This is a genomic window from Blastococcus sp. CT_GayMR19, assembly GCF_004570385.1.
In the GTDB taxonomy this organism is placed as follows: Bacteria; Actinomycetota; Actinomycetes; order Mycobacteriales; family Geodermatophilaceae; genus Blastococcus_B.
The window spans coordinates 1-111,011 of sequence record NZ_SPQL01000005.1 but is presented as its reverse complement, the minus strand read 5'-3'; the positions used below and the strand labels follow the sequence as shown (position 1 = coordinate 111,011).

General features: G+C 72.2%; 119 protein-coding genes and 1 pseudogene (1 of these 120 running past the window's edge). 26 read left to right on the top strand and 94 right to left on the bottom strand.

Annotated features, from left to right (window positions below):
- The 11 genes from E4P39_RS09220 to E4P39_RS09170 all read right to left on the bottom strand — a co-directional run.
- Positions 1-850, bottom strand: the 5' portion of a protein-coding gene (locus E4P39_RS09220; protein WP_135136133.1) for a DEAD/DEAH box helicase. The gene continues 671 nt to the left of window position 1, outside the view; the window shows 850 of its 1,521 coding nt (coding positions 1-850); the start codon lies at positions 848-850; its stop codon lies beyond the left edge, outside the window.
- A gap of 332 nt (positions 851-1,182) precedes the next feature.
- Complete coding sequence (locus tag E4P39_RS09215; protein WP_135136131.1) at positions 1,183-2,259, bottom strand: adenosine deaminase; 1,077 nt, start codon at positions 2,257-2,259, stop codon at positions 1,183-1,185.
- A 9-nt stretch (positions 2,260-2,268) separates the two neighbouring features.
- Positions 2,269-3,081 (bottom strand): ABC transporter permease, encoded by an 813-nt coding sequence (locus tag E4P39_RS09210; RefSeq protein ID WP_135136129.1) that lies wholly within the window; start codon positions 3,079-3,081, stop codon positions 2,269-2,271.
- The gene (locus E4P39_RS09205; RefSeq protein WP_245159727.1) at positions 3,078-3,977 is read right to left on the bottom strand and encodes an ABC transporter ATP-binding protein; all 900 of its coding nucleotides are present in this window, start codon (positions 3,975-3,977) and stop codon (positions 3,078-3,080) included. Before E4P39_RS09205 ends, E4P39_RS09210 begins: the two co-directional genes overlap by 4 nt.
- A 209-nt stretch (positions 3,978-4,186) precedes the next feature.
- Positions 4,187-4,525 carry a hypothetical protein gene (locus E4P39_RS09200; protein WP_135136127.1) on the bottom strand — a complete coding sequence of 113 codons (339 nt, stop codon included), beginning with the start codon at positions 4,523-4,525 and terminating at the stop codon, positions 4,187-4,189.
- A 441-nt stretch (positions 4,526-4,966) separates the two neighbouring features.
- Positions 4,967-6,238 carry a thymidine phosphorylase gene (locus tag E4P39_RS09195; RefSeq protein WP_135136125.1) on the bottom strand — a complete coding sequence of 424 codons (1,272 nt, stop codon included), beginning with the start codon at positions 6,236-6,238 and terminating at the stop codon, positions 4,967-4,969.
- A gap of 1 nt (position 6,239) precedes the next feature.
- Positions 6,240-6,653 (bottom strand): cytidine deaminase, encoded by a 414-nt coding sequence (locus tag E4P39_RS09190; protein ID WP_135136123.1) that lies wholly within the window; start codon positions 6,651-6,653, stop codon positions 6,240-6,242.
- Positions 6,653-7,933, bottom strand: a complete 1,281-nt coding sequence (locus tag E4P39_RS09185; RefSeq protein ID WP_135136121.1) for an ABC transporter permease — start codon at positions 7,931-7,933, stop codon at positions 6,653-6,655. The genes E4P39_RS09190 and E4P39_RS09185 overlap by 1 nt, the downstream gene beginning before the upstream one ends.
- Positions 7,930-9,138 carry an ABC transporter permease gene (locus E4P39_RS09180; RefSeq protein WP_135136119.1) on the bottom strand — a complete coding sequence of 403 codons (1,209 nt, stop codon included), beginning with the start codon at positions 9,136-9,138 and terminating at the stop codon, positions 7,930-7,932. The genes E4P39_RS09185 and E4P39_RS09180 overlap by 4 nt, the downstream gene beginning before the upstream one ends.
- Positions 9,139-9,211: 73 nt before the next feature.
- A complete protein-coding gene (locus tag E4P39_RS09175) occupies positions 9,212-10,807 on the bottom strand; it encodes an ABC transporter ATP-binding protein (RefSeq protein ID WP_135136117.1) in 1,596 nt (531 codons plus the stop codon).
- A 295-nt stretch (positions 10,808-11,102) separates the two neighbouring features.
- The gene (locus E4P39_RS09170; protein WP_245159726.1) at positions 11,103-12,176 is read right to left on the bottom strand and encodes a BMP family ABC transporter substrate-binding protein; all 1,074 of its coding nucleotides are present in this window, start codon (positions 12,174-12,176) and stop codon (positions 11,103-11,105) included.
- A 239-nt stretch (positions 12,177-12,415) separates the two neighbouring features.
- On the opposite strand from E4P39_RS09170, the gene E4P39_RS09165 reads away from it, so the two are divergent.
- Positions 12,416-13,669 (top strand): serine hydrolase, encoded by a 1,254-nt coding sequence (locus E4P39_RS09165; protein ID WP_135136115.1) that lies wholly within the window; start codon positions 12,416-12,418, stop codon positions 13,667-13,669.
- Here the strand turns inward: E4P39_RS09165 and E4P39_RS09160 are convergent.
- From E4P39_RS09160 to hisC, 4 genes are read right to left on the bottom strand one after another with little or no spacing between them, the layout of a single operon-like run.
- Positions 13,554-14,561 carry a YihY/virulence factor BrkB family protein gene (locus E4P39_RS09160; RefSeq protein ID WP_245159725.1) on the bottom strand — a complete coding sequence of 336 codons (1,008 nt, stop codon included), beginning with the start codon at positions 14,559-14,561 and terminating at the stop codon, positions 13,554-13,556. The genes E4P39_RS09165 and E4P39_RS09160 overlap by 116 nt on opposite strands.
- A 58-nt stretch (positions 14,562-14,619) precedes the next feature.
- Positions 14,620-15,189 (bottom strand): 2'-5' RNA ligase family protein, encoded by a 570-nt coding sequence (locus tag E4P39_RS09155; protein WP_135136113.1) that lies wholly within the window; start codon positions 15,187-15,189, stop codon positions 14,620-14,622.
- Complete coding sequence (gene trpS, locus E4P39_RS09150) at positions 15,186-16,205, bottom strand: tryptophan--tRNA ligase (RefSeq protein WP_135136111.1); 1,020 nt, start codon at positions 16,203-16,205, stop codon at positions 15,186-15,188. Before trpS ends, E4P39_RS09155 begins: the two co-directional genes overlap by 4 nt.
- A 45-nt stretch (positions 16,206-16,250) precedes the next feature.
- Positions 16,251-17,366 carry a histidinol-phosphate transaminase gene (gene hisC / locus E4P39_RS09145; RefSeq protein WP_135136109.1) on the bottom strand — a complete coding sequence of 372 codons (1,116 nt, stop codon included), beginning with the start codon at positions 17,364-17,366 and terminating at the stop codon, positions 16,251-16,253.
- 49 nt (positions 17,367-17,415) lie between these two features.
- Between hisC and galE the strand changes: the two genes are divergently transcribed.
- On the top strand, positions 17,416-18,372 hold the full coding sequence (gene galE / locus E4P39_RS09140) for a UDP-glucose 4-epimerase GalE (RefSeq protein ID WP_135136107.1): 957 nt from the start codon (positions 17,416-17,418) through the stop codon (positions 18,370-18,372).
- A gap of 3 nt (positions 18,373-18,375) precedes the next feature.
- Here galE and E4P39_RS09135 read toward each other — a convergent pair whose 3' ends face one another.
- Complete coding sequence (locus E4P39_RS09135; protein WP_135136105.1) at positions 18,376-19,713, bottom strand: hemolysin family protein; 1,338 nt, start codon at positions 19,711-19,713, stop codon at positions 18,376-18,378.
- Between the two features lie 183 nt (positions 19,714-19,896).
- On the opposite strand from E4P39_RS09135, the gene E4P39_RS22870 reads away from it, so the two are divergent.
- The gene (locus E4P39_RS22870) at positions 19,897-20,691 is read left to right on the top strand and encodes a CAP domain-containing protein (protein WP_245159724.1); all 795 of its coding nucleotides are present in this window, start codon (positions 19,897-19,899) and stop codon (positions 20,689-20,691) included.
- A gap of 46 nt (positions 20,692-20,737) precedes the next feature.
- On the opposite strand, the gene E4P39_RS09120 is transcribed toward E4P39_RS22870, so the two are convergent.
- The 5 genes from E4P39_RS09120 to E4P39_RS09100 form a co-directional block, all read right to left on the bottom strand.
- The gene (locus E4P39_RS09120) at positions 20,738-21,643 is read right to left on the bottom strand and encodes a DUF559 domain-containing protein (protein WP_135136103.1); all 906 of its coding nucleotides are present in this window, start codon (positions 21,641-21,643) and stop codon (positions 20,738-20,740) included.
- A gap of 190 nt (positions 21,644-21,833) precedes the next feature.
- Entirely contained in the window at positions 21,834-23,048 is a 1,215-nt protein-coding gene (locus E4P39_RS09115) for an NADP-dependent isocitrate dehydrogenase (protein ID WP_135136101.1), read from the bottom strand.
- Positions 23,049-23,155: 107 nt separating this feature from the next.
- Positions 23,156-24,109, bottom strand: coding sequence for a malate dehydrogenase (gene mdh / locus E4P39_RS09110; RefSeq protein WP_135136099.1), 954 nt, complete (start codon positions 24,107-24,109; stop codon positions 23,156-23,158).
- 99 nt (positions 24,110-24,208) lie between these two features.
- Complete coding sequence (locus E4P39_RS09105; RefSeq protein ID WP_135136097.1) at positions 24,209-24,508, bottom strand: DUF3017 domain-containing protein; 300 nt, start codon at positions 24,506-24,508, stop codon at positions 24,209-24,211.
- A gap of 2 nt (positions 24,509-24,510) precedes the next feature.
- On the bottom strand, positions 24,511-25,380 hold the full coding sequence (locus E4P39_RS09100; RefSeq protein WP_135136096.1) for a bifunctional methylenetetrahydrofolate dehydrogenase/methenyltetrahydrofolate cyclohydrolase: 870 nt from the start codon (positions 25,378-25,380) through the stop codon (positions 24,511-24,513).
- Between the two features lie 97 nt (positions 25,381-25,477).
- Here E4P39_RS09100 and E4P39_RS09095 point away from each other — a divergent pair, with 97 nt between their 5' ends.
- Complete coding sequence (locus E4P39_RS09095; protein WP_135136094.1) at positions 25,478-26,050, top strand: hypothetical protein; 573 nt, start codon at positions 25,478-25,480, stop codon at positions 26,048-26,050.
- A gap of 299 nt (positions 26,051-26,349) precedes the next feature.
- Here E4P39_RS09095 and E4P39_RS09090 read toward each other — a convergent pair whose 3' ends face one another.
- The 9 genes from E4P39_RS09090 to E4P39_RS09050 form a co-directional block, all read right to left on the bottom strand.
- A complete protein-coding gene (locus E4P39_RS09090; RefSeq protein ID WP_135136092.1) occupies positions 26,350-26,982 on the bottom strand; it encodes a pentapeptide repeat-containing protein in 633 nt (210 codons plus the stop codon).
- A gap of 12 nt (positions 26,983-26,994) precedes the next feature.
- Complete coding sequence (gene purH / locus E4P39_RS09085; protein ID WP_135136091.1) at positions 26,995-29,151, bottom strand: bifunctional phosphoribosylaminoimidazolecarboxamide formyltransferase/IMP cyclohydrolase; 2,157 nt, start codon at positions 29,149-29,151, stop codon at positions 26,995-26,997.
- 49 nt (positions 29,152-29,200) lie between these two features.
- A complete protein-coding gene (locus E4P39_RS09080) occupies positions 29,201-30,388 on the bottom strand; it encodes a DUF6350 family protein (RefSeq protein WP_135136089.1) in 1,188 nt (395 codons plus the stop codon).
- 161 nt (positions 30,389-30,549) lie between these two features.
- On the bottom strand, positions 30,550-31,428 hold the full coding sequence (gene sucD, locus E4P39_RS09075; RefSeq protein ID WP_135136087.1) for a succinate--CoA ligase subunit alpha: 879 nt from the start codon (positions 31,426-31,428) through the stop codon (positions 30,550-30,552).
- Positions 31,429-31,457: 29 nt separating this feature from the next.
- Entirely contained in the window at positions 31,458-32,621 is a 1,164-nt protein-coding gene (gene sucC, locus E4P39_RS09070) for an ADP-forming succinate--CoA ligase subunit beta (protein WP_135136085.1), read from the bottom strand.
- A gap of 272 nt (positions 32,622-32,893) precedes the next feature.
- On the bottom strand, positions 32,894-33,883 hold the full coding sequence (locus E4P39_RS09065) for an IS481 family transposase (protein WP_135136083.1): 990 nt from the start codon (positions 33,881-33,883) through the stop codon (positions 32,894-32,896).
- Between the two features lie 181 nt (positions 33,884-34,064).
- A complete protein-coding gene (locus tag E4P39_RS09060) occupies positions 34,065-34,625 on the bottom strand; it encodes a hypothetical protein (protein ID WP_135136082.1) in 561 nt (186 codons plus the stop codon).
- A 137-nt stretch (positions 34,626-34,762) separates the two neighbouring features.
- A complete protein-coding gene (locus E4P39_RS09055) occupies positions 34,763-35,170 on the bottom strand; it encodes a cobalamin B12-binding domain-containing protein (RefSeq protein ID WP_135136080.1) in 408 nt (135 codons plus the stop codon).
- 13 nt (positions 35,171-35,183) lie between these two features.
- Positions 35,184-36,317 carry a hypothetical protein gene (locus E4P39_RS09050; protein WP_245159723.1) on the bottom strand — a complete coding sequence of 378 codons (1,134 nt, stop codon included), beginning with the start codon at positions 36,315-36,317 and terminating at the stop codon, positions 35,184-35,186.
- A 189-nt stretch (positions 36,318-36,506) separates the two neighbouring features.
- On the opposite strand from E4P39_RS09050, the gene E4P39_RS09045 reads away from it, so the two are divergent.
- Together E4P39_RS09045 and E4P39_RS09040 are read left to right on the top strand one after the other, a co-directional pair.
- Positions 36,507-37,394, top strand: a complete 888-nt coding sequence (locus tag E4P39_RS09045) for an alpha/beta fold hydrolase (protein ID WP_135136079.1) — start codon at positions 36,507-36,509, stop codon at positions 37,392-37,394.
- A 487-nt stretch (positions 37,395-37,881) separates the two neighbouring features.
- Positions 37,882-38,493 (top strand): M23 family metallopeptidase, encoded by a 612-nt coding sequence (locus tag E4P39_RS09040; protein ID WP_135136077.1) that lies wholly within the window; start codon positions 37,882-37,884, stop codon positions 38,491-38,493.
- Positions 38,494-38,591: 98 nt separating this feature from the next.
- On the opposite strand, the gene pcrA is transcribed toward E4P39_RS09040, so the two are convergent.
- Complete coding sequence (gene pcrA, locus E4P39_RS09035) at positions 38,592-40,904, bottom strand: DNA helicase PcrA (RefSeq protein WP_135136076.1); 2,313 nt, start codon at positions 40,902-40,904, stop codon at positions 38,592-38,594.
- Positions 40,905-41,379: 475 nt separating this feature from the next.
- Between pcrA and E4P39_RS09030 the strand changes: the two genes are divergently transcribed.
- Positions 41,380-41,664: a chorismate mutase gene (locus E4P39_RS09030; RefSeq protein WP_135136074.1), complete on the top strand. Its 285-nt coding sequence runs from the start codon at positions 41,380-41,382 to the stop codon at positions 41,662-41,664.
- A gap of 16 nt (positions 41,665-41,680) precedes the next feature.
- Here E4P39_RS09030 and E4P39_RS09025 read toward each other — a convergent pair whose 3' ends face one another.
- Positions 41,681-41,980: a hypothetical protein gene (locus E4P39_RS09025; RefSeq protein ID WP_135136072.1), complete on the bottom strand. Its 300-nt coding sequence runs from the start codon at positions 41,978-41,980 to the stop codon at positions 41,681-41,683.
- Positions 41,981-42,120: 140 nt separating this feature from the next.
- On the opposite strand from E4P39_RS09025, the gene E4P39_RS09020 reads away from it, so the two are divergent.
- From E4P39_RS09020 to E4P39_RS09005, 5 genes are all read left to right on the top strand, one after another.
- Complete coding sequence (locus E4P39_RS09020) at positions 42,121-42,402, top strand: hypothetical protein (protein WP_135136071.1); 282 nt, start codon at positions 42,121-42,123, stop codon at positions 42,400-42,402.
- 156 nt (positions 42,403-42,558) lie between these two features.
- Entirely contained in the window at positions 42,559-43,107 is a 549-nt protein-coding gene (locus E4P39_RS22630) for a carboxymuconolactone decarboxylase family protein (RefSeq protein WP_245159722.1), read from the top strand.
- Positions 43,104-44,018, top strand: a complete 915-nt coding sequence (gene sigJ / locus E4P39_RS22625) for an RNA polymerase sigma factor SigJ (RefSeq protein WP_245159721.1) — start codon at positions 43,104-43,106, stop codon at positions 44,016-44,018. Before E4P39_RS22630 ends, sigJ begins: the two co-directional genes overlap by 4 nt.
- 9 nt (positions 44,019-44,027) lie before the next feature.
- A complete protein-coding gene (locus E4P39_RS09010; RefSeq protein WP_135136068.1) occupies positions 44,028-44,762 on the top strand; it encodes a PIG-L deacetylase family protein in 735 nt (244 codons plus the stop codon).
- Positions 44,763-44,985: 223 nt separating this feature from the next.
- Positions 44,986-45,291, top strand: coding sequence for a TfoX/Sxy family protein (locus E4P39_RS09005; RefSeq protein ID WP_135136067.1), 306 nt, complete (start codon positions 44,986-44,988; stop codon positions 45,289-45,291).
- Here the strand turns inward: E4P39_RS09005 and E4P39_RS09000 are convergent, their stop codons facing one another.
- Positions 45,292-45,951, bottom strand: a complete 660-nt coding sequence (locus E4P39_RS09000; protein WP_135136066.1) for a response regulator transcription factor — start codon at positions 45,949-45,951, stop codon at positions 45,292-45,294.
- On the bottom strand, positions 45,948-47,123 hold the full coding sequence (locus E4P39_RS08995; RefSeq protein ID WP_135136357.1) for an ATP-binding protein: 1,176 nt from the start codon (positions 47,121-47,123) through the stop codon (positions 45,948-45,950). The genes E4P39_RS09000 and E4P39_RS08995 overlap by 4 nt, the downstream gene beginning before the upstream one ends.
- Before the next feature lie 128 nt (positions 47,124-47,251).
- On the opposite strand from E4P39_RS08995, the gene E4P39_RS08990 reads away from it, so the two are divergent.
- Positions 47,252-48,196, top strand: coding sequence for a PspC domain-containing protein (locus E4P39_RS08990; RefSeq protein WP_135136064.1), 945 nt, complete (start codon positions 47,252-47,254; stop codon positions 48,194-48,196).
- Positions 48,189-48,461 carry a hypothetical protein gene (locus E4P39_RS08985; RefSeq protein ID WP_135136063.1) on the top strand — a complete coding sequence of 91 codons (273 nt, stop codon included), beginning with the start codon at positions 48,189-48,191 and terminating at the stop codon, positions 48,459-48,461. Before E4P39_RS08990 ends, E4P39_RS08985 begins: the two co-directional genes overlap by 8 nt.
- 82 nt (positions 48,462-48,543) lie before the next feature.
- On the opposite strand, the gene guaA is transcribed toward E4P39_RS08985, so the two are convergent.
- From guaA to guaB, 3 genes are read right to left on the bottom strand one after another with little or no spacing between them, the layout of a single operon-like run.
- On the bottom strand, positions 48,544-50,106 hold the full coding sequence (guaA, locus tag E4P39_RS08980) for a glutamine-hydrolyzing GMP synthase (RefSeq protein ID WP_135136062.1): 1,563 nt from the start codon (positions 50,104-50,106) through the stop codon (positions 48,544-48,546).
- Complete coding sequence (locus tag E4P39_RS08975; protein WP_135136061.1) at positions 50,106-51,257, bottom strand: GuaB3 family IMP dehydrogenase-related protein; 1,152 nt, start codon at positions 51,255-51,257, stop codon at positions 50,106-50,108. Before E4P39_RS08975 ends, guaA begins: the two co-directional genes overlap by 1 nt.
- A 5-nt stretch (positions 51,258-51,262) precedes the next feature.
- On the bottom strand, positions 51,263-52,777 hold the full coding sequence (guaB, locus tag E4P39_RS08970; RefSeq protein WP_135136060.1) for an IMP dehydrogenase: 1,515 nt from the start codon (positions 52,775-52,777) through the stop codon (positions 51,263-51,265).
- Between the two features lie 136 nt (positions 52,778-52,913).
- Between guaB and E4P39_RS08965 the strand changes: the two genes are divergently transcribed.
- Positions 52,914-53,324 carry a DUF5319 family protein gene (locus tag E4P39_RS08965; protein ID WP_135136059.1) on the top strand — a complete coding sequence of 137 codons (411 nt, stop codon included), beginning with the start codon at positions 52,914-52,916 and terminating at the stop codon, positions 53,322-53,324.
- A 185-nt stretch (positions 53,325-53,509) separates the two neighbouring features.
- Here the strand turns inward: E4P39_RS08965 and E4P39_RS08960 are convergent, their stop codons facing one another.
- Entirely contained in the window at positions 53,510-54,214 is a 705-nt protein-coding gene (locus E4P39_RS08960) for a response regulator transcription factor (RefSeq protein ID WP_167761734.1), read from the bottom strand.
- Positions 54,215-54,584: 370 nt separating this feature from the next.
- Here E4P39_RS08960 and E4P39_RS08955 point away from each other — a divergent pair, with 370 nt between their 5' ends.
- Entirely contained in the window at positions 54,585-54,884 is a 300-nt protein-coding gene (locus tag E4P39_RS08955) for a WhiB family transcriptional regulator (protein ID WP_135136057.1), read from the top strand.
- A gap of 158 nt (positions 54,885-55,042) precedes the next feature.
- Here E4P39_RS08955 and groL read toward each other — a convergent pair whose 3' ends face one another.
- Together groL and groES are read right to left on the bottom strand one after the other, a co-directional pair.
- Complete coding sequence (gene groL / locus E4P39_RS08950) at positions 55,043-56,689, bottom strand: chaperonin GroEL (RefSeq protein WP_135136056.1); 1,647 nt, start codon at positions 56,687-56,689, stop codon at positions 55,043-55,045.
- 117 nt (positions 56,690-56,806) lie between these two features.
- Complete coding sequence (groES, locus tag E4P39_RS08945; RefSeq protein WP_135131822.1) at positions 56,807-57,115, bottom strand: co-chaperone GroES; 309 nt, start codon at positions 57,113-57,115, stop codon at positions 56,807-56,809.
- Between the two features lie 220 nt (positions 57,116-57,335).
- Between groES and E4P39_RS08940 the strand changes: the two genes are divergently transcribed.
- A complete protein-coding gene (locus E4P39_RS08940) occupies positions 57,336-58,571 on the top strand; it encodes a class I SAM-dependent methyltransferase (protein WP_135136055.1) in 1,236 nt (411 codons plus the stop codon).
- Here the strand turns inward: E4P39_RS08940 and tsaD are convergent.
- From tsaD to E4P39_RS08870, 14 genes are all read right to left on the bottom strand, one after another.
- Positions 58,561-59,598, bottom strand: a complete 1,038-nt coding sequence (tsaD, locus tag E4P39_RS08935) for a tRNA (adenosine(37)-N6)-threonylcarbamoyltransferase complex transferase subunit TsaD (protein ID WP_135136054.1) — start codon at positions 59,596-59,598, stop codon at positions 58,561-58,563. The two genes, E4P39_RS08940 and tsaD, sit on opposite strands and share 11 nt — an antisense overlap.
- Complete coding sequence (rimI, locus tag E4P39_RS08930; protein ID WP_135136053.1) at positions 59,591-60,106, bottom strand: ribosomal protein S18-alanine N-acetyltransferase; 516 nt, start codon at positions 60,104-60,106, stop codon at positions 59,591-59,593. Before rimI ends, tsaD begins: the two co-directional genes overlap by 8 nt.
- Positions 60,103-60,741 (bottom strand): tRNA (adenosine(37)-N6)-threonylcarbamoyltransferase complex dimerization subunit type 1 TsaB, encoded by a 639-nt coding sequence (gene tsaB, locus E4P39_RS08925; RefSeq protein WP_135136052.1) that lies wholly within the window; start codon positions 60,739-60,741, stop codon positions 60,103-60,105. Before tsaB ends, rimI begins: the two co-directional genes overlap by 4 nt.
- Before the next feature lie 11 nt (positions 60,742-60,752).
- Positions 60,753-61,208 carry a tRNA (adenosine(37)-N6)-threonylcarbamoyltransferase complex ATPase subunit type 1 TsaE gene (gene tsaE / locus E4P39_RS08920; protein ID WP_135136051.1) on the bottom strand — a complete coding sequence of 152 codons (456 nt, stop codon included), beginning with the start codon at positions 61,206-61,208 and terminating at the stop codon, positions 60,753-60,755.
- Complete coding sequence (locus tag E4P39_RS08915; RefSeq protein WP_135136050.1) at positions 61,205-61,846, bottom strand: uracil-DNA glycosylase; 642 nt, start codon at positions 61,844-61,846, stop codon at positions 61,205-61,207. Before E4P39_RS08915 ends, tsaE begins: the two co-directional genes overlap by 4 nt.
- Positions 61,847-61,887: 41 nt before the next feature.
- Positions 61,888-63,072 carry an alpha/beta hydrolase gene (locus E4P39_RS08910; RefSeq protein WP_135136049.1) on the bottom strand — a complete coding sequence of 395 codons (1,185 nt, stop codon included), beginning with the start codon at positions 63,070-63,072 and terminating at the stop codon, positions 61,888-61,890.
- Positions 63,072-64,211: an alanine racemase gene (alr, locus tag E4P39_RS08905; protein WP_135136048.1), complete on the bottom strand. Its 1,140-nt coding sequence runs from the start codon at positions 64,209-64,211 to the stop codon at positions 63,072-63,074. Before alr ends, E4P39_RS08910 begins: the two co-directional genes overlap by 1 nt.
- Complete coding sequence (locus E4P39_RS08900) at positions 64,208-65,680, bottom strand: NAD(P)H-hydrate dehydratase (RefSeq protein WP_135136047.1); 1,473 nt, start codon at positions 65,678-65,680, stop codon at positions 64,208-64,210. Before E4P39_RS08900 ends, alr begins: the two co-directional genes overlap by 4 nt.
- Positions 65,677-66,132, bottom strand: coding sequence for a holo-ACP synthase (locus E4P39_RS08895; protein ID WP_245159720.1), 456 nt, complete (start codon positions 66,130-66,132; stop codon positions 65,677-65,679). Before E4P39_RS08895 ends, E4P39_RS08900 begins: the two co-directional genes overlap by 4 nt.
- A gap of 46 nt (positions 66,133-66,178) precedes the next feature.
- Positions 66,179-68,041: a glutamine--fructose-6-phosphate transaminase (isomerizing) gene (gene glmS / locus E4P39_RS08890; protein ID WP_135136046.1), complete on the bottom strand. Its 1,863-nt coding sequence runs from the start codon at positions 68,039-68,041 to the stop codon at positions 66,179-66,181.
- Between the two features lie 202 nt (positions 68,042-68,243).
- On the bottom strand, positions 68,244-69,587 hold the full coding sequence (gene glmM / locus E4P39_RS08885) for a phosphoglucosamine mutase (protein WP_135136045.1): 1,344 nt from the start codon (positions 69,585-69,587) through the stop codon (positions 68,244-68,246).
- An 8-nt stretch (positions 69,588-69,595) separates the two neighbouring features.
- Positions 69,596-70,015 carry a 30S ribosomal protein S9 gene (gene rpsI, locus E4P39_RS08880; protein ID WP_135136044.1) on the bottom strand — a complete coding sequence of 140 codons (420 nt, stop codon included), beginning with the start codon at positions 70,013-70,015 and terminating at the stop codon, positions 69,596-69,598.
- Between the two features lie 73 nt (positions 70,016-70,088).
- The gene (gene rplM, locus E4P39_RS08875; RefSeq protein WP_135136043.1) at positions 70,089-70,532 is read right to left on the bottom strand and encodes a 50S ribosomal protein L13; all 444 of its coding nucleotides are present in this window, start codon (positions 70,530-70,532) and stop codon (positions 70,089-70,091) included.
- 312 nt (positions 70,533-70,844) lie between these two features.
- Positions 70,845-71,330, bottom strand: a complete 486-nt coding sequence (locus E4P39_RS08870) for a carbonic anhydrase (protein ID WP_135136042.1) — start codon at positions 71,328-71,330, stop codon at positions 70,845-70,847.
- Between the two features lie 87 nt (positions 71,331-71,417).
- Between E4P39_RS08870 and glp the strand changes: the two genes are divergently transcribed.
- The 4 genes from glp to E4P39_RS08850 are packed head-to-tail and all read left to right on the top strand — an operon-like array spanning position 71,418 to position 73,948.
- Positions 71,418-72,620, top strand: coding sequence for a gephyrin-like molybdotransferase Glp (gene glp / locus E4P39_RS08865; protein WP_135136041.1), 1,203 nt, complete (start codon positions 71,418-71,420; stop codon positions 72,618-72,620).
- Positions 72,617-73,090 (top strand): cyclic pyranopterin monophosphate synthase MoaC, encoded by a 474-nt coding sequence (gene moaC / locus E4P39_RS08860; protein ID WP_135136040.1) that lies wholly within the window; start codon positions 72,617-72,619, stop codon positions 73,088-73,090. Before glp ends, moaC begins: the two co-directional genes overlap by 4 nt.
- On the top strand, positions 73,087-73,581 hold the full coding sequence (locus E4P39_RS08855; protein WP_135136039.1) for a MogA/MoaB family molybdenum cofactor biosynthesis protein: 495 nt from the start codon (positions 73,087-73,089) through the stop codon (positions 73,579-73,581). The genes moaC and E4P39_RS08855 overlap by 4 nt, the downstream gene beginning before the upstream one ends.
- Positions 73,582-73,585: 4 nt before the next feature.
- Positions 73,586-73,948: a VOC family protein gene (locus E4P39_RS08850; RefSeq protein WP_209306442.1), complete on the top strand. Its 363-nt coding sequence runs from the start codon at positions 73,586-73,588 to the stop codon at positions 73,946-73,948.
- Between the two features lie 161 nt (positions 73,949-74,109).
- Here E4P39_RS08850 and fdhD read toward each other — a convergent pair whose 3' ends face one another.
- Complete coding sequence (gene fdhD / locus E4P39_RS08845; protein ID WP_135136037.1) at positions 74,110-74,946, bottom strand: formate dehydrogenase accessory sulfurtransferase FdhD; 837 nt, start codon at positions 74,944-74,946, stop codon at positions 74,110-74,112.
- A 41-nt stretch (positions 74,947-74,987) separates the two neighbouring features.
- Between fdhD and E4P39_RS08840 the strand changes: the two genes are divergently transcribed.
- Both E4P39_RS08840 and E4P39_RS08835 read left to right on the top strand, forming a co-directional pair.
- Positions 74,988-75,581 carry an NTP transferase domain-containing protein gene (locus E4P39_RS08840; protein WP_135136036.1) on the top strand — a complete coding sequence of 198 codons (594 nt, stop codon included), beginning with the start codon at positions 74,988-74,990 and terminating at the stop codon, positions 75,579-75,581.
- A 9-nt stretch (positions 75,582-75,590) separates the two neighbouring features.
- Positions 75,591-76,256 carry an NAD(P)-binding oxidoreductase gene (locus E4P39_RS08835; protein WP_135136035.1) on the top strand — a complete coding sequence of 222 codons (666 nt, stop codon included), beginning with the start codon at positions 75,591-75,593 and terminating at the stop codon, positions 76,254-76,256.
- A 1-nt stretch (position 76,257) separates the two neighbouring features.
- Here E4P39_RS08835 and truA read toward each other — a convergent pair whose 3' ends face one another.
- From truA to rpsL, 36 genes and pseudogenes are all read right to left on the bottom strand, one after another.
- Positions 76,258-77,097 carry a tRNA pseudouridine(38-40) synthase TruA gene (gene truA, locus E4P39_RS08830; RefSeq protein WP_135136034.1) on the bottom strand — a complete coding sequence of 280 codons (840 nt, stop codon included), beginning with the start codon at positions 77,095-77,097 and terminating at the stop codon, positions 76,258-76,260.
- Between the two features lie 38 nt (positions 77,098-77,135).
- Positions 77,136-77,855 (bottom strand): 50S ribosomal protein L17, encoded by a 720-nt coding sequence (gene rplQ, locus E4P39_RS23315; RefSeq protein ID WP_135136033.1) that lies wholly within the window; start codon positions 77,853-77,855, stop codon positions 77,136-77,138.
- A 155-nt stretch (positions 77,856-78,010) separates the two neighbouring features.
- Positions 78,011-79,075, bottom strand: coding sequence for a DNA-directed RNA polymerase subunit alpha (locus E4P39_RS08820; protein WP_135136032.1), 1,065 nt, complete (start codon positions 79,073-79,075; stop codon positions 78,011-78,013).
- A gap of 147 nt (positions 79,076-79,222) precedes the next feature.
- On the bottom strand, positions 79,223-79,849 hold the full coding sequence (rpsD, locus tag E4P39_RS08815) for a 30S ribosomal protein S4 (protein ID WP_135136031.1): 627 nt from the start codon (positions 79,847-79,849) through the stop codon (positions 79,223-79,225).
- Between the two features lie 35 nt (positions 79,850-79,884).
- Complete coding sequence (gene rpsK, locus E4P39_RS08810; RefSeq protein WP_135136030.1) at positions 79,885-80,292, bottom strand: 30S ribosomal protein S11; 408 nt, start codon at positions 80,290-80,292, stop codon at positions 79,885-79,887.
- A 105-nt stretch (positions 80,293-80,397) separates the two neighbouring features.
- Complete coding sequence (gene rpsM, locus E4P39_RS08805; RefSeq protein ID WP_135136029.1) at positions 80,398-80,778, bottom strand: 30S ribosomal protein S13; 381 nt, start codon at positions 80,776-80,778, stop codon at positions 80,398-80,400.
- 14 nt (positions 80,779-80,792) lie between these two features.
- Positions 80,793-80,906 carry a 50S ribosomal protein L36 gene (rpmJ, locus tag E4P39_RS08800; RefSeq protein ID WP_012950458.1) on the bottom strand — a complete coding sequence of 38 codons (114 nt, stop codon included), beginning with the start codon at positions 80,904-80,906 and terminating at the stop codon, positions 80,793-80,795.
- Between the two features lie 75 nt (positions 80,907-80,981).
- Complete coding sequence (gene infA, locus E4P39_RS08795) at positions 80,982-81,203, bottom strand: translation initiation factor IF-1 (RefSeq protein WP_028929190.1); 222 nt, start codon at positions 81,201-81,203, stop codon at positions 80,982-80,984.
- A 235-nt stretch (positions 81,204-81,438) separates the two neighbouring features.
- On the bottom strand, positions 81,439-82,296 hold the full coding sequence (map, locus tag E4P39_RS08790; protein WP_245159719.1) for a type I methionyl aminopeptidase: 858 nt from the start codon (positions 82,294-82,296) through the stop codon (positions 81,439-81,441).
- 17 nt (positions 82,297-82,313) lie between these two features.
- Positions 82,314-82,919, bottom strand: a complete 606-nt coding sequence (locus E4P39_RS08785; RefSeq protein ID WP_135136028.1) for an adenylate kinase — start codon at positions 82,917-82,919, stop codon at positions 82,314-82,316.
- On the bottom strand, positions 82,919-84,229 hold the full coding sequence (gene secY / locus E4P39_RS08780; protein ID WP_135136027.1) for a preprotein translocase subunit SecY: 1,311 nt from the start codon (positions 84,227-84,229) through the stop codon (positions 82,919-82,921). The genes E4P39_RS08785 and secY overlap by 1 nt, the downstream gene beginning before the upstream one ends.
- Before the next feature lie 196 nt (positions 84,230-84,425).
- Positions 84,426-84,869 (bottom strand): 50S ribosomal protein L15, encoded by a 444-nt coding sequence (rplO, locus tag E4P39_RS08775; protein ID WP_135136026.1) that lies wholly within the window; start codon positions 84,867-84,869, stop codon positions 84,426-84,428.
- Positions 84,870-84,882: 13 nt separating this feature from the next.
- A complete protein-coding gene (gene rpmD / locus E4P39_RS08770) occupies positions 84,883-85,062 on the bottom strand; it encodes a 50S ribosomal protein L30 (RefSeq protein ID WP_135136025.1) in 180 nt (59 codons plus the stop codon).
- Position 85,063: 1 nt separating this feature from the next.
- A complete protein-coding gene (gene rpsE, locus E4P39_RS08765) occupies positions 85,064-85,705 on the bottom strand; it encodes a 30S ribosomal protein S5 (protein ID WP_091770126.1) in 642 nt (213 codons plus the stop codon).
- A 43-nt stretch (positions 85,706-85,748) separates the two neighbouring features.
- The gene (gene rplR, locus E4P39_RS08760) at positions 85,749-86,162 is read right to left on the bottom strand and encodes a 50S ribosomal protein L18 (protein WP_135136024.1); all 414 of its coding nucleotides are present in this window, start codon (positions 86,160-86,162) and stop codon (positions 85,749-85,751) included.
- Complete coding sequence (gene rplF, locus E4P39_RS08755; protein ID WP_135136023.1) at positions 86,162-86,701, bottom strand: 50S ribosomal protein L6; 540 nt, start codon at positions 86,699-86,701, stop codon at positions 86,162-86,164. The genes rplR and rplF overlap by 1 nt, the downstream gene beginning before the upstream one ends.
- Positions 86,702-86,714: 13 nt before the next feature.
- Positions 86,715-87,125, bottom strand: a complete 411-nt coding sequence (rpsH, locus tag E4P39_RS08750) for a 30S ribosomal protein S8 (protein WP_135136022.1) — start codon at positions 87,123-87,125, stop codon at positions 86,715-86,717.
- A gap of 126 nt (positions 87,126-87,251) precedes the next feature.
- Positions 87,252-87,437 carry a type Z 30S ribosomal protein S14 gene (locus tag E4P39_RS08745; RefSeq protein ID WP_026857026.1) on the bottom strand — a complete coding sequence of 62 codons (186 nt, stop codon included), beginning with the start codon at positions 87,435-87,437 and terminating at the stop codon, positions 87,252-87,254.
- Positions 87,438-87,454: 17 nt separating this feature from the next.
- Positions 87,455-88,009 (bottom strand): 50S ribosomal protein L5, encoded by a 555-nt coding sequence (rplE, locus tag E4P39_RS08740; RefSeq protein ID WP_245159744.1) that lies wholly within the window; start codon positions 88,007-88,009, stop codon positions 87,455-87,457.
- Between the two features lie 35 nt (positions 88,010-88,044).
- On the bottom strand, positions 88,045-88,359 hold the full coding sequence (gene rplX / locus E4P39_RS08735) for a 50S ribosomal protein L24 (RefSeq protein ID WP_135136355.1): 315 nt from the start codon (positions 88,357-88,359) through the stop codon (positions 88,045-88,047).
- A 35-nt stretch (positions 88,360-88,394) separates the two neighbouring features.
- Positions 88,395-88,763, bottom strand: a complete 369-nt coding sequence (gene rplN / locus E4P39_RS08730; RefSeq protein WP_014377983.1) for a 50S ribosomal protein L14 — start codon at positions 88,761-88,763, stop codon at positions 88,395-88,397.
- 246 nt (positions 88,764-89,009) lie between these two features.
- Positions 89,010-89,300, bottom strand: a complete 291-nt coding sequence (rpsQ, locus tag E4P39_RS08725; protein ID WP_135136020.1) for a 30S ribosomal protein S17 — start codon at positions 89,298-89,300, stop codon at positions 89,010-89,012.
- Positions 89,297-89,530 (bottom strand): 50S ribosomal protein L29, encoded by a 234-nt coding sequence (rpmC, locus tag E4P39_RS08720; RefSeq protein ID WP_135136019.1) that lies wholly within the window; start codon positions 89,528-89,530, stop codon positions 89,297-89,299. The genes rpsQ and rpmC overlap by 4 nt, the downstream gene beginning before the upstream one ends.
- Positions 89,530-89,946, bottom strand: a complete 417-nt coding sequence (gene rplP, locus E4P39_RS08715) for a 50S ribosomal protein L16 (RefSeq protein WP_135131867.1) — start codon at positions 89,944-89,946, stop codon at positions 89,530-89,532. The genes rpmC and rplP overlap by 1 nt, the downstream gene beginning before the upstream one ends.
- Before the next feature lie 3 nt (positions 89,947-89,949).
- Complete coding sequence (rpsC, locus tag E4P39_RS08710; RefSeq protein ID WP_135136018.1) at positions 89,950-90,879, bottom strand: 30S ribosomal protein S3; 930 nt, start codon at positions 90,877-90,879, stop codon at positions 89,950-89,952.
- 128 nt (positions 90,880-91,007) lie between these two features.
- A pseudogene (rplV, locus tag E4P39_RS08705) lies at positions 91,008-91,358 on the bottom strand (50S ribosomal protein L22); the annotation flags it as partial.
- A gap of 19 nt (positions 91,359-91,377) precedes the next feature.
- Entirely contained in the window at positions 91,378-91,659 is a 282-nt protein-coding gene (gene rpsS / locus E4P39_RS08700) for a 30S ribosomal protein S19 (protein ID WP_135136016.1), read from the bottom strand.
- A gap of 23 nt (positions 91,660-91,682) precedes the next feature.
- Positions 91,683-92,516 carry a 50S ribosomal protein L2 gene (gene rplB / locus E4P39_RS08695; protein ID WP_135136015.1) on the bottom strand — a complete coding sequence of 278 codons (834 nt, stop codon included), beginning with the start codon at positions 92,514-92,516 and terminating at the stop codon, positions 91,683-91,685.
- Positions 92,517-92,570: 54 nt separating this feature from the next.
- Positions 92,571-92,873: a 50S ribosomal protein L23 gene (gene rplW, locus E4P39_RS08690; RefSeq protein ID WP_135136014.1), complete on the bottom strand. Its 303-nt coding sequence runs from the start codon at positions 92,871-92,873 to the stop codon at positions 92,571-92,573.
- Positions 92,870-93,793: a 50S ribosomal protein L4 gene (rplD, locus tag E4P39_RS08685; RefSeq protein WP_167761712.1), complete on the bottom strand. Its 924-nt coding sequence runs from the start codon at positions 93,791-93,793 to the stop codon at positions 92,870-92,872. The genes rplW and rplD overlap by 4 nt, the downstream gene beginning before the upstream one ends.
- Complete coding sequence (gene rplC / locus E4P39_RS08680; protein WP_135136013.1) at positions 93,790-94,455, bottom strand: 50S ribosomal protein L3; 666 nt, start codon at positions 94,453-94,455, stop codon at positions 93,790-93,792. Before rplC ends, rplD begins: the two co-directional genes overlap by 4 nt.
- Positions 94,456-94,470: 15 nt before the next feature.
- Positions 94,471-94,776 carry a 30S ribosomal protein S10 gene (gene rpsJ, locus E4P39_RS08675; RefSeq protein ID WP_014377994.1) on the bottom strand — a complete coding sequence of 102 codons (306 nt, stop codon included), beginning with the start codon at positions 94,774-94,776 and terminating at the stop codon, positions 94,471-94,473.
- Between the two features lie 101 nt (positions 94,777-94,877).
- Positions 94,878-96,071 carry an elongation factor Tu gene (tuf, locus tag E4P39_RS08670; RefSeq protein ID WP_135136012.1) on the bottom strand — a complete coding sequence of 398 codons (1,194 nt, stop codon included), beginning with the start codon at positions 96,069-96,071 and terminating at the stop codon, positions 94,878-94,880.
- Positions 96,072-96,170: 99 nt separating this feature from the next.
- Positions 96,171-98,267 (bottom strand): elongation factor G, encoded by a 2,097-nt coding sequence (gene fusA / locus E4P39_RS08665; protein ID WP_135136011.1) that lies wholly within the window; start codon positions 98,265-98,267, stop codon positions 96,171-96,173.
- 102 nt (positions 98,268-98,369) lie between these two features.
- Positions 98,370-98,840 carry a 30S ribosomal protein S7 gene (rpsG, locus tag E4P39_RS08660; protein ID WP_104523791.1) on the bottom strand — a complete coding sequence of 157 codons (471 nt, stop codon included), beginning with the start codon at positions 98,838-98,840 and terminating at the stop codon, positions 98,370-98,372.
- The gene (gene rpsL, locus E4P39_RS08655) at positions 98,840-99,214 is read right to left on the bottom strand and encodes a 30S ribosomal protein S12 (protein WP_135131878.1); all 375 of its coding nucleotides are present in this window, start codon (positions 99,212-99,214) and stop codon (positions 98,840-98,842) included. Before rpsL ends, rpsG begins: the two co-directional genes overlap by 1 nt.
- 602 nt (positions 99,215-99,816) lie before the next feature.
- Between rpsL and E4P39_RS22285 the strand changes: the two genes are divergently transcribed.
- The 3 genes from E4P39_RS22285 to E4P39_RS08640 all read left to right on the top strand — a co-directional run bounded on the left by E4P39_RS22285 (position 99,817) and on the right by E4P39_RS08640 (position 102,188).
- Positions 99,817-100,785 carry a hypothetical protein gene (locus tag E4P39_RS22285; RefSeq protein ID WP_167761710.1) on the top strand — a complete coding sequence of 323 codons (969 nt, stop codon included), beginning with the start codon at positions 99,817-99,819 and terminating at the stop codon, positions 100,783-100,785.
- 60 nt (positions 100,786-100,845) lie between these two features.
- Positions 100,846-101,061 (top strand): hypothetical protein, encoded by a 216-nt coding sequence (locus E4P39_RS08645; protein ID WP_135136010.1) that lies wholly within the window; start codon positions 100,846-100,848, stop codon positions 101,059-101,061.
- Positions 101,062-101,147: 86 nt separating this feature from the next.
- A complete protein-coding gene (locus E4P39_RS08640) occupies positions 101,148-102,188 on the top strand; it encodes an LLM class F420-dependent oxidoreductase (protein ID WP_135136009.1) in 1,041 nt (346 codons plus the stop codon).
- Positions 102,189-102,460: 272 nt separating this feature from the next.
- Here the strand turns inward: E4P39_RS08640 and E4P39_RS08635 are convergent, their stop codons facing one another.
- The 3 genes from E4P39_RS08635 to E4P39_RS22280 all read right to left on the bottom strand — a co-directional run.
- A complete protein-coding gene (locus tag E4P39_RS08635) occupies positions 102,461-106,372 on the bottom strand; it encodes a DNA-directed RNA polymerase subunit beta' (protein WP_135136008.1) in 3,912 nt (1,303 codons plus the stop codon).
- 85 nt (positions 106,373-106,457) lie between these two features.
- Positions 106,458-109,850, bottom strand: a complete 3,393-nt coding sequence (gene rpoB, locus E4P39_RS08630; protein ID WP_209306456.1) for a DNA-directed RNA polymerase subunit beta — start codon at positions 109,848-109,850, stop codon at positions 106,458-106,460.
- A gap of 497 nt (positions 109,851-110,347) precedes the next feature.
- The coding region (locus tag E4P39_RS22280; RefSeq protein ID WP_209306441.1) for a hypothetical protein at positions 110,348-111,011 on the bottom strand (664 nt) is incomplete at its 5' end.

Genomic DNA, 111,011 nt, shown 5'->3' with positions numbered 1-111,011 from the left:
GGGTGCGCGCGAAGATGATCGTGCGGCCGGGGCGGCCGGCGAGGTCGGTGGCCACCTGCAGCTTGTCGCGGAAGGCGAGGCTGAAGGCCAGGTGCTCGGCCGGCGGGGCCTCGCCGCCGGGGCGGACGACCTCGTGCCGGGCCGGGTCCTTGAGGTACCGGCGGACGAGCGAGTCGACCTCGCCGTCCAGGGTGGCCGAGAACAGCAGCCGCTGGGCGTTGCGGTCGGTCTGGTCGAGCAGCTCCTTGACGACCGGCAGGAAGCCCAGGTCGGCCATGAAGTCGGCCTCGTCCAGGACGGTGACCACCACCTCGGTGAGGCTGGCCTCGCCCTGGCTGATCAGGTCCTGCAGCCGCCCGGGGGTCGCGATGATGACGTCGACGCCACGGCGCAGCTGCTGGATCTGGCGGTACATGGGGGCGCCGCCGTAGACGGTGGCGAGCTGGACGCCGATGGACTGGCCGAGGGGGGCCAGGGCGTCGTGCACCTGCTGGGCGAGCTCCCGGGTCGGCACGAGGACCAGCCCGCGGGGGGTCCGGCGGCCCTGCTGGGCGTCGGCGCCGATGCGGGCGAGCAGCGGCAGACCGAAGGCCAGGGTCTTGCCCGAGCCCGTGGCGGCCTTGCCGAGCACGTCACGGCCCGCGAGGGCGTCCGGCAGGGCGGAGGTCTGGATGGCGAACGGGCGGTGGATGCCGCGCCGCTCGAGGGCGGTCACCAGCGGCTGGGGCAGGCCCAGCTGGCCGAAGGTCGGGCCGGTCGGCTCGGCCGGGGCCTGGGTGACGGTGTTGCTCTCTTCAGGGGTGGTGACGACGTCGTTCGACTCGAACGAGACAGGGTGGACCACAGTCATGCGGGGTGGGGCTCCGTTACAGCTCGGAGCGCGGCCCGTGGAAAGGGAGGGTCGCGGCTGTGCGCCGGCGTCCTCACTGGCGATCGTCTGCGCCCAGGGATGGAACGCGGGATCTGCACGGATGCGCTCATGCCCAGACGTTCCGTCCGGGAGGATGACCGGCCGTTGTGCCGGTACGCCTAGGTTAGCAGCGAAGATCGCTTCCCGATTCCCGCGGGCGGGGTGGGCGTGATCACCCCCGCGGGGTCGGGGTCGCACGATCGACGCCCGCCGAGCGCCCTCTCCGGCCCGCGGACGGGGCGCCCAGCGGGCGCTGATCGTGGTCTCCCGGTTCAGCCGCGCAGCGTCGCGAACCCCGGACGGACGACGCCGTCGAGCAACCGGCTCTTCTCCTCCTCGGGGACGAACGCACCCGCCAGTGCCCGCTCGGTGACGGTCTGGACGTCGTCCCAGGACCAGCCGAACGTGGTGGCGACGGCGGCGATCTCGCTGCTGACCGACACCCCGCTCATCAGGCGGTTGTCGGTGTTGAGGGTGACGGCGAAGCCGAGCCGGTGCAGCCGGTCGACCGGGTGCTGCGCCAGCGACGGGTAGGCCCCGGTCTGGACGTTCGACGACGGCGCGATCTCCAGCGTCACCTGCTCGTCGCGCACCCGCTGCGCCAGCGGACCGAGGGTGCCGTCGGCGGCGACCTCGTCGGCGATGCGCACCCCGTGGCCCAGCCGCTCCGCGTGCGCGCCGTCCAGGGCCGCCCGGATGCTCTCGACCCCGTCGGCCTCACCGGCGTGGATGGTGCGGTGCGCGCGGGCCCCGACGAGCATGCCGATGGCCGGGGGGATGCGGTCGGGCGGGAAGCCGATCTCGGGCCCGGCGAGGTCGAAGCCGACGACGCCGTGGTCCCGGTAGCGCACCACCAGCCCGGCGATCTCCTCCCACCGGTCGGCCTGGCGCATGGCGCAGAGCAGGGCCCCCACCCGGATCGGGGTACCGGCCCCGGCCGCCTCCCGGCTGCCGACCTCGAATCCGTCGACCATCGCCTCGACGACGTCCTCGACGGCCAGGCCCTGCGCGGTGGACAGCTCGGGGGCGAAGCGCACCTCGGCGTAGACGACCCCGTCGGCGGCCAGGTCGAGGGCGCACTCCTGCGCCACCCGGTGGATCGCCTCGGGCCGCTGCATCACGCCGACGGTGTGCGCGAACGTCTCCAGGTACTTCTCCAGCGACCCCGAGTCCGCCGCCTGCCGGAACCAGGTCGCCAGGCTCTCCGCGTCGCCGGCCGGCAGTTCCCGGTAGCCGGCCTCGTCGGCGAGCTCGAGCACCGTCTGGGGACGCAGGCCGCCGTCCAGGTGGTCGTGCAGCAGCACCTTCGGGGCGCGCGCGAGGGTCGGAGCGGTGAGCGGGGAAGGCACGACGCGAAGCTACTTGGTGGACCGGTCCTGCCAGCGGAAGGTCGCCACGCAGAGCAGCAGACCCGCGATGCACCACAGCACCAGGACCAGCGCGATCCGCCCGTGCTCCCAGCTGCCGGCCGGCTCGGCCGCCGCCATGAAGTCGGGCAGGAAGACCGACCGCAGTCCCTGCGCCATCCACTTGAGCGGGAAGAACGCGGCGACCGTCTGCATCCAGCTCGGGATCTCGCTGAACTGGAAGAAGACGCCCGAGATGAACTGCAGCAGCAGCGCGAACGGGGTGACCGTGGCCGAGGCCGACCGGCCGTTCTTGGCCAGGCTCGAGATCGCGATCCCGAGCAGCGTGCACGACGCCGACCCGAGGAACGTCACCCACGCGAAGGTCAGCCAGTCCGAGCCCGCGGGCAGGTCGATGCCGTAGAACACCACGCCGATCAGCAGCAGGATCACGATGATCGCCACGGTGACGGCGAGGACCTGGACGACCTTGCCGACGAAGTAGGCGCTGCGCGGCATGGGTGTGCCCGCGAGGCTCTTCAGCGTGCCGTCGGAGCGCTCGGTGGCGATGCTGATCGCCATGTTCTGCAGGCTGGCGCCGAGGATGCCGGCCGCGATGATCCCGGCCATGAAGTACTGGGTGAAGCTCACCCCGTTGCCGAGGTCGAAGTTCAGCACCGCGCCGAAGACGACCAGCAGCAGCACCGGCAGCATCAGCGTGAAGACGACCGCCTCGCGCTGGCGGAAGAACTCCTTGAGCTCCACCACCGCACGCGAGCGGAACACCCGCGCCACCGAGGGCAGCGGCACGTCGGGAGCGGTCACCGGCCTTCCCCGATCATCCGCAGGTACACGTCCTCGAGGGTCGGGCGGGCGACGGCCAGGTCCGGCACCTCGCCGGGGAACCGCGCAGCCAGCTCCCGGACGAACGCCGTCGGCGTCGCCGTCTCGGCGGTGCGCCGGACGCCGTCCTCGGTCCAGGTGATCAGCGCCGGCGCCGTCTCGCGGCCGCCGAGCAGCGAGGGGACGGCGACCTCGACCAGCCGGCCGCGGCTGATGACCCCGACCCGGTCGGCGAGCGCCTCCGCCTCGTCCAGGTAGTGGGTGGTGAGCAGCATCGTGGTGCCCAGCTCCCGGAGGGAGCGGATCAGCGACCAGAACTGCCGGCGCGCCTCCGGGTCGAAGCCGGTGGTCGGCTCGTCGAGGAAGAGCAGCGTGGGCCGGCCGACGATGCCCAGCGCCACGTCGAGCCGCCGCCGCTGCCCGCCGGACAGGGCCTGCCCGCGCACCCGCGCCTTCTCGGTCAGCCCGACGAGCTCGAGGACCTCGTCGGGGTTCCGCGGGTCGGGATAGAGGTCGGCCCGGGAGGCGACCGTCTCGCGGACGGTCAGCTGGCTCTCGCCGGAGTTCGACTGCAGCACGATGCCCAGGTGGGCCTTCCAGCGCCGCCCGCCCTGCGCGGGGTCCTCCCCCAGCACCCGGACGTCGCCGGTGTCCCGGGCGCGGTAGCCCTCGCAGATCTCCACCGTGGTCGTCTTGCCGGCGCCGTTGGGGCCGAGCAGCGCGAAGATCTCGCCGCGGTGGATGTCGAGGTCGAGATCGTCGACGGCGACGAACTCGCCGTAGCGCTTGCCGAGCCCGCGGATGGAGATCGCCGCGGCCGGATCGAGGGGGTCACCGGGATGCGGCCGGGGGCGCACGGCTGCCGACGAACGGGTCACGAGGGAACAGTCTCCCCCCTGCGGGCCGCGCGGCCGACGACTACCCCACGTGACGTTCCCGACGACCGTGGAGCAGTCGCGCGGAGACGCGGGCGGCCAACGGATCGGCACTCCGGCTGGAGACGTCGTTCCGGGGGGAGGACGCCGGCGTCTCGCGGCTGCCCTCGCTCCAGGACCCCATGAGGTGGGGGCCGCCCGCCCCGGCCGGACTACTCAGGGAGATCGATGGGCGTGTTCAGCCAGAAGGGCCACAGGTCGCCCGGTGTGGCGCCCACCGGGCCGCCGACCGTCGCCATCACGCTGGGGACGTCCGTCGTCCACACGATGTACGGGGCGCCGTTGTCGGCGGCCACCCAGCACGCCAGCTGGCCCGCGGGTTCCTGTCGCTCGTCGTGGTAGTCGCTCCGGTCGGGCCCGTCAGGACACACCTGCTGCGTGGGGGTGACGGCGGCGGGCACATTCTGCTGGAACGCCAGCCGAACCGCCTCGACGTCGTCGTACAGGAAGAAGTTGACGGAGGCATCCACCGCGATCGTGCCAGGGGTCACGGCACACACCACGCCTACCAACGCCCCGTACCTCGCTTCGGTAGGCGTGCAGTTGGACACCGTCTGGGGCAGATACGAGAGCAGTCGCTGGAGCTCGCTCGTCGGGGACGGACTCGGGGACGAGCCCTGTGGCGGCCCCGAGACAGGGTCCTGCGACGGTCCCGAGGCCGTGCCTTGCGACGGGCTCGACGACGGGATCGGGGATGAGCTCGGGGAGGGCGAGCCGGGTCCCCCGATCCGAGCCCCGACGATGCCGACGACCGCCGCGAGAACCACTCCGGTCGCCCCGATCACGGCGGTCAGCACAGGTCGATCCCGCGCCTTCTCCCCCAGAGTCATGACACCTCGGATCATCGCCCCGACAGGCCAGGCGGAGCCTAGAACCCAGCAGGCCGATCGAGGCCACGATTGTCCCCCGGGCGAGCGCAGCAGGCGCGCCGCTCAGGCGGTGATGCGGTCGAGGATCAGCGGCAGCGGCTGGTCGTCGGTGTCGATCCCGACCGCGCCCTCCAGCGCCTCCAGCGCCCGCGGGATGCGCGCGGCGTCGTCGGTCTGGAGCTCCAGCAGCGGCTGCCCGGCGGTCACCCGGTCCCCCACGCCCGCGGTCCAGACGACCCCTGCGGCCGCCGACACGGGATCCTCCTTGCGGGCCCGGCCGGCACCGAGACGCCAGGCGGCGACGCCGAGGGAGAACGCGTCCAGGCGGGTCAGCGTGCCGGTCGCCGGCGCCGTCACCACGTGGGTCTCCGCGGGCTTCGGCAGCGCGGCGTCCGGGTCGCCGCCCTGCGCGGCGATCATGCGCCGCCAGACGTCCATGGCCCGGCCGTCGGCCAGCGCCCCGGCTGGGTCGACGTCGCCCCGGCCGGCGCCGGTGAGCATCTCCCGCGCGAGGGCGAGGGTCAGCTCGACGACGTCGGCCGGACCGCCCCCGGCGAGCACCTCCAGCGACTCCGCCACCTCGACGGCGTTGCCCGCCGCGCGGCCCAGCGGGCGGTCCATCGCCGTCACCAGCGCCACGGTGCGCACTCCGGCCGCCTCACCGAGGCCGACCATCGTGCGGGCCAGCTCGCGGGAGGCCTCGGGGTCCTTCATGAACGCACCGGAGCCCGTCTTCACGTCCAGCACCAGCGCGTCCGCGCCCTCGGCGATCTTCTTGCTCATGATCGAGCTGGCGATGAGCGGGATCGACTCCACCGTGCCGGTGACGTCGCGCAGCGCGTAGAGCTTCTTGTCGGCCGGCGCGAGGTCGTTGCCGGCCGCGCAGATGACCGCGCCGACCTCGTGCAGCTGCCGCAGGTAGGCCGCCTCGTCGACGTCGGCCCGCCAGCCCGGGATCGACTCCAGCTTGTCCAGCGTGCCGCCGGTGTGGCCCAGCCCCCGCCCGGACAGCTGCGGCACCGCGACGCCGCAGGCCGCGACCAGCGGCGCGAGGGGCAGCGTGATCTTGTCGCCCACCCCGCCGGTGGAATGCTTGTCGGCGGTGGGCCGGCCCAGCGAGGAGAGGTCCTTCCGGACGCCGGAGTCGATCATCGCCTGCGTCCAGACGGCCAGTTCCTCCGGGGACATCCCGCGGAAGAACACCGCCATCAGGAGGGCGCTCATCTGCTCGTCGGGCACGCTGCCGTCGGTGTAGGCGGCGATGATCCAGCGGATCTGCTCGGAGGTCAGGCGCCCGCCGTCCCGCTTCGTGCGCAGGACATCGATGGCGTCCATGTCAGCCTTCCCGGGCGGCCGCGGCCACCAGGTCCTCGGGGCCGAACGCGTCGGGCAGCACCTCGCGCATCGGCACGATCCCCAGCGACACCGTCTCGATGAGCATCTCGGCCCCGCCGTGCTCCCACAGCAGCTGCCGGCACCGGCCGCACGGCATCAGCGGCTGCCCGTCCCCGCCGACGCAGGCCACCGCCACGAGCCGCCCACCGCCGGTGCGCGCGAGGTCGCTGACCATGCCGCACTCGGCGCACAGCCCGAGGCCGTAGGAGGCGTTCTCCACGTTGCACCCGGTGACCACGCGCCCGTCGTCGACCAGGCCGGCGACACCGACCGGGAACCTCGAGTACGGCGCATAGGCGTGCGTCATCGCCTCGCGCGCCGCGGAGCGGAGGGCATCCCAGTTCACCTCGGGCACTAGTGCTCTCCTCGTCGGTAGACCAGTCCGTCGGCCTTCGGCATCCGCAATCGCTGCGAGGCCAGGGACAGGACCAGCAGGGTGATCAGGTGGGGGGTGAAGAAGACGATGCCCTCGGGCAGCCGGTCGATCGTCAGGTAGCCGGTCAGGGCGGCCCCCGCGAACACCGCGGCGATCACCGCCTGCACGAACGCCCGGCGCCGTACCTGGACGACCGCCACCGCCACCAGGATGACCGCCACCAGCAGCAGCAGGGCGACGACCGCCGTGCGGCTGCGCAGCTGCAGGGCGTCGGCGAAGCCGAAGAGCCCTGCACCCGCGGCGAGTCCGCCCGGTCGCCAGTTGCCGAAGATCAGCGCGGCGAGGCCGATGAACCCACGGCCGCCGGTCTGGCCCTCGCGGTAGATGTTGGCGATGAAGACGAGGAAGACCCCGCCGAGCCCGGCGAGAGCTCCCGAGATGAGCACGGCGATGTACTTGAGCCGGAACACGGGGACGCCGAGGGAGTCGGCGGCCGCGGGGTTCTCCCCGCAGGCCCGCAGCCGCAGGCCGAACGCCGTCCGCCACAGGATCAGGTAGGCAGCCGGGATCATCAGCACCGCGATCACGGTGAGGACGCCCACTCCGCTGGTCAGCCCGCGCAGCAGGGCGGCGACGTCGCTGATCAGGAACCAGTGCCGCTCCTCGACCGAGCCCAGCAGGTCCGGTCCGGAGGACAGGATCGGGAGGGAGAACTCCGGTGGCCGGCTGGTCAGCGGCGGGGACTGGGCGGCACCGCCCCCGGCCGGGTTGTCGATGTAGATCAGCTCGGACAGGAAGCGCACGATGCCTGCGGCGAGGATGTTGATCGCCACGCCGGAGACGACGTGGTCGACGCCGAACGTGATCGTGGCGATGGCGTGCAGCAGCCCGCCCACGGCGCCCAGCACGAGCCCGCCGACCACCGCGGCGGCCCAGCCCCACTGGTAGCCGGCCCAGCCGGCGCCCCAGGTGCCGAGGATCATCATCCCCTCGAGCCCGATGTTGACCACGCCGGCCCGCTCCGCGAAGAGACCGCCGAGCGCCACCAGAGCGATGGGGACCGCCAGCAGCAGAGCGGCCCTGAACGTCGGCGAGGACGTCAGCGCCTGCTCGCCCGAGATCACCCGGATCGCGGAGAACAGCACGAAGACGGCGACGGCGACCCAGAGGACCCGCCGCCTGCGGCCCCCACCGGTGAGCAGGTCGGTCAGGGGGCCACGACTGGGCCGCGTGCCAGGGGGAACGGTCACGCTGCTCATGACTCCACTCCCTGGGGTTCGCCGGGGACTCCGGTGTAGATGCGCTGCCCGCCGTCCGGACCCGTGTCCGGCGGTGGGCTGCTGCCCCCGCCCTCGCCGCCGGACGGTCCGGCGGCGGCGCCCGCCCGCTCGGCCGAGCGCAGCGCCAGGCGACGGGCGATCTCGTTGGCGATCACGACGGCGAGCACGATCGTGCCCTGGATGATCGTGACCACCGACGAGGGGATGTCGGCGAACTGCAGCGGCAGCGCGGCCCGGTCGAGGAAGGCGAACAGCAGGGCCGCGAGGGCGATGCCCACGGGGCTGTTGCGGCCGAGCAGCGAGACCGCGATGCCCAGGAAGCCCAGCCCCGCGGTGAACTCGGTGCTGAACCGGTGCGCGTTGCCGAGCAGTTCGGGCAGGCCGATGAGTCCGGCGATGGCACCGGAGAGCAGCATCGTCTTGATCACCATGCCACGGGCATCGACGCCGCTGGCCGTGGCCGCCGACGGCGAGAGCCCGGTGGCCCGCAGGTCGAAGCCGAAGCGGGTGCGCTTGAGCAGCACCGCGATTCCGACGCCCACGACGACGGCAACCAGCAGGAAGCCGAAGAGCTCGGAGCGGGGCTCCGCGAGGCCCAGCCCGGTGAGCAGGCCGTTGAGGCTCGGGAACCAGCCCGACTCAGGGATGATCTTGGTCGTCACGATCGACTCGCCCGGTCCGCTGCCCCGCAGCGGTCCGGTGAGCAGGAACGACGCGGTGCCCAGCGCGACGAAGTTGAGCATGATCGAGCTGATCACCTCGCTCACGCCGCGCGTCACCTTGAGCACTCCGACGATGCCGGCCCACACGGCGCCGACCAGCATGGCGACGACGACGATCAGCAGGACGTGCAGCGGGGCGGGCAGCGCGACAGCCGCACCCGCGGCGGCGGCGAGGATCGTGGCCAGGCGGTACTGACCCTCGACGCCGATGTTGAACAGGCCCATCCGGAAGGCGATCGACACCGCGAGGCCGGCGAGGAACAACGGGACGGCGCGGTTGAGGATCACCACGATCGACTGCACCTGCTGGGACGGGCGGTCGCCCAGATCGGTCATGACCTGCAGCGCGGCGAGCGGGTCCTCGCCGATCAGCAGGATGACGATCGCGAAGATGACGAGCGCGACGACGATCGAGAGCACGGGCCCGAGCAGAGCCAGCCCGGTGCGACGCACCCGGTTCATGAGGTCTCCTCGCCGGCGCTCGTCGGACGGATGAACCGGCGCCGGGCTCCACCCCGGGAGCTCACCCGCTCGCTCATGCGGCACCGGCCGCGGAGTGGGCGCCGGTCATGTAGCCACCGAGCTCCTCGGGGGTGACGCGGCTCGGATCGACGGTGGCGACGAGCCCACCGCGCAGCATCACGTGCAGCGTGTCGGACAGACCGATCAGCTCGTCGAGGTCGGCGGAGACCAGCACGATCCCCAGCCCCTCCGCGCGGGCGTCCTTGAGCAGCTCCCAGATGACGGCCTGGGCGCCGACGTCCACACCGCGGGTGGGGTGCGCCGCGATCAGCAGGCGGGGGCGGGCACTCATCTCGCGGCCCACGATGAGCTTCTGCTGGTTGCCGCCGGAGAGCGCGACGGCGAGGGTGTCCGCCCCGGGGGCGCGCACGTCGTACTCGCGCATGATCCGCTCGGTGTCGGCGCGGGCGCCCCGGCGGTCGATGAACCAGCCCTTGACCGCCGGCGGGCGGGTCTGGTGGCCGAGGATCCGGTTCTCCCAGAGCGGAGCGTCCAGGAGCATCCCCTGCCGGTGCCGGTCCTCGGGAATGAAGCCGACGCCGGCCTCACGACGTGCCCGGGTGCTCCACTGCGTGATGTCCTCGCCGGCCAGTCGCATCGCGCCGCCGGCGAGCGGACGCAGGCCCATGATCGCCTCGACGAGCTCGGCCTGCCCGTTGCCCTCGACGCCGGCGATGCCGACGACCTCGCCCTCGCGCACGACCAGGCTCACGTCGTCCACCAGGGACCGCCCGGTCACGGCGGCCACGGTCACGTTCTCGAGCTCGAGCACCACCGCGTCGCGGACGGTGGAGCTCCGGGTCTCCGGGGTGGGCAGCTCGGCGCCGACCATCAGCTCGGCCAGCTGCTTCACCGTCGTCGTCCTCGGGTCCGCCGTCCCCACCGTCGTGCCGCGCCGGATGACGGTGATGGCGTCGGCGACCCGACGGACCTCGTCGAGCTTGTGCGAGATGAAGATGACCGTCAGGCCCTCGCGCTTGAGCTCGGCGAGGTTGCCGAACAGCTCGTCGACCTCCTGGGGCACCAGGACTGCGGTCGGCTCGTCGAGGATCAGGGTCCGTGCCCCGCGGTAGAGGACCTTCGCGATCTCGACCCGCTGCCGGTCGCCTACGCCGAGGTCCTCGACCAGGTCGTCGGGCTCGAGGTCCAGGGAGTAGCGGTCGGAGATCTCGACGATCCGTCGGCGGGCCTCCGCGCGGTCCAGCCGGCCACCCCTCGTGGGCTCGCTGCCGAGGACGATGTTCTCGAGGACCGTGAAGTTGTCGGCCAGCATGAAGTGCTGGTGCACCATGCCGATGCCGGCGGCGATGGCGTCGGCCGGGCTGCGGAAGCTCACCTCGCGGCCGTCGAGCAGGATCTCGCCCTCGTCGGGGCGGTGCATGCCGTAGAGCGTCTTCATCAGGGTCGACTTGCCGGCGCCGTTCTCGCCCACGATCGCGTGCACCTCACCGCGGCGGACGCGCAGCTCGATGTCGCGGTTGGCGACGACGCCCGGGAACCGCTTGGTGATCCCGCGCAGCTCCACTGCGAGGGGGGCGTCCTCGGCGGGGACGGCGATGTCGGGACCGGCTCCGGACGGCCGGTCGCCGGTTCCTCCTGGTGCGGCCATCGTGGGGCCTCTCACTCGGGTGCGGCCACGGGGTACGCGGCGCACGTCCACTTGTCCGCGCCGACGGCGACGGGTTCAACCGTGACCACCGGCCGGCCCGGTTCCCGCAGGCACGAGGCGCAGGATCCGGCTGGCCGCATGATGTCGCATCGCGGCCCGCTCGTGGGCCACCGCCCCCGGTGGGCCGGACACGACGGCGGGCCCGGGCTCCGCACTCGAGGTGCAGCGCGCCCGGACCCGCCGTCGGTGTCGACCGTGCGGACGCGGACCCGCTGATGGCGGGTCCGCGTCGGGATCACGGGGTCGTCGGGACCTCGATCTCCCCGTCGATGATCTGCTGACGGAGGGCGTCGATGTCCGCCTGGATGTCCTCGATGAAGCCGCCCGACGTGGCCAGGCCGACGCCGTCGCTCTCCAGGTCGTACAGGTTGTCGCTGCCGCCCTCGACGGTGCCGTCCACGTAGTCGCCCACGAAGGCCAGCACGGCGTTGTCCACCCGCTTGAGCATGGAGGTCATGATCACGGCCTGCAGGGCCGGGTCGTCGACGGTGTTGTACTGGTCGGAGTCGACGCCGATGGCCCGCTTGCCCGCAGCGGCCGCGGCCTGGAAGACGCCGGTGCCCGAGCCGCCTGCGACCTGGAACACGATGTCGGCACCGGCCGTGTACATGCCTTCCGCCAGGAGCTGCGCACGGGCCGGGTCGTTGAACCCGGAGAAGTCACCGGCGGGCGAGAGGTACTCGGCGAGGATCTGGATGTTCGGGTTGACCGCGCGGGCGCCGGCCTCGTACCCGGCCTGGAACGTCTGGATGAGCTGCACGTCCTGGCCGCCGATGAAGCCGATCGAACCGCTCTCGCTCTTGAGCGCTGCGGCCGCACCGGCGAGGAACGAGCCCTCCTCCGCGGCGAAGAGCAGGCCGGTGACGTTGTCACCCTTGCTGGTGCCGTCGGGCAGCGCGTTGGCGCCGTCGACCTGCGCGAAGGTGGTGTCCGGGAAGTCGGCGGCGACCTCGGCGATGGTCTCGTCGTAGGCGAAGCCGACGGCGATGACCGGGTTGTAGCCCTCCTCGGCGAGCTGCGCGAGCAGCTCGGCGCGGTCGGAGCCGTCCTCGTTCGGGGTCACCTCGCGGTACTCGCCACCGAACTCCTTGACGGCCGCCTCGGCCCCGGCGAAGGCCGAGTCGTTGAACGAGCGGTCACCGCGCCCGATCGCGTCGTAGGCGAGACCGATCTTGAGCTCCTCGTCGGCGCCGGTTCCGCCGCCGCCGGCGCTGCCGCCGCTGGGCTCCTCGTCGCTGGCACAGGCCGCAAGGACCAGGCTGCCGGCCAGCAGCAACGCCGCGGCCTTCGTCATCCGCGCTCGGCGCAAGACGATCTCCTCTCTGGGGGGACGCACCGACGGTGCTCTGCGGTGGGTCCCGATGGGTGCAGGGCTCCCGCGTCGTCGGTCACGAGAAGCGGAACGCGCCGACACAAGACCTGGGCACGCTAACCGGGCCGTGGAGTCCTGCTCCAACTCCGGAACGGACTGAGACGCGATCGTTGCGAACCCCCGCGCCGCACCGGACCGCCCGAGCGCCCGTAGCGGCCCGCGCATACCGTGCCCCCATGAGGCGTGCGCGGCCCCGGCCGGCCGGAGCCGCGGTCGTCCTCAGGGCGGCCGCTGTCGCCGCCGGCCTCGCCCTCCTCGTCGGAGCCGGCCCGGCCGCTGCGGCGCCTGCGCGGCCCACGGTCGACCCCTCCGCGCCCACCCCGACCGTCCCCTGGTCCGGCCCGCCGCCGCAGGGGCAGGCGCCGGACGGCAGCACCGTGGGCGGGGACCGGCTCGACACCCGCGGCACCGTGGTCGCCGACGACGCGCCGCCGCTGCCGGCCGGGCTGGCCGCCTCCGGCTGGCTGGTGGCCGACGCCGGGAGCGGCGAGGTGCTCGCCGCCCGCGACCCGCACGGGCGGTACTACCCCGCCAGCACCCTGAAGACGCTCACGCTGCTGACGCTCGCCCCACGGCTGGACCCGGCGCAGGTCGTGACCGGGACGGTCGAGGACGAGAACATCGAGGGCAGCCGGGTCGGGCTGGTCGACGGCGGGCAGTACCCCGTGGCCCTGCTGTTCCAGTCGCTGATGATGCAGTCCGGGAACGACGCGGCCAACGCGCTGGCACGGACGGCCGGCGGGGTGGCCGCGACCGTCGAGGCGATGAACGAGACCGCCGAGGCGATCGGTGCCTTCGACACGGTGGCCGGGACGCCGTCCGGGCTCGACATGGCGGGGCAGTCCTCTTCGCCCTACGACCTGGCGCTGATCTTCCGGGCACTGGTCGAGGACCCGTCCACCGCCGCGGTCCTGACCACCGCGGTGGCCCAGATGCCGGCGGTGGCGGACCGCTCCGCCGGCTATCAGATCCAGAACCAGAACCCGCTGCTGACGACCTATCCGGGCAACCTTGGCGGCAAGACCGGCTTCACCGACGCCGCCCGGCACACGTTCGTCGCCGCCGCCGAACGCGCCGGCCGCCGGCTCGTGGTCAGCGTCATGGACACCGAGAACGTCCCGCTCCGGGCCGCCGACCAGGCCGCCCTGCTGCTCGACTGGGGCTTCACGGTTCCGGCCGGCACCGGGGGCGTGGGCCGGCTCATCCGCCCCGCCGACGCGGCCGGCCTGGGGCCGACGACGCCGCCCGTCCGCGCGACCGGCGAACCGGAACAGTCCCCTGCCGTCCCCGCGGCCCTGGCCGGCGGGGCGGTGCTCATCGTGGCCGCGACGGTGCTGGGACGGCGTCGGGCGGTGCGACCGGTGCTCCCTCCAGCCGCGGGGGCGACACGGCCTCGATCCGCCGGAGGGTCGACGTCCAGGAGGCCGTGAAGAAGGCGAACCGGGCGACCAGGTTGATCCACACCAGCAGGCCGACGGCGCCACCGAACGCCGTCGCGGTCACGCTGTCGTTGATCAGCGACAGGTAGTACCCGCCGATCAGCTTGAGCACCTCGATGCCCGCCGCGCCGAACAGCGCCCCCGGCAGCAGCAGCCGCAGCGGGTGCGAGACCGAGGGGACCACCCGGAGCAACCAGAGGAACACGACCGTGTCGGCGGCGACCGCCAGCGCGATCCCGAGGACCCGGGTGAGCACCTCGTACCCGGGTTGGTCGGCCACGCCGACCAGGTCCAGCACCCACGACGTCGCCTGCGTGACCCCGCCGGTGAGGCCCAGGCTCGCCAGCCCGACGGCGCCGAGCGCGACCAGTGCCAGCAGGTCCTGCGCGTTGTCCCGGAGGACGTCGGGCTCGTCGACGTAGCCCTTCCAGATCCGCTCCATGCCCACGCGGAGCTTGTCCATGGTCCGGAGACCGGCGTAGAGGAACCCCGCCAGCGCGATGAGCCCGATGAAGTGGGCGCCGTCGATCGCATCCCTCAGTTGCCGGACCAGCGTCCGGCCGATCGTGCCGGGGAAGGTGTCCCGGATGGCGGCGAAGAGCTCCTGCTGCAGCAGCTCGTTGCCCGCCAGCACCAGGCCGATGATCGAGGCGGCCAGCAGCAGCACCGGGAAGAGCGCGAGGAAGGCGAAGTACGTGACGCCGGCCGCCATGAGGTCGCCCTGGGTCCGCTGGTAGCGGCCTCCGGCGCGGGCGAGGTGGTCGAACCAGCGGTACCGGCGGCGCTGGGCGGCGATGAGGTCCTCGACCCGCGCGTAGGCGCGGTTCCACCACGGCTTCCGGCCGGCGGGGCGCCGGATCGGCTCGGGGGCGGCGGAACTCACCGCCCGAGTCTGGTGCCTCGGCGCCGGGCGCGCTCGGCCGTGGGCCTCTCCGCGCAGGTCAGCGCGACGGACCGGTGAGCGGGTAGGTGCGGGCCACGGCCCATGCCCCGCCGGGCGTCTGTTCGAACTCCGTGAAGGAGTCGACGCGGAACTCGGCCGAGAGGTCGGACAGCCCGCTGTAGGCGAGCTCGAGCATGTCCTCCGGCACGTCGTGGGCGACGGTCACGTGCGGGTGGTACGGGAACGACAGCTCGCGGCTCAACGGCCCCCGGCGGACGTCGTTGGCGATGAGCTCGCAGTTGCCGATGCCCCGGGCCACGGCCACGAAGACGACGTCCGACACCGGCGTGAACGTGCCGGTGCCGAGCAGGTGCATGTCGAACGGCGCGTGCCCGGCGGCCACGTCCTCGAGGTGCCGGCTGATGGCCGGGCGGTCGAGGACGGCGACCTCGGTCGGCGGCAGCAGCGTGACGTGCGGCGGCACCAGGCTCGCCTGCGGGTCACCGACCTTCGCGCGCCAGTCGACGAGCAGCTGGGCCCACGGCTCGGGCACCGGGACGACGATGCCCAGGACGGTGGTCTGCGGAGCCACCGAGCGGCTGCGCGGCACGAACGTGTCGTCGTTCATCCGCGCACCCCTCCGGGCAGGAAGCCGACCCGCTCGTACACCTCGGCGACCGTGCCGGCGGCGACCTCGCGCGCACGGGCGGCGCCCTGCGCGAGCACCCGCTCCAGCTCCGCGGCGTCCCCGAGCAGCTCCTGGGTGCGCGCGCGGACCGGCGTGAGGAAATCGGTGACGACCTCGGCCAGCTCCTTCTTCAGGTCGCCGTAGCCGCGGCCGGCGAAGTGCTCCTCGAGGTCGGCGACGGAGTGACCGGACAGCGCGCTGTGGATGGTGAGCAGGTTGGTGACGCCCGGCTTGCCCTCGGGGTCTGCCACGACCTCACGCCCGGTGTCGGTGACCGCCGAGCGGATCTTCTTCGCCGACACCGCCGGGTCCTCGAGCAGGTCGATGCAGCCGGCCGGCGGCAGGCTCTTGCTCATCTTCTTGTCCGGCGACTGGAGGTCGAGGATCTTCGCCGCGCCCTGCGGGATGTGCGCGGCGGGCACCGTGAACGTCGGGCCGTACCGGCTGTTGAAGCGGGTGGCCAGGTCACGGGTCAGCTCGAGGTGCTGACGCTGGTCCTCGCCGACGGGTACCTGGTCGGCCTGGTAGATGAGGATGTCGGCGGCCTGCAGCACCGGGTAGGTGAACAGTCCGACGGACGCACCCGACGTGCCCTCGCGCTGGCTCTTGTCCTTGAACTGGGTCATCCGGCTGGCCTCACCGAAGCCGGTCATGCACTCCAGCACCCACGAGAGCTGCAGATGCTCGGGCACGTGACTCTGCACGAACAGCGTGCTCCGCGCGGGGTCCACGCCGAGCGCGAGCAGCTGCGCGGCGCTGACGAGGGTGCGCCGGCGCAGCACCGCCGGGTCCTGCGCGACCGTGATCGCGTGCAGGTCGACGACGCAGTAGAAGGCGTCGTGACCCTCCTGCAGGGCGACCCACTGGCGCAGCGCACCCAGGTAGTTCCCGAGGTGGAACGAGTCCGCCGTCGGCTGGATGCCGGACAGGACGCGGGGAAGGGGCACGGCGCCCATCAAACCAGCCGACCCCGCCGGACGGTCCGACCTCCCCCGTTCACCTCATCCCCGCAGGTCGGCGTCCCGCCGCGCGTCGTCGAGCGCGGCGAGGAAGACGTCGTCCTCCTCGGGGGTGCCGACGGTCACCCGGATGCCCTCACCGGCGAAGGGCCGGGTGATGACGGCGCGGGCCTCCAGCGCCGCGGCCAGCGGCGCTGCCTGCTCCCCCACCGGCAGCCAGACGAAGTTGGCCTGGCTGTCGGCGACGTCGAGTCCGCGCTCCCGCAGGGCCCCGGTCAGCCGCTCGCGCTCGGCGACGACGGCGGCACAGCGGGACCGCACCTCGTCCTCGCTGGCCAGCGCCGCGACCGCGGCGGCCTGGGCCAGCGTGGAGACGCTGAAGGGCACGTGCGTCTTGCGCACGGCGGCGGCGACGGCCGGGTCCTCGGCGAGGAGGTAGCCGACCCGGAGGCCGGCCAGCCCCCAGGCCTTGGAGAACGTGCGGAGGACGGCGACGTTCGGCCGGCCGCGCATCAGCTCGATCCCGTCCGGCACATCGGGGTCGGTGACGAACTCCCGATAGGCCTCGTCGAGGACGACGAGTGTGTCGGCGGGGACGGCGTCGAGGAAGTCCACGAGCTCGCCGCGCCGGACCGCCGTCCCCGTGGGGTTGTTCGGGTTGCACACGAGCACCAGGCGGGTGGACTCGTCGATCGCCGCGGCCAGCGCGGGCAGGTCGTGGGTGTCGGCGGGGCCGCCCGGCCGGCCGGGGGTGAGCGGCACCTGGACGGCCCGGGCCCCGGCCACACGGGCCAGCAACGGGTACATCTCGAACGAGCGCCAGGCGAACGCGAGGCTCGTCCCCGGGTCGTTGTAGGCCTGCGCGAGCTCCTGGCACAGTGTCACCGCGCCGCAGCCGGTGGCCACCTGCTCGGGATCGACGCCGTACCGCTCGGCCAGCGCCGCGGTGAGGACGACGGCGCCGTTGTCGGGGTAGCGGTTCGTCTCCCCGGCCGCCGCGGCGACCGCCGCCACGACGGCGGACAGCGGCGGGAAGGCGACCTCGTTGCTGGCCAGCTTCACCGCGCGGTCGACGCCGATCTCCCGGGCGAGGTCGGCGGGGTTGCGCCCGGGGCGGTAGGCCGGGAGCCCCTCGACGGCCGGGCGCGCGGTGACCACGACATCTCCTCCTGGCAGGGCGTCCGCCACCCGTCTCTAGGGTGGGCGCATGCGCGTACTCGTCGCCGGTGGAGCCGGCTACATCGGCAGCGTAGTCACGGCCGCCCTGCTGGCCGGCGGCCACGAGGTGACGGTGCTCGACGACCTCTCGACCGGCCACGCCGACGCCGTCCCCGCCGGCGCGACGCTGGCGCAGGTGTCGCTGCACGACTCGGGGCCGGTGCTCGCCGACGTCCGGCCGGAGGCGGTGCTGCACTTCGCGGCCAAGAGCCTGGTCGGCGTCTCGCAGCAGCAGCCGGAGGACTACTGGCACACCAACGTGGGCGGGTCGCTGGCGCTGCTGGAGGCGATGCGTGCGGCGGACTGCCGGCGGATCGTCTTCTCCTCGACCGCGGCCACCTACGGCGAGCCGGAGTCGGTGCCCATCCGGGAGGACGCCCCGACCCGGCCGACCAACACCTACGGCGCGTCCAAGCTGGCCGTCGACCACATGCTCACCTCGTACGCGGTGGCCCACGGGTTCGCCGCCGTCAGCCTGCGGTACTTCAACGTCGCGGGGGCCGCCTTCGGGCTCGGCGAGCGGCACGCGACCGAGACCCACCTCATCCCGCTCGCCCTGCAGGTCGCCTCGGGGCAGCGCGCGTCGCTGACCGTCTTCGGCGAGGACTACCCCACGCCCGACGGCACGTGCATCCGCGACTACGTGCACGTCGAGGACCTCGCCGACGCCCACCTGCTCGCCCTGCCGGCACCGGCCGCCGGCGAGCACCGGATCTACAACCTGGGCAACGGCACCGGCTTCTCCGTGCAGGAGGTCGTCGACGCGGTCCGTGCGGTGACCGGGCACCCGGTGCCCGTCGTGGTCGGCGAGCGGCGGGCCGGGGACCCGGCGCAGCTGGTCGCCTCGAGCGACCGCATCCGGGCCGAGCTGGGCTGGACGCCGAAGCACACGGACCTGGCCGGGATCGTCCGCGACGCCTGGGACGTGGCGCAGGCCCGCGGCTGACCGTCAGCTCGGAGTGGTCACCTCGGTGCCGGCGTCCTCGCCGTCGTGGTCGGCGGCCGGGGGCGGGTCGACCCGCAGGCGGGCGATCCGCCGGCCGTCGAGCTCCAGCACGGTGACCCGGCGGCCCTGCACCTCGATCGCGTCACCCGCCTCAGGCAGCCGGCCGAGTTCGGCGAGCACGTACCCGGCGACCGTCTCGTAGGGCCCCTCGGGCAGCTCCAGGCCGGTCGCCTCGGTGAAGTCGTCGAGGTTCAGCAGCCCGTCGACCTCGCGCGGCCCGTCGGGTGCCTGCTTGCCCTCGGCCTCGACCTCCTCGTCGTACTCGTCGTAGATCTCCCCGATGACCTCCTCGATCAGGTCCTCGAGGGTGACGATGCCGTCGGTGCCGCCGTACTCGTCGACGACGATCGCGAGGTGCTGACTGCCCCGGCGCATCTCGGAGAGGGCGCTCAGCACCCGCGCCGTCCCGGGCAGGCGCTTCACCTCGCGCGAGAGGTCACCGACGGTCGCGGCGCGGCCCGCCGGATGGTTGGGCAGGAACAGGTCGCGGACGTGCACGAACCCCACGACGTCGTCCTCGTCCCGGCCGACGACCGGGAAGCGCGACCAGTTGGAGTCGGCGACCTGCTTGGCCGCCCGGCTGGCCGTCGTCGACGCGTCCAGGAAGGCGACCTCCGTGCGGGGCGTCATGACCTCCCGCACCTCGCGCTCGCCGGCGCGGAAGACCTCGTCGATGAGCCGCCGCTCGTCACTGCTCAGCGACTCGTGCGCCGCCACCAGGTCGCGGAGCTCCTCCTGGCTGATCGACTCGCCGCTCATCTTGGGATCGCCGCCGAGGAGCCGGACGAGCACGTCGGTCGACTTCGAGAGGAGCCAGATGACCGGACGCGACAGCGTCGCGATCGTGTTGAGCGGTGCCGCGACGAGGAGCGAGAAGCCCTCGGCGCGCTGCAGCGCCAGCCGCTTGGGCGTCAGCTCGCCGGCCACCAGGGACAGGTAGCTGATCGCGATCGTCACGAGCACGAGCGCCACGGTGCCGGAGAGACCCGTGGACAGGCCCCTGCCCTCGAGCCACCCGGCCAGCGGACGCGACAGGGTGCTGGCACCGAAGGCCGCCGAGAAGAACCCGGCCAGCGTGACGCCGACCTGGACGGCGGCCAGGAAGCGGTTGGGGTCGCTCAGCAGCCGCTGGACCGCCTTGCCCCGCCGTCCGCCGCTCTCGGCCATCCCGCGGACCTGGGACTCGCGGAGGGACACCAGGGCGATCTCGGCGCCGGAGAAGACGCCGCCGATCAGCACGAAGGCGATGACCATGACGATGCTGAGCCAGACATCGCTCACCGGCGGCGTGCTCCTCGGGGTGTTCGGGCGGAACGGACGTGGTCCATGGTGCCTGGTCGCGCGCCGGCGGAGCAGGGCGGCCGGACATTGTGACGTTCACCCCCTTGACTGATCGTGACGGAGCACGCACGGTTAGTCTCGATCGGTAACAATTTGAGATCGACGCTCACGTGAGGTTGTCCCGTGCACCATCGCCCTGCGGCTCCCCCGCTCTCCGCCCGGCTGTCCGGCGCGCTGAGCCGTGGCGTCCACCGCGGCCGTCGCTCCGCCGGCCGGCACGGTGGCCGCCTCGCCCTGGGCACGGCGCTCAGCACCATGGTGACGGGGTTCGTCCTCGCGATCCCCGTGGTGTCGTCGGGATCCCCGACGTCGCCGCAGCTGGACTCCTCGTCGTCCGCTGCCGCCCGGTACGCCGGCGACTCCTCGGCGGTCGTCATGGGTCGCGACGGCGTCCCCACGCCGTCGTCGGCGTCCGCCGTGCCGCCCGCGACCGAGCCGGCCGACGCCGCCCCGGCCGAGGTGCCGGTCGCGTCCGCCGCCGCCCCGGACGCGCCCGCGAGCGCTGCCCCGGCTCCGATGGCCGCCTCGGCCGGCGCCTCCGCAGCCGACACCGAGGCGGAGGTGCTGGCCCTGGTCAATACGGCTCGCGCCGACGTCGGCTGCGCCCCGCTGATCCACGACGAAGGGCTGGCGACGGTCGCCCGGGCGCACAGCGCCGACATGCGCGACCGGGCCTTCTTCGACCACGTGAACCCCGACGGCCTCGATCCGTTCGAGCGCGCGGAAGCGGCCGCCCAGACCAACGCGCGGGCGGAGAACATCGCCTACGGGGAGCCGGACCCGGCGGCCGTGATGGCCGCCTGGATGAACAGCACCGGACACCGGGCGAACATCCTCGACTGCGGCCTGCGCGCGCTCGGGGTGGGCGTCGCCGAGGGCCCGGCCGGCCCCTGGTGGACCCAGCTCTTCGGCAACTGAGGCCTCCGCCCGCTGACTTCGGGGAAGTCGGGCGCAGATCGGCGCTTCAGAGCCCGACTCCCCCGAAGTTGGGCGCGGCGAGCAGAGCTCGGATGCGGGCGATCAACGCGCCCGGGTCACGCAGGTCGGCGGCGGTGACGTGCAGGACCGTCCACCCGACGGCGACCAGGGCGTTGAGCCGACGCCGGTCCTTCGCGAACTGACCGGGCTCCGCGTGCCACGCACCGTCGTACTCGACGGCCACCCGGTGGTCCGGGAACGCGAGATCCACCCGCGCGACGAAGCCGCCGGTCGCGCCGCGCACCACGAACTGCGGGATGGGCGAGAGCCCGGCCAGCGCCAGCACTACGCGTAGTCGAGATTCCGGCTGCGACTCCGCTCGGGGGTCGGCCAGTGCGACAGCCTGCTGCGCCCGTCGTGCGCCGCGTGCCGCGCCAAGCCCCCCGACGGCGTCCCGAAGCTCGCTCCGGCCCACGACGGCACGAGCGAGCAGCACGTCCAGCACCGGGACGGCGTCGAGCAGTGGCTCGACGCGGGCGATGTCCAGCGCGGTCCGCAGCGTCGAGGTGGCCCGCAGCGTGCGCATGACAGCGACGACGTCTGCGGACGGCAGCGCCACCTGCCGGATCCGCAGTCCCGCGACAGGACCGAAGCGGACTCCTGGCGGCACCGAGACCTCCACCGGCGTCCGGTCTTCGACCAGCTCCGTCGCCCCGTGGAGATAGACCGCCGTCCTTCCGCTGAACACGCCGGCCGGCGGCATCAGGAGGCCGGCTCCCCGGATCCGGAGGCCGAATGATTCCGGCAGGTCGGCATCCGCGTAGACGCCGCGGTACAGACGGCGCCAGGCTCTGCTGCGCAGGGCGTCGGCCGTCAGCAGGCCCGCCTCCACGACGTCACGCTTGCGGAAGACGGCGCCTCGGAGGGCGTCGGGTCGGTGAGCCGTGGACACCACCGGAGCGTGCCGAGCGAGGGGCTGTGCGCGCTCCCGCCGTCCACAGGCACCGACTTCGGCGAACATGGCCCCCACCCGGCCTGCCGGGGGCCTTGTTCCCCGAACGTGGCCGAGTCGGCACCCGGCCACGAACGCGAGCGGCCCCCTCACCCGTAGGCGAGGGGGCCGTCATGCGGCGCTGGGTGCGTCAGGCCATGGCCTTCTGGAGGTTGGTGTCGATGGCCGCCAGGAAGTCCTGGGTGGTGAGCCACGGACTGTCCTTGGAGATGAGCAGCGCGAGGTCCTTGGTCATCTGACCGCCCTCGACGGTGTCGATGCAGACCTTCTCGAGGGTCTCGGCGAACTTCGTCACCTCGGGGGTGCCGTCGAGCTTGCCGCGGTGGGCCAGGCCCCGCGTCCAGGCGAAGATCGACGCGATCGGGTTGGTCGACGTCTCCTTGCCCTGCTGGTGCTGCCGGAAGTGGCGGGTGACCGTGCCGTGGGCGGCCTCGGCCTCGACGGTCTTGCCGTCCGGGGTCGCGAGCACCGACGTCATCAGGCCCAGCGAGCCGAACCCCTGCGCAACGGTGTCGGACTGCACGTCACCGTCGTAGTTCTTGCATGCCCAGACGTAGCCGCCCTCCCACTTGAGCGAGGCGGCGACCATGTCGTCGATCAGCCGGTGCTCGTAGGTGATGCCGGCCGCGTCGAACTTGTCCTTGAACTCGGCCTCGAAGACCTCTTCGAAGATGTCCTTGAAGCGGCCGTCGTAGGCCTTGAGGATCGTGTTCTTCGTGGACAGGTAGACCGGGTAGCCGCGGTCCAGGCCGTAGTTCAGCGACGCCTGGGCGAAGTCGCGGATCGACTGGTCCAGGTTGTACATGGACAGCGAGATGCCGGCACCGGGCGCCTGGAAGACCTCGTGCTCGATCGGCTCGGAGCCGTCGGACGGCGTGAACGTCACCGTCAGGGTGCCCGCGGAGGGGAACCGGAAGTCGGTCGCGCGGTACTGGTCACCGAAGGCGTGGCGGCCGACGATGATCGGCTTCGTCCAGCCCGGCACGAGCCGCGGCACGTTCTGCATGATGATCGGCTCGCGGAAGATGACGCCGCCGAGGATGTTGCGGATCGTCCCGTTGGGCGAGCGCCACATCTTCTTCAGGCCGAACTCCTCGACCCGCGCCTCGTCCGGCGTGATCGTGGCGCACTTGACGCCGACGCCGTGCTGCTTGATGGCGTTGGCGGCGTCGACCGTCACCTGGTCGTCGGTGGCGTCCCGGTGCTCGATGCCCAGGTCGTAGTACTCGAGGTTGACGTCGAGGTACGGGAGGATCAACTGGTCCTTGATGAACTGCCAGATGATCCGGGTCATCTCGTCGCCGTCGAGCTCGACGACGGTGCCCTCGACCTTGATCTTGCTCACTTGCTCTCCTCGCTGGCGCTCGTCGGCCGCGTTCGCGGTGCTGCTGTGCTCATCGGTTCGCTCGCAAGCTCGCTCACGTCAGTGAAGTCCTCTCTACAGCCAGCGGATCAGAGGTCGGCTACGTCGGCCTGCTTGGCGCGCACGGCCTCGGCCGCCTCGCGCAGGCCGGCCAGCTCGCTCTCGGACAGGTCGCCCTCGACGACCTTCTTGACGCCCTCGCGGCCGATCTCGGCCTCGACGCCCAGGTAGACCCCGTTGATGCCGTACTCGCCGTCCACCCAGGCGCAGACCGGCATGACGGCGCCGGAGTCCTCCATCACGGCGCGGGCCATGCGGGCGGCCGCGGCCGACGGCGCGTAGTACGCCGAGCCGGTCTTGAGCAGCGCCACGACCTCGGCCCCGCCGTTGCGGGTGCGGTCGACGAGGTGGTCGATGCGGTCCTGCGCGAGCACGTCGGACAGCGGCTTGCCGTCGACGGTGCAGCGCGACGGCACCGGGACCATTGTGTCGCCGTGCGACCCCAGCGTCAGGGTCTGCACCGAGCCGACCGGGACGCCGAGCTCCTCGGCGACGTTGTTGCTGAAGCGCGCGGTGTCGAGCATGCCGGCCTGGCCCATGACCCGGTTCTTCGGGAAGCCGGTAGCCAGCTGCGCCAGCGCCGTCATCTCGTCGAGCGGGTTGGAGACGACGATGACGACCGCGTCGGGCGACGTGGCGGCGACGTTCTCCGCGACCGAGCGCACGATCTTCGCGTTGGTCTCGATGAGGTCCATGCGGCTCATGCCGGGCTTGCGCGGGAGACCGGCCGTGATGACGACGACGTCCGAGTTCTCCGTGCCTTCGTACGACCCGCCGCCGACACCGACGACCTTGGTCTCGAAGCCCTCGATCGGCCGCGACTGGTTCATGTCGAGGGCCAGGCCCTCGGGCTTGCCCTCGACGATGTCGGTGAGCACGACGGTCTCGAAGACGTCGTACTCGGCGAGTCGGAGAGCGGTGGTGGAGCCGTAGAATCCGGCTCCGACGACGGTGACCTTGCCCTTCCGGGACTTCTCTGCCATGGCCGCCAACTTATCCCCGGGCGCGCCGGGCCGCCCGAGCGGGTCCGCCCGGCGCAGGCGGTCGGGTTCCCCATCACACCTCCGGTGGGGAACCAGAGGTCAGCCGGCGGGGATGGTGCGGGCGATGACCGTGAGCGCCAGACCGGTGCCGGCGAGCAGGACGACGTCCACCGGCCGGCTGCGGACGGCGAGGAAGCCCGCGCGGCGGACGGGGAGGAACAGCCGCAGCAGCCCGGCTCCGACGAGGGCCAGCCCCATCACCACGAGGCCCATGCGCCAGTGCTGGAGGGCGACCAGCAGCAGTCCCACCCCGACGACCAGCAGGACGACGAGCAACGGCAGCTGCCGGAGCAGGCCCGCGAGGAAGGGGCGGCGGATGTAGAGCGGCGGCCGGGCCATGGTCAGGCGGACAGCGCTTCGAGCGCCGCAGCCTGCTCGGCCGCCAGCACGACGTTCTGCAGCAGCATCGCCCGGGTCATCGGGCCCACCCCGCCCGGGTTCGGCGCGACGTGGCCGGCGACGTCCAGGACGTCGGCGGCGACGTCCCCGGCGATCTTCCCGTCCACGCGGCTGACGCCCACGTCGAGGACGGCGGCGCCCGGCTTGAGCATGGCGCCGGTGATCAGCCCGGGAACGCCGGCGGCTGCGACCACGACGTCGGCGGTCCGCAGGTGCGCGGCCAGGTCGCGGGTGCCGGTGTGGCACAGGGTCACGGTCGCGTTCTCCGAGCGCCGGGTGAGCAGGAGGCCGAGCGGCCGGCCCACGGTGATCCCCCGGCCGACGACGACGACCTCGGCGCCGGCGATCGGCACCTCGTAGCGCCGGAGCAGCTCGACGATGCCCACGGGCGTGCACGGCAGCGGGCCGGGGACGTTGAGCACGAGGCGGCCGAGGTTCGTCGGGTGCAGCCCGTCGGCGTCCTTGGCCGGGTCCATGGCCTCGAGGACGGCGTACTCGTCGAGCTGGCGCGGCAGCGGCAGCTGGACGATGTAACCGGTGCACGCGGGGTCGGCGTTGAGCTCGGCCACCACGGCGAGGACGTCGGCCTGGCTCGCCGAGGCGGGCAGCTCCCGCTGGATGCTGGCGATGCCGACCTGCGCGCAGTCGGAGTGTTTCGCACCCACGTACCAGCGGCTGCCCGGATCATCGCCGACGAGCAGCGTGCCGAGGCCCGGTCGGTGCCCGGCGGCGGAGAGCGCCGCCACCCGGTCGGTGAGTTCGGCACGGATCGCGGCAGCGGTCGCCTTGCCGTCGAGGATCGTCGCGGGCACGTCGGACAGTCTGCCCGAGAGGTCACGCGACCGGCGGCGCCGCCCTAGGCTCTCGGCAACGGGCCCCCCGCCCCGCCGACCGCCGGAGGCAACGCACATGAGCGACCGCGAGCAGGTGCCGTCGGCGCCGGCCGAGCGTCCGGCGGCCGCCGGGGCCACCGCCTACGGCGCCTCGTCGCCAATGACAGCAGGGCCGGACCACTCCCCTGGTCCGGCCCCGGCGCGCCGCCAGGATCCGGTGGCCGCCCTGCTCCTGCTCCTGGCCGGGATCGCCAGCGGGTTCAGCCTGCTGCTCCCGTGGCTCGCGGGCGAGGGCGTCACCGGCCTCACCCTCGTGAAGGACGGCTTCGCGTCGCTGGGCGACGGCGTCAGCGAGGTGATGGGCACCGGCTACGTGCAGCCGCTGACGATCGTGCTCGGCGGCGGTGTCCTGTTCCTGCTCGGCCTGCTGCTGCTCGTTCCGGCGCGCGGCCATCGCCTCGTCGGCCTGCTCGCGCTGGTGGTCGCTCTCCTCGTGACCGTGGCCGTGCTCGTGCCGCTGGCGGTCGCCGGCTGGGATCTGGGGTTCTTCTCGATCGGCTTCTGGTTCGCGATCGCCGTCGCCGTCCTCGGCCTGCTCGGCAGTCTCAAGGCGCTCCTCTCCCGCCCGGTGCACGAGACCAGCCACTGATTCACGCGGTCGCGGGACCCGTGGATCCTCGAGCCGTCCCTGTCCGGCCGACAGGGCGCGCTCGACGGCATCGCCGCGGGTGTGCGGGAGCTGCCCGGCTTCGTCCGGGGATTCTGGTCGCGGGACGTCGCCGACCCCGTATCGATCAACCTGACGAACGTCGTCGTCGAGACCACGACAGGGCGCCCCTCCGGGCCGCACCGCGGCCAGAAGCCTTCCCCGGCCTCAGCCGAGCCCTGTCGTCGTTCCCTCGCGGAACCCTCCGGGCCCCGCTCCTCACGACATCGCCCGGTCCCTCGTCAGTCCGCCACCAGCGCGCCGTGGGCCCGGGCGAGCTGCACCGTCTGCACCAGGTCGAGCCGGACGCCCGTCACCTCGAAGGCCCGCCAGTTCACCCCGTCCATGGACGCGCCGCGCAGGTCCGCGCCCCGGAGCTTCGTGCCCTGCAGCCGGGCGCGGTCGAGGTCTGCTCCGGTCAGGTCGCACTCGCGCAGGTCGGCATCGGTGAAGTCCGCCTCGCGGAACCGCTGGCCGGAGAGGTCCAGCCCGGACAGGTCGGCGGCGCGGAGGGAGGTGTAGCTCCAGTCGCACCCGGTGGAGGTCATCGGGCGCAGCTGAGCGCCCGGGAAGTGCGAGCCGGTCAGCTTGCAGCCCTCCCACACCGCGTCGAAGAGCTTCGCGCGGTCGAACCGGCAGGAGAGGAACGCCGTCCCCAGATGCCGCGCGCCGCCCATCCGCACCCCGGTCAGCACGCAGTGGTCGAACACGCAGCGCCGGGTGACCAGCTCCTCCAGCCCGGCGTCGTCGAACCGGCAGCGGGTGAAGGTCACCCCCTCCAGCTCCGCGCCCCACCAGTCGACCCGGGCGAAGTCCTGACCCTCGACCTCGCTGCCGTTCCCGGGCGGAGCCAGATGCGGCCGCGAGCTGATCAATGCGCCCGGCCGTCAGTGAGCAAAGTGCCGGGTGCCGGTGAGGTAGAGCGGCACCCCGGCGGCGGCCGCGGCCGCGACGACCTCCTCGTCCCGCACCGACCCACCCGGCTGGACGACGGCGCGCACCCCGGCGTCCAGCAGCACCTGCAGGCCGTCGGCGAACGGGAAGAACGCGTCGGAGGCGGCCACGGAACCGGCCGCCCGCTCCCCCGCCCGCGCGACGGCGAGCCGGGCGGAGTCCACCCGGTTGACCTGCCCCATGCCGACGCCGACGGTGGCGCGGTCGTGGGCCAGCAGGATGGCGTTGCTCTTCACCGCACGCACCGCGCGCCAGGCGAACACCAGGTCGTCCAGTCCGGCGGCGTCCAGCGGCTCCCCGCAGGCCAGCCGCCACGTCCTGGGATCGTCGCCGGGCGCGTCCAGCAGGTCCTTGACCTGCAGCAGCAGCCCGCCACCCACCGGCCGCAGTTCCGCCCCGGCGGCGGGCAGGTGGGGCAGCCGGAGCAGCCGCACGTTCTTCTTCCCGGTCAGCACCTCGACGGCGTCGTCGGTGAACGACGGTGCGACGACGACCTCGGTGAAGACGTCGGCGATCTGCTCGGCCATCGTGAGGTCGACCTCGCGGTTGGCCGCGATCACGCCGCCGAACGCCGACAGGGGGTCGCAGGCGTGCGCCTTGCGGTGGGCCGAGGCGATGTCCGGGCCGACGGCGATGCCGCAGGGGTTGGCGTGCTTGATGATCGCCACGCAGGGGTCGTCGTGGTCGTGCGCGGCCCGCCAGGCGGCGTCGGTGTCGACGTAGTTGTTGTAGGACATCGCCTTGCCGTGCAGCTGCTCGGCGTGCGCGAGCCCCGGCTGCCAGCTGCGGTACAGGGCCGCGCCCTGATGCGGGTTCTCGCCGTAGCGGAGCACCTCGGCGCGGTCCCAGGTGGCACCCACCCACGCCGGGAAGCCGCTGTCGTCGTCCGGCGCGAGCACGTTGCCCATCCACGAGGCGACCGCGATGTCGTACGTGGCGGTGTGCCGGAACGCGGCGGCCGCCAGCTTCTGCCGCTCGGCCAGCGTGAAGCCACCGGCGGCCACGGCCGCCAGGACGTCGCCGTAGCGGGCCGGGTCGACGACGACGGCGACCGACGGGTGGTTCTTCGCGGCGGCCCGCACCATCGCCGGCCCGCCGATGTCGATCTGCTCGACGCACTCGTCGGGCGCGGCGCCCGAGGCCACCGTCTCGGTGAACGGGTACAGGTTGACCACGACCAGGTCGAACGGGGCCACGCCGAGCTCGTCGAGCTGGGCCACGTGGTCGGGCTTGCGACGGTCGGCGAGGATCCCCGCGTGCACCGCCGGGTGCAGCGTCTTGACCCGGCCGTCGAGGCACTCCGGGAAACCGGTCACCTGCTCCACGGGCGTCACCGGGATGCCGGCGTCGGCGATCCGGCGGGCGGTGGCCCCCGTGCTCACCAGCTCCACACCCGCCGCGGCGAGCCCGGCGGCGAGGTCCTCGATGCCGGCCTTGTCGTAGACGCCCAGCAGGGCGCGGCGGATCGGTGTCCGGTCGGTCATCGGGGGCTCTCCCTCGGTCGTTGCGGTGACGAGCTCCGCCACCGTCTGCACCAGGAGCTCGCGCTCCACGGCCTTGATCCGCTCGTGCAACCCCGCCTCGTCGTCCCCGGGCAGGACGGGCACCTCGCGCTGGGCGAGCACGGGGCCGGTGTCGATCCCGGCGTCGACGACGTGCACCGAGGCCCCCGTGACGGGCACCCCCGCGGCCAGCGCGTCCCGGACGGCGTGCGCGCCCGGAAAGGCGGGCAGCAGGGCCGGGTGGGTGTTGATCAGCCGGCCACCGAACGCGCCGAGCACCGCCGGGCCGACCAGTTTCATGAAGCCGGCGGAGACGACGAGATCGGGCTCGAAGGCGCCGAGCCGGTCCGCCAGGGCACGGTCCCAGGCGGCGCGGTCGGGGTGCTCGGACACCGCGCAGGTGAAGGTGGGGATGCCGCGGCGGCGGGCGTTCTCCAGCCCCGCGGCGTCCCGGTCGCTGCCCACGACGACGATCCCGGCGGGGTAGGCCGGGTCGTCGGTGGCGGCCAGGAGCGCCGCGCACAGCGAACCGGTCCCCGAGAGCAACACGGCCACCCGGGCCCGCGGGGTCGGCGCAGGGGCGGGCACGCCGCGACCCTAGCCGGGGCGGCTTCCGGTACCGACGGGTGCTCGGATCTCAGCCCAGCGCACGCCAGCGGGCGACGGCGGCGGCGAGCGCGGCGGCGAGCCCGCTCTGCGCCGCGACCGCGATCCCTGTGGCGACGGCGGGGGCACCGACCTGCGCGAGGGCGCCGTCCCCCAGGGAGCCGCCGGCCACCCACACGAGCGCGCCGCTGACGACCCCCAGCAGGACCCCGGCCAGGATCCCCGTCAGCGCCGCCAGGACGGAACCGCCGCCGGTGAACCACCGGCCGACCGTGATGCCCGCGACGAGTCCGGCCAGGGCGGGCACCGCCTGCGAGACGAAGGCGATCAGCGGCACGGCCTGGGTGTCGGGGAGCGCGGCCAGCAGCGGGAGGGCGGGAACCGCGCCCAGCGTCACCCCGTGCACCGACACCAGGGTGCCCGTGCCGACGTGGAACCCGGGGCCGGCCGCGAGGCCCAGCACGGCGGCTGAGGCGTTGGGCAGCAGCAGCAGCCCGAGCCCCAGGAGGCCGGCGGCGCCGGCGGCCGCGCCGCCGAGGGAGCCCGACAGGGCGGCGTACCCCTGGGCGTCGGAGACGAGGGCGACCGCCACCACGGCGGTGCACAGCGCCAAAGCGGCGAGCAGTCCGGCCAGGACCCCGCGCAACAGCGGGCGCGCGGCACCGGGCAGCCGGTCCAGCAACGCGTCGAGGAGGCCCGACTCCCGGGCCACGCCCCATCCGACGGAGGCCAGGGCGAGGACGGTCACTCCCGCGGCCGTCCGGAGCAGCCCGATCCCCCCGGTCGTGGCGTCGAGGACGGCGACGAGCAGCAGGCTGACCAGCAGATGTGCCCCGACGAGCAGGCCGACGGCCCGCGCGGCCGCCGCGCCTCCGGTGATCTCGTGGGCGCGCGCGACGCCCCGGCCCGCGCGCGACAGCCCCCACGCGATCCCCAGCGTGAGCAGCAGCGGAGCGAGGACGAGAGGGCCGGATCCCAGCTCGAGCTCACCGCCCTGGGCCAGGAGCCACAACTGGCCGGCGAGGGCCGTCGACCCGCCGAAGGGCAGCCCGCCCGCCGGGTCGAGGGTCTGGACGACGACGATCGCCAGCCCGAGTCCGGCCAGGCCGGCGATGTCGACGGCCAGGATCGCGGCGATCGCCAGCCATCCCAGCGACAGGGCGCCCGGTCCGCCGCCGTCCCGGCCCCGCCGGGGCAGGCGAGCGAGCAGGGAGACCACGGTCCCACTCTCGCAAGACGGCGGGCCCGATGGTCGGCGTACGCGCCGGGCGTCGCCGAAAGCCGGGAACAGGCCCGGTGACCCCGGTCACCGCCCCGCACGACGCAGCGCTGCCCGGCGACCTGCGGGGAGGTCGCCGGGCAGCGGTGGAGGCGCGACGGTCAGGAGGCGACGATCTCCCGCATGAGCCGGGCGGTCTCCGACGGGGTCTTGCCGACGCGCACGCCGGCGGCCTCGAGGGCCTCCTGCTTGGCCTGGGCGGTGCCCGCCGAACCGGAGACGATGGCACCGGCGTGGCCCATCGTCTTGCCCTCGGGCGCGGTGAAGCCGGCGACGTAGCCGACGACGGGCTTGGTGACGTTGGCCTTGATGTAGTCGGCCGCCCGCTCCTCGGCGTCGCCGCCGATCTCACCGATCATCACGATGGCCTCGGTCTCCGGGTCGTCCTGGAAGGCCTGCAGGCAGTCGATGTGCGTGGTGCCGACGACCGGGTCACCGCCGATGCCGACCGCGGTGGAGAAACCGATGTCCCGGAGCTCGTACATCATCTGGTAGGTCAGCGTGCCGGACTTGCTGACCAGCCCGATCTTCCCGGCCTGGGTGATGTTGGCCGGGATGATCCCGGCGTTCGAGCGCCCGGGGCTGATGAGGCCGGGGCAGTTCGGGCCGATCATCCGGGTCGAGCTGCCCCGGGCGTGCGCCCACACGTACGTGGAGTCGTGCACCGGGATGCCCTCCGTGATGACGACGGCGAGCCCGATCTGGGCGTCGACGGCCTCGATCATGGCGGCCTTCGCGAACGGCGGCGGCACGAAGATGACGCTGACGTCGGCGCCGGTCTCCTTCATGGCCTCGGCGACGCCACCGAAGACGGGCACGCTGGCGCCGTCGAAGTCGACCCGGGTGCCGGCCTTGCGGGGGTTGACGCCGCCGACGATGGCGGTGCCCGAGGCGAGCATGCGCTGCGTGTGCTTGCTGCCCTCGGCGCCGGTCATGCCCTGGACGATGACCTTGCTGTTCTCGTTGAGGAAGATCGACATCTGTCTGGTCCTGTCGGGAGTCGGGGCGGTCAGGCGGCGGCGAGTTCGGCGGCCCGGCGCGCGGCGCCGTCCATCGTGTCCACCACGGTCACCAGGGGGTGGTTGGCCTCGGCGAGGATCCGCCGGCCCTCCTCCACGTTGTTGCCGTCGAGACGGACGACGAGCGGCTTGGTCGCCTCGTCGCCCAGGTGCTGCAAAGCCGACACGATGCCGTTGGCGACGGCGTCGCAGGAGGTGATCCCGCCGAAGACGTTGACGAACACGCTCTTCACGGCGGGGTCGGACAGGATGATGTGCAGGCCGTTGCCCATCACCTCCGCCGAGGCACCGCCACCGATGTCGAGGAAGTTGGCTGGCTTGACCCCGCCGAACTCCTCACCGGCGTACGCCACGACGTCCAGGGTGCTCATGACCAGGCCGGCGCCGTTGCCGATGATCCCGACCTCGCCCTCGAGCTTCACGTAGTTGAGGTCCTTCTCCTTGGCCGCGGCCTCGAGCGGGTCGGCGGAGGCGGCGTCCTCGAGCGCGGCGTGCTCCGGCTGCCGGAACTCGGCGTTCCCGTCGAGGGTCACCTTGGCGTCGAGCGCGAGCACCGTGCCGTCCGGCGCCTTGGCGAGGGGGTTCACCTCGACCAGGGTGGCGTCCTCCTTCGAGAACACCTCCCACAGCTGGACGGCGATGGCGATGACCTGGTCACGGACCTCGGCCGGGAAGTTCGCCGCGTCGACGATCTCGGTGGCCTTGGCCTCGTCGACGCCGACGGTGGCGTCGATCGGCACCTTGGCCAGCTCGTCGGGCCGGGTGGCCGCGACCTCCTCGATGTCCATGCCGCCGGCGACCGAGGCCATGGCCAGGAAGGTGCGGTTGGAGCGGTCGAGCAGGTAGGAGAAGTAGTACTCCTCGGCGATGTCGCTGGCCTGGGCCACCATCACGCGGTGCGTGATGTGCCCCTTGATGTCGAGGCCGAGGATGTCCTGGGCGCGCGCCCGGGCGTCCTCGGGGTTGTCGGCGAGCTTCACGCCGCCGGCCTTGCCGCGGCCGCCCACCTTCACCTGCGCCTTCACGACGACCGGCTGGGCGATCTCGCGCGCGATGGCTTCCGCCTCCTCGGGCGTCTCGGCGACGCCGCCGGGGAGCACGGGCACGCCGTGCGAGGCCAAGAGGTCACGGGCCTGGTACTCGAAGAGATCCACGAACAGGCACCGTAGCCCGCCCGTTTCCCCGTCGCCCCCTCGGGCGTTGTAGCGCACGGGGGACGGTGGGCCGCATCACAGGATGCGTCACTCCATCGGGCTCCCTGCCGCTGTCCTGCACGTGCATGAACGTCGACCTCCACGCCGAGGACCCCAGGTGAGCCCGGTGATCGGTCCCGGCCGGACGCAGCAGCTGACGATCCCGGGCGGAGGCCGAGCCGGGCCGCGGTTCCGGGCTGTCCGTCGCCCGGTGTCCCTGAGCGCACCGCCCGCTAGGTGTTGTGACCAGCAGCGTTGCTGACGACGATCCGGCTGATCGGGGGCTGTCCGCCGAGCGCGGTGTGGCTGCGGTGATGGTTGTAGGTGTGCAGCCAGTCGGGCAAGTCAGCCGCTCGTTCGTCCGAGCTGTGGAATGGCCGGATGTAGGCCCATTCATCGGCGAGGGTGCGGTTGAACCGCTCGGCCTTGCCATTGGTCTGTGGCCGGTAGGGGCGGGTGAACCGGGACTCGGCGCCGATGTCGGCCAGGGCCTCTCGCCAGGCATGAGAGGTCCGGTACGCCTTGGCGTTGTCGGTCATCACCCGTTCGATCCGGCCGATCCCCTGACCGGTGAACCAGGCGGCGGCGGCTCGGAGGAAGTTGGCGCAGGTGACCGCGGTCTCGTCGGGGTGGATCTCGGCGTAGGCCAGCCGGGTGTGGTCGTCGATCGCGCAGTGCACGTAGTCGTATCCGACCCGGCGGCCGGCCCTGTTCTCGGTCCGCGCGTGGATCTGCGCCGCGGAGCCCTGGCCGTGAACCCACCAGCCGCCGCCGGGCCGGATGGCGCCGAGCTTCTTGACGTCGACGTGCACCAGCTCGCCGGGTCGGGCGCGTTCATAGCGTCGGACCAGCTGCCCGGTCGGCCGGTCGAGCCAGGCCAGCCGGTGCATGCCGTGCCGGCGGAGCACCGCGTGCACCGTGGAGGGCGCCAGCCCGAGCAGCGGACCGATCCGCGCCGGCCCCAGCTTGCGGCTGCTGCGCATCGCGAGCACTTCGGCCTCGAGCGCGGCCGACGTCTTGCCCGGCAACCGGTGCGCTCGGCTGGGCCGGTCGAGAAGGCCGGTCGGTCCCTCGGCCCGCCAGCGGGCCAGCCACTTGTAGCCGGTGGCCCTGGAGACATTGAGCTCGATCACGACATGGGCGACCGGCCGGCCGAGATCGACGACCCGGCGGACCAACTCGGCGCGGCCATAGATGGTCAGACGGGCATTAGCGTGGGACACGGGACCTCCGGGCACTCGGGCGTGGCGTCAGCACCCACACCTTCGCCCGGAGGTCTCTTCCTTGGATCAGCTCGCTGCGCCGTCAACAACGCTCATGGTCACTACAGCTAGGGGACACTTGGTTTCGCGCCGTCAAGCCACACGCCCGACAAGGTCGATACTGCGCGTGCCTGCCGTCGGCTCACGGGGTTGGTCGCCGACGACGTTCCCAGAACCACGTGCCCAACACCCCTGCACCCAGCCCGCTGAGCACACCCCCACATGTGATCTGGAGCTTGTCTACCCAGTTGGGCTCAACCCAGTAGCTGATCCGACGAAAGTCGATCGCCACACCATTCGGGTAACTTAAGGCCTCCCCTTGAGCTTCGCGGTGCTCGATGAGCGCTTCGGCTTTTATCCGAAGGTCGCCGACGGCCACGGTTTCGTGCTCCGGCACGCAGACGGGTTCGCCATCGACCTCCAGCGCGAGAATATTGTCAGTCAGCGGATACTTGTCGTGCGTGAGGGCGACCTGGTCTTCGCAACCCTTCTCTCTGACAACGTCGAGCGGTGTGTCGACGGCGTACATTACCTCCTTCTCCCGCACAGTCTTCCCGTCGATGCGCGCAATTATTTGATCGCCCATCAGAAGCGCTTCCCCTCGGTCGCTTGCCCCCTCGGGTTGAATGTCGAATTGCCAAATAGTGAGACCAATGCCGGCCGCGACCGCAAGGACCGCGGCACTCACTGTCCGCTTCGACATGCGGTCACGCTCCACTGGCTGTCGCTCATGCCGCGCAGATTAGGCCCAGGATGCCCATTCGACCGGCAACCGCGCCGATGTCCCATAGGCCGCCTTTAGCGACACCTGTCCACTGACGGTGTCCCCGGGCGCCGCGGTCAGGTGCCGGCGGGGGCCCCGACGTGCTCGCGGACCCAGTCGACGATGTCCGTCGTCGTCGCGCCCGGCGTGAAGATCTTCGCGACGCCCAGGCGCTGGAGCTCCGGGATGTCCTCGTCCGGGATGATCCCGCCGCCGAAGACGACCACGTCGTCGATGCCCCGTTCGGAGAGCAGCTCGGAGAGCCGGCTGAACAGCGTCATGTGCGCGCCCGAGAGGACGGACAGGCCGACCGCGTCGGCGTCCTCCTGGACAACGGTCTCCACGATCTGCTCCGGCGTCTGGTGCAGGCCGGTGTAGACGACCTCCATGCCGGCGTCGCGAAGGGCGCGGGCGACGACCTTGGCACCCCGGTCGTGCCCGTCGAGGCCCGGCTTGCCGATGACCACCCGAATGCGTTCGTCCACCACGGCGGCCAGCTTAGAGCCGCGCGTCCGGGGGCGGTTCCGGCCGCCCGCGGCGCAGGCGCCACGCGAGCACGGTCAGGACGGCGTAACCGAGGCCGGTGAGGACCAGCCCGGCGCCCGGCACCGTCCAGTCGAGATCGTCGGAGGAGACGGCGTCGCGCAGGCCCGTCAGCGCCGCGGCGAGGACCGTGACCGTGACGGCCAGGAGCCCGCCGACCGAGGCGAGACGGGGTCGCAGCGAGGGAGCGATCACCGAGCAGAGGACGACGGCGCCCGCCAGCAGCAGGCCGCCGAGCAGGGCCATCCCGGGTCGCTCCAGCAGCGCCTGAGGCCCCTCGCGGGTGACCACGGTCTGCAGGCCGGTCGTGGGGTCGGTGACGAGCTGGTCCGGGACGTCGGCGGCCGGCAGCGCCAGGCACAGCACGGTCGTCACACCCAGCAGCACGGCCGCGCCCGCCAGGCCGGAGCGGACCGCGTCCAGCGGACCGCCGTCGTCCATGACGGTCCGCCCCCACGCGGCCGCACCGCAGATGCCGGCGAGCACGGTGAGGGAGAGGGCCACCACGCCCAGGACCCAGCCGGCGCCCACCTCCACGCTGCTGGTCAGCACCCGCTCGCCGGCCAGCACCTCGACGGCGGAGCGGGAGGTCGAACTGCGCCCCCGGTAGATCTCGATGAGCAGCTGCCCCACGGCGAGCGCCCCGGAGGTGCCCGCGTAGGCGAGGCCGAACTTGGGGACGGCGCCCCGGGCGAGCCACCCCCCGACCAGCAGGTGCACGAGCGGCACGACCAGTGCCACGAGCACCCCGGCGAACCCCGCCGCGGACGACAGCGGGCGGCCGGCCACCACGAGGTAGGTGGGGAACAGCGCGGCGACGGAGACGAGGGCGGCCAGCACCAGGAGCGCGCCGGCCAGCCGGGCGATCGGCGGGACGGCGCCCACCACGAGTCCGTCGGTCTGGGGGCCGGCGAGCGTGGCCGACGTCGCGGATCCTCCCGGGCGACGGGCGGACGGCAGGCCCCGGTCCACTCTGGGGCGCGGGCGGGAGGCGCCGGCCGAGCTGTTCCGGGACGCGGCGCCCGAGCGTCGCCCCTCGGCGCGGCCCGCGCGGTCGTGGGCGGGCCCGGTGCGGGCGTCGCGGGACACGGTTCCCCCTTCGGCTGAGTTCGGTCACGAACCGGCGTCGATCCGCCAGGCGCCGGTCACGTCGATGTGACGGGCACCACACACACGCATTACCGTCCGGTTAACGGAGCACATCGCGTGGTACACCCGCCGCCGGCGGGACGGTTCCACCCGGCCTCCGCCAACGGGTGACGACGGGGAGGAACGACCATGCGGCTATCCACCGGCCCGGGCTCCCTCCCAGAGTCGCACATCGCCGCTGTCGGCGAGGGAGCGCCACGGGGTGGTCTGCGCGCCCTCTGCACCCGCACCACGGTGACCGGCGGCATCACCGAGCTGGCCTGGGTGGGCGCGCATCTGCTGCTGTACCCGTTCGGCACGGGGACCGAGGAGCTCCGCCCCGATCCGCGCATCCGGCCGGGCGAGCTGCCCCCCGCCGTCCGCGCCCTCTTCGCCGCCGATCCGCTGGCCGCCCGCATCCCGGTGATGCTGGTGCACGGCCTGGTGGACAACCGGTCGGTGTTCTCCGTGATGCGGCGGGGCCTCCGTCGGCGCGGGTTCACGCAGATCTGCAGCTGGAACTACAGCCCGCTGCTGAGCGACGTCGCCCGCGGGGCCGCCGACCTGGGCCGCCGCATCGAGGAGATCTGCGAGCAGACGGGTCACGAGCGCGTGCACGTGGTCGGCCACAGCCTCGGCGGTCTGATCGCCCGGTACCACGTGCAGCGACAGGGCGGGGACCGGCGGGTCGAGTCGCTGGTGACGCTCGGGACGCCGCACCGGGGCTCGGTCCTCGCCCACGTGCTCCCCACCCCGCTGGTCCGCCAGCTGCGGCCGGGGTCTCCCGTCCTTCGCGAGCTGGAGCAGCCGGCGGCCGGCTGCAGCACGCGGATGACCGCGATCTACAGCGATCTCGACCAGGTCGTGGTGCCGACGAACTCCGGCCGGTGCGACCATCCAGACCTCCAGGCCCGGAACCTGCTCTTCCGCGGGATCGGGCACATGTCGCTGCCCCGCCATGGAGGCGTCGTCGACGAGGTCGCGGCGACGCTTGCCGGGGTGCGGGGCTCCGGCCGGCACTCGACCGCCGTCGCCTGACCGTTACTGCGCCCTCCATAGGGTCGCGGTCGCTCCGCCGTCCCGCCCGTGACGACTTGTACACATCGCGACACGTGCTGTTTGGTGCTATGCCGCGCCCTGACTCATCGTTACGGTTCGATCACGGCGCTGGTATCTACCGGCCGTCGATCGCCGCTCCCCCGGCGGCCCGCCTACCGGCGCGCGGCGGGGAAGCGCTCGTCCGGGAAGGTGCGTCGTGTCTCGCAGCAGTGCACCCCAGGTCCTCGAGCGGCCCGGGGCCGAGCGCGATCCCGCATCGCCCGCCGACGTCGACGCCGCCCCCGAGCCGGCGGCTCGGACCGGCCGCCGCTCCTTCCCCCTCCCGCGCTTGCGCTCCGGCTCCTCCGGCTCTTCCGACTCCGCCGCGTCCGACTCCGCCTCCTCCGACTCCGCCGCGTCCGGCTCCTCCGCCTCCCCGGTCCGTTCCGGACGGCGCCTTCCCCACCCTCCCGGCCGACGCGCCCCGATGTGGTTCGCGGCCCTCGTCGCCGGTGCGGTGCTCGCCGGCCTGCCGAGCCTGTTCGGCTCCCCCGTCGTGGTGTCCGGCGACGCCTCCGAGTACGGCCTGGGGGCCGGCTCGAGCCTCAACGGCGGGATCGACGACGCCGGCGTCCGCCGCAGCATCACCGAGGCCGAGGCCCAGGCCCGCCTGGGCGAACTGGCCGCGTCGCGGGCCGCCCGGGCGCCGAAGACAGTGCTGCCCACGCAGGGCCGGCTGACGACCTGCTACTGCATGCGGTGGGGGCAGATGCACTACGGCCTGGACCTCGCCGCGCCGCTGGGGACGCCGATCCTCTCCGCGGCCGACGGCGTGGTCCTCGAAGCCGGGCGCGCCTCCGGGTTCGGCAACGCGGTCTACATCCAGGACGCCGACGGGAACGTCCACGTCTACGGGCACATGCGCTACTACGACGTCGAGGCCGGTCAGATCGTGCACGCCGGCGACCAGATCGCGAAGGTCGGCAACGAGGGCTACTCGACCGGACCGCACCTGCACTACGAGATCCACCGCGGCGACATCGACGGCCGCCCCCTCGACCCGGAGGCATGGCTCGCCGAGCGCGGCGTCCACATCTGACGTCGCCCTCCGGCATTGCGGGTGCTCCTCCACCATTGCCGACGCTGCAGCGGCCGCAATGCACGAACAACGCGAGCAATCCCGCGCGAACGTAGCTTCTACAGCTTGACCAGCGGGGCGTAGCGGAGGACGAGGCGCTTGGTGCCGCCGGAGCCGAAGTCGACGGTGGCCTGGGCCTTGTCGCCGGCCCCGGTCACCTCCACCACGGTCCCCAGCCCGAACGCGTCGTGGCTGACCCGGTCGCCGACGTCGACGGAGATGACGGCCCGGTTGCCGGCACCGCCGCGCAAGCCGCCGGTCGACAGCCCGGTCGCTGCCACCCGCGACTGCGCCGACGAGTACCCCATGGACGCCGGAGCCGGCTCCAGCCGCGCCCAGTGGACGGTGTCGGCGGGCAGCTCGTCGAGGAAGCGGGACGGCGGGTTGTAGGCGGGCTGCCCCCAGCTCGTGCGCACCTGCGCGCGGGAGAGGAAGAGCCGCTTCTGCGCGCGGGTGATGCCGACGTACGCGAGCCGGCGCTCCTCCTCCAGTTCCCGTGGGTCGCCGAGCGCGCGCAGGTGCGGGAAGACGCCGTCCTCGAGAGCGGTGAGGAAGACGACGGGGAACTCCAGGCCCTTGGCCGTGTGCAGCGTCATCATCGTGACGACGCCCGCGTCGTCGCCGGTGACGGGGATCTGGTCGGCGTCGGCCACCAGCGACACCTGCTCGAGGAAGTCGGTGACGGTCCCACCGGGGCTGGCAGCCTCGAACTCGGCGGCCACCGAGACGAGCTCGTTGAGGTTGTCGACCCGGCCCTCGTCCTGCGGGTCGGTGCTGGCCTGCAGCTCGGTCAGGTAGCCGGTGCGGTCGAGGATGCTCTCCAGCAGCGCGGCCGGGCCCGACCCGGTCTCGACCAGCTGCTCGAACTCCTCGAGCAGCGCGACGAACTCCTGGATGTTCTTCAGCGAGCGGGTGGCCAGCTCGCCGACCTCGGAGCAGCGGCGCAGCGCCGAGGCGAACGGGATCCGCTCGCGGTCGGCGAAGTTCTCGATGCAGGCCTCGGCCCGCTCCCCGATGCCGCGCTTCGGGGTGTTGATGACCCGGCGCAGGCTCACGATGTCGGTCGGGTTGGCGACGACCTTCAGGTAGGCCAGTGCGTCGCGGACCTCCTTGCGCTCGTAGAAGCGCACCCCGCCGACGACCTTGTAGGGCATGCCGACCCGGATGAACACCTCCTCGAAGACACGGGAGGCGTTGTTCGTGCGGTAGAAGACCGCGATGTCCTTCGGCTGGGCGACGCCCTCGTCGACGAGGGCGTCGATCTGCTCGGCGACCCAGGCGGCCTCGTCGTGCTCGTTGTCGGCGACGTAGCCCTCGATGAGGTCACCGTCACCCGCGTCGGTCCAGAGGCTCTTCGGACGGCGGCCGGTGTTCTTCGCGATGACGGTGTTGGCCGCCCGGAGGATCCGCTGGGTGGAGCGGTAGTTCTGCTCCAGCACGATCGTGGTCGCGTGCGGGTAGTCGCGCTCGAACTCGTCGATGTTGCGGATCGTCGCGCCGCGGAAGGCGTAGATCGACTGGTCGGCGTCGCCGACGACGCACAGCTCGGCCTGCGGGACCGACCCGTTCTCGGGCCCCACCAGCTCGCGGACCAGCATGTACTGGGCGTGGTTGGTGTCCTGGTACTCGTCCACGAGGACGTGCCGGAAGCGGCGGCGGTAGTGCTCGGCGACGTCGGGGAACGCCTGCAGCAGGTGCACGGTGTTCATGATCAGGTCGTCGAAGTCCATGGCGTGCGCCTGGCGCAGCCGCTGCTGGTAGAGCTTGTAGGCCTCCGCCAGCACCTTCTCCGGCGCCGTCTGCGGGACGTAGCCCTCCTCGTCGACCAGCTCGTTCTTGAGGTTCGACACCTGAGCGGCGAGCGACCGGCCGGGGTAGCGCTTGGCGTCGAGGTCGAGGTCGCGGGCCACCATCGTCATCAGCCGGACCGAGTCGCCCTGGTCGTAGATGGTGAACGACGACTTCAGGCCCAGCTTGGCCGCCTCCGCGCGCAGGATCCGGACGCACATCGAATGGAACGTCGAGACCCAGATGGCCCGGGCCCGCGGCCCGACCAGCGCCGCGACCCGCTCCTTCATCTCGCCGGCGGCCTTGTTGGTGAACGTGATGGCCAGGATCTCCCCGGGCTGGGTGTGCCGGGCGCCGAGGAGGTAGGAGATCCGGTGGGTCAGCACCCGCGTCTTGCCCGATCCGGCGCCCGCCACGATGAGCAGCGGCCCGCCCTCGTGGACGACGGCCTGGCGCTGCGGGCCGTTCAGTCCGGCGAGCATCCGGTCGAGCTCGCGCCCCGCGGAACCCGGCGCGGACCGCTGGAGGGCCTCCGTCCCCGGGAGTGCGTTCTGGGCACCGGGCGGGGCGTGCTGGACGCTCATTACGGGGCCCCCGCGGAAACGTGGAGCGCCTGCGGAGCGTTCTCGTTGGGTGGGTTCATGAACGCAGCTCCGCTGGGGAACCGGAAGCCTGCGGCGCACTCACCACATCACTGTAAGCCGGACGGGTGACGCCCCTGAGTACCGGGAAACGCCCGTCCCAGCCGCCTCACGGACCCCGCTCGCGGCGCATCGATATCCGCCTCACGGCGGTCTCGACCGCCCGGGACACCGCCGTCAGCCGGATCTCGGCGGGGCTCGCCGACGACACGAGGCGGTGGCGCCGTCCCGGACGCCTGTGGCACACTCGCCGACGTGCTCGCCACGGTCAGCTTTTACTACGGTCACCGGGATCCGGTGTCCGTCACCGCTGGCTGAGCACACGCCGCAACAGACGCCCCGGGCCCGAAGAGCCCCGGGGCGTTTTTTCTTTCTCCCGGGCTCGGACGGCCACCACCGCCTTTCGAAGGACAGCCCGATGAGCGCCCTCACCGCCCCTGCCGCCGAGCCCGCCGCCGACCCCGCGGAGCGGATCGGCCACCTGCGCGTCGAGATCGACGCGTGCGACGCGGAGATCATCGAACTGGTGGAACGCCGCCTGGCGATCTCCCGCGAGATCGGCGCGCTGCGCGCCGCCTCGGGCGGCACCCGCCTGTCCCTCTCCCGAGAGCAGCAGGTGCTGGCCCGGTTCCGCGCCGCGCTCGGTCCGGACGGTGCCGCGCTCGGGATGATGCTGCTCCGCCAGGGGCGCGGCCAACTCTGACGTCGCGCGGGTCCCGCTAGGGCCGCGCCCGCCACACGAGCTGCTCGTCGTCGGTCATGGCCACGACCTCCTCGACCGCGAGCCCGGGGCCGAGCGCCTGCGTCTCCGCGGCGAGGGCATGGCCGAGTTCGAGGGCGGCCTCCAGGTCGGCCGCGAGACAGTCGGCGGACACCCGGAGCACCGCTGGGGCGTCCGCGTCCCGCCAGATGCAGAGGTCCTCGTCGTCCGGCCGCAGCGGTGCGCCGACGGCGGCCACCGCCGCGTCGTCCAGGCACCGGTCGGCGCGCAGCGCGACGTAGAGCGTGTAGCTGTCCACGACCGCGAGTCTGCGCCGCGATCCTTCTGGTGTATCCGGCCCGCCGGCCCTCGCCTCCTCCGGTCGAGTTCCCACGGTGCCCGCCCCCGGTGCCGCTGGACGACGCGGCCGCTTCCTGCGGCCCCCGGCACCGGAGAGACGTGAGCGCCCTGCCCGATTCCCGCGACTTCCCGTTCGTGCACCGACTGCCCACGGACGTGGCCGCGCAGATCCGGGGGACGGCGACGACCGACGTCGCGCTGGTCGAGATGGGCTCCCCCCGCCGGCGCCTCGTCGTCCTGGTGCTCGTGCTGGGCCTGTTCGGCGGCGGCCTGGCCACCGGGCTCCCCACCGCCCAGGCGATGCGCCATCCGGACTGCGGCGCCGGCCGGGTCGTCGACGCCTCCGGCGACGTCAGGGCCGGTGAGCACCGGCTCTGCTGACGCCGGCACCGGCCGGTCGAGCCCCTCCGACCGACCGCCGCCTGTGGCCGTGCCCCCGCCACAGGCGGCGGTCCCCCCGAGGACGCGTCGGCATGTCACGTCCTCCGGCTCCATCTCGTCTCCATGGGGACGACCCCGATGGAGAGGACGACGACCGTGGCCCGCATCTCGCTCGACCCGCCCCGCACGCTGCTCTACCGCCTCGCGGAGGCCTACACGCGCCGCGCGTACGGCGTGGTCCCCGACCCGCTCCCCGCGATGGCGCACAACATGCGGGTCCTGCTCACCGACCTCCGCTTCGAGACCTCCCTGGCGCGCTGGAAGAAGCTCGACCCGGGGCTCCGGAACCTGGCGGAGATGGCCGCGGCGGTGAGCATCGGCTGCTCCTGGTGCGTGGACTTCGGCTACTGGGAGTCCACCCGCCACGGGGCCGACCCGGTCAAGATGCACGACGTCCCGCGGTGGCGGGACAGCGACGTCTACACCGACCTGGAACGCCAGGTCATGGCCTACGCCGAGGCCGTGACGGCGACGCCGCCCGCGGTGACCGACGAGATGGTCGCTGCGCTCCGGCGGCAACTGGACGACGCCCAGCTCGTCGAGCTCACGATGATGGTGGCCGTGGAGAACGTGCGGTCGCGGTTCAACAGCGCCCTCGGCCTGACCAGCCAGGGGTTCAAGGACCGCTGCGAGATCCCGGCGTGAGAGACGCCCTCGCCCCGTTCGACCGGCACCGGCGGCTGCTGTTCTCGGTGGCCTACCAGATGCTCGGCAGCGTCGCCGACGCCGAGGACGTCGTCCAGGACGCCTGGCTGCGCTGGTCGGCGGTCGATCGGAGCGAGGTCCGGGACGAGCGCGCCTACCTCGTGCAGATCACCACGCATCTCGCGCTCGACCGGCTGAGCTCCGCGCGGAGCCGCCGGGAGAGCTACGTGGGGCCGTGGCTGCCGGAGCCGCTGCTGACCGCCGGCGCGCCGGTCGGCTCGGGCCCTCCGGCGCCGGAACCGGAGGCTGCCGCCGAGCTCGGCGAGATGGTGTCCCTCGCCCTGCTCGTCGTCCTCGAGACGCTCTCGCCGGCCGAACGTGCGGTGTTCGTGCTCCGCGAGGTCTTCGGCATGTCGACCTCGGAGGTCGCGGGGGCGCTGGGCCGTACGGAGGCGGCCGTCCGGCAGATGGCGCACCGCGCCCGCGAGCACGTGCACGCACGGCAGCCGCGGTTCGACGCCGACAGGCAGGTGCAGCGGGAGGTGACCGAGCGGTTCTTCACCGCGGTCGGCGGCGGCGACCTCGAGGCGCTGCTCGCGGCCCTGGCGCCCGACGTCGTCCTGATCAGCGACGGCGGAGGGAGGACCAAGGCGGCGCTCCGGCCGATCAGCGGTTCGGACAAGGTCGCCCGCTGGCTGGTGGCCATCGCGCAGCAGGGCGCGAGCATTCCGGATCTGCGGATCGGAGTGGCAGAGGTCAACGGGTGGCCCGCGATCGTGGGCTGGTCCGGGACGGAGCCCTTCGGGTCGATCTCCCTCGGTGTGGCCGACGGCCGGATCACGCAGGTCCTGGTCGTCGTGAACCCCGACAAGCTCGCCGGGCTCGTCCTGCCTTCCGGGAAGGAGACCTAGGCTCCGCGGGTGACTCCGCCCCTCTCCCGCCCGCCCGCCGCGCACGTCGAGCGCGTGCTCTGCGTCCTCGCCCACCCCGACGACGTCGACTTCGGCAGCGCGGGCACCGTCGCCGGCTGGACCGCGGCCGGCACCGAGGTCACCTACTGCATCGTCACCGACGGCGACGCGGGCGGTTTCGACGAGACCCCCCGCGACCGGATGGGCCCCCTGCGGCAGGCCGAGCAGCGGGCGGCCGCGGCCGCGGTCGGCGTGACCGACGTCCACTTCCTCGGCTACCCGGACGGGCGGCTGGAACTCACCCTGGACCTGCGTCGCGACATCAGCCGGGTGATCCGCCAGGTCCGCCCGCAGCGGGTCCTGACCACGTCGCCGGAGAGGTTCTGGGAACGCATCGGCGCCAGCCATCCCGACCACCTGACCGTGGGCGAGGCGACGCTGCGGGCGGTCTACCCCGATGCCCGCAACCCGTTCGCCTTCCCGGAACTCCTGGACGACGAGGGTCTCGAGGCGTGGACGGTCGGCGAGGTGTGGCTGACCGCCAGTCCGCGCGCCGACCACGCCGTCGACGTCACCGACCTGATCGAGCTGAAGTTCGCGGCGCTGAAGAGCCACGTCACCCAGGTCAGCCACAACCCCGACCTGGAGACGTTCGTGACCGGGTGGATGAGGCAGACCGCACAGCGGTTCGGCCTCCCCGACGGGCGCCTGGCCGAGGCCTTCCACGTCGTCCACACCGTGTGATCCGTCGTCCTCCGGACGACACCGCCGCCAGGTCCCGACCGGCGCCGAGCCGCTGAGTCGTCGCCGGGCGGATCCTCCGGGCCCCACTCGGCACGACAACGACGACACCGCGGCCACGTACCGTCCCGGCTCGCGTCGAGCCACTACGTCGAGCCACTACGTCGCGCCTGCGCGGAACCCTCCGGGCCCCAATCGGCACGACAAGTCCTGGCAGGCTGACGCGATGGCCGACGACTCTTGGCAGGACCTCGTGGAGCGCGCTCAAGGTGGCCCCGTCACGCGCGGAACCATGTTCGGCTCGCAGGGGCTGCGGACCGGCACGAAGTTCTTCGCCATCTGGTGGCAGGAGCAGCTAGTGGTGAAACTGCCGCCCGACCGGCTCCAGGAGCTCGTTGCCGCCGGCGAGGGGCAGGTGTTCGAGCCGATGCCCGGCCGGACGATGAACGGCTGGCTGCTGCTGTCGGGGTCCGCCGAGTGGGACCCCCTGGTCGCCGAGGCCCGCGCCCACGTCGAGGCGCAGCAGAAGTAGTCAGAGCAGGCGGTTGGTCGCCGCCCAGCGGGTGAGCTCGTTGCGGTTGGACAGCTGCAGCTTGCGCAGCACGTTGGAGGCGTGCGACTCGACCGTCTTCACCGAGATGAACAGGCGCGAGCCGATCTCCCGGTAGGTGTAGCCGCGGGCCAGCAGCTGCATGACCTCCCGCTCGCGCGCGCTGAGCAGGTCCAGTCCCGGGTCGGTCGCCTCCTCGGCGGGTGCGGGCGAGGCCGGCCCGGCCGCGGAGAACGCGTCCAGCACGAACCCGGCCAGTCGGGGACTGAACACGACGTCGCCGTCGGCCACGCGGTGCACCGCGGCGACCAGGTCCGGCCCCGAGATCGTCTTCGTGACGTAGCCGCGCGCACCGGCCCGGATGACGGCGATGACGTCCTCAGCCGCGTCGGAGACCGACAGCGCGAGCCAGCGGACGTCGGGGAGCTCACCGCGCAGCGTCTCCAGCACGGCCAGCCCGCCGCCGCCGGGGAGGTGCACGTCCAGCAGGACGACGTCCGGGCGGGTAGCCCGGATCCCGTCGACCGCGGCGGGGACGTCGGGGGCCTCCCCGACCACGGTGACGTCGGTGCCGAGCTCCGCCCGGACGCCGGCACGGACCATCGCGTGGTCGTCGACGATGAACACCCGAGGGGGCGTCATGCCGCGCTCCGGGGCAGCGACAGCTCCACCTCGGTCCCCTCGCCCGGTGCCGAGCGGACCTCCGCCGTCCCGCCCAGCCGGGTCAGCCGGCCACTGACGGAGTCCCGCAGCCCGCGCCGGTCCGGCGGCACCGACGCCGGGTCGAATCCGGCCCCGCGGTCGCGGACGAACACCGAGACCCGCTCGGGCGTCACCTCGGTGTAGAGGTCGGCGGCCGTCGTCCCCGAGTGCTTGGCGGCGTTGACCAGCGCCTCCCGGGTGGCCGCCCCGAGCGCCGCGAGCGACTCGTCCACCGGTGCGTCGCCGACGACCACCGGGTCGACGACGAGCTCGTGGTCGGACTCCACCTCGGCCACCATGCCGGCCACCAGCCCCGCCCAGGTGCCACCCTCGCGGACCACGGCCGGGTCGTAGAGCCAGGCGCGCAGCTCGCGCTCCTGGCCGCGCGCCAGCCGGCCGACGGCCTGCGGCTCGTCCGCATGCCGCTGGATGAGGGCGAGGGTCTGCAGCACCGAGTCGTGCAGGTGCGCGGCGACGGCCGCGCGTTCCTCCGACCGGATCCGCGCCGTGCGCTCCTCGGCGCGCGAGTCGAGCAGCCGGCGCCAGACCGGTGCGGTCGCGAGGACGACGCCGATCAGGATCACCAGGGTCGCGACGAAGCCGTTGCGGGCGGCGGCCAGCTGCCCGGTCGTGGCCAGCAGGAGGACCACACCGCCGGCCGCGAGGGCGGCGCCGCCGGCGAGCGCCCACCGGACGCCCGGGACGGAGAGGGTGCGGTCGGTGTCGAGCTGCCGCCAGATGACGATGAGCCCGCCGGCGACCAGGGCCAGGGGCAGCACGACGTCGCTGCTGAACCAGGCGGACACCTGGCCGAGCAGGACGGCGGCCGCGAGCCCCAGCACGATGATCCCGATCCACTGGCGGAGGCCCCTGGGCTCCCCGGCTGGACGGGCACCGGCGTCCGCGCCCTCCGCGGCAACCGGCATGGTCAGCCACAGCAGCATGTAGGCGACGATCCCGATGACGGCGGTCGCGAGGACCACGAAGGCGACGCGCACGATGAGCGGGTCCTGCCGCAGGTGCGCGGCGGTGCCCGCGGCGACCCCCGCCAGCATCCGACCGTCCCGCGGGCGAGCGAGCGGTGGGCGGGGCGGCGCCCCGGTGGAGGTCATGGTCACGTGTTGATCGTCGCACCGCGCGACCCCCGTCCGACACCGGTGATCACCCCGGAAAGGGAACCAGGGTCGGATGGGGGCGTTCCCTGATGGTCTAGAGGCGACCGGATCGGCACGCTTCTGGCATGACATCGGCAACGCCCCCTCCCCCCGCGGCACCCCCGCCGCCCCTCCCCCCGTCCGTCGAGCCCCCGGCGTGGCAGTCCCCGCCGCCGTACGGGCCGTCCGTCCGGCCCCCGCTGCGTCGCAGCCGCACCGACAAGATCCTCGGCGGCGTCAACGGCGGCCTGGCCGAGTACACCGGCATCGACGCGCTGCTCTGGCGTGTCGGGTTCGTGGCGCTGACTCTCGCCGGCGGCGCGGGCATCGTCGTCTACCTGTTGCTCTGGGTGCTCACACCGGCCGGTCCGCCCGCCGGGCCCGGAACTCCTGCCAGCCGGCGGGAACGCGCGCCGCTCGGCCCGCGGTCCCCGGTTCCGGGCATCACCATCGCGGCCCTGCTCATCCTGCTCGGCGCCATGGCGATGATCACCAACTTCACCGCCTGGAACATCGGCGCGGTCGGCTTCTTCGGCGTCGCCGTCCTGGTCGTCGGGATCGGCCTGGTGGCCGCGGCCTTCGCCGGCGGCCGGACGGCCCGCGGCGGGCTCATCGCGCTCGGCGTCGTGCTGTCCCTGGGTCTGATCGCCGCGGCGTCCGAGCCCTGGGACGGCGGGTCGTCGGGCGACCGGATCTACCGGCCGGTCACCGCGTCGGCCGTGAACGACGTCTACCGCAGCGATGCGGGCGACCTGACGCTCGACCTCACCCGCATCGACGTCGGCGAGGGGAGCCCGGTCCGCACACGCATCGAGCACGGCTTCGGCGACATCCGGGTGATCGTTCCGCCAGAGGCCGACGTCCGGCTGACAGTCGACTCCGGAATGGGTTCGATCGACGTCTTCGGGCAGGGCGCTGACGACGGCTACTTCGCCGGTCGCGGAAGCGGCTCGTGGGTGGACGACGGCGTGCCTGAGATCAACCTGGTGGTCCACAACGGATTCGGAGACGTGGAGGTGTCCCGTGGCTGACTACAGCGAGTTCCCGACCACACCGACCGCCTGGCAGGAGATCACCCCGCTGGAGACCGAGGACCGTCCCCTCCCCCAGCGCCGCGTCGTCGACTGGGTGGCTCTGATCCCGGGCCTGGTCTTCATCGCCCTGGCGATCACGCTGATGACCGGCATCGAGCTGTTCCTGTTCGACAACGGCGGGCTGGTCTGGATCGCCCTCATCGGCGGCGGCGTGGCGCTGCTGGTGTCGGAGATGCGCAAGGTCCGCCGCAAGCAGCGCTGACCGCAGGAGGGACGGGGCGAGAGGGCCCGGGGAGCATCCGCTCCCCGGGCCCTCTCCGTGTTCTACGGCCTCCGCGGAGGACTCACTCCCACTCGATGGTGCCCGGCGGCTTGCTGGTGACGTCGAGGGTGACCCGGTTGACCTGGGGCACCTCGTTGGTGATCCGCGTGGAGATCCGCGCCAGCACGTCGTAGGGCAGGCGGGTCCAGTCGGCGGTCATCGCGTCCTCGCTGGACACCGGCCGCAGCACGATGGGATGCCCGTAGGTGCGGCCGTCGCCCTGCACCCCCACGGAGCGGACGTCGGCCAGCAGCACCACCGGGCACTGCCAGATCTCGCGGTCCAGCTTCGCGGCGGTCAGCTCGGCCCGCACGATCGCGTCGGCCCTCCGGAGGACGTCGAGCCGCTCCTGGGTGACCTCGCCGACGATCCGGATGCCGAGACCCGGGCCCGGGAACGGCTGGCGCCACACCATCGCCTCGGGCAGGCCCAGCTGGACGCCGACCTCGCGCACCTCGTCCTTGAACAGCGTCCGCAGCGGCTCGACGAGGGTGAATTGCAGGTCCTCGGGCAGCCCGCCGACGTTGTGGTGGCTCTTGATGTTCGCCGTCCCACTGCCGCCGCCGGACTCCACGACGTCCGGGTAGAGCGTGCCCTGCACGAGGAAGTCGACGGTGTCGCCGTGCTCCTTCGCGTCGCCGACGACGTCGAGGGCGGCCTGCTCGAAGACCCGGATGAACTCGCGGCCGATGATCTTGCGCTTCTCCTCGGGGTCGCTGACCCCGGCCAGCGCACCCAGGAACTGCTCGCGGGCGTCGACCACCCGCAGGTCCACGCCGGTGACGGCGACGAAGTCCCGCTCGATCTGCTCGGTCTCGCCCTCGCGCATCAGCCCGTGGTCGACGTAGACGCAGGTGAGCCGGTCCCCGATCGCCCGTTGCACCAGCGCCGCGGCGACGGCGGAGTCGACGCCGCCGGAGAGTGCGCAGAGCGCGTGCCCGTCGCCCACCTGCGCGCGGATCCGCTCGACCTGCTCCTCGACGACGTTGGCCATCGTCCAGGTCGGCTCGAGCCCGGCGATGTCGAAGAGGAAGTGCTCGAGCACGGTCTGCCCGTGCGCGGTGTGCCGGACCTCGGGGTGGAACTGCACCCCGGCGAGCCGGCGGTCGACGTCCTCGAAGGCGGCCACCGGCGCACCCGTGGACGTCGCCGTCACGGTGAACCCGGGCGGCGCCTGCGAGACGGCGTCCCCGTGGCTCATCCAGACGTTCTGCTCCACCGGCAGCGAACCGAACAGCCGCCCGCCGGTGGTGACCGTCAGCGGGGTGCCGCCGTACTCGCGGTCGCCGGTGTGCGCGACGGAGCCGCCCAGGCTCTGCGCCATCGCCTGGAAGCCGTAGCAGATGCCGAACGCCGGGACGCCTCCCTCGAACAGCGTCGGGTCGACCTGCGGGGCCCCCGGCGCGTAGACGCTCGACGGGCCGCCCGACAGCACGATCGCGGCCGGCTTGCGGGCCAGGACCTCCTCGGCCGGGACCTCCGAGGAGACGATCTCGGAGTAGACGCCGGCCTCGCGGATCCGCCGGGCGATCAGCTGCGCGTACTGGGCCCCGAAGTCGACGACGAGGACGGTCGGGAAGTCCATCAGTCCGCCTGACCGCCGCCGGCCAGCCCGCCGATGACCAGGTCGACCCGCTGGAACTCCTTGAGGTCGCGGTAGCCGGTCTTGGCCATCGTCCGGCGCAGCGCGCCGAACAGGTTGGTCCGGCCGTCGGACTCCGCCGCCGGGCCGAGCAGGACCTGCTCCAGCGAGCCGGCCGGGGCGACCGGCGCCGAGGTGCCGCCGCGCGGCAGCCGCGGGTGGGCGGCGACCGAGTCCCACCAGATGCCGCCGCCCGGTGCCTCGGCCGCGCGGCGCAGCGGCTCCCCCAGCTGCACGGCGTCGGCACCGCAGGCCAGCGCGCGCGCGATGGCCCCGCTGTTCTCGATCCGCCCGTTGGCGATGACGTGCACGTACCGGCCGCCGGTCTCGTCGAGGTAGTCGCGGCGGGCGGCCGCGGCGTCGGCGATGGCACTGGCCAGCGGCACCCGGATGCCCAGGACGGTGTCGCTGGTCGAGAAGCTGTCCGCCCCCACGCCGACGATCACCCCGGCCGCGCCGGTGCGCATCAGGTGCAGGGCGGTGGTGTAGTTCGCCGCCCCGCCGACGATGACCGGGACGTCGAGGTCGGCGATGAACTCCTTGAGGTTCAGCGCGTCGCCCGCGGTGGTCACGTGCTCGGCGGAGACGATCGTCCCCTGGATGACCAGCAGGTCCACGCCCGCGGCGAGCACGGTCGGGGCGTACTGCAGCGTGTGCTGCGGCGAGATGCGGACCGCCGTCGTCACGCCGGCGTCGCGCATCTCCTTGATCCGCGCCGCGATCAGCTCCGGCTTCACCGGCTCGCAGTAGACGTCCTGGAGCAGCGCAACCGGCGGGGCCCCGGCGCCCGCGGCGTCCCGGAGCTTGCGGTAGACCGGCTCGGGATCCTCGTACCGGGTCCACAGGCCCTCGGCGTTCAGGACGCCGAGCCCGCCTGCCTCGCCCACGGCGACGGCCGTCGCCGGGCTGACCACCGCGTCCGACGGGCTGGTGACCAACGGGATCTCGAAGCGGAAGGCATCGATCTGCCAGGCGGTGGAGACGTCGTCGACGTCCCGCGTCCGCCGGGACGGGACGATCGAGACCTCGTCGAGGTCGTAGCCCCGCCGGGCGAACCGGTTGAGACCGATCTCCACGGTGTCGCGTGCGCTCATCTCGGTCACCGACCCCGGTAGTTGGGGGCCTCGACGGTCATCTGGATATCGTGCGGGTGGCTCTCCACCAGGCCCGCTGACGTGATCCGGGTCAGCTGTCCGCGCTCCTTGAGGTCGGCGATGGTCGCGGCGCCCGCGTACCCCATGGACGCCCGCAGACCGCCCACCAGCTGGTGGACGACACCCGACAGCGCGCCGCGGTAGGGCACCTGGCCCTCGATGCCCTCGGGGACGAGCTTGTCGTCGGAGAGGACGTCGTCGGCGAAGTAGCGGTCGCGGCTGAACGACTGGTTGCCGCGCTTCTGCATCGCGCCCAGCGACCCCATGCCCCGGTAGGTCTTGTACTGCTTGCCGTTGACGAAGACGAGCTCGCCCGGCGCCTCCTCCACCCCGGCGAACAGGCCGCCGATCATCACGGTGTCGGCGCCGGCCACGAGGGCCTTGCCGATGTCACCGGAGTACTGCAGCCCGCCGTCGGCGATGACCGGCACGCCGGCGGGGCCGGCGGCCAGCGACGCCTCGTAGATGGCACTGATCTGCGGCACCCCGACACCGGCGACGACCCGCGTGGTGCAGATCGAGCCGGGCCCGACCCCGACCTTGACCGCGTCGACCCCGGCGTCGACGAGCGCCTGGGCGCCGGCGCGGGTGGCGACGTTGCCGCCGACGACCTCGACGCCGTCGTCCCCGCCGAAGTCCTTCTTCACCCGCGCCACCATGTCGAGCACCGCGCGCTGGTGCCCGTGGGCGGTGTCCACGACGAGCAGGTCGACACCCGCGTCGACGAGCAGCCCGGCCCGCTTGTAGGCGTCCTCGCCGACGCCGAGTGCCGCGCCGACCACGAGCCGGCCGTCGGCGTCCTTGGTCGCGTGCGGGTACTGGTCGCGCTTGACGAAGTCCTTCACGGTGATCAGTCCGCGCAGCCGGCCGCCGGCGTCGATGAGCGGCAGCTTCTCGATCTTGTGCTCACGCAGCAGGGCGAGCGCGGTGTCCGGGTCGACGCCCACCGGGGCGGTCACCAGGGGCATCGGCGTCATGACGTCGCGGACGAGGCGGTGCTGGTCGGTCTCGAACCGCATGTCGCGGTTGGTCACGATGCCGACCAGCACGCCGTCGGAGTCGACGACGGGGGCGCCGGAGATCCGGTAGCGGCCCGACAGCGCGTCGACCTCGGCCAGGGTGTTGTCCGGCGAGCAGGTGACCGGGTTGGTGACCATGCCTGCCTCGGAGCGCTTGACCAGGTCGACGTGGCCGGCCTGCTCCTCGGCGGCGAGGTTGCGGTGCAGCACCCCGGCGCCGCCGGCACGGGCCATGGCGATCGCCATGCGCGCCTCGGTCACCGTGTCCATGGCGCTGGAGAGCAGCGGGACGGCGATCCGGAGGCGCCGGGTCAGCCGGCTGCTGGTGTCCACCTCCGCGGGGACGACGTCGGACGCGCCCGGAATGAGGAGGACGTCGTCGTAGGTCAGCCCGAGCGGGGCGAACTTCGCGGGCAGCTCGGGGACGGAGTCGGGCTGCATGTGCGCGGCCACCCTTCGGCGAATCGGGTCGGGCTCCGGGTCGGCACCCCCCACCGGACGCGGGAAGACCGAACCCGATCGTAGGCGGCGGGGTGGAGGGGCGGTGCTCTGCCTGTCCGGCCGTTACCGTGGGGGCGTGACTCCGTTCGACGACACCTCCGGCCCGGACTTCGGGGCCGGCGACTCCGCCACTCCTCCTCCGCTCACCATGGAGGAGCGTGCGGGCGTCCTCGACGACCTCGCCGAGCTCGAGGTGTTCCGCACCCTGCTCGAGCCCACGGGCATCAAGGGCATCGTCGTCGACTGCCCCGACTGCGACGAGGAGCACCACGTCGACTGGGCGCTGATGCAGGCCAACCTGCGGCAGCTGCTGGACGAGGGCCAGACCGGCCGGCACGAGCCCCCGTTCGACCCCGACCCCGACGACTACGTCAGCTGGGACTACGCCAGCGGGTACGCCGACGGCGTGGCCGCGGCCGCGGAGCGGGACGAGCCCACCGGCCAGCACGGCGCCGGCGGAAGCGGCCGCCACGCCCGCGAGGATTGAGTTCCAGAAAGCGTGATCGCGCCGAGTGGGCCCCGGAGGGGTCCGCGCAGGCGCGATGCAGCGGCTCCGCGGTCAGGGGTGGGGTCCTGGCCGCGGTGCGATCCGGAGGATCGCTTGTCATGACTGAGGGCCCCTCCCGACGTCCGGAAGGGGCCCTCAGCGTGCGTTGATCTTGTGGGCGGGACCTACGTCATGATGCCGCGGCGGAAACCCGTCGCGACGGCCTCGGCGCGGTCCTTGGCGCCGAGCTTGCGGAACAGCCGGCGGGCGTGGGTCTTGATCGTGTCCTCGGACAGGTACAGCTCGCGGCCGATCTGGGCGTTGCTCTTGCCCTGGCTCATGCCGCTGAGCACCTGCATCTCCCGCATGGACAGCGCGGCGACCGGCGTCGCCTCCCGCACGGTCGAGCGCACCGTGGTCGGGGCGGAACCGTTGAGCGGCGCGGCACCGCTCCAGGGCGCCGGGCTGCCGGCGGTGGCCGGCTGAGGGATGCGGGCACCCTCGGCACGCAACCCCACGCGCGACAGACCGAGGCCCATCTCGATGGAGCTGGCGTCCCAGCGCAGGTAGCCCCGCGCCCCGAAGGCGACGGCGGCACGGACGCTGTCCGCGTCGTCGGGCGCGCCGAGTACCAGGACCGGCAGGCCCGGGTAGGCACGCAGCGCCTGGGTGGCCGCGCTCAGCCCGGTGTCCACGGCCCGCTGGGTGCCGACGATCAGCACGTCGGGCATGCGGGTGGCCAGCCGGGACATCAGCGAGGCGGCGTCACCGACGACCTCGACCCGGCCGACGAACGGCAGAGCCACCAGCCGTGAGGCGACGTCGTCGCGGACCCGCCGGCGTTCGTCGTACACCCAGACGTTCGTCGTGCCGTTGCCCGGTCCGCGCATCCTGTCGTCGATCACGCCTGCTCCTCGCTTCACCCCGGCAACGTGTCCGCCGGGTCCCCGTACCGGTCCGGGAACACCTGACCGGGTATCGCTCAGGCGGGGGCTCCCATGTCGTGAAGCCCCCGCCTGGGCGGGGGTCGCACCGCGTCCCCGGGCTTCTCCCCCTCCCGGATACGGCACGACCTCGTCCCACCTTGATCGACACGGACGGGGTACAACAGCGCCCCTCACCCCGGGGGGTGAGGGCGCTCGCGAAGCGGCCGGGCGCGAAAAGTTGCGATCAAGCCGTGTTTGACCATGTCGGGCCAAGGGCACCGGCCCCTTGCAGCCGGACAGCCCTTCTCCGGCTCACCCGAGCCCTGGAGGAGACATGGCCGACATTCGACGGCTCCCGACGCCGGTCGCCGAGGTCTGGGACTGGCAGCTCCACGGTTCCTGCCGTGGCGAGAACACGTCCCTCTTCTTCCACCCCGACGGTGAGCGCGGGCCGGCCCGGGCGCGGCGGCAGGCCGCGGCCAAGGCCGTGTGCGCGCGCTGCCCCGTCATCGATGCCTGCCTGAAGCACGCCCTCTCGGTGCGCGAGCCCTACGGCGTGTGGGGCGGCATGAGCGAGGAGGAGCGGGCGCGGCTCATCGCCGCCGAGCCCGCCGCCGTCGCCGCGGGCGTCTGAGACTTCGCACGAACGCCGAGAGGGCGGGTCCGGATTCGTCCGGACCCGCCCTCTCGCGTTGTCGTGCCGCTGCTCAGGAGTTGATCATCGGCGAATGGTCACGCCCGGCGGCGCGCCGGACAGCCATCCGCCGATGATCAACTCCAGGAGGCCTCCGCTCAGTGGCTGTGGCCGTGCCCGCCACCGTGGCCGTGGGTGTGGTGCCCGCCGCCGGCGTGCGCGTGCTCCTCCTCCGCGGGCTTCTCCACGACCGCGGAGTCGGTGGTCAGCACCATCGCGGCGATGGACGCGGCGTTGCCCAGCGCGGCCTTCGTGACCTTGACCGGGTCGATGACGCCCTGCTTCGCCAGGTCGCCGTACTCGCCGGTCGCGGCGTTGAAGCCCTGACCCAGACCCAGCTCGCGCACCTTGTTGACGACGACGCGCCCCTCGAACCCGGCGTTCTCCGCGATCCGGGCCAGCGGGGCGTCCAGCGCGAGGCGCACGGCCCGCGCACCGGTGAGCTCATCACCGGAGAGGTCGAGGCCGTCGATCGCGGAGACGGCGTGCACCAGCGCCGAGCCGCCGCCGGGGATGACCCCCTCCTCGACCGCCGCGCGGGTGGCCGCGATGGCGTCCTCGATGCGGTGCTTGCGCTCCTTGAGCTCGACCTCGGTGGCCGCGCCGACGCGGATGATGCCGATGCCGCCGGCCAGCTTGGCCAGCCGCTCCTGCAGCTTCTCGCGGTCCCAGTCGGAGTCGGTGTTCTCGATCTCGCGACGGATCTGCGCGACGCGGTCCGCGATGGCCTCGGAGGTGCCGCCGCCGTCGACGACGGTCGTGTCGTCCTTGGTGACGGTGACCCGCCGTGCGGTGCCGAGGACCTCCAGGCCGACGGAGTCCAGGGACAGCCCGACGTCCTCGCTGACGACCTGCCCGCCGGTGACGATGGCCAGGTCGGTCATGAACGCCTTGCGGCGGTCACCGAAGTACGGGGACTTCACCGCGACGACCTTGATGGTCTTGCGGATCGAGTTGACGACGAGGGTGGACAGGGCCTCGCCCTCGACGTCCTCAGCGACGATCAGCAGCGGCTGCCCGCCGGTGCCGAGCACCTTCTCGAGCAGGGGCAGCAGATCCTTCAGGGCACCGACCTTGCCGCTGACCAGCAGGACGAGGGCGTCGTCGAGAACGGCCTCCATCGCCTCGGCGTCGGTCACGAAGTACGGCGAGAGGTAGCCCTTGTCGAACTGGACGCCCTCGGTGACGTCGAGCTCGGTGGTCATGGTGTTGCTCTCCTCGACGGTGATGACACCGTCGTTGCCGACGCGCTCCATGGCCTCGCCGATCAGCTCACCCACCTCGGGGTCCTGAGCGGAGATCGTGGCGACGCCGGAGATCGAGGCGCGGTCCTCCACCGGGGTGGCGGCGGCGTCGAGCGCGGCGTGCACGGCGTCGACGGCGGCGCGCATCCCGCGTCCCAGCGCGATCGGGTTCGCACCGGCGGCCACGTTGCGCAGGCCCTCGTGCACCAGCGCCTGCGCCAGCACCGTCGCGGTGGTGGTGCCGTCGCCGGCGACGTCGTTGGTCTTGGTGGCGACGCTCTTGGCCAGCTGCGCGCCGAGGTTCTCGAACGGCTCGTCCAGGTCGATCTCGCGGGCGATCGTCACGCCGTCGTTGGTGATCGTCGGGACGCCGAACTTCTTGTCGATGACGACGTTGCGGCCGCGCGGGCCGAGGGTCACCTTGACCGCGTCGGCGAGCTTGTCGACGCCGCGCTCGAGGGAGCGCCGGGCGTCCTCGTTGAACTTGATGATCTTGGCCATGCCGGACCTCTCATAGAGGAAAGCTCAGGGGTGGGACGACGACCGCCCCGGGACCCGAGGGAATCGGGTCGCCCGGGGCGGTCGGTCAGTGCTGGTGGAGCTAGTGACGGGGAGAGGTCACTTCTCCACGACGGCGAGCAGGTCGCGGGCCGAGAGGACGAGGTAGTCCTCACCGGCGTACTTGACCTCGGTGCCGCCGTACTTCGAGTAGATGACGACGTCACCCACGTTCACGTCGAGCGGAACGCGGTTGCCGTTGTCGTCGATGCGGCCGGGGCCCACGGCGATGACCGTGCCCTCCTGCGGCTTCTCCTTGGCGGTGTCCGGGATGACCAGACCGGAAGCGGTGGTGGTCTCGGCCTCGTTGGCCTGGACCACGACCCGGTCCTCCAGCGGCTTGATGCTGACCTTGGTAGCGGTCGTCACGTCGGTGACGCCCCCTTCGGTGTCGGACGGCTGTGGCTAGGAACGTGCTGGTGGTGCTTGTGGTGCTGATGCTGTGGCACGGATCCGGGCACCCGCCGTCGCGGGGGTCGGGCGCCAGCCCGTGTCGATTGGCACTCTACCCATGAGAGTGCCAGCCGCTCAACCGGGTCCCCCGGCAGGTGACGACGGGACGGACCAGCCCGTACGCCACGCTGTGCCGATGGACCGGCAACCCGAGGAGCAGGCCGCCGAGACGGTGCGTCAGCTGCGGGCCCTGGCGACGCCGGACGGCGCGGCGGCGCTGTCCCGGGCGGCGTCGCTGATGGCCGACGGGGCCGATGCGGTGTCCGCACTGTCCCGGTTGCGCGCCGAGGTGGGCACGGACCTGGCCGGCCCGGCGTGGGGCGTCGCGCGCCAGCGGCACAAGGCGCGGGCGACGTTCGGGGCCGACGCCGACCGGCTGCTGTTCACCGGCGACACCCTCGAGCAGGCCGGCCGTCCCGCCCTCGCCGACCGGCGCGCCGCGCGGCTGCTGGCCCCGGGCTCCGAGTCGGTCGCCGACCTGGGCTGCGCGGCGGGCACCGACACGATCGCACTGGCGCGGGCCGGCGCCCGGGTGGTGGCCGTCGACCGCGATCCGGTGGCCCGGGAGCTGACCCTGCTGAACACCACGGCGCTGGGGCTGACGCGGGTCGAGGTGATCGACGCCGACGTCGTCGACCTGGTGGCGGCCGCCGCCGACGGTGTGGTGGCCGGCTGCCGCGCCGCCGTCCTGGATCCGGCGAGGCGGGCCGGGGGACGCCGGCAGCTGGACCCCGACCGCTGGTCCCCGCCGTGGTCGACCGTCACCGCGCTGCTCGACCGCGTCCCGGCGACGGTGGTGAAGGTGGCCCCCGGCCTGGACCACGACCGGGTTCCCGCAGGCATCGAGGCCGAGTGGATCTCGGTCGGCGGCTCGATCGTCGAGGCGCTGCTGTGGGGCCGCGGACTGTCGGCCACCTGGCGCCGGGCGACCCTCGTCGGCCGCGACGCCGTCCACGAGCTCACGGCCGACCAGGACCCCGGGCTCGCGCCGACCGGCCCGGTGCGCAGATGGCTGCACGAGCCGGACCCGGCGGTCATCCGGTCCGGGCTGGTCGCGTGCGTGGCGGCCGATCTCGGCGCGACCCTGATCGACCCGACGATCGCTTACCTGACCTCCGACGGGCCGGCCGCGAACCCGTGGGTGAGCTCGTACCGGGTCACCGACGTGCTGCCGTTCAACCTCAAGAAGCTGCGGGCGCTGCTGCGCACCCAGGGTGTCGGGCGGGTGGTGGTGAAGAAGCGTGGCTCCCCCATCGAGCCGGAGACGCTGGCCAGACAGCTGAGGGGACCCGGGAGCGGTTCCGCGGTCGTCGTGGTCACCCGGGTCGCCGGCGCGCCGTCCGTGCTGGTCTGCGCCCCGCTCAGCGGGTGACGACCTCGATAGGCAGCGAGCTGTCCGCGCCGAGGTCGGGCTCCGAGGGCGCGACCCCGGACGCGACCAGCCGGGACCCGAGCGCGGCGACCATCGCGCCGTTGTCCGTGCACAGCCGCGGGCTGGGCACCCGCAGCACGATGCCGGCGGCCGCGCACCGCTCCTCGGCCAGCGCCCGCAGCCGCGAGTTGGCCGCCACTCCCCCGCCGAGCACGAGGTGGCCGACACCGCGGTCGCGGCAGGCGCGGACCGCCTTGGCGGTGAGCACGTCGGCGACCGCCTCCTGGAAGGACGCCGCGACGTCGGCCACCGGCACCGGCTCCCCCGACCGCTCCCGCGCCTCCACCCAGCGCGCCACCGCCGTCTTCAGGCCGGAGAACGAGAAGTCGAAGGGCGCGTCCCGCGGGCCGGTGAGCCCGCGCGGGAACGGGATGGCCGCCGGATCGCCCTCGCGGGCCGCCTTGTCGATCGGCGGCCCACCCGGGAAGGGCAGCCCGAGCACGCGGGCGACCTTGTCGAACGCCTCGCCCGCCGCGTCGTCCACGGTTCGCCCCAGTGACTCGACCTGCCGGGAGAGGTCGGGCACGAGCAGCAGCGAGCTGTGACCGCCGGACACGAGCAGCGCGATCGACGGCTCGGCCAGCGGGCCGTGCTCGAGCTCGTCGACGGCGACGTGGGCGGCCAGGTGGTTGACGCCGTGGAGCGGCACCCCCAGCGCCAGGGCGTAGGCCTTCGCGGCGGCCACCCCGACCAGCAGCGCCCCGGTCAGCCCGGGCCCGGAGGTGACCGCGACGGCGTCCACGTCGTCCACCGTCGCCCCCGCGTCGGCCAGGGCGCGGTGCACGGTCGGGACCATCGCCTCGAGGTGCGCGCGCGAGGCGATCTCGGGAACCACACCGCCGAAGCGCTCGTACTCGGCCACCGACGTGGCCAGGGCATCGGCCAGCAGGGTGTGCCCCCGGACGAGGCCCACGCCGGTCTCGTCGCAGGAGGTCTCGAACCCGATCACCAGCGGCTGGTCAGCCACGCCCACCCCCCGACGCGCGCCCCAGAGCCCGCACCCGCTTGCGCTTCATGACGACGGCGTCGTCCCCGCTGGGCTGGTAGTAGCCGCGGCGCCGGCCGATCTCGGTGAACCCCCGACGGCGGTAGAGGCGCTGGGCCGCCTCGTTGTCCGCCCGCACCTCCAGCAGGACGACCGGGCTGCGCCGGTCCGCCTCGGCGAGCAGCGCGTCGAGCAGCAGCGAGCCGACGCCCTCGCCCTGCAGCGCCTTGGTCACCCCGAGGGTGGCCACGTGCGACTCGTCGTCGTAGGCGATCAGTCCCGCGTAGCCGACCATGACGGGCGGCCCGTCGGATTCGTCCTCGTCACCGCTGACGTCGAACTCGGCCACCACGTAGTACCGGGTGTCGGCGCGGGACAGCTCGTCGCGGTACATGTCCTCGGTCCAGGTGTCCGGCGCGAAGAGCTCCTCCTCCATCCGCATCACCGCGGGCAGGTCGTCCAGCGTCATCGGGCGCAGCGTCACCGTCATGCCCGCGTCACCGCCTTGATCGCCGTCGGCGGCGTCGCGTCCGGACGGCGCAGGTACAGCGGCACCAGCGGTCCCGCCGACGACGGGTCCGCCAGCTGCGGCGAGGCAGCCCGCAGCAGGCCCGCGGTCGTCACGTCCGCCGCGGTCACCGGGGAGGCCAAGCGCTCGGCGAAGGCGCGGTCGCCGACGAACGGACCGGGCCGGCCGAGTTCCTCCGGCCGGACCACGCCGGGCCCCTCGGTGCGCCGGCCGTCGTCGCCGTAGGTCGCCCAGTAGACCTCCTTGCGGCGGGCGTCGGTCACCACCGTGCGCGCACCGGAGCCGACGGCGTCGAGCGAGCAGACCCCGACGACCGGCAGCCGCCGCGCATCGGCGAGCGTCAGCGCGGTCACGACCCCGACGCGGAGGCCGGTGAAGGGCCCCGGACCCAGCCCGGTCACGACGGCGTCCAGGTCGGTCATCCCCAGCCCGGCGTCGGCCAGCACACCCCGGATCGCCGGCGTGAGCAGCTCGGCGTGCCGGTTGCCCGACGGGACGGCCCGCTCGGCGAGCACCTCGATGCCGGCGTCGGCCGACCAGCGGCCGAGGCCCGCGACGAGCGTCGGCGTCGCGGTGTCGAGGGCAAGGACGAGCACGGACGCCGAGGTTACTGAGTCGCCTGGAGCCGCTGCTCCCAGTCCGGCCCGTGCGGCACGAGCGTCGCCGTCCGGACGTCGTCGTCGCGGCGGTCGAGGCGCACCTCGAGGTGCCCGTCCGCCAGCTGCTCGACCAGGCCCTGGCCCCACTCGACCACCGTGACCGACTCGGCGGACGAGGCGTCCAGGTCGAGGTCGTCGACGTCGGCGACGCTGCCCAGCCGGTAGGCGTCGACGTGCACCAGGGGCACCCGGCCGCCGCGGTGCACGCGGGCGATCACGAACGTCGGCGAGGTCACCGGCTCGCGGACCTCCAGCCCCGCGCCGATCCCCTGCGTGAGCGCGGTCTTGCCGGCGCCCAGCGGCCCGACGAGGACGACGAGGTCACCGGGCCGGAGCACCTCGGCGAGGGCCCGGCCCAGGGCGTGGGTGTCCCCGGCCGTCGGGAGCAGGTGCTGGCGTCTCACGCGGGCCTCCTGCCGAGCGAGGCCGCGACCGCCGACAGGTCGGCCAGGAGGGCGGCCCGGGGGGCGCCGTTCGGCCCGAAGCGGATGGCGGCCGACGGATGGTAGGTGGGCCAGAGCGCCCGGCCGGCGTAGTCGTGCGGACCCTCCGCCCGGGCCCGCGCGAGCACCGTGCGCGGCCCGAGGAACCACTTCGCCGCCGACAGTCCCAGCGCCACCACGATCGGCGGATCGAGCAGCTCGAGCTGGCGGCGCAGCCATCCGCTGCAGCGGGCCACCTCATGGGCGGTCGGGGTGCGGTTGCCGGGTGGCCGGCACTTGACGATGTTCAGCACGGCCGCCTCCGATCGCGCGAGCCCGGCCTCGGCGAGCAGCTGGTCGAGCAGCGCCCCGGACCGGCCGACGAAGGGCCGGCCGGTCTCGTCCTCGGTCGCGCCCGGCGCCTCCCCGACGAGTGCGAAGCGGGGCGGCCCGACCGGGACGTCGCCGACGACGACGTGCTGCCGGACCGCCGCCAGCTCGGGACAGGCGACGCAGGGACGGGCCGCGGCCGCGAGCGCCGGCCAGTCCGGCGCCGCGGCGGCGATGCGCGCGACCTCGTCGGCGGTGGCGTCCAGCCGGGGCGGACGGGGGGCGGCCACCTCCGCACCCTAAACGGCGACGGGGAGGGGCCTGACCGCCGTCACCTGCGGCGAGCGGTCCGTACCTCCGCGGCGGCCCGGCGCAGCAGCGCCGTCAGGGCGGCGCTCACCTCGTCCGGCTTCTCCAGCAGCACCATGTGCCCGGCGTCGGGGACGACGACGTACTCCACTCTGCTGTCGCCCGTCCGCCCCAGCCGCTCCACGATCAGCTCACTGTGCTGCTTGGGGATCATCTTGTCGGCATCCCCGGTCAGCACGAGGGTCGGGATGCGACGGAGCGGCTCGAGCGAGCCGGTCTGGTCCAGTCCGGCGAGCGCCGGGTAGAACTCCGCGATCACGTCGACCCGGGTGCCGGCGATCATCGCGTCCAGGTACCGGGTCAGCGCGGGGTCGACGTCGGACGAGGCGAACGACAGCGAGCGGGTGACCGCCGAGACCAGGTCACCGGCCAGGCGCCGCGTGCGCTCGGCCAGGGCCGGCCGCCACCGCATCGTCCACGCGGCCACCGGGAAGAACGCCGCCCGGACCCGGGTGAGCAGCTCGGGGAGCCCGAACGTGAGCTCGGCCAGGTTGCCGCTGGAGGTGGAGATCAGGGCGGCCGCGACGACCTTCGACCCGAACAGCTCGGGGCGCACCGCCGCGAGCCCCATGACCGTCATGCCGCCCATCGAGTGCCCGACGAGAACCACGGGACCCTGCGGCACCCGCGCCTCGATCACGGCGGCCAGGTCGTGCGCCAGCTGGTCGATCGTGGACCGGTCGGCCGACCCCCGGCTGGACGCGCCGTGCCCCCGCTGGTCGTAGAACACCAGTCGCGCGTCCGGTCGGTGGCCGTTGGCGGTCGCCAGCTCGGCGGCGAGCGTGCGCCGCTGGAAGGCCCAGGACGCCATCGACAGCGAGTAGCCGTGCACGAAGACGACGGTCAGCGGCGCGTCCCGCGGGCCGATCTCCTCGACGGACAGCAGCACGCCGTCGTCGGCCTGCACCAGGGCCGTCCGATCGGCCGGGCGGGCCGCACCGCCGAGCGGGTCGTTCTCCCGGAGGCGGGCGTCGGCGAGCTGCTTCCCGCCGAGCTCGGCGGCCCGGACGCGCCGCGCGGCGACCCGGCTGACCGCGACTCCCGCGGCGGTGCCGGCCGCGGCGAGGCCGAGCAGCGCCCCGACGACCCCCGCGGTGTGCCCGCGGGAGGGGCCGGCTGCCGGCTTCGGCTTCGGGTCCCTGGCCATCAGACCGCCCCCGCCGAGCCGACGTAGCGGCGGGCGAAGCGTCCGCCGACCCGGGTGACCAGCTCGTAGTGGATGGTGTCGACCGCGTCGGCCCACTGCTGCGCCGTCGGCTCGCCCCCCTCCCCGGGGCCCCAGAGGACGACCTCGTCGCCGGGTGCCACCGCGGCGTCCCCGACGTCCAGCACGAACTGGTCCATGCAGACCCGCCCGGCGATCGTCCGCTGCGCGCCGCCGGCCAGGACCGGGGCCCGGTTCCCGGCCGCGCGCGGCACACCGTCCGCGTACCCCACCGGCACGAGCGCCAGCGTGGTCTCGCGCTCGGGGAAGTAGGTGTGGCCGTAGGAGACACCGACCCCGGCCGGCACCCGCTTGGTCAGCGCGACGGCGGCACGGACCGTCATCGCCGGGCGGAGACCGTGGGCCGCCGGGTCCCCGCCGAGCGGGTCGAGCCCGTACAGGGCGATCCCGGGCCGGACGAGGTCGTACCAGGTCTCGGGCAGGGCGACGGTGGCGGCCGAGTTGGCCAGGTGCCGGCGCGCATCGGTGAGGCCGGCGGCACGGGCGATCCCCACGGCCTCCTCGAAGACCCGGACCTGCGCCCCGATCGTGGGGTGGGTGGGCGCGTCGGCGTAGGCCATGTGGCTCCACACCCCGACGACGGCGACGGACCCCTCGGCCTCCGCGCGCGCGGCCGCGGCGACCAGCGCGGGCCAGTCGGCCGGCGTCGCGCCGCCCCGGGAGAGGCCCGTGTCGACCTTCAGGTGCACCTGCGCCGTACGACCGGTGGCCTGTGCCGCGGCGACCACCTCGTCCAGCCCCCAGTCGGCGTTGACCGAGATCTCGATGTCGGCGGTCAGGGCGGCCGAGTAGTCGGTGCCGGGGCCGTGCAGCCAGGCGAGCACCGGCGCGGTCACGCCCGCCGAGCGCAGCGCGAGGGCCTCGTCGAGGACGGCGACACCCAGCGCGTCGGCGCCGCCGGCCAGCACCGCCCGTGCGGCCGGGATCAGCCCGTGGCCGTACCCGTCGGCCTTGACCACGGCCATCAGCGGGCGGCCGACCCGCTCCCGCAGCACCGCCGTGTTGGCGGCGATCGCGTCGAGGTCGACGACGATCTCGGCGCGGGGGGGTGCGTTCGTCACGCCTCCGAGTCTCCCAGGCGGCGCGCCGGGACCCCGCGCACCCGGCCGATCGCGTCCGGCAGGCACCGGACCAGGTCGCCCGCCACCAGTGGTCCGCGCTCCGCGGCGAGCTGCCCCGTCCGCCCGTGCAGATGGGCGCCCACCGCGGCCGCCTCGGTCGCGTCGAGGCCGGTCGCCAGGAGGGCGCCGAGAATGCCGGCCAGCACGTCGCCGGTCCCCGCCGTGGCGAGCCACGACGTGCCCGTCCCGTTCACGAAGACACCCCCGTGCGGGCCGGCGACGACCGTGGCGTCGCCCTTGAGCAGCACGACACAGCCGAGGTCGGCGGCCAGCCGCCGGGCCGCGCCGATCCGGTCCGGGCCGACGTCGAACCCGAACCGGGCGAACTCGCGGTCGTGCGGCGTCAGCACGGTCGGGACGCTCCGCCCCCTCACCAGCGACGGCTCCGCGGCGGCCATGGTGAGGGCGTCCGCGTCGAGCACCACCGGCAGGTCGGTGGCCAGCACCTCGGCCAGGACGCTGCGCGCGGCGTCGTCCGTCCCCATCCCGGGACCGACCACCCAGGCCTGCACCCGGCCGGCGTCGGACGGGCGGCCGGCGGTCACGATCGCCTCCGGCCACGCGGCCCGCACCCCGTCGGCGGCGGTCCCGGCGTAGCGGACCAGGCCGGGCCGGGTGCGCAGCGCGGCCCCGGTGCAGAGCACGCCGGCACCGGGATAGGCCGCCGACCCGGCGACGATGCCGACGACGCCCTGCGAGTACTTGTCGTCCCCGGCCGACGGCGGCTCCAGCCGTGCGGCGACGTCGGCGTCGGTCAGTGCGAACGCGGTCGCCGACGGGAGGTGCGGTCCGAGGCCGATGTCGACCAGGTGCACCTGACCCGCGTGCCCGCGGCCCTCCCCGACGACGAGTCCGGGCTTGACCGCGCCGAAGGTGACGGTGTGCAGAGCCGGGAACGCCACGCCGTCCACGGCGCCGGTGTCGGCGTCGACACCGCTGGGGACGTCGACCGCGACCGGAATGCCCGCGCCGTCCGCCGCTGCCGAGGCCAGCGCCGCGGCGTCGGGGCGCAGCCCGCCCCGGCCGCCGATGCCGAGCATCCCGTCCACCACCAGGTCGGCGCGGCCGATGACCGTGGCCGCCTCGCGCGACCCGGCGGGGAGCGCGCGGCCACCGGCCCGCAGGAGCGCGGCGCGGCCTGCCGCGTGCGCCCGGTCCGGATCGAGCAGGACCGCGGTCACCCGCACTCCACGGCGGGCGAGGACGGCGCCGGCGAACAGCGCGTCACCGCCGTTGTTGCCCGTTCCCACGAGCAGCACGACGCGACGCCCGTAGGCCGGGCCGAGCAGCCGCAGGCACACGGTGGCCAGCCCGGTGGCGGCCCGCTGCATGAGCGTGCCCTCGGGCAGCGCGGCGAGCAGCGGCTCCTCGGCGGCCCGCACCTCCTGGACGGCGTGCAGCCCGATCATGCGTCGTCCGCGCGCGCCGCCCCGACGCCGCTCCCCGATCCGAGCGCCGGCCCCGACCCCAGAGCCGGTCCCGCCCCGAGAGCAAGGCCCTCCGCGACGACCACCGCCGAGGCGATGCCGCCGTCGTGGCTGAGCGAGATGTGCCAGCCGGTGACGCCGAGCTGCGCGGCCCGGCCGGCCACCGTCCCGCGGACCTCCAGGTGCGGGCGGCCGTGTTCGCCGACCGTCACCTCGGCGTCGTGCCAGTGGAGGTCGCCCGGGGCGCCGAGGGCCTTGGCCAGCGCCTCCTTGGCCGCGAAGCGGGCGGCGAGCGACTCGCCGGTGCGCCTGCTCCCCGAGGGTGTGTGCTGCTCGGCGGCGGTGAACAGCCGGTCCCGCAGCCCTGGTGTGCGCGTCAGCGACTCGGCGAAGCGCTCCACCGGCACGACGTCGATCCCGACCCCGATGATCACCGGGTCAGTCTGCCGTGCCGGAGCCGGAACTACTCGACGGCCGGAACTACTCGACGGTGACCGACTTGGCCAGGTTGCGCGGCTGGTCGACGTCGAGACCCCGGGTGTCGGCGATCTCGCACGCCAGCACCTGGAGCGGGATCGTCGTGACCACCGGCGCGAGCAGTGTCGGCGTCCGCGGGATGCGGATCAGGTGGTCGGCGTACGGCACGACGTCCTCGTCGCCTTCTTCGGCGATGACGATCGTCCGGGCACCGCGGGCGCGGACCTCCTGGATGTTGGACACAACCTTGCCGTGCACCGACTCCCGGCTGCGCGGCGAGGGCACGATGACGATGACCGGCGTGCCCTGGTCGATGACGGCGATGGGGCCGTGCTTGAGCTCACCCGCGGCGAAGCCCTCGGCGTGGATGTAGGCCAGCTCCTTGAGCTTGAGGGCCCCCTCCAGCGCCACGGGGAAGCCGACGTGGCGGCCCAGGAAGAGGATCGTGTTCGCGTCGGCCAGCGAGCGGGCCAGCTCGCGCACCGGCTCCATGCCGGCGAGCACCTGGGCGACCGCCTCCGGCAGCCGCCGCAGGTCCGCGACGATCGCGGACACCTCGTCCTCGTACTTCACCCCGCGGATCTGGGCCAGGAAGAGCCCGACGAGGTAGCAGGCGACCAGCTGGGTGAGGAAGCCCTTCGTCGAGGCGACGGCGACCTCCGGGCCGGCGTGCGTGTAGAGCACGGCGTCGGACTCGCGCGGGATGGTCGAGCCGTTCGCGTTGCAGATCGCCAGGACGCGCGCGTTCTGGTCCTTCGCGTGCCGCAGCGCCATCAGCGTGTCCATGGTCTCGCCCGACTGGCTGATGACCACGACCAGCGTCGACCGGTCGAGCACCGGGTCGCGGTAGCGGAACTCGCTGGCCACCTCGACCTCGACGGGGATGCGGGTCCAGTGCTCGATCGCGTACTTCGCGATCAGGCCGGCGTGGTAGGCCGTGCCGCAGGCGACGACGAAGATCTTGTCGATGTCCCGGAGCTCCTGGTCGGAGAGCCGCACCTCGTCGAGCACGAGCTCACCGCGGACGCCGAGCCGGCCCAGCAGGGTGTCGGCGATCGCCTGCGGCTGCTCGGCGATCTCCTTGAGCATGAACCAGTCGTAACCGCCCTTCTCGGCGGCGGCGGCGTCCCAGTCGACGGTGTAGGCGGTGGGCTCGACCTCGGCGCCGGCGAAGTCCGTGACGGTCAGGCCGCGGTGCCGGTCGATCTCGACGACCTGGTCCTGACCGAGCTCGCGGGCCTCGCGCGTGTGCGCGATGAAGGCGGCGACGTCGGAACCGAGGAAGTACTCGCCGTCCCCGATGCCGACCACGAGCGGGCTGCTGCGCCGGGCCGCCACGAGGGTGTCCGGCTCCGCGGCCGCGGTGGCGACGAGGGTGAAGGCCCCTTCCAGGCGGCGGCAGACGGTGCGCATCGCGTCGGCCAGGCGGCCCTCGCCCTCGGGCGCGGCGTCGTAGGCCCGTGCCAGCAGGTGGGCCGCGACCTCGGTGTCGGTCTCCGAGGTGAACTCGATGCCGTCCTTCTCGCACTCGGCCCGCAGGACGGCGAAGTTCTCGATGATCCCGTTGTGGATCACCGCGACCGAGCCGTCGGCCGAGAGGTGCGGGTGCGCGTTGCGGTCGGTCGGGCCACCGTGCGTCGCCCACCGGGTGTGCCCGATGCCGATGGTGGCCGCGGGCAGCGGGCGCTCGGCCAGCACCTTCTCCAGGTTCGCCAGCTTGCCGGCCTTCTTGGCCGAGCTCAGCGCACCGTCGGCGACGACGGCGATCCCAGCGGAGTCGTAGCCCCGGTACTCGAGCCGGCGGAGGCCTTCGAGAACCACGTCCCGGGCGTCCTGCGGACCGACATATCCCACGATGCCGCACATTGGGCCGAGAGTACCGGGAGTGGCGGACCGATCCGTCTAGGACACCGTCGTGCTCCGCACGACACCGCCACCAGGAGCCCACTCCTGTCACACGGAGCCGCTGCGTCACTCCTCGGCGAGGCCTCCGGCCCCACCTCGTCGCGACAGGGCCCGTCGCGTCCCGCTGACCGACCCGTGTCGCGACAGGGCCCGTCGCGTCCCGCTAACCGACCCGCGCGACGACCTCCGCGAGCCGGGTGGCGACCTCGTCGGCCTGCTCCTGGGTCGGGGCCTCGACCATCACGCGCACGAGCTGCTCCGTGCCGGACGGGCGCAGGAGCACCCGGCCGGAGTCCCCGAGCTCCTCCTCGACCGCGTTGACCGCCTCCGCCACCTCGTCGCTCTCGGCGACGGCGAGCCGGTCGGTCACGGGCACGTTGATCAGGATCTGCGGCAGCCGCTGCACCACCGAGGCGAGCTCGGCCAGGGAGGCGCCGGTCGCGGCCATCCGGGAGAGCAGGGCCAGGCCGGTCAGCAGGCCGTCGCCGGTGGTGGCGTGGTCGAGGAACACCAGGTGGCCGCTCTGCTCGCCACCCAGGCTCAGGCCCCGGGCGCGCAGGGCCTCGAGCACGTAGCGGTCGCCGACGGCCGTCGTCTGCACCGCGATGCCGGCGTCCCGCATCGTGTGGTGGAAACCGAGGTTGCTCATCACCGTGGCCACGACGGTCGAGTCCTTGAGGGCGCCGCGCTCGTGCATCGACAGGGCGCAGATCGCCAGGATCATGTCGCCGTCGACGACGTCCCCGTCAGCGGTGACGGCCAGGCACCGGTCGGCGTCGCCGTCGTGGGCGATGCCGATGTCGGCGCCCTGCTCCCGGACCGTGTCGGCCAGCGGGCCGAGGTGGGTGGACCCCACGCCGTCGTTGATGTTCCAGCCGTCGGGTGCGTCCCCGATGGCGTGCACGGTGGCACCGGCCCGCCGGTAGACGTCGGGTCCCGTGGCCGCAGCGGCCCCGTGGGCGCAGTCGACGACGACCCGGAGGCCGGTGAGCGGCTGGTCGACGGTGGACAGGACGTGGCGGGCGTAGTCCTCCCCCGCCTCGGGCAGGTCGCGGACCCGGCCGATCCCGGCACCGGTGGGCCGGTGCTCGCCGGAGCGGCCGGCGACGACGGTGCGCTCGATCGCCGCCTCGACCGCGTCGGGGAGCTTGTGGCCCCCGCGACTGAACAGCTTGAGGCCGTTGTCGGGCATCGGGTTGTGGCTGGCCGAGATCATGACGCCGAGATCCGCGTCGTTCCGGCCGGTGAGATAGGCGAGAGCGGGCGTGGGGACGACGCCGGCGCGCAGCACCTCGGCGCCGGCGCTGGTCAGCCCGGCCACCACGGCGGCCTCGAGCATCTCGCCACTGGCCCGGGGGTCGCGGCCGACGACCGCGACGGGACGCGAGGTCCCGTCGCGGCCGGCGAGCACTCCGGCGGCGGCGCGCGCGACCGAGAGAGCCAGCTCCGGCGTCAGGTCGGAGTTGGCCAGGCCGCGGACGCCGTCCGTTCCGAACAGGCGACCCAACGGAGGGGTCAGCGCTTGGAGTACTGAGGCGCCTTGCGGGCCTTCTTGAGCCCGTACTTCTTGCGCTCCTTGACCCGCGGGTCACGGGTGAGGAAGCCGGCCTTCTTCAGCGCCGGCCGGTCGTCGACGTCGATCTCGATGAGGGCCCGCGCGATGGCGAGGCGCAGGGCACCGGCCTGGCCGGTGACGCCGCCACCGTTGAGCAGACCGACGACGTCGTACTGCTCGCCCTTCTCCAGGGTCACGAACGGCTCACGGATGAGCTGCTGGTGGACCTTGTTGGGGAAGTACTCCTCGAGGGTGCGGCCGTTGAGCTTGAACTGGCCGGTGCCGGGGAGCAGGCGCACGCGGACGATGGCTTCCTTGCGTCGCCCGACGGTCTGGATCGGACGCCCGTCGGCGTCGGTCACGGTCGCTGGGCTGGTCACTTGCTCTCCTCGCTGGCGCTCGTCGGCGTCGTGACCGACGGTGCTGTGTTGATCGGCTCGCTCGCAAGCTCGCTCACTGGGCCACCTGCTTGATCTCGTAGGTCTGGGGCTGCTGCGCAGCGTGGGGGTGCTCCGGGCCTGCGTAGACCTTGAGCTTGGAGAGCATCTGCCGGCCGAGGGTGTTGTGCGGCAGCATCCCCTTGATCGCGCGCTCGACGACGCGGTCGGGGTGCGTGCGCAGCTGGTCGCCGACGTTGATCGTCTTCAGACCACCCGGGTGACCGGAGTGCCGGTAGGCGACCTTGTCGTCCCGCTTGGAGCCCGTGAGGGCGACCTTCCCGGCGTTGACGATGACGACGAAGTCGCCGACGTCCATGTGCGGGGCGTACTGGGGCTTGTGCTTGCCGCGCAGCAGCTGCGCGGTCTGGCTGGCCAGTCGACCGAGCACCACATCGGTGGCGTCGATGACATGCCAGGCCCGGGATACCTCGCCGGGCTTGGGGGTGTACGTGCGCACGGCGCTCGTGTCCTCTTCGTCGTCGGGAAGGCTGGTGGGATCGCCTCACCGAGCACGGGAGACGGTGCAGCGCGCGCGGCACCAGCCGGCTCACGCGCCAGTCGGCCACGATACCAGCCGCCGACCGGCCACTTTCCCGCGGCCGAGGGGACGGTCAGCGGACCCTTTCCCGGTCCGCTTCCGCGCCCCCGGTCCGCTCCTCGCTCCACGCCCCACGGCGCCTCCGCGGTCGCTCCGCTCCTCGCTCGCTGGCGCTCGCTGCGATGCTCACTCCCTGTCGGCACCGGCCTCGCTGCGATGCTCCCGGGGCTGTCAGCGGACCTCGCGCAGGTGCCCCGTCCCCACGTCGTACACGGTGCCGCGGACCTCCCGCGACAGCAGGTACGGGCTGTCCCGGATGAGCCGGATCGACTCGCGGACGTCGGCGTCGACGTCGGTGAACGCCCGGGCCGCCCAGGGCGGACGCCGCCCGGTCGCCTGCTCGACCATGTCGGCGAAACTCACGTCGTCGGTCGCCTCGAGCCCGCACTCGGTGTGGTGCACGAGCAGGATCTCGCGGGTGCCCAGCACGTGCTGGGAGATGGTCAGCGACCGGATGGTGTCCTCGGTGATGACACCACCGGCGTTGCGGATCACGTGGGCGTCGCCCACCGCGAGGCCGAGCATCCCGAACAGCGGCATCCGGGAGTCCATGCAGGCGACGATCGCCACCGCACGCGCCGGCCGCACCGGCTTGCTGCCGGGGAACCGCTCCGCCCACTGCTCGTTCGCCTCGAGCATCCGGTCGATCTCAGCCATGCCCACCTCCGCCTCGCCCGTTCGAGCCGGGACCCTATCCGGAGGCCGTTTCCGGCTCGTGTCGGAGCGATCGGCAAGGATGGGCGCGTGCGCACCGTCGAGGAACACCAGGCAGTGGTCACCGCGCTGCTCCGGCCCCTCGGCGAGGAGTCCGTCCCGCTGGCGGCCGCGCACGGCCGGGTGCTGGCCCGCGACGTCGCCGCCGAGGTCGCGCTGCCCGGCTTCGACAACTCGGCCATGGACGGCTACGCCGCCCGGTGGGCCGAGGTCTCGGACTCCGCGCGGTCGCCGGTCCGGCTGCCCGTCGCCGAGGACATCCCCGCCGGGCGCTCCGACGTCGTCCCCCTGGCGCCCGGCACCGTGCACCGCATCATGACCGGCGCCCCGCTGCCCCCGGGCGCGGACGTCGTCGTCCCCGTCGAGCTCACCGACGGGGCGACCGACGTCGTGGAGATCCGGGACACGCCCCCGCTCGGCAGCCACGTGCGGGCCGCGGGCGAGGACATCCCGGCCGGCGCGGTCGCCCTGTCGGCGGGGGCCGCGCTGGGCGCCGCGCAGGTCGGGCTGGCCGCCGCCGTCGGCATCACGACCCTGCGGGTGCGGCGCCGTCCCCGCGTGCTGGTGCTGTCCACCGGCAGCGAGCTGGTCGAGCCGGGGCGGCCACTGCAGCCGGGGCAGATCTACGAGTCCAACTCCCTGCTCCTCGCCGCCGCCGTGGAGGACGCCGGCGGCGAGGCCCGCCGGCTGCACTTCGTCCCCGACGACGTCGACCAGTTCCTCGCGACGGTGCGGGCGGAGGTGGCGACGGCGGACCTGCTGATCACCAGCGGCGGCGTCAGCGCCGGCGCCTACGAGGTGGTCAAGGACGCCTTCCGCGGCCTCGGCACGGTCGAGTTCGCCAAGGTCGCGATGCAGCCGGGCGGCCCGCAGGGCGCCGGCACCGTCGACGGCGTCCCCGTGGTCACACTGCCGGGCAACCCGGTCAGCGCCTTCGTCTCCTTCGAGGTGTTCGTCCGGCCGGCGCTCCGGCGGGCGATGGGGTACGCCTCCCCCGACCGCCTGCACGTGCCCGCCCGGCTGACCGGCCCGCTGCGCTCGCCCGCCGGCCGCCGCCAGTTCCTGCGGGGCCGCTACGACGGCGGCCTGGTCTCCCAGGTCGGCGGTCCCGGCTCCCACCTGGTCGCGCACCTCTCCCGGGCGAACTGCCTGGTCGTCGTCCCCGAGGTCGTCACCGACCTCCCTGCCGGCGCCGACGTCGACGTCGTGCTGATCGAAGGAGCCCTCCAGTGAAAGAGCCCCGCCTCACGCACGTGGACGAGACCGGCGCCGCCCGGATGGTGGACGTCAGCGCGAAGCCGGTCACCGCACGGGTCGCGACGGCGGCCGGCCGGGTGCTGGTCAGCCCGGAGGTCGTCGCGCTGCTCCGGGGCAGCGGGGTGCCGAAGGGGGACGCGGTCGCCGTCGCCCGCATCGCCGGCATCGCGGGCGCCAAACGGACGCCGGACCTGGTGCCGCTGTGCCATCCGATCGCGCTGCACGGGGTCACCGTCGACCTCGAGGTCACCGACGACGCCGTCGAGATCACCGCCACCGCCCGCACGGCCGACCGCACCGGGGTGGAGATGGAGGCGCTCACCTCGGTCGCCGTCGCCGGGCTGACGATGATCGACATGGTCAAGTCCGTCGACCCCCGCGCTGCCATCACCGACATCCGGCTGCTGACCAAGTCCGGCGGCAAGAGCGGGGACTGGACGCGATGAGCGAGCTGCCCGACGACGCCCGCGCGCTGGTCGTCACCGCGTCCAACCGCGCCGCCGCCGGCGTCTACGAGGACCGCAGCGGGCAGGCGCTCGCCGCGGGACTGCGGGAGCTCGGGTTCACCGTCGAAGGCCCGCACGTGCGCCCCGATGACGTCGACGAACTGAAGGCGGTGCTCGCGAACGCGGTGGACCTCGGGTTCGACGTCGTCCTCACCACGGGCGGCACCGGCCTGTCTCCGACCGACGTCACACCGGAGGCCACCCGGCGGGTGCTCGAGCGCGAGGCGCCGGGCCTGGCCGAGGCCGTCCGCCGGTACGGCGCCGAGAACGGAGTCCCGACGGCGGTGCTGTCCCGCGGCCTCGCCGGGATGGCCGCGCGCACGCTGATCGTCAATCTGCCCGGTTCGACGGGCGGGGTGCGCGACGGGCTGGCGGTGCTCGGCCCGCTCCTCCCCCACGTGGTCAGCCAGCTGCGCGGCGGCGACCATTGACGCCGTGATCGGACGGCTCGAGAAGACGGTCTTCGACTGCCCGGACCCGCGCGCGCTCGCCGCGTTCTACGCCGAGGTGCTCGGCATGCGGGTCAACGAGGACGACGGCGACGGCGCCTGGGTGGTCATCGGCCGCGACGTCGGCTGGCGGGAGCTCGCCTTCCAGCGCGCGTCGCCGTACCTGCCGCCCGTCTGGCCGGACCCCGGGCACCCCCAGCAACTGCACGTCGACATCCGGGTCGACGACGTCGAGGCGGGCGAGCGCGCGGTGGTGGCGCTCGGGGCCAGCCGGCTCCACGACGCCTCGGACGAGGGATTCCGGGTGTTCGCCGACCCGGCCGGCCACCCGTTCTGCCTGGTCTTCTGAGCTGTGACATCGCGGTCCTCCGGACCGCACCGCTGTGACATCGCGGTCCTCCGCACCCCACCGCTGCAACGTGCCGTCCCCAGCTGCGTGGAGCCCATCCCGGCGTTCGTCGGGGAGCCTCCGGCCCCCACTCCTCCCACCGCCTCGCAGGGCGGCTTTCGTCAGGCCGTGGTCGGGATCTCCAGCCGCTCCTGGTGGGTGTAGACGTTGCAGCCGTCGCCGCGCAGGAACCCGATCAGGGTGATGCCCACCTCGCGGGCCAGCTCCACGGCCAGGGACGACGGCGCGGAGACGGCGGCGAGCACCGGGATGCCGGCCATCGCCGCCTTCTGCGTCAGCTCGAAGCTCGCCCGGCCGCTCACCATGAGCACGCATCCCGACAGTGGCAGCCGGCCCTCGCGCACGCCGTCGCCGATGACCTTGTCCACGGCGTTGTGCCGGCCGACGTCCTCCCGCAACGCCACCAATTCCCCGGTGGCGGTGAACAGCCCCGCGGCGTGCAGCCCGCCGGTCTTCTCGAACACCTCCTGCTCGGCGCGCAGCCGGTCCGGCAGGGCGAGCAGCACCTCCAGGGGCAGCCGGACGTCGTCACCCGCGACGTCGAAGACCGTCTTCGTGCGGATGGCGTCGATGCTCGCCTTGCCGCAGACGCCGCAGGAGCTCGACGTGTAGAAGTTCCGGTCCAGCGCGGTGTCCGGTGCCTCGACGCCGGGCGCCAGGTCGACGTCCACCACGTTGTAGGTGTTGCGGCCCTCGGCGTCCACCGAGTCGCAGTACCGCAGGCCCAGCACGTCGTCCGGCCCGGTGATGACCCCCTCGGTGGCGAGGAAGCCGTGCACGAGGTCGAAGTCGTGTCCCGGGGTGCGCATCGTGACCGCCAGCGGCGTGCCGCCCAGCCGGATCTCCAGTGGCTCCTCCGCGGCGACGGTGTCGGGGCGCGTGGTGCGCACCGGTCCCCGGATGCGCAGCACCGGCGTGCGGCTGGTCACTCGTCCCACGGGAGGACGGTACCCACGCCCGGCGGCCGTACGGTCTGCGCATGCCGCCGGACCTGCCGCCCTACGCCGCGGTGGTGCCGGCCGGGGGGCGGGCGGCCCGGCTCGGCGGTCAGGCCAAGCCCCAACTGGAGGTCGGGGGCCGCAGCATCCTGGCGGCCGTCCTCGATGCGGTGGCCGACGCGGCCCAGCGGGTCGTCGTCGGCCCTCCGCAGCCCGTGCCGCCGGACGTGCTGCTCGTGCGTGAGCACCCTCCCGGCGGCGGCCCCGTCGCCGCCCTGCGGGCGGGGCTCGCGGCGGTCGACACCGACGTCGTGGCCGTGCTCGCCGGGGACCTGCCGTTCGTGCCGCCGTCCCTGATCGAGGAGCTGCGGACGCGGCTCACCGGCGACGGGATCCTCGTCGTCGACGACGCGGGCCGCGACCAGTACCTGCTCGGGATCTGGCGGACGGCGGCGCTGCGGGCGGCGGTCGCCGACGTCGCGGGGCCGACCTCCCTGCGCCGCGCGCTCGCCCCGCTGTCCGTGCGCAGGTGGCACGCGGAATCGCGCCCCGGTGAACCCCCACCCTGGACCGATTGCGATACCCCGGCCGATCTCGCTCGCGCCCGGCTGCTGGCAGGCCCCGGGCCGGGGTAGTTTTCGGGGATGCGCGTCGTGATCGCAGGGGCCCATGGCCGGGTGGGCCGCCGGCTCGGGCGGCTGCTCTGCGCCCGCGGCGACTCCGTCGTCGGGATCGTGCCGACGCCGGAGCACGAGGCGGAGCTCTCCTCGGACGCCGCTGATCTCGTCGTGCTCGACCTGGAAGACACCGCCGTCGACCACCTGGCGGCCTTCGTGGTCAATGCCGACGTGGTGGTCTTCGCCGCGGGTGCCGAGCCGGCGGGCAGCACGCCGCACAAGGACGAGGCGGACCGGGCCGCGGCCCTCCTGCTCGCCGACGCGGCCGAGCAGGCCTCCGTGCGGCCCTATCTGCTGATGTCGTCCATGGGCGTCGAGGCCGTCGCGGAGGGACGCCGTCCCGAGGGCATCGACGACGTCTTCCACGCCTACCTGAAGGCCAAGCTGGCCGCCGAGGACGGCGTCCGCCAGCGGCCGGCGGTCGACCTCACCGTGCTGCGCCCGGCGCAGCTCACCGAGGACCCGGGCACCGGCCTGGTCACCCTGGGCCGGGACCTGGGCCTGGGTGAGATCTCCCGGGACGACGTGGCCGCCGTGATGCTCGCCCTGCTGGACTCGCCCCGGCCGGGCTCGGTGCTGGACGTCGTCAGCGGGACGACGCCGATCGAGAAGGCCGTCGCCGACCTCCCCTGATTCAGCTGCGCCGGGCTCGGGTCACCGATGTGCGGGCGCCGAGTCCGTCGTCCGGCGGATAGTCGACGCGCACCAGGGTCAGCCCACCGGCCGGCGCCACCGGGACCTCGCTGGACCGCTCCGTGCGGGTCAGCAGCGCGGCCGGCCACTCGGGCGTCCGGCGTCCCTCTCCCACCGCCGACAGGGCACCCACGAGGCTGCGCACCATCGAATGGCAGAAGGCGTCCGCCGAGGCGGCGATGGTGATCAGGTCGCCGTGGCGCTCGACGTCCAGCGCCAGGAGCGTCCGGATGGTGGTCGCGCCCTCACGGCGGCGGCAGAAGGCGGCGAAGTCGTTCTCCCCGAGCAGCACGGCGGCCGCGGCGGCCATCGCACCGGCGTCCAGCGCCCGCGGCCAGCCCACGACATCGGCCCGGCGGAGCGGCGGCGGGCCCCAGGGGACGTCGGTGAGCCGGTAGACGTAGTGCCGGGCGAGCGCCGCGAACCGGGCGTCGAAGTCGGGGTGCGCCGCGACGACCGCCGGGACGGCGATGTCGGGCGGGAGCACCCCGCGCAGCCGGCGGACCAGCCGGGTGCCCTGCTCCTCCCACAGCTCCCGCGGGACGTCGCAGTGCGCCACCTGGCCCGTGGCGTGCACCCCGGCGTCCGTACGCCCGGCCACGGTGAGGTCGACCGGGCAGCGCAGCACCATGCTGAGGGCCTGCTCCAGCTCGCCCTGGACCGTGCGCTGGCCCGGCTGCCGCGCCCACCCGTGCAGGGCGGTGCCGTCGTAGCTGATGGACAGCCGAAGACGGACGAGCCCGCCCCCGTGATCGGGGGCGGGCTCGTCCGGGTGCGGCATCGTGGCCTCGGCACCCGTGGGGCGGGCGCTCAGCGGTCCTACTTGGGGTCCGGCGCTGCGTCGCCGCCGGGAGCGTTGAGGCTCTCGGTGGCGGCGTCGCCGGTCTCCGCGGCGTTCACCTCGGCGGCGGCCGCGTCGGCGAGCTCGGGCGAGACGTTGTCGCCCTCGACGACCACGCCGTGCTGCGCGGTCGGCTCCCGGTCGACGTCGCCGTCGTCCTGGCGCTCACCGTCGGGGGTGAAGACGTCGGTGACGATCTCCTGCGCGTCGTCGTCGCCGGCGGCGGGCGCCTCGACGGCATCCGCCGTGACCTCACCGGCGGCGGCGGACGCACCGGCACCGGCGGCGAACTTCGTGCCCCGGGCGCGCTCTGCCTCGCCGACGGCCTGCTGCGAGACGGTCAGCGCCTCGACCAGCTCGATGACCGCCATGGGGGCGTTGTCGCCCTTGCGGGGACCCACCTTGGTGATCCGCGTGTAGCCGCCGGGACGGTTCTCGAACCGGGGGCCGATCTCCGCGAAGAGCGTGTGGACGACGTTCTTGTCACGGATGGTCGTCATCACCTGGCGACGGGCGTGCAGGTCACCGCGCTTGGCGAAGGTGACGAGCTTCTCGGCCAGCGGACGCAGCCGCTTGGCCTTCGCCTCGGTCGTGGTGATCCGCCCGTGCTCGAACAGCGAGGTGGCCAGGTTGGCCAGCATCAGCCGCTCGTGCGCGGGGCCGCCGCCGAGACGGGGACCCTTGGTGGGGGTGGGCATGTCGGTCCTTCCTCAGGCCGCCGGGCGGGGCGCGCTCGGCTGCATCCGTGGTGCAAAGCGTCGGTGGTGCACGAACGTTGGTGGTGCAGGCCAGTGTGGCTGGCCGGACCGGCGCACCGGACGGCGGGTGGCCCCACCGTCCGGTGCGATCCGGGTCAGAGCTGCTCGGTCTCCTGGAAGGATGCGTCGCTGTACTCGACGTCGGCGTACTCGGTGGTGCCCTGGTACGCGTCGGTCTCGTAGCCCTCGTCGTAGCTCTCGATCGAGGTGGGGATGAACCCGGGCGGGCTGTCCTTGAGCGCGAGGCCCATGGCCGCCAGCTTCATCTTGACCTCGTCGATCGACTTCGCGCCGAAGTTGCGGATGTCGAGCAGGTCGGCCTCCGAGCGGGTGACGAGCTCCCCGACGGTGTGCACGCCCTCGCGCTTGAGGCAGTTGTAGGACCGGACGGTGAGGTCCATGTCCTCGATCGGCATCGAGAAGTTCGCGATGTCGGCGGCCTCGGCCGGGCTGGGGCCGACCTCGATGCCCTCGGCGTCGACGTTCAGCTCGCGCAGCAGGCCGAACAGCTCCACGAGGGTCGAGCCGGCGCTGGCGATGGCGTCCCTGGGGACGATCGACGGCTTGGTCTCGACGTCGACGACGAGGCGGTCGAAGTCGGTGCGCTGCTCGACACGGGTGGCCTCGACGGCGTAGGTGACCTTGAGGACCGGCGAGTAGATCGAGTCGACCGGGATCCGGCCGATCTCCTGGCCGGGCTGCTTGTTCTGCGGCGCCGGGACGTAGCCACGGCCACGCTCGACGACCAGCTCGATCTCGAGCCGGCCCTTGCCGTTCAGCGTGGCGATGTGCAGGTCGGGGTTGTGCACCTCGACACCGGCCGGGGGCGCGATGTCGGCGGCGGTGACCTCACCCGGGCCCTGCTTGCGCAGGTACATCGTCACCGGCTCGTCGGAGTCGGAGCTGACGACCAGGCCCTTGAGGTTCAGGATGATCTCGGTGACGTCCTCCTTGACGCCCGGCACGGTGGTGAACTCGTGCAGGGTGCCCTCGATGCGGATGCTGGTGACAGCAGCGCCGGGGATCGAGGACAGGAGCGTGCGGCGCAGGGAGTTGCCGAGCGTGTAACCGAAGCCGGGCTCGAGGGGCTCGATGACGAACCGCGAGCGGGACTCGGTGATCGTCTCTTCGGTGAGGCTGGGGCGCTGTGCGATGAGCATGGTGGTTCTCCTTCAGGTCCTCCGGCGACCGCCATATGACGCCGTGAGGTGGGTGGTACAGGCTCCGGCGGGCATCTGTCCGCCCGCCGGGGCCGGTGGTGCCCCCTGCGGCCGAAATGGCCATTTCGGCCGCAGGGGTCGTGCTGCCTACTTGGAGTAGAGCTCCACGATCAGCTGCTCCTGGACCGGGGTGTCGATCACCTGGCGGGCCGGGATGCTGTGGACGAGCACGCGCAGCTGGCTGCTGATGACCTCGAGCCACGCGGGGACGGGACGCTCGCCGGCCTTCGCCTGGGCGATCTCGAACGGCAGCATCGTGCGGGACTTCTCGGCCACCTCGACGATGTCGTTCGCGCTCACGCGGAAGGACGGGATGTCGACCTTGCGGCCGTTGACCCGGATGTGGCCGTGGCGCACCAGCTGGCGGGCCATGTCGCGGGACTCGGCGAAGCCGGCCCGGTAGACCACGTTGTCGAGGCGCGACTCGAGGATCTGCAGCAGGACCTCACCGGTCTTGCCGGTCTTGCGGTTGGCCTCTTCGTAGTAACCGCGGAACTGCTTCTCGAGGACGCCGTAGATGCGGCGGGCCTTCTGCTTCTCACGAAGCTGGAGCAGGTACTCGCTGTCCTTGGTGCGGCCACGGCCGTGCTCGCCCGGCGGGTAGGGCCGGATCTCGATCGGGCACTTCGGGGACTCGCACTTGCTGCCCTTGAGGAACAGCTTCATCTTCTCGCGCCGGCAGAGGCGGCAATCGGCTCCGGTGTAACGGGCCACGTCAAATACTCCTGTTTCGTCTCGTCAGTGACCGGTCAGACCCGGCGGCGCTTCTTGGGGCGGCAGCCGTTGTGCGGCTGCGGCGTCACGTCCTGGATCTGGCCGACCTCGAGGCCCGTGGCCTGCAGGGACCGGATGGCCGTCTCGCGACCCGAGCCCGGGCCCTTCACGAAGACGTCGACCTTGCGCATGCCGTGCTCCTGGGCCTTGCGCGCGGCGCTCTCGGCAGCCATCTGCGCCGCGAACGGCGTGGACTTGCGCGAGCCCTTGAAGCCGACGTGGCCGGCGGACGCCCAGCTGATCACGTTGCCCATGGGGTCGGTGATCGACACGATCGTGTTGTTGAACGTGCTCTTGATGTGCGCGGCGCCGTGGGCGACGTTCTTCTTCTCCTTGCGGCGCACCTTCTTGGCGCCGGCCGCAGTGCGAGCCCTGGGAGGCATGTCTCTCCGGATCCTTGATCGTTCGTGGCCTTGAGGGACCCGGCGGGCACGCGGGAGGTGACCGACGCCGGGGGGTCCACGGGGGGACGGAGTCCCCCCGTGCGTTTACTTCTTGCCGGCCTTCTTCTTGCCGGCGATGGTCTTGCGCGGGCCCTTGCTCGAGCGCGCATTGGTCTTGGTGCGCTGGCCGTGGACGGGCAGTCCACGACGGTGACGCAGGCCCTGGTAGCAGCCGATCTCCACCTTGCGGCGGATGTCGCCCGCGACCTCGCGGCGCAGGTCGCCCTCGACGCGGAAGTGCTCGTCGATGTAGTCACGGAGCTTCAGCAGGTCCTCGTCCGTGAGGTCCTTGGCGCGCAGGTCGGGGCTGACGCCCGTCGCGGCCAGGGTCTCCTTGGCGTGGTGCTTGCCGATGCCATAGATGTAGGTGAGCGCGATCTCCATCCGCTTCTCGCGGGGCAGGTCGACGCCGGCCAGTCGTGCCATGTTCTGGTACTCCCTCAGCCCTGGCGCTGCTTGTGCCGGGCGTTGTCGCAGATGACCATGACCCGGCCGTGCCGGCGGATCACCTTGCACTTGTCGCAGATCTTCTTCACCGACGGCTGGACCTTCACGCGGTGCCGCCCCTCATTCCTGTCGATCGTGTGCCGACCGCGGGTTCTGCCGGTGGGCAGCCGCGGAGCGGGCGGTTACTTGTAGCGGTAGACGATGCGGCCGCGGGTCAGGTCGTAGGGCGAGAGCTCCACGACCACGCGGTCCTCCGGCAGGATGCGGATGTAGTGCTGACGCATCTTGCCGCTGATGTGGGCGAGCACCCGGTGCCCGTTCTCCAGCTCCACCCGGAACATCGCATTGGGCAGCGGCTCGACGACGCGACCTTCGACCTCGATGGCCCCGTCCTTCTTCGCCATGCCCTTTACGCGCTCCCTGACTCGGTGATGCCGGTGTCCTCCTGCGCCCACGGGGGAACCCCGACGGACACACTCGGTGATTGCAGAACAGGTGGTGCAGACGCTCTCGCGAGGGCGTCCCGGGTCATGCGGCCACAGCACGGCGACGGGACGGCGCGAACGCCATCGGTCACTCTACCCCGGCGGAACGGGGGCCACCAAACCGGTCCTCCGTGAGACGGGGCACGCGCAGCGGTCAGGTGCGCGGCGTGACGCCGTACGGGGCCAGGCCCGCGACCCCGCCGTCCTCGGCCGTGAGGACCCACGGGCCCTCGGGCGTGATGGCCACGGTGTGCTCGAAGTGCGCGGCCCGGGAGCCGTCCTTGGTGACGACGGTCCAGCCGTCCTCGAGCTCGACCGTCGTGGGATCGCCGACGGTCACCATGGGCTCGATCGCCAGCGCCAGTCCCGGCACGAGCTTCGGACCGCGGCCCGGGCGACCGTAGTTCAGCACGTGCGGGTCCTGGTGCATCTCGGTGCCGATGCCGTGGCCGCCGTAGTTGTCGACGATGCCGTAGGGGTGCGCCTCGGCGCTGATGGTCTCGCCGACGGCCGCGCTGATGTCGGTGAGCCGGCCCCCGGCGAGCGCACGGGCGAGCCCGGCCCACATCGAGCGTTCGGTCACCTCGAGCAATGCGGCGTCCTCCGGCGACGGCTCTCCGACCGTCACCGTGACGGCGGAGTCGCTGTGCCAGCCCTTGAGGATCGCGCCGCAGTCGATGGAGATGTTGTCCCCCTCGACCAGCCGGCGCTCGGGGCTGGGGATCCCGTGCACGATCTCGTGGTTGACCGACGCGCAGATGGTGCCGGTGAACCCGTGGTAGCCGAGGAAGTTGGGCACCGCGCCCTTCGAGCGGATGTGGTCCTCCGCGATCGCGTCCAGCTCGCCGGTGCTGACCCCGGGGCGGACGGCGGCCTTCACCGCGGCGATGGCGCCCGCGGTCACCAACCCCGAGGCCCGCATGAGTTCGATCTCCTGCGGTGTCTTGATCTGGATCATGCGTCCACTCCACTTCGCGAGCAGCGGGAGCCGGCTCAGGATCTCGGCCGTCATCGCACTCTCGCCGTCCGTCAGCCCTGGGTGGGCTGTTCCGGGTCGGCCGCGCCCAGCGCCTGCATCGCGCGGCCGGTGACGACCTCGACCTCGCCGATCGCGTCGATCCGCGACAGCAGGCCCTCGGACTCGTAGAACCCGGAGAGCGGCGCCGTCTGTTCCCGGTAGACCTCCAGGCGGTGCCGGACGGTCTCGGGCTTGTCGTCGTCGCGCTGGACCATCTGCCCGTCCACCAGCATCCGCCGCCCGGACAGCCGCCGCACGAGCTCGTCCTCGTCGACCACGAGCTCGAGGACGCGGTCCAGCTTGTTGCCCAGCTCGGCCAGGGACGACGCCAGCTGCTCGGCCTGCGCGATGGTCCGGGGGAACCCGTCGAGCAGGAACCCCGCCTTGGCGTCGGGCTCGGCGAGCCGGTCCCGGACCATGGCGACGGTGATCTCGTCGGGGACGAGGTCGCCGGCGTCCATGTACGCCTTGGCCTTCCGGCCCAGCTCGGTCTGTCCGCTCACGTTGGCCCTGAAGATGTCGCCCGTGGAGATGGCGGGCACGCCGAGCTGGCCGGCGATGATCTGCGCCTGGGTGCCCTTGCCCGCTCCGGGGGGGCCCAGCAGGACGACGCGCACTACTTCAGGAACCCTTCGTAGTTGCGCTGATTGAGCTGCGTCTCGATCTGCTTCACCGTCTCCAACCCCACTCCGACCATGATGAGCACCGCGGTCCCGCCGAACGGGAAGTTCTGGTTCTGGCCCGGCTGCGTGATCGACAGGAACAGGTTCGGCAGCACGGCCACCAGACCCAGGTAGATCGATCCCGGCAGGGTGATCCGGGAGAGTACGTACTGCAGGTACTCAGCGGTGGGCCGGCCGGGACGGATGCCGGGAATGAAGCCGCCGTAGCGCTTCATGTCGTCGGCGCGCTCCTCGGGATTGAAGGTGATCGACACGTAGAAGTACGTGAAGAACACGATCAACCCGAAGTAGAGCGCCACGTGCACGGGGCTGCTCTGGTCGATGACGTAGGTCTCGAAGAACTGCCGCACGCCCCCGGTCTCGTTGCCCTGGAGCTGGGTGATCAGCTGGGGCAGGTAGAGCAGCGACGAAGCGAAGATGACCGGGATGACGCCGGCCTGGTTGACCTTCAGCGGCAGGTACGTCGACGTCCCGCCGTACATCCGGCGGCCGACCATGCGCTTGGCGTACTGCACCGGGATCCGGCGCTGGGCCTGCTCCACGTAGACGACGGTGCCGATGATGACCACCGCGATCACGCAGACGACGGCGAAGACGAGCCCGCCGCGGGTCTGCAGGATCGAGCCGCCCTCGGCGGGGATGCGCGCGGCGATCGAGGTGAAGATCAGCACGGACATGCCGTTGCCGATCCCCTTCTCGGTCAGGAGCTCGCCGAGCCACATGATCAGGGCCGTGCCGGCGGTGAGGGCGACGACGAGCACCACCGTCGACCACACGGAGTCCGACGGGATGATCGACTCGGGGCAGTTCGGGAACAGCTGGCCGCTGCGCGCCAGGGCGATGATGCCGGTGCTCTGCAGGACCGCCAGGGCGATCGTCAGGTACCGGGTGTACTGGGTCAGCTTCGCCTGGCCCGACTGCCCTTCCTTCTTCAGCTGCTCGAACCGCGGGATGACCACGACCAGGAGCTGCACGATGATGCTCGCCGTGATGTACGGCATGATCCCGAGCGCGAAGACGGAGAGCCGGAGCAGCGCCCCACCGGAGAACAGGTTCACCAGCGAGTAGATGTCCCGCTGGTCGGAGGCCTGGGCCAGCTCGAGGCAGCTGTTGATCGCCCGGACCGAGACACCCGGGCCGGGCACGGAGGCCCCCAGCCGGTAGACGGCGATGATCGCGAGGGAGAACAGCAGCTTGCGCCGGAGGTCTGGCGTCCGGAACGCCGCGGCGAACGCCTGCAGCACGTGCCCTCCCCTGATCGGTCGTGTGAGGTTAGCAACGGACGGGGACTTACCGGTTCAGCACCCGTGATTGAGGGGCGTGGCTCGGCCTGTCCCGCCCTTGGACGGTCCCGGCCCGGGTCTTCTCCGGGCCGGGCAGCAGAGGACCCCCGGGGCGCGGTCCCTCGGAATCGAGGAGCGCCCCGGGGGTCGTCTGCCGTCAGATGCGGGTGGTACTGCCCCCGGCCGCGCCGATCTTCTCGGCCGCGGACGTGGAGAAGGCGTGCGCGTGGACGTCGACCTTCACGCCGCCCAGATCGCCGGTGCCGAGCACCTTGACCGGCTGGCCCCGGCGGACGGCGCCGGCCTGGACCAGCGCGTCCGGGTCGATCGACCCGCCCTGCGGGAACAGCGCCGCGATCCGGTCCAGGTTGACGACCTGGAAGACGACCTTGTTCGGGCTCTTGAACCCCGAGAGCTTGGGCAGCCGCATGTGCAGCGGGGTCTGCCCACCCTCGAAGCGGGCCGAGGTGTTGCCCCGGGCGCCGGTGCCCTTGGTTCCGCGACCGGCGGTCTTGCCCTTGGAGCCCTCACCGCGACCCACGCGGGTCTTCGGGGTGTGGGCGCCGGGGGCCGGACGCAGGTGGTGAACTTTCAGTGTCATAGCGAGTCTTTCCTCAGACTTCCTCGACGCGCACGAGGTGCGGCACCGTCGCGACCATCCCGCGGATCTCGGGACGGTCCTCCTGCACGACCGAGTCGTGGATCCGCTTGAGCCCCAGCGAGCGCAGCGTCTCCCGCTGGTTCTTCTTGTTGCCGATCGACGACCGGATCTGGGTGACCTTCAGCTGTGCCATCTCAGACCCCCTGACCCGCACGCGCACGGAGCATGGCGGCCGGGGCGACGTCCTCGAGGGGCAGGCCACGGCGGGCCGCGATCTCCTCGGGGCGGACGAGGTCCTTCAGCGCCTGCATCGTGGCGTGCACGATGTTGATCGGGTTCGACGAACCGAGGCTCTTGGAGAGCACGTCGTGGATCCCGGCGCACTCGAGCACGGCACGCACCGGCCCACCGGCGATGACACCGGTACCGGGGCTGGCCGGCTTGAGCAGCACCACACCGGCCGCCGCCTCACCCTGCACGGGGTGCGGGATGGTGCTGGCGATGCGCGGCACGTTGTAGAAGTGCTTCTTGGCCTCCTCGACGCCCTTGGCGATCGCCGCGGGCACCTCCTTGGCCTTGCCGTAGCCGACGCCGACCTTGCCGTCGCCGTCGCCCACGATCACCAGGGCGGTGAAGCTGAAGCGTCGACCACCCTTGACGACCTTGGACACGCGGTTGATGGCGACCACGCGCTCGATGTAGTTGCTCTTCTCGGCGGGTGCGCCACCCGGGCCCCGACCGCCGTCACGACGGTCGCGGCGGTCGTTACCGCCGCCGGCACCGCCGGCGCCGCCGGCGCCACCGGCGCCACCGCCGCGTCGCTGTGGTCCTGGCATCAGACGTCCCTCTCGATCTGCTTGGTCGTGCTGTTGCTGCTCATCAGAAGTCCAGCCCGCCCTCGCGGGCACCGTCGGCCAGAGCGGCGATCCGCCCGGCGTACCGGTTGCCGCCGCGGTCGAACACGACCGCGGAGATGCCGGCCGCCTTCGCGCGCTCGGCGATCAGGGCGCCCACCTGGCGGGCCAGGGCGGACTTGTCGCCCTCGGCACCGCGCAGGCCGGCATCCATGGTGGACGCGTTGGCCAGCGTGCGGCCGACGGTGTCGTCGACGAGCTGCACGTGGATGTGCCGCGAGCTGCGCTTGACCACCAGGCGCGGACGCTCCGGCGTGCCGGAGACCCGCTTGCGCAGCCGGTTGTGACGGCGCAGCCGTGAGACCCGGCGAGCCGTGCTGATGTCGGTGCCGACGGGCTTGTGGCCCCCGGCGCCCTTCTCTGTCTTCGCCTGAGCCATCACTTGCCCGTCTTCCCGACCTTGCGCTTGACGACCTCGCCCTGATACCGCACGCCCTTGCCCTTGTACGGGTCGGGCTTGCGGATCTTGCGGATCTTGGCGGCGACCTCGCCGACCTGCTGCTTGTCGATCCCCGTCACCCGCAGGCGGGTGGGGGCCTCGACCGTGAAGGTGATCCCCTCGGGGGCCTTCACCGGCACCGGGTGGCTGAAGCCCAGGGCGAACTCGAGGTCCGAGCCACGCGCCTGGACGCGGTAACCGACACCGACGATCTCCAGGGTCTTGGTGTAGCCCTCGGTGACGCCGGTGATCATGTTGGCGATGAGCGTCCGCGACAGCCCGTGCAGGGCGCGGTTCTGACGCTCGTCGTTGGGACGCTGCACCCGCAGCGTGCCGTCCTCGTCGCGCTCGACCGTGATGGGCGCCGCGACGGTGTGGCTCAGCGAGCCCTTGGGGCCCTTGACGTTGACCGTCTGGCCGTCGATGGCGATGTCCACACCACCGGGCACAGCGATCGGGAGTCGTCCGATCCGTGACATCTTCGCTGCTCCCTTACCAGACGTAGGCGAGGACTTCCCCACCCACGCCCTTCTTGTTCGCCTGCTTGTCGGTGAGCAGCCCGGTGGAGGTCGAGATGATCGCCACGCCGAGCCCGCCGAGCACCTTGGGCAGCGCGGTGGACTTGGCGTACACCCGCAGACCGGGCTTGGAGACGCGCCGGACGCCGGCGATGCTCCGCTCACGGTTGGGGCCGTACTTCAGGTCGACGACCAGCTGCTTGAAGGTGCTGCCGTCCTTCTCGATGTCGTTGACGGTCCAGCCGGCGATGTAACCCTCCTGCTGGAGGATCTCGGCGATGTGCGTCTTGAGCTTCGAGGACGGCATGGCCGCCGAGTCGTGATACGCCTGGTTGGCGTTCCGCAGGCGCGTCAGCATGTCCGCGATCGGGTCGGTCATCGTCATGGAATGTGGTGCCTTTCTCGCCGCGGTTCCGCACGTTTCCCGGGCTTGTCCGGTGGTCGTGGGCCTGTCGGCGAACGGTGGTGCTGTGGTGCGGCCGGGGCGAGCGCCACGGCCGGATGGAATGACTTACCAGCTGGACTTGCGCACGCCCGGGAGCTCCCCGGCGTGGGCCATCTCCCGCAGGCAGATCCGGCAGAGGCCGAACTTGCGGAACACCGAGTGCGGGCGACCGCACCGCTGGCAGCGGGTGTAGCCACGGACGGCGAACTTGGGCTTGCGGTTCGCCTTCTCGATCAGAGCCTTCTTGGCCATTGGTTTCTCCTACCGGCTCAGCGGGTGGTGGTCACGACGGGCGAGCCGGCGAAGGGGAAGCCGAGCTGGCGGAGCAGCTCACGCCCCTCGTCGTCGGTCGAGGCGGTGGTGACCAGCGTGATGTCCATGCCGCGCTGCCGATCGATCTTGTCGACGTCGATCTCGCGGAACATCGACTGCTCGTTGAGGCCGAAGGTGTAGTTCCCGTGGCCGTCGAACTGCTTGGAGTTCAGGCCGCGGAAGTCGCGGATACGGGGCAGGGCCAGCGACAGCAGCCGGTCCAGGAACTCCCACATCCGGTCGCCGCGCAGGGTCACCTTGGCGCCGATCGGCATGCCCTCGCGCAGCTTGAACTGCGCGATGGACTTGCGGGCCCGGACGACGGCCGGCTTCTGACCGGTGATCGCGGTCAGGTCGCGGACGGCGCCGTCCATCAGCTTGGCGTCGCGGGTGGCCTCGCCGACGCCCATGTTGACGACGATCTTCGTCAGGCGCGGGATCTGCATGACGTTGTCGTAGTTGAACTCCGACTGCAGCGCCGGTGCGATGGTCTCGCGGTAGTGGGCGAGCATGCGGGGCAGCTCGCGCGTGGGTGCGCTCATGACGTTCAGAGGTCCTTACCGGTTCGCCGCGAGACGCGGACGCTGCGGCCGTTGTCGTCCTTGCGGTAGCCGACGCGGGTGGGCTTGTCCTCGGAGTCGATCACCATCACGTTGCTCACGTGGATGGGCGCCTCCTGCGTGACGATCCCGCCCTGCTGGGCGCCGCGCTGGTTGGAGCTGATGCGGGTGTGCTTCTTCACGCGGCCCACACCCTCGACCAGCACCCGCTGGAGCTTGGGGAACGCAGCGATGACGCGACCCTTGGCGCCCCTGTCCTTGCCGGACAGGACGACCACGGTGTCACCCTTCTTGACCTTCATCGACGGCGCCTTGGCGCGGCTGTTGTCAGCCATGTTCACAGCACCTCCGGTGCGAGCGAGATGATCCGCATGAAGCGCTTGTCGCGCAGTTCCCGGCCGACCGGCCCGAAGATGCGCGTCCCGCGCGGGTCGCCGCTGTCGCGGATGATGACCGCGGCGTTCTCGTCGAAGCGGATGTAGGAACCGTCAGGACGACGGCGCTCCTTCACCGTGCGGACGATGACGGCCTTGACCACGTCGCCCTTCTTGACGCCGGCACCGGGCAGCGCGTCCTTCACGGTGCCGACGATGACGTCGCCGATGCCCGCGTAGCGTCGCCCGGAACCGCCGAGCACCCGGATGCAGAGGATCTCCTTTGCTCCGGTGTTGTCGGCGACTCGCAGCCGCGACTCCTGCTGGATCACGTCCCTACTCCCAAATCTTTGTTGTGACAGCCGGGCCGGTTCGGTGAACCGGCTGTCCGGCACTCGCGTGCGGACGCACCGGCGGCGGTGGCCGCCGGTGCGTCCGAAGCACGGGTACCGGGATGCGGCGCGCACCCGGGGGGCGCGCCAGTCGTCCAGAGTATCCGACCTCGTCGCGCTCTGCGCGGCTGCCCTGGTCGTTCCGACCACAGGCAATCCTCGCTGGCGCTCCGATTGCGTGTTCGGTTACTTGGCCTTCTCGACGACCGTCACGAGCCGCCACCGCTTGGTGGCCGACGTCGGACGGGTCTCCATGATCTGCACGCGGTCGCCGATGCCGGCGACGTTCTGCTCGTCATGCGCCTTCAGCTTGCTCGTACGGCGGATGACCTTGCCGTACAGGCCGTGCTTCACGCGGTCCTCGACCTCGACGACGATGGTCTTCTCCATCTTGTCGCTGACGACCAGGCCCTCGCGCACCTTGCGGTACCCGCGACCGGCCAGGCCGGGGCCCGACGCTTCCTGGGTCTCGCTCATGCCACACCCTCGTTCGGGGCGACCGAGAGACCCAGCTCGCGCTCGCGCATGATCGTGTAGATCCGGGCGATGTCGCGGCGGACGGTCTGCAGTCGCCGGTTGTTGTCCAGCTGGCCGGTGGCCACCTGGAACCGCAGGTTGAACAGTTCTTCCTTGTGCTCACGCAGCCGCGTGGCGAGCTCGTCCACGGACAGCTCGCGCAGCTCGGGAGCGGTCAGACCGGCGGCCATCACACTTCTCCTTCACGCGTGATGAAGCGGCACTTCATCGGGAGCTTGTGGATCGCGCGGCGCATCGCCTCGCGGGCCACGGGCTCGGCGACACCGGAGAGCTCGAACATGATGCGTCCGGGCTTCACGTTGGCCACCCACCACTCGGGGGACCCCTTACCGGAACCCATGCGGGTCTCGGCGGGCTTCTTGGTCAGCGGACGGTCCGGGTAGATCGAGATCCACACCTTGCCGCCACGCTTGATGTGACGGGTCATGGCGATACGAGCGGACTCGATCTGCCGGTTGGTCACGTAGGCCGGCTCGAGGGCCTGGATGGCGAACTCACCGAAGTTGATCGCCGTCCCGCCCTTGGCCTTGCCGCCGCGGTCCGGGTGGTGCTGCTTGCGGTGCTTGACGCGCCGTGGGATGAGCACGTGTCAGCCCTCCGTGGTCTCGGTCGCCGAGGGCTGCGCAGCCGTGCTCTCGGCGGCGGCGGTGGCCTCCGGGCCGGCAACCTCGGCGACGGTCGTCTCGGGAGCGACCTCGCCCGAGGTCACCGCGACGGTGCTCTCGGCCGTGTCCGCGACCGGTCCGGTGGACGACTCGACCGCTGCGCGGCCGGCCTCGGTGCCACCGGCGGTGGTGCCGGAGGAACCCGAGCGACGCTGCGGGCGCTGGGCGCGCTCGCGACGCTGCTGCCGGTCGGCGAGCGCCTCGAGGGCCGCCCGCTCGGCCCGCGAACCGCTGACGTCACCCTTGTAGATCCACACCTTGACGCCGATGCGGCCGAAGGTGGTGCGGGCCTCGTAGATGCCGTAGTCGATGTTCGCGCGGAGCGTGTGCAGCGGCACCCGGCCCTCGCGGTAGAACTCCGACCGGCTCATCTCCGTGCCGCCCAGGCGACCCGAGCACTGCACCCGGATGCCCTTGACCTGCGGGCTGCGCTGGGCCGACTGCATCGCCTTGCGCATGGCACGACGGAAGCTGACCCGGCTGGAGAGCTGCTCGGCGACACCCTGGGCGACGAGCTGCGCGTCCGACTCGGGGTTCTTGACCTCGAGGATGTTCAGCTGCACCTGCTTGCCGGTGAGCTTCTCGAGCTCGCCGCGGATGCGGTCGGCCTCCGCGCCGCGGCGGCCGATGACGATGCCCGGCCGGGCGGTGTGGATGTCGACGCGGACCCGGTCGCGGGTCCGCTCGATCTCGACCTTGGAGATGCCGGCCCGCTCCATGCCCTTGGACATGAGCTTGCGGATCGCGACGTCCTCCTTGACGTAGGACGAATAGAGCTTGTCGGCGAACCACCGCGACTTGTAGTCCGTGGTGATGCCGAGCCGGAACCCGTGCGGGTTGACCTTCTGACCCACTAGCGGGTCCCTCCCCTCGTGTTGCTCCTGGACTGGTTGCTCTGCTGCTGGGTGGCCGGGCCGGACTGGCCGGTGTCCCGACGCGCCTTGCGCGACTTCTGCGCGAGCTCGGCGCTGCCGCCGACCTCGCTCACCTCGACGGTGATGTGGCTGGTCCGCTTGTTGATGCGGAACGCCCGGCCCTGCGCGCGCGGACGGATCCGCTTGAGCGTGGGGCCCTCGTCGACGTAGGCGGCACTGACCACCAGGGCGGCCGGGTCCAGCTGCAGGTTGTGCTCCGCGTTCGCCACCGCGCTGGCGACGACCTTGGCAACCGGCTCGCTGGCACTCTGCGGCGCGAAGCGCAGCAGGGCGAGTGCCTCGTCTGTCGGCAGGTAGCGGATCAGGTCCACCACCCGCCGGGCCTTCATGGGGGTCACACGGACGAACCGGGCCGTAGCCCGGGCGACCGGCGCCTCCTGTCCCAACTGGGAAGTCATCTGTCTGTCCTCTACCTGGTCAGCCCCGCCGCGAGCGGCGGTCGTCCTTGATGTGCCCACGGAAAGTGCGCGTGGGCGCGAACTCGCCGAGCTTGTGCCCGACCATCGCCTCGGTCACGAACACCGGGACGTGCTTGCGGCCGTCGTGGACGGCCATCGTGTGCCCGAGCATGTCGGGGATGATCGTCGAGCGCCGCGACCAGGTGCGGATGACGTTCTTGGTGCCCTTTTCGTTCTGGGCGTCCACCTTCTTGAGCAGGTGGTCGTCGACGAACGGGCCCTTCTTCAGGCTGCGTGGCATGTCTGTCGAACTCCTCTTCCCGCTCAGCGCTTCTTGTTGGCGCGCCGGCGGCGCACGATCAGGGCGTCACTGGCCTTCCGCTTGCGCGTCCGGCCCTCCGGCTTGCCCTTCGGGTTCACCGGGTGGCGTCCACCGGAGGTCTTGCCCTCACCACCACCGTGCGGGTGGTCGACCGGGTTCATGGCGACACCGCGGACGGTCGGGCGCTTGCCCTTCCACCGCATGCGGCCGGCCTTGCCCCAGTTGATGTTGGACTGCTCGGCGTTGCCCACCTCGCCGACGGTCGCGCGACAGCGGACGTCGACGTTGCGGATCTCGCCCGACGGCATGCGGAGCTGCGCGAAGCGACCCTCACGGGCGACCAGCTGGACGCTGGTACCCGCCGAGCGGGCGATCTTCGCGCCGCCACCGGGACGGAGCTCGATGGCGTGAACCACCGTGCCGACGGGGATGTTCCGCAGCGGCAGGTTGTTGCCGGGCTTGATGTCGGCCGAGGGGCCGCACTCCACCGCATCGCCCTGCTTGAGCTTCGCCGGCGCGATGATGTAGCGCTTCTCGCCGTCGGCGTAGTGCAGCAGTGCGATCCGCGAGGTGCGGTTCGGGTCGTACTCGATGTGCGCCACCTTGGCGGGCACGCCGTCCTTGTCGGCCCGGCGGAAGTCGATCAGCCGGTAGGCGCGCTTGTGACCGCCGCCCTGGTGGCGAGCGGTGACCTTGCCGTGGACGTTGCGTCCACCCCGACCGTGCAGCGGCCGGACCAGCGACTTCTCGGGATGGTCGCGGGTGACCTCGGCGAAGTCGGCGACGCTGGAGCCGCGGCGGCCCGGCGTCGTCGGCTTGTACTTACGGATAGCCATGGGTCGTGAGTCCCTGTCTGTTCTCTCTGGTCCGGTCGGTTACCTCGAACGCCGTCAGGCGTTCGGGCCCCCGAAGATCTCGATGCGCTCGCCGGGGGCGAGCGAGACGATGGCGCGCTTGGTGTCCTTGCGCTTGCCCATCACGCTGCCCTTGCTGCGCTTGCGCTTGCCCTGACGGTTGATCGTGTTCACGCCGAGGACCTTCACCTTGAAGATCTGCTCGACCGCGATCTTGATCTGCGTCTTGTTCGCCTCCGGCAGCACGATGAACGTGTACTGGTTGGCGTCCAGCAGGCCGTAGCTCTTCTCGGAGATCACCGGGGCGAGCAGGACGTCCCGGGGGTCGCGGACGCTCATGCCTTCTCCTCGGTGGTCTCGTCAGCAGCCGCCGTGGTGGCGGGCGCCTTCTTCGCGGCGGCCTTCTTGGCCGGCTTCTCGGCGTCGTCCGCCTCGGCCTTGTCGGCCGTGGCCTTCTTCGCCGGCGCCTTCTTGGCAGCAGCCTTCTTCGCCGGCGCCGCCTCGGCCGCGGTCCCCGTCTCGACGGTGCCCTCGCCCTCGGCCGGAGCGATCGACGGGATGCCACCCGGGGTCAGGTGAGTGGCGAGGTCCGGCTTGACCGTGCCGCCCTTGGACTTCGCCTCGACGTACTCGGCGAGCGCGGCCTCGGTGAAGACCACCTCGTCGGCGACCAGCACGTCGTAGGTGTTGAGCTGGCCGGCCTCGATCAGGTGCACCTGCGGCGCGTTGCGCAGGCTCACCCAGTTGAGGACGTCGTCCCGGTCGAGGACGACCAGCACGCGCTTGGCCTGCGTCACCGCGGTGAGCGTCGCCAGGGCGGCCTTCGTCTTCGGCGCATCGCCGTCGACGAACGCGGAGACCACGTGCACCCGGCCCTCGCGGGCCCGGTCGGAGAGGGCACCGCGCAGGGCGGCGGCCTTCATCTTCTTCGGGGTCTTCTGCGTGTAGTCACGCGGCGTCGGGCCGAAGACGGTGCCACCGCCGGCGAACTGCGGCGCGCGGGTCGAGCCCTGACGGGCCCGGCCGGTCCCCTTCTGGCGGTACGGCTTGGCGCCACCACCGCTGACCTGGCCGCGGGTCTTGGTGGAGTGCGTGCCCTGGCGGGCCGCGGCCAGCTGGGCGATGACGACCTGGTGCATCAGGGAGACGTTCGCTCCTGCGTCGAAGAGCTCACCGGGCAGCGTGACGCTGCCGGTGGTCTCTCCGGACGGGGTGCGGACGTCGACCTGGCGGTCGGTGCGGGTCTCGGTGCTGGTCACTTGCTGTCACTCCCCACGGGGCCACCCTTGACCGCGGAACGGACGAGGAGGAGGCCACCCTTCGGACCGGGAACGGCGCCCTTGATGAGCAGCAGCCCGCGCTCCGTGTCGACCTTGTGGACGACCAGCGAGAGCGTGGTCGTGCGCACGTTGCCCATGCGGCCGGCCATCTTCAGGCCCTTGAACACGCGGCCCGGGGTGGACGCGCCACCGATGGAACCGGGTGAACGGTGCTTGCGCTGGGTGCCGTGGGACGCGCCGAGGCCCTTGAAGCCGTGACGCTTCATGACGCCGGCGGTGCCCTTGCCCTTGCTGGTGCCGATGACGTCGACCTTGGCCACGCCGTCGAACACGTCGGCGTTCAGCTCCTGGCCGACCGTGTAGTCGCCGGCGTCCTCGGTGCGCAGTTCCACCAGGTGCCGCCGCGGCGTGACGCCCGCCTTGGTGAAGTGCCCGCCCTCGGGGCGGTTCACCTTGCGCGGGTCGATCTCACCGAAACCGAGCTGGACGGCGGAGTAGCCGTCGTTCTCGGGGGTGCGCACCTGGGTCACCACACACGGGCCCGCCTTGACGACGGTCACCGGCACGAGACGGTTGTTCTCGTCGAAAACCTGGGTCATCCCCAGCTTCTCGCCGAGGAGACCGCGAAATGTGCTCGCCATGTCTGGAAACAGCCCTTACTGGATGTTGACGTCGACCGAAGCCGGCAGGTCGATGCGCATGAGCGCGTCGACCGTCTTCGGCGTCGGGTCGAGGATGTCGATGAGCCGCTTGTGCGTGCGCATCTCGAAGTGCTCGAACGAGTCCTTGTACTTGTGCGGCGAACGGATCACCGCGTACACGTTCTTCTCCGTCGGCAGAGGCACCGGGCCGACCACTCGCGCTCCGGTCTTGGTGACCGTCTCCACGATGCGTCGCGCCGAGGCATCGATCGCCTCGTGGTCGTAGGCCTTCAGCCGGATGCGGATCTTCTGTCCCGCCATCGCTGTCTTCTGCTCCTGCCGATCGGTTGTGAAGGTTCGAGTGGGTCCGGTGACCCGGGTGACGGGCGGCGGCCGTTCGCGGCCGCCGCCCGTCGGGGGTACTACTTGTTGATCTTGACGACCCGGCCGGCGCCGACGGTGCGGCCACCCTCACGGATGGCGAAGCGCAGGCCCTCCTCCATGGCGATCGGCTGGATCAGCTCGACCGTCATCTCGGTGTTGTCGCCGGGCATGACCATCTCGGTGCCGGCGGGCAGCGTCACGACGCCCGTCACGTCCGTCGTCCGGAAGTAGAACTGGGGACGGTAGTTGTTGAAGAACGGCGTGTGACGGCCACCCTCGTCCTTCGAGAGGATGTAGACCGAGCCCTCGAAGTTCGTGTGCGGGGTGATCGAACCGGGCTTCACGACGACCTGGCCGCGCTCGACGTCCTCGCGCTTGATGCCGCGCAGCAGCAGGCCCACGTTGTCGCCGGCCTGACCCTGGTCGAGCAGCTTGCGGAACATCTCGACGCCGGTGACGGTCGTCTTGGTCGAGTTCTCGCGGATGCCGACGATCTCGATCTCCTCGGAGACCTTGACGATGCCGCGCTCGACGCGACCGGTGACGACGGTGCCACGGCCGGTGATCGTGAAGACGTCCTCGACGGGCATGAGGAACGGCTTGTCGATCTCACGCTCGGGCTCGGGGATCGCGGTGTCGACCGCGTCCATGAGCTCCATGAGCTTGTCGCCCCACTCCTTGTCGCCCTCGAGCGCCTTCAGCGCCGAGACGCGGACCACGGGGAGGTCGTCGCCCGGGAACTCGTACTCGCTGAGGAGCTCGCGGACCTCGAGCTCGACGAGCTCCAGGATCTCCTCGTCGTCGACCATGTCGGCCTTGTTCAGCGCCACGACGATGTAGGGGACGCCGACCTGGCGGGCCAGGAGGACGTGCTCCTTCGTCTGCGGCATGGGGCCGTCGGTGGCGGCGACCACGAGGATCGCGCCGTCCATCTGCGCGGCACCGGTGATCATGTTCTTGATGTAGTCGGCGTGCCCGGGGCAGTCGACGTGCGCGTAGTGGCGGTTCTCCGTCTGGTACTCGACGTGCGCGATGGAGATCGTGATGCCACGAGCCTTCTCCTCGGGCGCCTTGTCGATCTGGTCGAACGCCGACGCCTCGTTGAGGTTCGGGTACTTGTCGTGCAGGACCTTGGTAATCGCCGCGGTGAGCGTCGTCTTCCCATGGTCGATGTGCCCGATGGTGCCGATGTTGACGTGCGGCTTGGTCCGCTCGAACTTGGCCTTGGCCACTGGGATCCTCTCTCCGTGTCTTCGCAGTCGTGCGCGTGCTTGGGGGGTTGCGGGCGGTGCTAGCCGGTCGCGGGCAGGGAGCCCGCGGCCGACAGGTCGTTACTCGCCGGTCGCCTTCGCGATGATCTCCTTGGCGACGTTGGCGGGGACCTCGGCGTACGAGTCGAACACCATGGTGTAGCTCGCCCGCCCCTGGGTGCGGCTGCGCAGGTCACCCACGTAGCCGAACATCTCCGACAGCGGCACCAGGGCCTTGACGACGCGGGCGCCGGAGCGCTCGTCCATCGCCTGGATGGTTCCGCGGCGGGAGTTCAGGTCGCCGATGACGTCGCCCATGTTCTCTTCCGGGGTGACGACCTCGACGGCCATGAGCGGCTCGAGCAGGGCCGGGCTGGCCTTGCGTGCGGCCTCCTTGAAGGCGATCGAGCCGGCGATCTTGAAGGCCATCTCCGAGGAGTCGACCTCGTGGTACTGGCCGTCCAGGAGCGATGCCTTCACGCCGACCATCGGGTAGCCGGCGAGCACGCCGTACTGCATGGCGTCCTGCATGCCCTGGTCGACCGAGGGGATGTACTCGCGCGGGATGCGCCCACCGGTGACCTTGTTCTCGAACTCGTAGGTCGCCGAGTCGCCGCTCATCTCGAGCGGCTCGAGGGCGATCTGCACCTTCGCGAACTGGCCGGAGCCACCGGTCTGCTTCTTGTGGGTGTAGTCGTAGCGCTCGACGGCCTTGCGGATCGTCTCGCGGTAGGCCACCTGCGGCTTGCCGACGTTGGCCTCGACGTTGAACTCACGCCGCATGCGGTCGACCAGGATCTCCAGGTGGAGCTCACCCATGCCCGAGATGACCGTCTGACCGGTCTCCTCGTCGAGGCGGACCTGGAACGTCGGGTCCTCCTCGGCGAGCTTCTGGATGGCCGTGCCCAGCTTCTCCTGGTCGCTCTTGGTCTTCGGCTCGATGGCCACCGAGATGACCGGGGCCGGGAAGGTCATCGACTCCAGGATCACCGGCTTCTGCGGGTCGCAGAGGGTGTCACCCGTCGTCGTCTGCTTCATGCCGTTGACGGCGACGATCTCGCCGGCGCCGACGCCGCCGCGCTCCTCGCGCTTGTTGGCGTGCATCTGGTAGATCTTGCCGACCCGCTCCTTGCGGTCCTTGGTGCTGTTCAGCACCGGGGACCCGGCGTCCAGCTTGCCGGAGTACACGCGGATGTAGGTCAGCTTGCCCAGGTGCTGGTCGGTCTGGATCTTGAACGCCAGGGCGGAGAACGGCTCGCTCTCGTCGGCGTGCCGGAGGACCTCGGTCTCGCCGTCCAGGGCCGTGCCGACGATCGCCTCGATGTCGAGCGGACTGGGCAGGTAGTCGGTGACCGCGTCGAGCATGGGCTGGACGCCCTTGTTCTTGAACGCGGAACCGGTGACGACCGGGTTGACCTGACCGGCGATCGTGGCCTTGCGGATGGCGGCCTTGATCGTCTCGACCGAGACCTCCTCGCCCGCGAGGTAGGCCTCCATGATCGCGTCGTCGTTCTCGGCGACGCCCTCGAGGAGCTTCTCGCGGTACTCCGCGGCCTGCTCGGCGAGCTCGGCCGGGATGTCCTCGATGGCGTAGTCCTCACCGAGCTTGGTCTCGCCGCGCCAGGTCAGGGCCTTCATCTGGACCAGGTCGACCACACCGATGAAGTCACCCTCGGCGCCGATCGGGATCTGCAGCACCAGCGGGTTGGCGTTCAGCCGCTCGATCATCATGTCGACGCACCGGAAGAAGTTGGCACCGGTGCGGTCGAGCTTGTTGACGAAGCACATGCGCGGGACGCCGTACTTCTCGGCCTGGCGCCAGACCTGCTCGGTCTGCGGCTCGACACCGGCGACGCCGTCGTAGACGGCTACCGCTCCGTCGAGCACGCGGAGCGACCGCTCCACCTCGACCGTGAAGTCGACGTGTCCGGGGGTGTCGATGATGTTGATGTCGAAGCCGTTCCAGGAGCACTTCGTCGCGGCCGACGTGATGGTGATGCCGCGCTCCTGCTCCTGCTCCATCCAGTCCATCGTGGCCGCGCCGTCGTGGACCTCACCGATCTTGTAGTTGATACCGGTGTAGAAGAGGATGCGCTCCGTCGTCGTGGTCTTGCCGGCGTCGATGTGCGCCATGATCCCGATGTTGCGGGTCTTGGCGAGCTGGGCCATGTCGGCCATCTCTTACTCCTCTTCGTTCGGGTCCGCGTGCGGGTTCCGGGGCTACGACCTGTTGGAAGCGCCCCGGGCTTCCCGCGGGCAGCGGGTGCAGGTGAACGGACGTCACCAGCGGTAGTGCGCGAAGGCCTTGTTCGACTCGGCCATCTTGTGGGTGTCCTCGCGGCGCTTCACGGCGGCACCGAGGCCGTTGCTGGCGTCGAGGAGCTCGTTCATGAGGCGCTCGGTCATCGTCTTCTCGCGACGGGCCCGGCTGTACTGGATCAGCCAGCGGAGGCCGAGCGTGGTGCTGCGCGAGGCGCGGACCTCGACCGGGACCTGGTAGGTCGCACCACCGACGCGGCGGCTGCGGACCTCGAGGGCCGGCTTGACGTTGTCCAGCGCGCGCTTGAGCGTGACGACCGGGTCGGTGTCGCTCTTGGCGCGGGCACCCTCGAGGGCGCCGTAGACGATCGCCTCGGCGACCGAACGCTTGCCGTCGACCAGCACCTTGTTCACCAGCTGGGTGACCAGCGGCGACTGGTAGACCGGGTCGGCGATCAGCGGTCGCTTCGGGGCGGGGCCCTTGCGCGGCATTAGCTCTTCTCCTTCTTGGCGCCGTACTTGCTACGGGCCTGCTTGCGGTTGCGGACGCCCTGGGTGTCCAGCGAACCGCGGATGATCTTGTAACGCACGCCGGGGAGGTCCTTCACCCGGCCGCCGCGCACGAGCACCATGGAGTGCTCCTGCAGGTTGTGTCCGACGCCCGGGATGTAGGCGGTCACCTCGATGCCACTGGTGAGGCGGACGCGAGCGACCTTGCGCAGCGCCGAGTTCGGCTTCTTCGGCGTCGTCGTGTAGACGCGCGTGCAGACTCCGCGACGCTGGGGCGAACCCTTCAGCGCCGGGGTCTTGGTCTTCTCGACCTTGTCCTCGCGGCCCTTGCGGACCAGCTGGTTGATCGTGGGCATGGGTGGCCTTGATCTCCTACCTGCGCTGGGTCGTGCTGCTGACGTATTGGTTCTGCCTGGTCGTGCGCTCGTGCTGTGGTGCTGGGTGCCGGCCCGACGAGGAGCCCTTCCGGATCAGGCCGTCCACCACCGTCCGACCCCCGCGGTCGGGCGTGTCGCCCTTCCCGGGGCCGGCCGATGAGATTCGGACCGGACTCCGTCGCCCCTCGCGACTCGGCGCCGCCGCCTTCCGGCTGTGAACCGGGAGGCGGTCCCCGGCAACCGGAAGGTCACCCAGGCGCACCGCGAACGGGAGCAGGCCCAGGCACCCTGGGCACAGCAGCCCACAGTACCCGCGCCCCGGAGACCGGTCAAAACCGGGTCCCCATGCTCTTGGACACAGGCCTGCGATCGCCCACCGGGGCGGACGACACCCGGGGCAACGGCGCCCGGGACCGGCCTCTTCCCGGCTGCGCACCGCCGCCCGGGGAGGACCCGGCAGCGGCTGCGACGGTACCTCGCGGACGCCGCCGCGGGGCGGCGCAGCGCGCCGCTGTCCCGAAATCGTCCGGGGTCCCGCTTACCGTCGTTCCGACCGCCCGTTCCCGACCCCGGAGGACCTCGTGCAGCCTGATTCCGCCCGTGAGCTCAAGGCCCGCATCCTGGCGGCCGTCGAGGCAGAGCTTCCGGCCGCGCAGGCCTCCGACTACGACCCCCGGGACCGGCGGCCGCAGATCGCCGTCGGGCTGGCCCCGGCCGGGGACGGCCGGGCTCGCGTCGCCGTCCGGCTGGAGGAAGAGGCGGATCGTGCGCTCCTGCCCGACCTGGGCCGGGCGGCCGAGGCCCAGATCGACATCCGGGTCATCGGCCGGGTGCGCGCGCTCTCCTCCCCCGCGCCGGACGACCTGCAGCGCCGGGTCCGCCCCCTGCGCCCGGGGCTGTCCGTGGCCCACCTCGACGTCACCGCCGGCACGCTCGGCGGGTTCGTACGCGTGGGCGGGAGGCCGGCGATCCTCTCCAACAACCACGTGCTGGCGGCCAGCGGCGCCGCACGGATCGGGGATCCCGTCGTCCAGCCCGGACCGGCCGACGGCGGAACAGCGGCGGACCGCGTGGCCACGCTGAGCGCGTTCGAGGGCCTGACCGCGGCCCGCGCCAACCTGGTGGACGCCGCCGTCGCGACGCTCGACCCGGGCGTGGCGGCCGAACCGGGCGACCTGCCCGGCGGTCCCCTGGCCGGCCCGATCCCGGGCAGCCTCGACATCGAGCCCGACGAGCTCGTCGAGAAGGTGGGCCGGACGACCGGGCACACGCACGGCCGGGTCACCGCGGTGGAGGTGGACGGGGTGGCGGTCGAGTACGACGGCGGCATCTACCGCTTCGACGACCAGATCGAGATCGCCGGCCGGGCGGGGGCGTTCAGCCAGGGCGGCGACAGCGGCTCGGTCATCTGGCGCAGCCGGGACCGCGCGCCGCTCTGCCTGCTCTTCGCGGGCAGCTCCACCGGCGGCGACGGTGGAGCCGGGGTCACCTTCGCCAGCCCCTTGTCGACGGTGCTGGCCGTCCTCGGCGCCGAGTGGGTGGTCGACTGAATTCCCCCGGCCGGGGGCCGGGAGCTGTGCTCGCAGGCACAACAGGGGCACCATGGCCGGATGACCGATCGAACTGCCGCCCGCGCGGCCAGGAGTGCGCTGGCCTTCCGGCTCGCCGCTGAGCCCGGCGTTCTCGGGATCGGCCTGGCCCGCCGGGAGAGCGGCTACGTGGTCAAGGTCGACCTGGCCGACGCCGCGGCGGCCGCACGGGTGCCGCAGGACGTCGACGGCGTCCGCGTGGTGACGGAGGTCGTGGGCGCCGTCCGCGCGCTCTGACCACCCCCGTCGCGGACGGGCCTCGGCGCGCGGCCGATAGCGTGCCCGTGGCGCCAACGGTGGTGCCGCGACCCCGAGGAGCGGACGTGCGCATCGGCATCCAGGCGAGCTACAGCGGTGGGTTCAAGGAGACCGCGTCGGAGATCCGCGATCTGGAGTCCGCCGGGCTCGACGTAGCGATGATGGCGGAGGTCTACACCTTCGACGCCGTGAGTCAGCTCGGCTACCTGGCCGCCGTGACCGAGCGGGTCGAGCTGATGAGCGCGATCCTGCCCATCTACAGCCGCACTCCCGCGCTGACCGCCATGACCGCCGCCGGGCTCGACTTCGTCTCCGACGGCCGGTTCACCCTGGGCCTCGGCGCCTCCGGACCACAGGTGATCGAGGGCTGGCACGGCGTCCCGTACGACGCCCCGCTCCAGCGCACCCGCGAGGTCGTGGAGATCTGCCGCCAGGTCTGGCGCCGCGAGCGGCTGGAGCACGCGGGCAAGAAGTACACGATCCCGCTGCCGCCGGAGCAGGGCACCGGGCTCGGCAAGCCGCTGAAGCTGATCAACACCCCGTTGCGGTCGGACATCCCGATCCTGCTGGCCGCGCTGGGCCCGAAGAACGTGGAGCTGGCGGCCGAGATCGCCGAGATCTGGGAGCCGATCTGGTTCCACCCCGAGCGGGCGGCCGACGTCTGGGGCGAATCGCTGGCGGCCGGCAGAGCGAGGCGGGACCCGTCCCTGGGTGAGCTGCAGGTGCTCGTGGGCGTCCCGGTCGCCATCGGTGACGACGTCGACGCCCTGCACGACCAGGTCCGGCCGGCGCTGGCCCTCTACGTCGGCGGCATGGGCGCCCGCGGCAAGAACTTCTACAACGACCTCGCCGTCCGGTACGGCTTCGAGGCCGAGGCGAAGACGGTGCAGGACCTCTACCTGGACGGGAAGAAGGACGAGGCCGCGGCGGCGCTGCCCGACGAGCTCGTCCGCGCCGTCTCGCTGATCGGCCCCGAGTCCTACGTCGCCGAGCGGATCGCCGCGTTCGCCGAGGCCGGCGTCACCACGCTCGCCGTCCAGCCGATGGACGGCAGCCGCGAGGCCCGCCTGAAGACGGTGGAGACGATGAAGAGGCTGGGCGGCTGACGGCGGCACTCCCCCGCCGGCCACGAGAGCCGCCGTACGACCGCGAGAGCCGCCCTGCAGCGCGGCCCTCGCGCTTGCGGGGCGGCTCTCGCTGGGGTGCTCTGTCGCGCCGAGTGGGGCCAGAAGGGTCCAGAAGCAGCGGTGACGCAGCGGCTCCGCTCAGCAGGGGACGGCACCTGGACGCGGTGCGGTCCGGAGGACCGCGGTGTCATTGCGACAGGGCCCCGTAGGTCGATGACCTACGGGGCCCTGTCGTCACTGCCTACGGGAGATCAGCCCCGCCAGTCGTACTCCTCGAGGCGCACGGCCTCGCCGGAGCCCTGACCGAAGACGTCCGGGCTGTAGTACTGCCCGTCGTCGTAGCCGGCCATCGTGTAGACGGCGGCCCGCGCCTCCTCGGTCGGCTCGACCGTGATGTTGCGGTAGCGGCTGATGCCCGTACCTGCCGGGATCAGCTTGCCGATGATCACGTTCTCCTTGAGGCCGAGCAGGCTGTCGCTCTTCCCCTGGATGGCCGCGTCGGTGAGCACCTTGGTCGTCTCCTGGAAGGAGGCGGCCGACAGCCACGACTCGGTCGCGAGCGAGGCCTTCGTGATGCCCATGAGGACCGGACGGGCCGAGGCCGGCTCGCCGCCCTCGGCGACGACACGGCGGTTCTCGGTCTCGAACAGCGTCCGCTCGACGAGCGCGCCCGGCAGGAACTCCGTGGCGCCCGAGTCGATGATGGTCACCCGCTTCAGCATCTGGCGGATGATCACCTCGATGTGCTTGTCGTGGATCGACACGCCCTGGCTGCGGTAGACCTCCTGGACCTCGCGAACGAGGTGCAGCTGCACCTCGCGCGGGCCCATGATCCGCAGCACCTCGTGCGGGTCGACCGCACCCTCGGTGAGCTGCTCGCCGACCTCGACGTGGGCGCCGTCCTCGACCCGCAGCCGCGAGCGACGCGACAGCTTGTCGTAGACGACCTCGTCGGAGCCGTCGTCCGGAGTGATGGTCAGCTTGCGGAACTGCTCGCTGTCCTCGATCCGGACGGTGCCCGCCAGCTCGGCGATCGGGGCCTTGCCCTTGGGGACGCGGGCCTCGAAGAGCTCCACCACACGCGGCAGACCGTGCGTGATGTCGGCACCGGCCACACCACCGGTGTGGAAGGTGCGCATCGTCAGCTGCGTGCCGGGCTCGCCGATCGACTGGGCGGCGATGATGCCGACCGCCTCGCCGACGTCCACGAGCTTGCCGGACGCGAGCGACCGGCCGTAGCAGGTAGCGCAGGTGCCGAGCAGCGACTCACAGGTGAGCACGCAGCGGACCTTCACCTCGGACACGCCGGCGTCGATCAGCGCCGCGATGAGCACGTCGCCGAGGTCGGACCCGGCCGTCGCGATGACGGTCTTCCCGTCCTCGGCCACCACGTCGGCGGCCAGGGCACGGGCGTAGACACCGGTCTCGACGTGCGGGTCACGGGTGACCGAGCCACCGTCGAGGACCGTCCCGATCGGCATGACGACGCCACGCTCGGTGCCGCAGTCCTCCTCGCGGATGATGACGTCCTGCGAGACGTCGACCAGCCGGCGGGTGAGGTAACCGGAGTCGGCGGTCCGCAGCGCGGTGTCGGCCAGGCCCTTGCGGGCGCCGTGCGTGGAGATGAAGTACTCCAGCACGGACAGACCCTCGCGGAAGTTGGCCTTGATCGGCCGCGGGATGATCTCGCCCTTGGGGTTGGCGACCAGACCACGCATACCGGCGATCTGGCTGATCTGCATCATGTTGCCTCGGGCGCCCGAGTTGACCATGACCCACACCGGGTTCGTGGTGGGGAAGTTGTCCACCATCGCCTGGCTGACCTCGGCGCGAGCCCGCGTCCAGATCTCGATGAGCTCGCCACGACGCTCGGTGTCGGTGATGACACCGCGCTCGTACTGCTTCTCGATCTTGGCGGCCTCGTCCTCGTGCCGGTCCAGGATCGCCTGCTTCGACGGCGGGGTGACGACGTCGTCGATGGCGATCGTGATCCCGGCGCGGGTCGCCCAGTGGAACCCGGCCGACTTCAGCGCGTCCAGCGTCGCCGCGACCTGCACCTTGGGGTAGCGCTCGGCGAGGTCGTTGACGATCGCCCCGAGCTCCTTCTTCGGCACCTGGTAGTTGACGAAGCGGTAGTCCTCGGGGAGCGCCTCGTTGAAGAGCACCCGGCCCAGGCTGGTGAGCACGCGGGCGGGGGCGCCCGGCGTCCAGTCCTCCGGCTGCTCCCACGCGTCGTTCACCGAGCCGTTGTCGACGCCGAAGACCTCGTCGAGACGGATCCAGGCCCGCTCCTGCAGCCCGAGCGCACCCTTGTCGTAGGCCATGATCGCCTCGGCCGACGAGGAGTACGCGTGCGGCTGGCCACCGTCGGCCTCGGCCGGCGAGGCCACGAGGGTCGTCAGGTGGTACAGGCCCAGCACCATGTCCTGGGTCGGCGCGGTGATCGGGCGACCATCGGCCGGGCTCAGGATGTTGTTGCTGGACAGCATCAGGATCCGGGCCTCGGCCTGGGCCTCGGCCGACAGCGGCAGGTGCACCGCCATCTGGTCACCGTCGAAGTCCGCGTTGAACGCGGTGCAGACGAGCGGGTGGATCTGGATGGCCTTGCCCTCGACCAGCTGGGGCTCGAAGGCCTGGATGCCGAGTCGGTGCAGCGTCGGCGCCCGGTTGAGCAGCACCGGGTGCTCGGTGATGACCTCTTCCAGCACGTCCCAGACGACCGGCCGCGCGCGCTCCACCATCCGCTTGGCGGACTTGATGTTCTGCGCGTGGTTGAGGTCGACGAGCCGCTTCATGACGAAGGGCTTGAACAGCTCGAGCGCCATCTGCTTGGGCAGACCGCACTGGTGCAGCTTCAGCTGCGGGCCGACGACGATGACCGAACGGCCGGAGTAGTCGACGCGCTTGCCGAGCAGGTTCTGGCGGAACCGGCCCTGCTTGCCCTTGAGCAGGTCGCTCAGGGACTTCAGGGGACGGTTGCCCGGACCGGTGACCGGCCGGCCACGGCGCCCGTTGTCGAACAGCGCGTCCACGGACTCCTGGAGCATCCGCTTCTCGTTGTTCACGATGATCTCGGGGGCGCCGAGGTCCAGCAGGCGCTTCAGCCGGTTGTTCCGGTTGATCACGCGGCGGTACAGGTCGTTCATGTCGCTGGTCGCGAAGCGGCCACCGTCGAGCTGCACCATCGGGCGCAGGTCCGGCGGGATGACCGGGACGCAGTCCAGCACCATGCCCATGGGCGAGTTGCGGGTCTGCAGGAACGCCGCGACGACCTTCAGTCGCTTGAGGGCCCGCAGCTTGCGCTGGCCCTTGCCGCTGCGGATGGTCTCGCGCAGCGAGACGGCCTCGGCGTCGAGGTCGAAGTCGGCGAGCAGCTTCTGCAGCGCCGCGGCACCCATGCCGCCCTCGAAGTACTCACCGAAGCGGTCGCGCAGCTCGCGGTAGAGGCCCTCGTCGGAGATGAGCTGCTTGACCTCCAGCTTGCGGAAGGTGTCGAGCACCTCCTCGAGGCGGTCGATCTCCCGCTGGGAGCGGTCGCGGAGCTGGCGCATCTCGCGCTCGCCGCCCTCACGCACCTTGCGGCGGACGTCGGACTTGGCGCCCTCCGCCTCGAGCTCGGCGAGGTCGGTCTCCAGCTTCTGCTGGCGCGCCTCGACGGTGGCGTCGCGCTGCCCCTCGAGGTTCGACTTCTCGGCGCTGATCTCGGCCTCGATGGTCGGGAGGTCGCGGTGCCGCGCCTCGTCGTCCACCGTGGTGATCAGGTAGGCCGCGAAGTAGATGATCTTCTCGAGGTCCTTGGGCGCCAGGTCGAGCAGGTAGCCCAGGCGCGAGGGAACACCCTTGAAGAACCAGATGTGGGTGACCGGCGCGGCCAGCTCGATGTGGCCCATCCGCTCACGGCGCACCTTGGCGCGGGTGACCTCGACGCCGCAGCGCTCGCAGATGATGCCCTTGAACCGGACGCGCTTGTACTTGCCGCAGTAGCACTCCCAGTCCCGGGTGGGACCGAAGATCTTCTCGCAGAAGAGGCCATCCTTCTCCGGACGCAGCGTCCGGTAGTTGATGGTCTCGGGCTTCTTCACCTCACCGTGCGACCACTGGCGGATGTCGTCGCCAGTGGCAAGGCCGATGCGCAACTCATCGAAGAAGTTGACGTCGAGCAACGTGATGACCCCTTTCCGGGGCTAGTTCTTCTCTTATGTCCAAGTGGGTGGGTGCCGGCCGGCCCGAAGGCCGGCCGGCTACCGATCAGACGTCCTCGACGCTGGAGGGCTCGCGACGGGACAGGTCGATGCCCAGCTCCTCGGCGGCCCGGAACACCTCGTCGTCGGTGTCGCGCAGCTCGATCGCCTGGCCGTCGCCGGAGAGGACCTCCACGTTCAGGCAGAGCGACTGCAGCTCCTTGAGCAACACCTTGAACGACTCCGGGATGCCCGGCTCGGGGATGTTCTCGCCCTTGACGATCGCCTCGTAGACCTTGACGCGACCCAGGATGTCGTCGGACTTGATGGTGAGCAGCTCCTGCAGCGCGTACGCGGCGCCGTAGGCCTGCATCGCCCAGCACTCCATCTCACCGAAGCGCTGACCACCGAACTGCGCCTTACCACCCAGCGGCTGCTGCGTGATCATCGAGTACGGGCCGGTCGAGCGGGCGTGGATCTTGTCGTCGACCAGGTGCAGCAGCTTCAGGATGTAGACGTAGCCCACCGAGATCGGCTCGGGGAAGGGCTCCCCGGAGCGGCCGTCGAACAGCCGTGCCTTGCCGGTCGGCTCGACCATCCGGTCGCCGTCGCGGTTCGGCGTAGTCGAGCCGAGGAGGCCGATGATCTCGTCCTCCTTGGCGCCGTCGAACACCGGCGTCGCCGTCCGCGTGCCCGGGCCCGCCGACTTGGCGCCCTCGGGCAGGTTGGCCGCCCACTCGGGGGTGCCCTCGACCTGCCAGCCCTGCTTGGCGACCCACCCGAGGTGGGTCTCCAGCACCTGGCCGACGTTCATGCGGCCGGGCACGCCGAGCGGGTTGAGGACGATGTCGACCGGGGTGCCGTCCTGCAGGAAGGGCATGTCCTCCTGCGGCAGGATCTTCGCGATGACGCCCTTGTTGCCGTGGCGTCCGGCGAGCTTGTCGCCGTCGGAGATCTTGCGCATCTGGGCGACGTAGACCCGGATCAGCTCGTTGACGCCGGCCGGCAGCTCGTCGCCGTCCTCGCGCGAGAACACGCGGACGCCGATGACCTTGCCGGACTCGCCGTGCTTGACCTTGAGCGACGTGTCGCGGACCTCGCGCGCCTTCTCACCGAAGATCGCGCGGAGCAGCCGCTCCTCGGGGGTCAGCTCGGTCTCGCCCTTGGGCGTGACCTTGCCGACGAGGATGTCGCCGGGGACGACCTCGGCACCGATGCGGATGATGCCGCGCTCGTCGAGGTCGGCGAGGACCTCCTCGGAGACGTTCGGGATGTCCCGGGTGATCTCCTCGGCGCCGAGCTTGGTGTCGCGGGCGTCGACCTCGAACTCCTCGATGTGGATCGAGGACAGGACGTCGTCCTGCACGAGGCGCTGCGACAGGATGATCGCGTCCTCGTAGTTGTGGCCCTCCCACGGCATGAAGGCGACGAGCAGGTTCTTGCCCAGCGCCATCTCACCCTGGTCGGTGCACGGCCCGTCGGCGATGACCTGGCCGACCTCGACCCGCTGACCCTCGTCGACGACGGGGCTCTGGTTGATCGAGGTGCCCTGGTTCGAGCGACGGAACTTCAGCAGCCGGTAGGTCTGCCGGGTGCCGTCGTCGGCCATGACCGTGACGTAGTCGGCGGTGGAGTCCTCGACCACACCGGCCTTCTCCGCCACGACGACGTCGCCGGCGTCGACCGCGGCCCGCAGCTCCATGCCGGTGCCGACCAGCGGGGCCTCGCTGCGCAGCAGCGGCACCGCCTGCCGCTGCATGTTGGCGCCCATGAGCGCGCGGTTGGCGTCGTCGTGCTCGAGGAACGGGATCATCGCGGTGGCGACCGAGGTCATCTGCCGCGGTGAGACGTCCATGTAGTCGACGTTCTCGGGCACCAGGTAGTCGACCTCGCCACCCTTGGTGCGGACCAGGACCCGCTCCTCGGCGAAGCGGCCCTGCGCGTCCAGCGGCGAGTTGGCCTGCGCGACGACGAAGCGGTCCTCCTCGTCGGCGGTCAGGTAGTGGATGTCCGTGGTGACGGTGCCGTTCTCGACCCGGCGGTACGGGGTCTCGATGAAGCCGAACGGGTTGACCCGCGCGAACGCCGACAGCGAACCGATCAGGCCGATGTTCGGGCCTTCCGGCGTCTCGATCGGGCACATCCGGCCGTAGTGGCTGGGGTGCACGTCGCGGACCTCCATGCCGGCCCGCTCACGCGACAGACCGCCCGGGCCCAGCGCCGACAGGCGGCGCTTGTGGGTCAGGCCCGCGAGCGGGTTGGTCTGGTCCATGAACTGGGACAGCTGGCTGGTGCCGAAGAACTCCTTGATGGAGGCGACGACCGGCCGGATGTTGATCAGGGTCTGCGGCGTGATCGCCTCGACGTCCTGGGTCGTCATCCGCTCGCGGACGACGCGCTCCATGCGGGAGAGGCCGACCCGGATCTGGTTCTGGATCAGCTCGCCGACGGTGCGCAGGCGACGGTTGCCGAAGTGGTCGATGTCGTCGGTGCCGTGCTCGGGCTCGCCGGCGTGGAGACGCACGACGTACTCGATGGTGGCGACGATGTCGTCCTCGGTCAGCGTGCTGGTGCTCTGCGGCACGGAGACGCCGAGCTTCTTGTTCACCTTGTAGCGGCCGACCTTGGCGAGGTCGTAGCGCTTCGGGTTGAAGAAGAGGTTCTCCAGCAGCGCCTGGGCGGACTCGCGCGTCGGCGGCTCGCCCGGACGCAGCTTGCGGTAGATGTCGAGCAGTGCCTCGTCCTGGCCGGCGATGTGGTCCTTCTCGAGCGTGGCCAGCACCGTGGGCGACCACTGGAAGTGCTCGCGGATGCGGTCCTCGGTCCAGCCCAGGGCCTTGAGCAGGACGGTGACCGGCTGGCGGCGCTTGCGGTCGATGCGGACGCCGACGGTGTCGCGCTTGTCGACGTCGAACTCCAGCCATGCACCGCGGCTGGGGATCACCTTGGCGCTGAAGACGTCCTTGTCCGACGTCTTGTCCAGGGCCCGGTCGAAGTAGACGCCGGGGCTGCGGACGAGCTGGGAGACGACGACGCGCTCGGTCCCGTTGATGACGAACGTGCCCTTGTTCGTCATGATCGGGAAGTCGCCCATGAACACCGTCTGGCTCTTGATCTCGCCGGTGGTGTTGTTCATGAACTCGGCGGTGACGAACAGCGGCGCCGCGTAGGTCATGTCCTTGTCCTTGCACTCCTCGAGGGACGCCTTGACGTCCTCGAAGCGCGGGTTGGAGAAGGACAGCGACATCGAGCCGCTGAAGTCCTCGATCGGGGAGATCTCCTCGAGGATCTCGGCGAGACCGCCGACGGAGTCGGCCTGCTCGTCGGGAGCGAGGGTGGCCCGCCACTCGGGGCTGCCGATCAGCCAGTCGAACGATGCGGTCTGCAGGGCCAGCAGATCGGGGACCTCGAGAGGCTCCTGGATCTTGGCGAAGGAGACGCGGAGCGGAGCGCCGGGGATCTTCTGCTGGTCGGCCTCACCGGTCCGGGTGCCGGACTGGGGCTGCTGCGGGGTGGTGCGGGTGGTGCCGGATTCGGTGGTGCTGGGGTTGATACTGGTGGGGCGAGAGCCTGCCAAGATGCGTCCTTCCAAGGACCTCACGACGTGCGGGCGGGACTGTGCGGGGTCGTCGTCGGTAAATGGCGGAGCTGTCCACCTGATCTGTCCGACGTTCCGGAGGGGTCCGATCACGAGGTGAACGGGACTGATCCCGGGCACCCCTGGTGACCCGTCTCGGCGGGCAGGCAGTCAGAGGGCAGCGCAACAGGAAACCCTACCCGTGCTCACGGGCGCTGTCCACGTCGGGGGCGCAGGTGCGACCGGCGCCACATCCCGGGGACCGGCGGTCGTGCGAGCGCGGATGCCAGGCAGGTGCGGGGCCCATGATGCCAGCCGACGGTCCCCGGGGGGAATGCCACGCCGCGGCGGGGCGGGCGGGATCGGCAGTGCCCGCGGGATCAACTGGTCGTGAGCAGGGTGAGCTCGTTGATCTTCCACTCCCCGTCGACCTGGATCACACCCACCTGGACCGTCTGGGTGCAGGACTGGGCACCCTCCGGGCTCACCTCGCACTCGGACCCCTCGGGTGCGGGTTCCTGGCCCGTGGTGGCCGACTGCACGACGTACCTGCCGAACACCACGAGAGTGGCGGTGTCCTGCGCGTCGTTGATCCGCTGCAGGCCGACGTCGACGACCTCGTAGCTGGTGGTCGCGGAGACCTGCTCGTAGGTGTCGAGGATCCCGCCCTGGGCCAGGTCGGTCTCGTACTGCTCCCGCAGCTCACCGGTGAGCACGTCGAGCTTGCGATCGACGCTGCCCTCGGAGTCGCGGTAGTCGTAGGCGTAGAGCGCCTGGACGCCGCTGCGGGTGGCGGTGAGGACGGACGTGTCGACATGGCTCGGGTTCAGCCGCTGCCAGAGGAGCAGACCCGCGCCGGCCGCGGCCAGGACGCACAGCAGCGCGAGCACCAGGGCGAGTGCGGAGACGCGTCGGCCGGTCCGTGCCGACGGCGCTCCCGCCGAGACCTTCGCCCGGGAACCGGCGGCGTCCCGGCCGGCGGCGTCCCGGCCGGCGGCGGACCGGGCGGGGGCGGGCCGGGCAGCGCCGGCGACCGGAGAGATC

What these genes read in the sequence shown, in the direction of transcription:
- E4P39_RS09195 (WP_135136125.1), bottom strand. Translation starts at nt 6,238, where the DNA reads ATGGACGCCATCGATGTCCTGCGCACGAAGCGGGACGGCGGGCGCCTG.
- E4P39_RS09185 (WP_135136121.1), bottom strand. Translation starts at nt 7,933, where the DNA reads ATGAGCAGCGTGACCGTTCCCCCTGGCACGCGGCCCAGTCGTGGCCCC.
- E4P39_RS09180 (WP_135136119.1), bottom strand. Translation starts at nt 9,138, where the DNA reads ATGAACCGGGTGCGTCGCACCGGGCTGGCTCTGCTCGGGCCCGTGCTC.
- E4P39_RS09175 (WP_135136117.1), bottom strand. Translation starts at nt 10,807, where the DNA reads ATGGCCGCACCAGGAGGAACCGGCGACCGGCCGTCCGGAGCCGGTCCC.
- E4P39_RS09165 (WP_135136115.1), top strand. Translation starts at nt 12,416, where the DNA reads ATGAGGCGTGCGCGGCCCCGGCCGGCCGGAGCCGCGGTCGTCCTCAGG.
- E4P39_RS09155 (WP_135136113.1), bottom strand. Translation starts at nt 15,189, where the DNA reads ATGAACGACGACACGTTCGTGCCGCGCAGCCGCTCGGTGGCTCCGCAG.
- trpS (WP_135136111.1), bottom strand. Translation starts at nt 16,205, where the DNA reads ATGGGCGCCGTGCCCCTTCCCCGCGTCCTGTCCGGCATCCAGCCGACG.
- galE (WP_135136107.1), top strand. Translation starts at nt 17,416, where the DNA reads ATGCGCGTACTCGTCGCCGGTGGAGCCGGCTACATCGGCAGCGTAGTC.
- mdh (WP_135136099.1), bottom strand. Translation starts at nt 24,109, where the DNA reads ATGGCAGAGAAGTCCCGGAAGGGCAAGGTCACCGTCGTCGGAGCCGGA.
- E4P39_RS09105 (WP_135136097.1), bottom strand. Translation starts at nt 24,508, where the DNA reads ATGGCCCGGCCGCCGCTCTACATCCGCCGCCCCTTCCTCGCGGGCCTG.
- E4P39_RS09095 (WP_135136094.1), top strand. Translation starts at nt 25,478, where the DNA reads ATGAGCGACCGCGAGCAGGTGCCGTCGGCGCCGGCCGAGCGTCCGGCG.
- sucD (WP_135136087.1), bottom strand. Translation starts at nt 31,428, where the DNA reads ATGTCGATCTTCCTCAACGAGAACAGCAAGGTCATCGTCCAGGGCATG.
- E4P39_RS09060 (WP_135136082.1), bottom strand. Translation starts at nt 34,625, where the DNA reads ATGTCGAAGCGGACAGTGAGTGCCGCGGTCCTTGCGGTCGCGGCCGGC.
- E4P39_RS09045 (WP_135136079.1), top strand. Translation starts at nt 36,507, where the DNA reads ATGCGGCTATCCACCGGCCCGGGCTCCCTCCCAGAGTCGCACATCGCC.
- E4P39_RS09040 (WP_135136077.1), top strand. Translation starts at nt 37,882, where the DNA reads ATGTGGTTCGCGGCCCTCGTCGCCGGTGCGGTGCTCGCCGGCCTGCCG.
- pcrA (WP_135136076.1), bottom strand. Translation starts at nt 40,904, where the DNA reads ATGAGCGTCCAGCACGCCCCGCCCGGTGCCCAGAACGCACTCCCGGGG.
- E4P39_RS09030 (WP_135136074.1), top strand. Translation starts at nt 41,380, where the DNA reads ATGAGCGCCCTCACCGCCCCTGCCGCCGAGCCCGCCGCCGACCCCGCG.
- E4P39_RS09005 (WP_135136067.1), top strand. Translation starts at nt 44,986, where the DNA reads ATGGCCGACGACTCTTGGCAGGACCTCGTGGAGCGCGCTCAAGGTGGC.
- E4P39_RS09000 (WP_135136066.1), bottom strand. Translation starts at nt 45,951, where the DNA reads ATGACGCCCCCTCGGGTGTTCATCGTCGACGACCACGCGATGGTCCGT.
- E4P39_RS08995 (WP_135136357.1), bottom strand. Translation starts at nt 47,123, where the DNA reads ATGACCTCCACCGGGGCGCCGCCCCGCCCACCGCTCGCTCGCCCGCGG.
- E4P39_RS08990 (WP_135136064.1), top strand. Translation starts at nt 47,252, where the DNA reads ATGACATCGGCAACGCCCCCTCCCCCCGCGGCACCCCCGCCGCCCCTC.
- guaA (WP_135136062.1), bottom strand. Translation starts at nt 50,106, where the DNA reads ATGGACTTCCCGACCGTCCTCGTCGTCGACTTCGGGGCCCAGTACGCG.
- E4P39_RS08975 (WP_135136061.1), bottom strand. Translation starts at nt 51,257, where the DNA reads ATGAGCGCACGCGACACCGTGGAGATCGGTCTCAACCGGTTCGCCCGG.
- guaB (WP_135136060.1), bottom strand. Translation starts at nt 52,777, where the DNA reads ATGCAGCCCGACTCCGTCCCCGAGCTGCCCGCGAAGTTCGCCCCGCTC.
- E4P39_RS08960 (WP_167761734.1), bottom strand. Translation starts at nt 54,214, where the DNA reads ATGCGCGGACCGGGCAACGGCACGACGAACGTCTGGGTGTACGACGAA.
- E4P39_RS08955 (WP_135136057.1), top strand. Translation starts at nt 54,585, where the DNA reads ATGGCCGACATTCGACGGCTCCCGACGCCGGTCGCCGAGGTCTGGGAC.
- groL (WP_135136056.1), bottom strand. Translation starts at nt 56,689, where the DNA reads ATGGCCAAGATCATCAAGTTCAACGAGGACGCCCGGCGCTCCCTCGAG.
- E4P39_RS08940 (WP_135136055.1), top strand. Translation starts at nt 57,336, where the DNA reads ATGGACCGGCAACCCGAGGAGCAGGCCGCCGAGACGGTGCGTCAGCTG.
- rimI (WP_135136053.1), bottom strand. Translation starts at nt 60,106, where the DNA reads ATGACGGTGACGCTGCGCCCGATGACGCTGGACGACCTGCCCGCGGTG.
- E4P39_RS08910 (WP_135136049.1), bottom strand. Translation starts at nt 63,072, where the DNA reads ATGGCCAGGGACCCGAAGCCGAAGCCGGCAGCCGGCCCCTCCCGCGGG.
- E4P39_RS08900 (WP_135136047.1), bottom strand. Translation starts at nt 65,680, where the DNA reads ATGATCGGGCTGCACGCCGTCCAGGAGGTGCGGGCCGCCGAGGAGCCG.
- glmS (WP_135136046.1), bottom strand. Translation starts at nt 68,041, where the DNA reads ATGTGCGGCATCGTGGGATATGTCGGTCCGCAGGACGCCCGGGACGTG.
- E4P39_RS08870 (WP_135136042.1), bottom strand. Translation starts at nt 71,330, where the DNA reads ATGGCTGAGATCGACCGGATGCTCGAGGCGAACGAGCAGTGGGCGGAG.
- E4P39_RS08855 (WP_135136039.1), top strand. Translation starts at nt 73,087, where the DNA reads ATGAGCGAGCTGCCCGACGACGCCCGCGCGCTGGTCGTCACCGCGTCC.
- E4P39_RS08840 (WP_135136036.1), top strand. Translation starts at nt 74,988, where the DNA reads ATGCCGCCGGACCTGCCGCCCTACGCCGCGGTGGTGCCGGCCGGGGGG.
- E4P39_RS08835 (WP_135136035.1), top strand. Translation starts at nt 75,591, where the DNA reads ATGCGCGTCGTGATCGCAGGGGCCCATGGCCGGGTGGGCCGCCGGCTC.
- truA (WP_135136034.1), bottom strand. Translation starts at nt 77,097, where the DNA reads ATGCCGCACCCGGACGAGCCCGCCCCCGATCACGGGGGCGGGCTCGTC.
- rplQ (WP_135136033.1), bottom strand. Translation starts at nt 77,855, where the DNA reads ATGCCCACCCCCACCAAGGGTCCCCGTCTCGGCGGCGGCCCCGCGCAC.
- E4P39_RS08820 (WP_135136032.1), bottom strand. Translation starts at nt 79,075, where the DNA reads ATGCTCATCGCACAGCGCCCCAGCCTCACCGAAGAGACGATCACCGAG.
- rpsK (WP_135136030.1), bottom strand. Translation starts at nt 80,292, where the DNA reads ATGCCTCCCAGGGCTCGCACTGCGGCCGGCGCCAAGAAGGTGCGCCGC.
- rpsM (WP_135136029.1), bottom strand. Translation starts at nt 80,778, where the DNA reads ATGGCACGACTGGCCGGCGTCGACCTGCCCCGCGAGAAGCGGATGGAG.
- infA (WP_028929190.1), bottom strand. Translation starts at nt 81,203, where the DNA reads ATGGCGAAGAAGGACGGGGCCATCGAGGTCGAAGGTCGCGTCGTCGAG.
- map (WP_245159719.1), bottom strand. Translation starts at nt 82,296, where the DNA reads ATGACGGCCGAGATCCTGAGCCGGCTCCCGCTGCTCGCGAAGTGGAGT.
- rplO (WP_135136026.1), bottom strand. Translation starts at nt 84,869, where the DNA reads ATGACACTGAAAGTTCACCACCTGCGTCCGGCCCCCGGCGCCCACACC.
- rpmD (WP_135136025.1), bottom strand. Translation starts at nt 85,062, where the DNA reads ATGGCACAGCTGAAGGTCACCCAGATCCGGTCGTCGATCGGCAACAAG.
- rpsE (WP_091770126.1), bottom strand. Translation starts at nt 85,705, where the DNA reads ATGCCAGGACCACAGCGACGCGGCGGTGGCGCCGGTGGCGCCGGCGGC.
- rplR (WP_135136024.1), bottom strand. Translation starts at nt 86,162, where the DNA reads ATGGCTCAGGCGAAGACAGAGAAGGGCGCCGGGGGCCACAAGCCCGTC.
- rplF (WP_135136023.1), bottom strand. Translation starts at nt 86,701, where the DNA reads ATGTCACGGATCGGACGACTCCCGATCGCTGTGCCCGGTGGTGTGGAC.
- rpsH (WP_135136022.1), bottom strand. Translation starts at nt 87,125, where the DNA reads ATGACGATGACCGACCCGATCGCGGACATGCTGACGCGCCTGCGGAAC.
- E4P39_RS08745 (WP_026857026.1), bottom strand. Translation starts at nt 87,437, where the DNA reads ATGGCCAAGAAGGCTCTGATCGAGAAGGCGAACCGCAAGCCCAAGTTC.
- rplE (WP_245159744.1), bottom strand. Translation starts at nt 88,009, where the DNA reads ATGCTCGCCCACTACCGCGAGACCATCGCACCGGCGCTGCAGTCGGAG.
- rplX (WP_135136355.1), bottom strand. Translation starts at nt 88,359, where the DNA reads ATGAAGGTCAAGAAGGGTGACACCGTGGTCGTCCTGTCCGGCAAGGAC.
- rpsQ (WP_135136020.1), bottom strand. Translation starts at nt 89,300, where the DNA reads ATGAGCGAGACCCAGGAAGCGTCGGGCCCCGGCCTGGCCGGTCGCGGG.
- rpmC (WP_135136019.1), bottom strand. Translation starts at nt 89,530, where the DNA reads ATGGCCGCCGGTCTGACCGCTCCCGAGCTGCGCGAGCTGTCCGTGGAC.
- rpsS (WP_135136016.1), bottom strand. Translation starts at nt 91,659, where the DNA reads ATGCCACGCAGCCTGAAGAAGGGCCCGTTCGTCGACGACCACCTGCTC.
- rplB (WP_135136015.1), bottom strand. Translation starts at nt 92,516, where the DNA reads ATGGCTATCCGTAAGTACAAGCCGACGACGCCGGGCCGCCGCGGCTCC.
- rplW (WP_135136014.1), bottom strand. Translation starts at nt 92,873, where the DNA reads ATGAGCGTCCGCGACCCCCGGGACGTCCTGCTCGCCCCGGTGATCTCC.
- rplC (WP_135136013.1), bottom strand. Translation starts at nt 94,455, where the DNA reads ATGGCGAGCACATTTCGCGGTCTCCTCGGCGAGAAGCTGGGGATGACC.
- rpsJ (WP_014377994.1), bottom strand. Translation starts at nt 94,776, where the DNA reads ATGGCGGGACAGAAGATCCGCATCCGGCTGAAGGCCTACGACCACGAG.
- fusA (WP_135136011.1), bottom strand. Translation starts at nt 98,267, where the DNA reads ATGGCCGACATGGCCCAGCTCGCCAAGACCCGCAACATCGGGATCATG.
- rpsG (WP_104523791.1), bottom strand. Translation starts at nt 98,840, where the DNA reads ATGCCGCGCAAGGGCCCCGCCCCGAAGCGACCGCTGATCGCCGACCCG.
- rpsL (WP_135131878.1), bottom strand. Translation starts at nt 99,214, where the DNA reads ATGCCCACGATCAACCAGCTGGTCCGCAAGGGCCGCGAGGACAAGGTC.
- E4P39_RS08645 (WP_135136010.1), top strand. Translation starts at nt 100,846, where the DNA reads ATGACCGATCGAACTGCCGCCCGCGCGGCCAGGAGTGCGCTGGCCTTC.